The 115,343-nt window shown below is 39.9% G+C and carries 96 protein-coding genes and 1 riboswitch (1 of these 97 running past the window's edge); of the genes, 34 read left to right on the plus strand and 62 right to left on the minus strand.

Annotated elements, in window-relative coordinates; translation table 11 throughout:
• From ASU03_RS15530 to ASU03_RS15540, 3 genes are all read right to left on the minus strand, one after another.
• Nucleotides 1-1,710, minus strand: partial view of an ATP-binding protein gene (locus tag ASU03_RS15530; RefSeq protein WP_231731603.1) — the 5' portion only. It extends 1,194 nt beyond the left edge of the window; 1,710 of the gene's 2,904 nt are visible here — the first part of the coding sequence; the start codon lies at nt 1,708-1,710; its stop codon lies off the left edge, out of view.
• A gap of 407 nt (nt 1,711-2,117) precedes the next feature.
• Nucleotides 2,118-5,354 carry an efflux RND transporter permease subunit gene (locus tag ASU03_RS15535; RefSeq protein ID WP_231731604.1) on the minus strand — a complete coding sequence of 1,079 codons (3,237 nt, stop codon included), beginning with the start codon at nt 5,352-5,354 and terminating at the stop codon, nt 2,118-2,120.
• Between the two features lie 2 nt (nt 5,355-5,356).
• Complete coding sequence (locus tag ASU03_RS15540) at nt 5,357-6,592, minus strand: efflux RND transporter periplasmic adaptor subunit (RefSeq protein ID WP_057832685.1); 1,236 nt, start codon at nt 6,590-6,592, stop codon at nt 5,357-5,359.
• Nucleotides 6,593-7,020: 428 nt separating this feature from the next.
• Between ASU03_RS15540 and ASU03_RS15545 the strand changes: the two genes are divergently transcribed.
• Complete coding sequence (locus ASU03_RS15545) at nt 7,021-7,875, plus strand: CvfB family protein (RefSeq protein WP_057832686.1); 855 nt, start codon at nt 7,021-7,023, stop codon at nt 7,873-7,875.
• A 175-nt stretch (nt 7,876-8,050) separates the two neighbouring features.
• Here ASU03_RS15545 and ASU03_RS15550 read toward each other — a convergent pair whose 3' ends face one another.
• Both ASU03_RS15550 and ASU03_RS15555 read right to left on the minus strand, forming a co-directional pair.
• Complete coding sequence (locus ASU03_RS15550; RefSeq protein WP_057832687.1) at nt 8,051-10,549, minus strand: TonB-dependent receptor; 2,499 nt, start codon at nt 10,547-10,549, stop codon at nt 8,051-8,053.
• A 128-nt stretch (nt 10,550-10,677) separates the two neighbouring features.
• Nucleotides 10,678-11,001 (minus strand): hypothetical protein, encoded by a 324-nt coding sequence (locus ASU03_RS15555; protein ID WP_057832688.1) that lies wholly within the window; start codon nt 10,999-11,001, stop codon nt 10,678-10,680.
• A gap of 196 nt (nt 11,002-11,197) precedes the next feature.
• Between ASU03_RS15555 and traF the strand changes: the two genes are divergently transcribed.
• Nucleotides 11,198-12,463: a conjugal transfer protein TraF gene (gene traF / locus ASU03_RS15560; RefSeq protein WP_057832689.1), complete on the plus strand. Its 1,266-nt coding sequence runs from the start codon at nt 11,198-11,200 to the stop codon at nt 12,461-12,463.
• A 302-nt stretch (nt 12,464-12,765) separates the two neighbouring features.
• Here the strand turns inward: traF and ASU03_RS15565 are convergent, their stop codons facing one another.
• The 3 genes from ASU03_RS15565 to ASU03_RS15575 form a co-directional block, all read right to left on the minus strand.
• On the minus strand, nt 12,766-13,896 hold the full coding sequence (locus tag ASU03_RS15565; RefSeq protein WP_057832690.1) for a succinylglutamate desuccinylase/aspartoacylase family protein: 1,131 nt from the start codon (nt 13,894-13,896) through the stop codon (nt 12,766-12,768).
• Nucleotides 13,897-13,918: 22 nt separating this feature from the next.
• A complete protein-coding gene (locus tag ASU03_RS15570; protein WP_057832691.1) occupies nt 13,919-15,166 on the minus strand; it encodes a PLP-dependent decarboxylase in 1,248 nt (415 codons plus the stop codon).
• 178 nt (nt 15,167-15,344) lie between these two features.
• Nucleotides 15,345-16,094, minus strand: coding sequence for a 2,3,4,5-tetrahydropyridine-2,6-dicarboxylate N-succinyltransferase (locus tag ASU03_RS15575; RefSeq protein ID WP_057832692.1), 750 nt, complete (start codon nt 16,092-16,094; stop codon nt 15,345-15,347).
• 172 nt (nt 16,095-16,266) lie between these two features.
• A riboswitch (Lysine riboswitch) is annotated at nt 16,267-16,517 on the minus strand.
• 167 nt (nt 16,518-16,684) lie between these two features.
• Between ASU03_RS15575 and ASU03_RS15580 the strand changes: the two genes are divergently transcribed.
• The 3 genes from ASU03_RS15580 to arcA all read left to right on the plus strand — a co-directional run bounded on the left by ASU03_RS15580 (nt 16,685) and on the right by arcA (nt 20,262).
• Entirely contained in the window at nt 16,685-17,749 is a 1,065-nt protein-coding gene (locus ASU03_RS15580; RefSeq protein ID WP_231731605.1) for a methyltransferase, read from the plus strand.
• 23 nt (nt 17,750-17,772) lie between these two features.
• Complete coding sequence (locus tag ASU03_RS15585) at nt 17,773-19,404, plus strand: sensor histidine kinase (protein ID WP_082627306.1); 1,632 nt, start codon at nt 17,773-17,775, stop codon at nt 19,402-19,404.
• Between the two features lie 156 nt (nt 19,405-19,560).
• A complete protein-coding gene (gene arcA, locus ASU03_RS15590) occupies nt 19,561-20,262 on the plus strand; it encodes a two-component system response regulator ArcA (RefSeq protein ID WP_057832694.1) in 702 nt (233 codons plus the stop codon).
• Between the two features lie 95 nt (nt 20,263-20,357).
• Here the strand turns inward: arcA and ASU03_RS15595 are convergent, their stop codons facing one another.
• The gene (locus ASU03_RS15595) at nt 20,358-20,714 is read right to left on the minus strand and encodes an Hpt domain-containing protein (protein WP_231731606.1); all 357 of its coding nucleotides are present in this window, start codon (nt 20,712-20,714) and stop codon (nt 20,358-20,360) included.
• Nucleotides 20,715-20,961: 247 nt separating this feature from the next.
• Here ASU03_RS15595 and folE2 point away from each other — a divergent pair, with 247 nt between their 5' ends.
• From folE2 to ASU03_RS15610, 3 genes are all read left to right on the plus strand, one after another.
• Complete coding sequence (gene folE2 / locus ASU03_RS15600; protein ID WP_057832696.1) at nt 20,962-21,888, plus strand: GTP cyclohydrolase FolE2; 927 nt, start codon at nt 20,962-20,964, stop codon at nt 21,886-21,888.
• A 473-nt stretch (nt 21,889-22,361) separates the two neighbouring features.
• Entirely contained in the window at nt 22,362-26,822 is a 4,461-nt protein-coding gene (gltB, locus tag ASU03_RS15605; protein ID WP_057832697.1) for a glutamate synthase large subunit, read from the plus strand.
• Between the two features lie 9 nt (nt 26,823-26,831).
• A complete protein-coding gene (locus ASU03_RS15610) occupies nt 26,832-28,271 on the plus strand; it encodes an FAD-dependent oxidoreductase (RefSeq protein ID WP_057832698.1) in 1,440 nt (479 codons plus the stop codon).
• A gap of 90 nt (nt 28,272-28,361) precedes the next feature.
• Here the strand turns inward: ASU03_RS15610 and folA are convergent, their stop codons facing one another.
• From folA to rplU, 4 genes are all read right to left on the minus strand, one after another.
• The gene (folA, locus tag ASU03_RS15615) at nt 28,362-28,889 is read right to left on the minus strand and encodes a type 3 dihydrofolate reductase (RefSeq protein WP_057832699.1); all 528 of its coding nucleotides are present in this window, start codon (nt 28,887-28,889) and stop codon (nt 28,362-28,364) included.
• Nucleotides 28,890-28,999: 110 nt separating this feature from the next.
• Nucleotides 29,000-30,163 carry an Obg family GTPase CgtA gene (gene cgtA / locus ASU03_RS15620; RefSeq protein ID WP_057832700.1) on the minus strand — a complete coding sequence of 388 codons (1,164 nt, stop codon included), beginning with the start codon at nt 30,161-30,163 and terminating at the stop codon, nt 29,000-29,002.
• A 185-nt stretch (nt 30,164-30,348) separates the two neighbouring features.
• Entirely contained in the window at nt 30,349-30,606 is a 258-nt protein-coding gene (gene rpmA / locus ASU03_RS15625; protein WP_011045240.1) for a 50S ribosomal protein L27, read from the minus strand.
• Nucleotides 30,607-30,622: 16 nt separating this feature from the next.
• On the minus strand, nt 30,623-30,934 hold the full coding sequence (gene rplU, locus ASU03_RS15630; protein ID WP_057832701.1) for a 50S ribosomal protein L21: 312 nt from the start codon (nt 30,932-30,934) through the stop codon (nt 30,623-30,625).
• A 284-nt stretch (nt 30,935-31,218) separates the two neighbouring features.
• On the opposite strand from rplU, the gene ispB reads away from it, so the two are divergent.
• On the plus strand, nt 31,219-32,202 hold the full coding sequence (gene ispB / locus ASU03_RS15635) for an octaprenyl diphosphate synthase (RefSeq protein ID WP_057832702.1): 984 nt from the start codon (nt 31,219-31,221) through the stop codon (nt 32,200-32,202).
• Between the two features lie 149 nt (nt 32,203-32,351).
• Here the strand turns inward: ispB and mdh are convergent, their stop codons facing one another.
• Entirely contained in the window at nt 32,352-33,287 is a 936-nt protein-coding gene (mdh, locus tag ASU03_RS15640; protein WP_057832703.1) for a malate dehydrogenase, read from the minus strand.
• Nucleotides 33,288-33,525: 238 nt separating this feature from the next.
• Here mdh and argR point away from each other — a divergent pair, with 238 nt between their 5' ends.
• Nucleotides 33,526-33,999 (plus strand): transcriptional regulator ArgR, encoded by a 474-nt coding sequence (argR, locus tag ASU03_RS15645; RefSeq protein ID WP_057832979.1) that lies wholly within the window; start codon nt 33,526-33,528, stop codon nt 33,997-33,999.
• A gap of 17 nt (nt 34,000-34,016) precedes the next feature.
• On the opposite strand, the gene ASU03_RS15650 is transcribed toward argR, so the two are convergent.
• Together ASU03_RS15650 and ASU03_RS15655 are read right to left on the minus strand one after the other, a co-directional pair.
• Nucleotides 34,017-37,439 carry an ATP-binding protein gene (locus ASU03_RS15650; protein ID WP_057832704.1) on the minus strand — a complete coding sequence of 1,141 codons (3,423 nt, stop codon included), beginning with the start codon at nt 37,437-37,439 and terminating at the stop codon, nt 34,017-34,019.
• Nucleotides 37,440-37,567: 128 nt separating this feature from the next.
• The gene (locus ASU03_RS15655; RefSeq protein WP_231731607.1) at nt 37,568-39,019 is read right to left on the minus strand and encodes a PhoH family protein; all 1,452 of its coding nucleotides are present in this window, start codon (nt 39,017-39,019) and stop codon (nt 37,568-37,570) included.
• A gap of 245 nt (nt 39,020-39,264) precedes the next feature.
• On the opposite strand from ASU03_RS15655, the gene rapA reads away from it, so the two are divergent.
• From rapA to ASU03_RS15670, 3 genes are all read left to right on the plus strand, one after another.
• Nucleotides 39,265-42,192 carry an RNA polymerase-associated protein RapA gene (gene rapA, locus ASU03_RS15660; RefSeq protein WP_057832705.1) on the plus strand — a complete coding sequence of 976 codons (2,928 nt, stop codon included), beginning with the start codon at nt 39,265-39,267 and terminating at the stop codon, nt 42,190-42,192.
• Between the two features lie 73 nt (nt 42,193-42,265).
• Complete coding sequence (locus tag ASU03_RS15665; RefSeq protein WP_057832706.1) at nt 42,266-42,949, plus strand: pseudouridine synthase; 684 nt, start codon at nt 42,266-42,268, stop codon at nt 42,947-42,949.
• 56 nt (nt 42,950-43,005) lie between these two features.
• Entirely contained in the window at nt 43,006-43,950 is a 945-nt protein-coding gene (locus ASU03_RS15670) for a DUF3530 family protein (RefSeq protein WP_057832707.1), read from the plus strand.
• 114 nt (nt 43,951-44,064) lie between these two features.
• Here the strand turns inward: ASU03_RS15670 and djlA are convergent, their stop codons facing one another.
• On the minus strand, nt 44,065-44,889 hold the full coding sequence (gene djlA / locus ASU03_RS15675) for a co-chaperone DjlA (protein ID WP_057832708.1): 825 nt from the start codon (nt 44,887-44,889) through the stop codon (nt 44,065-44,067).
• Nucleotides 44,890-45,058: 169 nt separating this feature from the next.
• On the opposite strand from djlA, the gene ASU03_RS15680 reads away from it, so the two are divergent.
• The 7 genes from ASU03_RS15680 to ASU03_RS15710 all read left to right on the plus strand — a co-directional run bounded on the left by ASU03_RS15680 (nt 45,059) and on the right by ASU03_RS15710 (nt 54,172).
• Nucleotides 45,059-47,371 (plus strand): LPS-assembly protein LptD, encoded by a 2,313-nt coding sequence (locus tag ASU03_RS15680; RefSeq protein WP_057832709.1) that lies wholly within the window; start codon nt 45,059-45,061, stop codon nt 47,369-47,371.
• A gap of 67 nt (nt 47,372-47,438) precedes the next feature.
• Entirely contained in the window at nt 47,439-48,740 is a 1,302-nt protein-coding gene (gene surA, locus ASU03_RS15685) for a peptidylprolyl isomerase SurA (RefSeq protein ID WP_057832710.1), read from the plus strand.
• A complete protein-coding gene (gene pdxA / locus ASU03_RS15690) occupies nt 48,740-49,720 on the plus strand; it encodes a 4-hydroxythreonine-4-phosphate dehydrogenase PdxA (RefSeq protein WP_057832711.1) in 981 nt (326 codons plus the stop codon). The genes surA and pdxA overlap by 1 nt, the downstream gene beginning before the upstream one ends.
• Before the next feature lie 18 nt (nt 49,721-49,738).
• A complete protein-coding gene (gene rsmA, locus ASU03_RS15695; RefSeq protein WP_057832712.1) occupies nt 49,739-50,596 on the plus strand; it encodes a 16S rRNA (adenine(1518)-N(6)/adenine(1519)-N(6))-dimethyltransferase RsmA in 858 nt (285 codons plus the stop codon).
• A 13-nt stretch (nt 50,597-50,609) separates the two neighbouring features.
• Complete coding sequence (locus ASU03_RS15700; protein ID WP_057832713.1) at nt 50,610-51,464, plus strand: symmetrical bis(5'-nucleosyl)-tetraphosphatase; 855 nt, start codon at nt 50,610-50,612, stop codon at nt 51,462-51,464.
• 191 nt (nt 51,465-51,655) lie between these two features.
• Nucleotides 51,656-53,674: a methyl-accepting chemotaxis protein gene (locus tag ASU03_RS15705; protein ID WP_057832714.1), complete on the plus strand. Its 2,019-nt coding sequence runs from the start codon at nt 51,656-51,658 to the stop codon at nt 53,672-53,674.
• A 291-nt stretch (nt 53,675-53,965) separates the two neighbouring features.
• Nucleotides 53,966-54,172, plus strand: coding sequence for a cold-shock protein (locus ASU03_RS15710; RefSeq protein WP_057182578.1), 207 nt, complete (start codon nt 53,966-53,968; stop codon nt 54,170-54,172).
• Nucleotides 54,173-54,693: 521 nt separating this feature from the next.
• On the opposite strand, the gene murA is transcribed toward ASU03_RS15710, so the two are convergent.
• The 7 genes from murA to mlaF form a co-directional block, all read right to left on the minus strand.
• Entirely contained in the window at nt 54,694-55,956 is a 1,263-nt protein-coding gene (gene murA, locus ASU03_RS15715) for a UDP-N-acetylglucosamine 1-carboxyvinyltransferase (protein WP_057832715.1), read from the minus strand.
• A gap of 109 nt (nt 55,957-56,065) precedes the next feature.
• On the minus strand, nt 56,066-56,329 hold the full coding sequence (locus ASU03_RS15720) for a BolA family protein (protein ID WP_057832716.1): 264 nt from the start codon (nt 56,327-56,329) through the stop codon (nt 56,066-56,068).
• A 33-nt stretch (nt 56,330-56,362) separates the two neighbouring features.
• On the minus strand, nt 56,363-56,665 hold the full coding sequence (locus tag ASU03_RS15725) for an STAS domain-containing protein (protein WP_057832717.1): 303 nt from the start codon (nt 56,663-56,665) through the stop codon (nt 56,363-56,365).
• A 3-nt stretch (nt 56,666-56,668) separates the two neighbouring features.
• Nucleotides 56,669-57,436, minus strand: coding sequence for an ABC transporter substrate-binding protein (locus ASU03_RS15730; RefSeq protein WP_231731608.1), 768 nt, complete (start codon nt 57,434-57,436; stop codon nt 56,669-56,671).
• A 4-nt stretch (nt 57,437-57,440) separates the two neighbouring features.
• Nucleotides 57,441-57,914, minus strand: coding sequence for an outer membrane lipid asymmetry maintenance protein MlaD (mlaD, locus tag ASU03_RS15735; protein WP_057832719.1), 474 nt, complete (start codon nt 57,912-57,914; stop codon nt 57,441-57,443).
• A 68-nt stretch (nt 57,915-57,982) separates the two neighbouring features.
• Nucleotides 57,983-58,759, minus strand: a complete 777-nt coding sequence (mlaE, locus tag ASU03_RS15740) for a lipid asymmetry maintenance ABC transporter permease subunit MlaE (RefSeq protein ID WP_082627307.1) — start codon at nt 58,757-58,759, stop codon at nt 57,983-57,985.
• 40 nt (nt 58,760-58,799) lie between these two features.
• Entirely contained in the window at nt 58,800-59,615 is an 816-nt protein-coding gene (gene mlaF, locus ASU03_RS15745) for a phospholipid ABC transporter ATP-binding protein MlaF (RefSeq protein ID WP_057832721.1), read from the minus strand.
• 282 nt (nt 59,616-59,897) lie between these two features.
• Between mlaF and ASU03_RS15750 the strand changes: the two genes are divergently transcribed.
• The 12 genes from ASU03_RS15750 (at nt 59,898) to mgtE (ending at nt 69,612) form a co-directional block, all read left to right on the plus strand.
• A complete protein-coding gene (locus ASU03_RS15750) occupies nt 59,898-60,881 on the plus strand; it encodes a calcium/sodium antiporter (RefSeq protein ID WP_057832722.1) in 984 nt (327 codons plus the stop codon).
• 22 nt (nt 60,882-60,903) lie between these two features.
• Entirely contained in the window at nt 60,904-61,869 is a 966-nt protein-coding gene (locus ASU03_RS15755) for a KpsF/GutQ family sugar-phosphate isomerase (protein ID WP_057832723.1), read from the plus strand.
• Nucleotides 61,869-62,414 (plus strand): 3-deoxy-manno-octulosonate-8-phosphatase KdsC, encoded by a 546-nt coding sequence (kdsC, locus tag ASU03_RS15760; RefSeq protein WP_057832724.1) that lies wholly within the window; start codon nt 61,869-61,871, stop codon nt 62,412-62,414. The genes ASU03_RS15755 and kdsC overlap by 1 nt, the downstream gene beginning before the upstream one ends.
• Nucleotides 62,411-62,980 carry an LPS export ABC transporter periplasmic protein LptC gene (lptC, locus tag ASU03_RS15765; protein WP_057832725.1) on the plus strand — a complete coding sequence of 190 codons (570 nt, stop codon included), beginning with the start codon at nt 62,411-62,413 and terminating at the stop codon, nt 62,978-62,980. The genes kdsC and lptC overlap by 4 nt, the downstream gene beginning before the upstream one ends.
• The gene (lptA, locus tag ASU03_RS15770) at nt 62,970-63,587 is read left to right on the plus strand and encodes a lipopolysaccharide transport periplasmic protein LptA (RefSeq protein ID WP_057832726.1); all 618 of its coding nucleotides are present in this window, start codon (nt 62,970-62,972) and stop codon (nt 63,585-63,587) included. The genes lptC and lptA overlap by 11 nt, the downstream gene beginning before the upstream one ends.
• The gene (lptB, locus tag ASU03_RS15775) at nt 63,577-64,332 is read left to right on the plus strand and encodes an LPS export ABC transporter ATP-binding protein (RefSeq protein ID WP_231731609.1); all 756 of its coding nucleotides are present in this window, start codon (nt 63,577-63,579) and stop codon (nt 64,330-64,332) included. Before lptA ends, lptB begins: the two co-directional genes overlap by 11 nt.
• 118 nt (nt 64,333-64,450) lie before the next feature.
• A complete protein-coding gene (locus ASU03_RS15780) occupies nt 64,451-65,968 on the plus strand; it encodes an RNA polymerase factor sigma-54 (protein WP_057832728.1) in 1,518 nt (505 codons plus the stop codon).
• A gap of 26 nt (nt 65,969-65,994) precedes the next feature.
• Nucleotides 65,995-66,282 (plus strand): ribosome hibernation promoting factor, encoded by a 288-nt coding sequence (gene hpf / locus ASU03_RS15785; protein WP_057832729.1) that lies wholly within the window; start codon nt 65,995-65,997, stop codon nt 66,280-66,282.
• Between the two features lie 106 nt (nt 66,283-66,388).
• A complete protein-coding gene (ptsN, locus tag ASU03_RS15790; RefSeq protein ID WP_057182607.1) occupies nt 66,389-66,859 on the plus strand; it encodes a PTS IIA-like nitrogen regulatory protein PtsN in 471 nt (156 codons plus the stop codon).
• A 27-nt stretch (nt 66,860-66,886) separates the two neighbouring features.
• A complete protein-coding gene (gene rapZ, locus ASU03_RS15795) occupies nt 66,887-67,741 on the plus strand; it encodes an RNase adapter RapZ (RefSeq protein WP_057832730.1) in 855 nt (284 codons plus the stop codon).
• A gap of 30 nt (nt 67,742-67,771) precedes the next feature.
• Nucleotides 67,772-68,047, plus strand: coding sequence for an HPr family phosphocarrier protein (locus tag ASU03_RS15800; RefSeq protein WP_057832981.1), 276 nt, complete (start codon nt 67,772-67,774; stop codon nt 68,045-68,047).
• Nucleotides 68,048-68,253: 206 nt separating this feature from the next.
• Nucleotides 68,254-69,612, plus strand: coding sequence for a magnesium transporter (mgtE, locus tag ASU03_RS15805; RefSeq protein ID WP_057832731.1), 1,359 nt, complete (start codon nt 68,254-68,256; stop codon nt 69,610-69,612).
• Nucleotides 69,613-69,756: 144 nt separating this feature from the next.
• On the opposite strand, the gene pmbA is transcribed toward mgtE, so the two are convergent.
• A complete protein-coding gene (gene pmbA / locus ASU03_RS15810) occupies nt 69,757-71,118 on the minus strand; it encodes a metalloprotease PmbA (protein WP_057832732.1) in 1,362 nt (453 codons plus the stop codon).
• Between the two features lie 252 nt (nt 71,119-71,370).
• Between pmbA and yjgA the strand changes: the two genes are divergently transcribed.
• The gene (yjgA, locus tag ASU03_RS15815) at nt 71,371-71,895 is read left to right on the plus strand and encodes a ribosome biogenesis factor YjgA (protein WP_231731610.1); all 525 of its coding nucleotides are present in this window, start codon (nt 71,371-71,373) and stop codon (nt 71,893-71,895) included.
• Nucleotides 71,896-71,978: 83 nt separating this feature from the next.
• Here yjgA and tldD read toward each other — a convergent pair whose 3' ends face one another.
• The 25 genes from tldD to ASU03_RS15940 all read right to left on the minus strand — a co-directional run bounded on the left by tldD (nt 71,979) and on the right by ASU03_RS15940 (nt 101,777).
• A complete protein-coding gene (gene tldD, locus ASU03_RS15820) occupies nt 71,979-73,424 on the minus strand; it encodes a metalloprotease TldD (protein ID WP_057832734.1) in 1,446 nt (481 codons plus the stop codon).
• 46 nt (nt 73,425-73,470) lie between these two features.
• Complete coding sequence (locus ASU03_RS15825; protein WP_057832735.1) at nt 73,471-74,346, minus strand: carbon-nitrogen hydrolase family protein; 876 nt, start codon at nt 74,344-74,346, stop codon at nt 73,471-73,473.
• Nucleotides 74,339-78,313, minus strand: a complete 3,975-nt coding sequence (locus ASU03_RS15830) for a YhdP family protein (RefSeq protein ID WP_057832736.1) — start codon at nt 78,311-78,313, stop codon at nt 74,339-74,341. Before ASU03_RS15830 ends, ASU03_RS15825 begins: the two co-directional genes overlap by 8 nt.
• A 51-nt stretch (nt 78,314-78,364) precedes the next feature.
• On the minus strand, nt 78,365-79,822 hold the full coding sequence (gene rng, locus ASU03_RS15835) for a ribonuclease G (RefSeq protein WP_057832737.1): 1,458 nt from the start codon (nt 79,820-79,822) through the stop codon (nt 78,365-78,367).
• 22 nt (nt 79,823-79,844) lie between these two features.
• Entirely contained in the window at nt 79,845-80,474 is a 630-nt protein-coding gene (locus ASU03_RS15840) for a Maf family protein (protein WP_057832738.1), read from the minus strand.
• Nucleotides 80,475-80,516: 42 nt separating this feature from the next.
• The gene (gene mreD, locus ASU03_RS15845; protein WP_057832739.1) at nt 80,517-80,996 is read right to left on the minus strand and encodes a rod shape-determining protein MreD; all 480 of its coding nucleotides are present in this window, start codon (nt 80,994-80,996) and stop codon (nt 80,517-80,519) included.
• The gene (mreC, locus tag ASU03_RS15850) at nt 80,996-81,883 is read right to left on the minus strand and encodes a rod shape-determining protein MreC (RefSeq protein ID WP_057832740.1); all 888 of its coding nucleotides are present in this window, start codon (nt 81,881-81,883) and stop codon (nt 80,996-80,998) included. The genes mreD and mreC overlap by 1 nt, the downstream gene beginning before the upstream one ends.
• A 136-nt stretch (nt 81,884-82,019) precedes the next feature.
• Nucleotides 82,020-83,063, minus strand: coding sequence for a rod shape-determining protein (locus ASU03_RS15855; protein ID WP_057832741.1), 1,044 nt, complete (start codon nt 83,061-83,063; stop codon nt 82,020-82,022).
• 179 nt (nt 83,064-83,242) lie between these two features.
• Complete coding sequence (locus ASU03_RS15860) at nt 83,243-87,391, minus strand: LamG domain-containing protein (protein ID WP_057832742.1); 4,149 nt, start codon at nt 87,389-87,391, stop codon at nt 83,243-83,245.
• Complete coding sequence (locus ASU03_RS15865) at nt 87,391-87,888, minus strand: pilus assembly PilX family protein (protein WP_057832743.1); 498 nt, start codon at nt 87,886-87,888, stop codon at nt 87,391-87,393. Before ASU03_RS15865 ends, ASU03_RS15860 begins: the two co-directional genes overlap by 1 nt.
• 24 nt (nt 87,889-87,912) lie before the next feature.
• Complete coding sequence (locus ASU03_RS15870) at nt 87,913-88,797, minus strand: PulJ/GspJ family protein (protein WP_057832744.1); 885 nt, start codon at nt 88,795-88,797, stop codon at nt 87,913-87,915.
• Entirely contained in the window at nt 88,797-89,369 is a 573-nt protein-coding gene (locus ASU03_RS15875) for a prepilin-type N-terminal cleavage/methylation domain-containing protein (protein ID WP_057832745.1), read from the minus strand. The genes ASU03_RS15870 and ASU03_RS15875 overlap by 1 nt, the downstream gene beginning before the upstream one ends.
• Nucleotides 89,359-89,868: a type II secretion system protein gene (locus ASU03_RS15880; RefSeq protein ID WP_057832746.1), complete on the minus strand. Its 510-nt coding sequence runs from the start codon at nt 89,866-89,868 to the stop codon at nt 89,359-89,361. The genes ASU03_RS15875 and ASU03_RS15880 overlap by 11 nt, the downstream gene beginning before the upstream one ends.
• Before the next feature lie 83 nt (nt 89,869-89,951).
• Entirely contained in the window at nt 89,952-90,467 is a 516-nt protein-coding gene (locus ASU03_RS21840; RefSeq protein WP_082627327.1) for a prepilin-type N-terminal cleavage/methylation domain-containing protein, read from the minus strand.
• Nucleotides 90,468-90,574: 107 nt separating this feature from the next.
• Entirely contained in the window at nt 90,575-91,261 is a 687-nt protein-coding gene (locus ASU03_RS15890) for a type II secretion system protein (protein ID WP_057832748.1), read from the minus strand.
• 209 nt (nt 91,262-91,470) lie between these two features.
• Complete coding sequence (locus tag ASU03_RS15895) at nt 91,471-91,962, minus strand: hypothetical protein (protein ID WP_057832749.1); 492 nt, start codon at nt 91,960-91,962, stop codon at nt 91,471-91,473.
• A gap of 11 nt (nt 91,963-91,973) precedes the next feature.
• The gene (locus tag ASU03_RS15900) at nt 91,974-93,203 is read right to left on the minus strand and encodes a type II secretion system F family protein (protein WP_057832750.1); all 1,230 of its coding nucleotides are present in this window, start codon (nt 93,201-93,203) and stop codon (nt 91,974-91,976) included.
• 54 nt (nt 93,204-93,257) lie between these two features.
• Nucleotides 93,258-94,970 (minus strand): GspE/PulE family protein, encoded by a 1,713-nt coding sequence (locus tag ASU03_RS15905; RefSeq protein WP_057832751.1) that lies wholly within the window; start codon nt 94,968-94,970, stop codon nt 93,258-93,260.
• A 177-nt stretch (nt 94,971-95,147) separates the two neighbouring features.
• Complete coding sequence (locus ASU03_RS15910; protein ID WP_057832752.1) at nt 95,148-96,365, minus strand: tetratricopeptide repeat protein; 1,218 nt, start codon at nt 96,363-96,365, stop codon at nt 95,148-95,150.
• Nucleotides 96,362-97,264: an ExeA family protein gene (locus ASU03_RS15915; protein WP_057832753.1), complete on the minus strand. Its 903-nt coding sequence runs from the start codon at nt 97,262-97,264 to the stop codon at nt 96,362-96,364. Before ASU03_RS15915 ends, ASU03_RS15910 begins: the two co-directional genes overlap by 4 nt.
• A 55-nt stretch (nt 97,265-97,319) precedes the next feature.
• On the minus strand, nt 97,320-99,119 hold the full coding sequence (mshL, locus tag ASU03_RS15920; protein WP_442855145.1) for a pilus (MSHA type) biogenesis protein MshL: 1,800 nt from the start codon (nt 99,117-99,119) through the stop codon (nt 97,320-97,322).
• A 20-nt stretch (nt 99,120-99,139) separates the two neighbouring features.
• Nucleotides 99,140-99,520: a hypothetical protein gene (locus ASU03_RS15925; RefSeq protein WP_057832755.1), complete on the minus strand. Its 381-nt coding sequence runs from the start codon at nt 99,518-99,520 to the stop codon at nt 99,140-99,142.
• Entirely contained in the window at nt 99,513-100,205 is a 693-nt protein-coding gene (locus ASU03_RS15930; RefSeq protein WP_057832756.1) for a hypothetical protein, read from the minus strand. The genes ASU03_RS15925 and ASU03_RS15930 overlap by 8 nt, the downstream gene beginning before the upstream one ends.
• The gene (locus ASU03_RS15935) at nt 100,205-100,807 is read right to left on the minus strand and encodes a PilN domain-containing protein (RefSeq protein WP_057832757.1); all 603 of its coding nucleotides are present in this window, start codon (nt 100,805-100,807) and stop codon (nt 100,205-100,207) included. The genes ASU03_RS15930 and ASU03_RS15935 overlap by 1 nt, the downstream gene beginning before the upstream one ends.
• Nucleotides 100,797-101,777, minus strand: a complete 981-nt coding sequence (locus tag ASU03_RS15940; RefSeq protein ID WP_057832758.1) for a hypothetical protein — start codon at nt 101,775-101,777, stop codon at nt 100,797-100,799. Before ASU03_RS15940 ends, ASU03_RS15935 begins: the two co-directional genes overlap by 11 nt.
• A gap of 257 nt (nt 101,778-102,034) precedes the next feature.
• On the opposite strand from ASU03_RS15940, the gene ASU03_RS15945 reads away from it, so the two are divergent.
• Nucleotides 102,035-103,006: a 1-aminocyclopropane-1-carboxylate deaminase/D-cysteine desulfhydrase gene (locus ASU03_RS15945; RefSeq protein ID WP_057832759.1), complete on the plus strand. Its 972-nt coding sequence runs from the start codon at nt 102,035-102,037 to the stop codon at nt 103,004-103,006.
• Here ASU03_RS15945 and ASU03_RS15950 read toward each other — a convergent pair.
• From ASU03_RS15950 to gspC, 12 genes are all read right to left on the minus strand, one after another.
• Nucleotides 102,995-103,750, minus strand: coding sequence for a type II secretion system protein N (locus ASU03_RS15950; RefSeq protein ID WP_057832760.1), 756 nt, complete (start codon nt 103,748-103,750; stop codon nt 102,995-102,997). The genes ASU03_RS15945 and ASU03_RS15950 overlap by 12 nt on opposite strands.
• A gap of 107 nt (nt 103,751-103,857) precedes the next feature.
• Complete coding sequence (gene gspM / locus ASU03_RS15955; protein ID WP_057832761.1) at nt 103,858-104,328, minus strand: type II secretion system protein GspM; 471 nt, start codon at nt 104,326-104,328, stop codon at nt 103,858-103,860.
• Nucleotides 104,328-105,686, minus strand: a complete 1,359-nt coding sequence (gspL, locus tag ASU03_RS15960) for a type II secretion system protein GspL (RefSeq protein WP_057832762.1) — start codon at nt 105,684-105,686, stop codon at nt 104,328-104,330. Before gspL ends, gspM begins: the two co-directional genes overlap by 1 nt.
• Nucleotides 105,686-106,777: a type II secretion system minor pseudopilin GspK gene (gene gspK, locus ASU03_RS15965; protein WP_057832763.1), complete on the minus strand. Its 1,092-nt coding sequence runs from the start codon at nt 106,775-106,777 to the stop codon at nt 105,686-105,688. Before gspK ends, gspL begins: the two co-directional genes overlap by 1 nt.
• 3 nt (nt 106,778-106,780) lie before the next feature.
• Nucleotides 106,781-107,440 carry a type II secretion system minor pseudopilin GspJ gene (gene gspJ / locus ASU03_RS15970; RefSeq protein WP_057832764.1) on the minus strand — a complete coding sequence of 220 codons (660 nt, stop codon included), beginning with the start codon at nt 107,438-107,440 and terminating at the stop codon, nt 106,781-106,783.
• Complete coding sequence (gene gspI / locus ASU03_RS15975) at nt 107,440-107,838, minus strand: type II secretion system minor pseudopilin GspI (RefSeq protein ID WP_057832765.1); 399 nt, start codon at nt 107,836-107,838, stop codon at nt 107,440-107,442. Before gspI ends, gspJ begins: the two co-directional genes overlap by 1 nt.
• On the minus strand, nt 107,828-108,448 hold the full coding sequence (gspH, locus tag ASU03_RS15980) for a type II secretion system minor pseudopilin GspH (RefSeq protein WP_057832766.1): 621 nt from the start codon (nt 108,446-108,448) through the stop codon (nt 107,828-107,830). The genes gspI and gspH overlap by 11 nt, the downstream gene beginning before the upstream one ends.
• A 130-nt stretch (nt 108,449-108,578) precedes the next feature.
• Entirely contained in the window at nt 108,579-109,010 is a 432-nt protein-coding gene (gspG, locus tag ASU03_RS15985) for a type II secretion system major pseudopilin GspG (protein ID WP_057832767.1), read from the minus strand.
• A gap of 69 nt (nt 109,011-109,079) precedes the next feature.
• The gene (gspF, locus tag ASU03_RS15990; RefSeq protein WP_057832768.1) at nt 109,080-110,321 is read right to left on the minus strand and encodes a type II secretion system inner membrane protein GspF; all 1,242 of its coding nucleotides are present in this window, start codon (nt 110,319-110,321) and stop codon (nt 109,080-109,082) included.
• A gap of 105 nt (nt 110,322-110,426) precedes the next feature.
• Complete coding sequence (gene gspE, locus ASU03_RS15995; protein ID WP_057832769.1) at nt 110,427-111,956, minus strand: type II secretion system ATPase GspE; 1,530 nt, start codon at nt 111,954-111,956, stop codon at nt 110,427-110,429.
• Nucleotides 111,956-114,043 carry a type II secretion system secretin GspD gene (gene gspD / locus ASU03_RS16000; protein WP_057832770.1) on the minus strand — a complete coding sequence of 696 codons (2,088 nt, stop codon included), beginning with the start codon at nt 114,041-114,043 and terminating at the stop codon, nt 111,956-111,958. The genes gspE and gspD overlap by 1 nt, the downstream gene beginning before the upstream one ends.
• A 118-nt stretch (nt 114,044-114,161) precedes the next feature.
• The gene (gene gspC, locus ASU03_RS16005; RefSeq protein WP_082627308.1) at nt 114,162-115,094 is read right to left on the minus strand and encodes a type II secretion system protein GspC; all 933 of its coding nucleotides are present in this window, start codon (nt 115,092-115,094) and stop codon (nt 114,162-114,164) included.
• Nucleotides 115,095-115,343: the final 249 nt, after the last annotated feature.

A 115,343-nucleotide genomic window follows, 5' to 3' on the forward strand; every position in this document is an offset into this window, starting at 1 on the left:
AGTATCGGCTAAATCTTGAATTAATTCAGCTATATTCAGTGGTTGTATTTCTAATTCAAACTTATTGGCTTCAATCCGACTCAAATCCAAAATATCATTGATTAACTCTAATAAATGTAAACTGTTGCCATGGATAACTGCTATATCTTCTTGGATCTTATCTTTATCAGTATCACCATAAATAATGGCTTCCGCATGGCCAACAATAGCGGTAAGTGGTGTACGAATTTCATGACTCATATTAGCAAGAAATTGACTTTTAATTTGGTTAGCTTGGGCTAATTCATCGGTTAAATCTTCAAGTTCACGGGTCCGCTGTTTAACACGAAATTCTAATTCTTGCGTTAAGCGTTTTTCCAGATAGCGTCGATAGATAAAAAACACCACCACTAGAATGAGTACTAAGGCTAAAATGATAAGATTACGTTGCTGCTTTATTTTAGCGGATTGTAAATTCTGCAACTTTCTCCGCTGCTCCAAATCAACAATCTTTTGATTCAGCTGCACTGACTCAAATTCAGCTAACTTATCATTAAGCAAACTATTAGAAGCTTGCAGATACCTATTTTGATATTTTTTTTGTTCGACAAGGGCCTGAGAAAATTTTTGTTGGCTGGCATTGATTAAGGCAGAGATGGCTAAATTTTCAGTGAGTAGTACTTGGTAATCTATTTTTTTACCAACCGCAATGGAACGCTCAATATATTGCGCAGCCAACCTTACCTCGCCAGAATAAAAGGCAGCTTTAGCTAGGCTTTGCAAACTACCGGCATAGGCTTTTTGGTGACCTACTGCTTTGCTAACAGCTAATGCCTGCTTGCCATAAAACATCGCTTGCTCAATATCAAAAGTATCATTATAGATTTCTGACATATTATGTAATTGTGAAGCAATATCATGTTTATAACCGTGCTGTTGAAAGTATTCTAATGCGGCTAAAATATTTTCTTTGCCAAGCTCAAACTGGCCAGAATCTTTATAGGCAACACCTAAACCGGCTCTCGCCGTGGCAACACCATGGCCATCTTTAAATTGCTGACGCTTCTTTATGATAACTTTTAGCATAGCTATGGCACTGTCAAAACGTTTTAAGCTGATATGTAAAACAGCAATATTATACCTAACATCAACTTTATCAGTTTCATTGCCATAACGGGCATATAAGGGTCCAGCCAGTTGATAATTGACCAAGGCTAAATTGGGCTGCCCTAATGAGGTATAAACGAGGGCAATATTATTTAACAAATTTGCCCGTTCAATGGCATAGGTATTAACGTCACTGCCTTGATTATCATCATAATAAGCTAATGATGTTTGATAAGCATTTAATGCGGGTTTTAACTCCCCCTTATAATACAATAGTATGCCAAGCATTTTATTTGCTTGTGCTGCTAAGCTGGGTAATTTTTCCTGAATGGCAATTTCTTTTGCCTGCTGTACCACGACAATACCTTGATTATATTGATGCAGGGTAAAAAAAACTTTACCCTGTTGCTGTAATATAGCGACTTTGTCGGCCGCATTAATAGCAGGAGATTTAATCAATTGCGATAGCTCCAGCAAAGCTTGCTTTTTATCGACTTGCAAGTTAATTTCTTGAAGGTTTTTTTGTAACTGGCTATGCTGTGCCCAAACTGTATTAAGACTGGCTAAATTTGCCAAGGTGAAGATAAAAAAGAGCAGTATTATTTGTTTTAGTCGTTCCATCATGGGGCTATGTAGCGCTCATTTTTTGCTATTATCGGCTGCCGAATTCTATAGGCAGTATAAAGATGAGTATTTATAACATTAATCGCCATTAAAAAACATCCTATCGATAAACCGCCTGTAATACTGACAATGTCGCCGCCTAGAAAAAAACCATAATTTAAATTAATCATCTTGATAGCGGGCAATATTTACCCCCATAATATTTATTCCCGACCAGTATGGCCTTTCACTTTACCCGGCAACTGACATGTTGACTTAGGTAAGGCATTACCGACAACAACGCCATAATTAATATGATTTTTTTAATTTAAGGGCTGTTCAATAATAAAAAACCACCGACTAAGCGGTGGTTTTCATAAAATGGCTCTTGCCTGCTGAGATAACTTTTCTAACTTAACTGAGTTTACCTACGCTTTAGTGCTATCCGCAGCATCCGTACCAAACAACATTTGTTTAGTGGCGTTTATAAATCGTCTTGCCAGCATACGCATATCTTCAATGATCAGGTAAAGGCTAGGAATAAACACCAAGGTTACTATGGTGGCAAATAGCACACCAAACGACAGTGATACCGCCATAGGGATCACTATTTGTGCCTGAGCACTAGTTTCGAAGAAAATAATGGGTACTAGGCCAATAAAAGTAGTGACTGACGTTAACATGATGGCACGAAAACGCTTGGTGCCCGCATGTATTACCGCATCTTTTAATGCCTCGCCACGCTGTCTTGCTTTGTTAACAAAGTCCACCATCACCAGCGAGTCATTGACCACCACGCCCGATGCTGCCGCAATACCAAACATGGATAATACGCTTAAATCCAAGCCTAACATCATATGGCCGAATACCGCACCAATAATACCAAAAGGAATCACGGTCATGATCATGATTGCTTGTGAGTAAGATTTTAAGGGGATAGCTAACAGTGAAAATATAATCATAAACGAAATCATCATGTCACGGAACTGCTCCGCTGCACCATCCATTTCTTCCTGAATACGTCCAGACACTTCACTTTTCACTAGAGGATATTTTCTCAGTAACTCAGGAATAAAATTATCACGAATATCGTTAGCCACTTCAAAGGGCTCTACCTGTTCAGCATCCACTGATGCCCAGACATTGATAGTGCGGTTACCATTTTCACGACGAATGCGAGTAACACCATCGGTAAGAATAATTTCAGCCAACTCAGACAAAGGCAATTCCGCACCATTAGGGGCTTGGATCATGACATCATCAACATGGCCAACACTGCTGCGTTGCTCAAGCGGATAACGTACCATCACCTTAACTTCTTCACTATCACGCAAAATACGCTGCGCTTCTAAGCCATAAAAACTATAACTAACTTGCGAGGCAATATCTTCCAGCGTTAAACCTAAACTATAAGCTAAAGGTTTTAAGGTGAACTGTACTTCCTTAGCACTGGTTTGGCGTGAATCATTAACATCACCAATACCTTTAAGTGAATTAAGTTTCAGTTTGAGCTCTTGTGCCGCCGCCAGTAACTGAGCATCGTCTTGGCTTTCCAGTCTAAAAGCAATATCACCATCATCTCGGCCACCGCCAAATAAATTATCACTAATGGTTAGGGATTTAACACCTGGGTAGTTAGGAATTGCCTTACGCCATAAATCGGCCAGCTCAAAAGTGTTGATAGCTCTATCCTTTGGAATAACTAGCTTGACCATTACTTGACCGTTAGTTCGGCTACGTAAATCAACTTGCATATCGGAGATCATTGAGCTGCCATACTTAGCTTCAATCTCTTTATCAATTTTATGAATAATACTTTCAATGCTTAATAAGGTCTTTAAGGTAGCCTTTTCTGAGGCATCAATATTCATTTCCACACTGATGCGAGGAAAATCATGAGGTATCTTAGGTTGGCCAACATAGCGTACTAAACCACCACCAAATAAACCGGCACTTACCAGCATCAAGCTAATAAAAAACATCAGCACCGCATAGCGATATTCAATAAACATTATTAAGGCGGGACGATAGACATTTTCAATAAAGTTTTTTAATTTAGTATCAATCCAGGCACGAAGCCTATCTAGCGGGTTTTTCGGATTAAACTTTTTCACCTTCATGTTAACCAAATGCGACGGTAAAATAAGTTTTGATTCAATGAGTGAGAATATCAGACATAAAACCACCACGGCCCCAATGGCCTTACCAAAGGCAGCGGACGGACCTTCACCAAAGAGAAAGGGCAGAAACACGGCAATAGTGGTTAGTACACCAAAAGTGGCTGGCATAGCAACACGTTGCACACCACGAATAACATTGTCTGTGGTATGCCCGTGTTCTTCAATTTCTTCATGGGCACTTTCGCCCATAACGATGGCATCATCAACCACTATGCCAAGTACTAAGATAAAGGCAAATAAACTAATAACATTGATGCTGACACCGATAAAGTCCATCGGCATAAATAATAACGTGCCTAAGAAACATACTGGCAAACCCATCATTACCCAGAAGGCTAGCCGTACCCGTAAAAATAGCGCCAACATCAAAAAGACTAAGACCGCACCACTTTTCATGTTGTCGAGCATCATGTCCAAACGGCCATTGAGGTAATAAGTCATATCAACCCAAGTTTCTAGCTTAACTCCTTGCGGTAAAACCGATGCTTTTTCATCAACATAGCGATTGATAATATCGGCAACCTTAGTAATACTTTTATTCTCTGCAGCGCCGATAAAAATAGTGATTGAATTTTCACCATTAAATTTAGAATATTGTAAACCTTCCTGGAAACCATCATTGATGGTGGCAACCTCACTTAACATGACTTTAGTGCCATCTTCCAAAGTAATAACGGGAATTTGTTCAAACTCATAGCCACGATAGGCTTGATTTTCCACCCGTAAATTGATATAGCCATTGGCAGCGCGAATCTGCCCGGCAGACATATTACGGGAAAAACTACGTACCGCGTTAGCAACATCCCTAAAACTTAAGCCGTATTCTCTTAATTTATCTTTACTGACTTCAATTGATATTTCATAGTCTAAGCCACTGTATAACTCAGAAATACTGATGCCGGGCAGTTGCTGTATTTCATTATGAATTTTACGGCCAAGCTCTTTCAACTCACCATTAGTTAAATCACCATAAAGTGAAATATACATCACTTCCTGACGGAATTTCTCTCGCTCAACCTTGATTCGCTCCATACCATCCGGAAAACTTGGAATAGCATCAATGGCTGATTTTACCTCTTCCAAGACAACCTGGGCATCATAATCAAGCTCAACTTCAAACCAACCGTTAGAATAATTTCGGCTAGAATAAGTTATCACTCGCTTAAGTCCTTGCACTGATTTAAGCGCTTCTTCGATCTTAATGGTAATACCTTCCTCAACCTCTTGAGGTGCGGCTCCAGGATAAGGTGCATTATATGAAATCCAGTTAAACTCTAACTGGGGAAACATTTGTTTATTAATGGTCAGTGCCGTTAAGCTGCCACCAATCAAGATAAAAAACATCAATAAGTTGGCAGCGATACTATTACGAGCAAACCAAGCAATAATACCTTTATGAGTATCGATATTATCAAGAGGTCTATTCAAATTTTCGCTATCAATATCTTGTTTATCTTCAGGGCTATTCTCTACAGAAGAAGTCATTTTTATTCTCCTGAGTCTTTTTTGTTATTACTGGCCATTTGTGTTTCGCTTGAATTTTCTTCACTTGCTGGCAATTCTTTTTCGGCATCATCAACCACTAAGGCTAATTTCATGCCATCAACTGGGTAATCAAGTGCAGAAACAATTAATTGGTCACCGTCAGCTAAACCATTGGCGACAACAACATGGCTACCTTGTTGGCGAACAATATCAATAACAACATAATGCAACTTTGATTCACTATCTAAAAGAGCCACCTTGCCATTGACCACTAAATAACGAGGAATTAGGGTTGCCTGACTAATATCATAGCCCTTAATTTTAGCGTTAACGTAACTACCAAAACGTAGCGGTACACCCGTAGTATTGCCCGAATTTAATAAGTAAGGATCATTAATTTCAGCCACTAGATAACTCATACGACTTTTATTATCAATGATACCTTCACTGCGTATTATGCGAGCTTGCCATTGTGTGCTTTGTCCTGCATAAGTACCCATTAAATTAACTTGGGCATTAACACCTTGTTTATTTGACTCAGTTTTAGTTAAAAAAGCTAACTGATTATCGGCAACGGGCAAACGAATTTCTGCAACTGCCGTACCCAATACGTGACCGATATTACTGCCGACACCAACATAAGAACCTAAACCAACATTACGACTGTCTATCAAGGCATCGTATGGCGAGCGTATTTCAGTACGTTCTAAATTCCGTTTTGCCCGTAATACTGACGCTTGCGCAGATTTTACTCGTGCTAACTCTTGAGCAAGTTGGGGTTTACGTAAACTTAACTCGGTCGGCGAACTATTTTCAATTTGTTTCCATTCTCGTTCTGCTACTTTGCCTTGCGCCACTTCCTTTTCCAATGCTGCGCGTGCTGAAGCCATAGACGCCTGCGCATCAAGTAACGCTGCTTGATAATCACTGGGGTCAATACGTGCTAATAACTGACCTTTGTTGACAAAACCGCCACGAACAAAAACCTCACTTAACTCAACAATTTCACCGTTGACTTGCGCAATTAATTCGGTTTCATATTTAGGTTTTACCATACCGTAAGAGTTTACTGTCAGTGTCATTGGTGCCACTGATATGCTTTCAACGGCGACAATAGGAGTATTATCAACTTGCTCTTTTTCCTCGGGTGGCTTTTTCATACTAGAAAAACCCACCATGGCGGCAATGCCAATAGCTAAAATGACAATAGGTATAATAATTTGTTTTTTAGTGGCCACTTTTAATCCTTTTTCTAAAAGTTTGATGTTTTTAATTTGCTCTAGGGTTTTATTACAGGAAAATTTATTTTTATTTTATCCCGCTAGATTAACCAATTATTCATTACATGTATGAACAAAGATGTAACTCGGTATTACAAAATGCGCACCAGGTGATGAACCGGCCAAGCCTAAACTGTAAATATAAATTTAAACCCTTTACTTTCATATAGATAAAGGCGTTTCTTTTATTGGTTAATATGTAAGCTATTAATTAATGTCAAAATAAAACTCTTTAGCTTTTGCTATATTTCACCATTTTTTAGTTATTTATTCATTGAACTTGCCAAACTAACCACTTCTGTGTAAACCATAAGCAATTTTGAAATCATTGGGTATAGCCCATTGAATGCGTTACAATATGACAAATTCTCTCCACGGCACTGCCCATGACCAACTCACAAATAACCCCTCAAGCAACCATAGGTAAATTCAATCAGCTTAACATTGTTGCCTTGGCGGACAATGGCGCATACCTTGATGCTGGGGAGTTAGGTGAAATTTTATTACCTAAGCGCTATGTACCTGAATTATGCAAAGTAGGTGAAAGTCTTAAGGTTTTCATTTACCGCGATTCTGCAGATAGATTGATTGCTACCACGGAAACACCTTTAGCACAGGTGGGTGAATTTGTTTCTTTGAAAGTGATTGAAGTCAATAAAATAGGCGCTTTTCTTGATTGGGGCTTACCTAAAGATTTATTGGTGCCTTACAACCAGCAACACACCGCAATGGAAGTGGGTAAATATTACTTAGTCAGAGTTTTTCTTGACCAACTCACTGACCGTCTTGCTGCCTCAAGTAAGCTAGATAAATTTATTGATATATGGCCAGCCGAGTACCAACAAGGTGACAAAGTGAACCTCATTATTGGCGGCAAAACTGACTTAGGTTTTAAAGCCATTGTTAATGATTTACATTGGGGCTTACTTTACGATAATGAAATTTTTCAGCACCTTCGAGTTGGCAAAAAAATTACCGGCTACATTAAACATGTTCGTGAAGATGGTCGTTTAGATCTAATCTTATCGCGTGGTAGTAAAAATAAGGTTAATGATTTTTCTGCTAAATTATTAGCACACATTGCAGACCGTGGCGGTATTAGCCCTTTGCACGATAAAAGCTCTCCAGAGTTGATTCAAAGAACCTTAGGGGTTAGTAAAAAAACCTTTAAAGCGACGGTAGGAAACCTATTGAAAAAAGGCAAGATTACTATTGTTAAAGATGGCATAAAATTGGTTTAACCTCTCTAAATAAAGCTAACTCAGTAATTTCAAATAAAAATTTCAAATAAAAAAGAGGCTATAATAATGTTATAGCCTCTTTTTTTTACCCTGACTCATTTCTCTATCTGCTTTAACTATTTAACCCAGCATACCACTTGCTATGATGATCCCTGCTTGAGCTGAGTAATAAACATTAAAAGCTGCCACGAATGCCAATACTGAAATTACGACCAGGTAATGGCGCAATCTCTTTTATAAAAGACGAGTGCACCCGGGCATGTTCATTAGTTAGATTCTGCCCTTTCAAATACAAGGTTAAATCATCACCAACGCCAGCAATATAATAATTAACATGTGCATCAACCATAGTATAGCTATCTGTTGTGGTTTCTAACTCAGCAATATCTGTTTGTTCAAAGTAGTGGCTAACACTCAGTTCACTCGCAAAGTTATCCGCTTGATAATTAACAATAACACCAAGCCTCATCGGAGGAATACGCGGTAGATTACCCTTTTCGTCATTATCAACAAGCCTAGCTCGGATATAGTCGGCAATTAAGCTGGTTTTAACGGCCGATGACACTTGATAAACAAATTCAGCTTCAGCGCCATACATATGCACATCAGCTTGCTGATAAACTAATATAGGTAAGCCTGATTCATCTTCATGGTCGTCTGCATGAGTATGTTCATGTTCTTCGACAAAAAATAGGCCAGTATTTTTCTGGTAATAATAATCATCAATACGATTATAAAATGCGCTAATAACATAACCAAAATCACCGTTAAATTTCCGTAAGGTCACATCCAGATTAAGCGATGTTTCGACCCTGGGTACTTGCTCAGCTAACTCGACCTGAATTTCATCACCTTCTTGATGTACAGCAAACATTGCGCCTACCTCAAAAGTGTTTGTGCCTATATGTGGACCAAATGAAAATAACTCGCCTGAAGAGGCGGCACGTTGTGACAGTGCCAGTGAAAACCCTAAGTTATAACCTGATTGGTAATCCCAGACTAAACCTGCGGAAGCACTAATCGGGGTAAATGATTGCCGTTCAAATGATACTAATGTTTGATGGTGCTCATTATGTATTGGTTCATGATGTAATTCATGACCTTCTTCAAAGCCGATCAAGCTATCATCAGCATCGATAGTGACTTGCTCTATTCTAGCGCCCAATTGCAATAATACCGGACCAAAATGTTTCTCTTCTAACCATGCCGCCGCGAACATTGCCGATTTAGCGGGTGGTGAGAAAGCCTCTTCGCCGAGAGCTTTAAAGTCTGATGCTTTATAATGAATAGTCCAGGCTCCTTGCCAACCAGAAAAATCGCGATGAAAAAGATCAATACGCGCTTCCGTACTTTTATTGCTAAAAGTTGTGCCAACTAAGCCTGACTCAATTTCTTGGTGTTGATAATCACTGTAGGCAAATTTTGTGCCGACCTTGCTAATGAAATTTTCGGCAAAATTATATTCGCCCAGCACTTGCCATCTATCTTGCTGCATTTTTGCATAAACACCGCTATCTTGGCTAGCACTCAGGGTTAACGGCTGAGTATGTTCATCAGCATGTTCCCCTTCATGGCTATGGCCAGGAATTCCGTAGTCTCTACTCATAAAACCATAAGAAAAACCGATAAAGCCATCGTCAAGTAAATAACTAGTACCGAAGGTGGCACCACTGGCGGTAGAGGCACTATTTTCGAGGCGGGCTTTCCCATGTTCTTCATCTTCACCATCAACGGCCTGATGTTCTTCTTCATGGGAGTCTGCTTCACCTGCAAGTTTATAGTCTTTCGAGTCACGCCAAAAACCATCCAAGTGAAAAGCGATATTATCTCGACCCGTTTGGATATTAATTGAGCCCTGCAGCTCATTGGAAACATCGTTATATTGTAACAAATAGTCAATTTGATCGTCAGTACTCCTTGGTACACGTTCATCCACCACATTAACCACACCACCAATTGCACCACTGCCGTAAAATAGCGTTGCTGGACCACGTAATACTTCTATTTGTGTTGCTGTACTTGTTTCTGTTGCTACGACGTGATCAGGACCAATACGTGAAGCATCGCCAACGTCTAAGCCATTTTGGGTAATAAGTACTCTAGGACCATCCAAGCCTCTAATAATGGGTGTACTGGCAACGGGGCCATAATAACTCGAATGAACACCCACTTCATTTTTTAGCGTCTCCCCTAAGGTTGCCGCTTGTTTCATTTTTAATTCATCGGCACTGAGCACATTAATAGGCAATGCCGACTCAATTAAAGAGCTATGTAACGGCGTAACATAGACATCAATAATTTCCATCACAGAAGCAGACAAAACTACCTTTAGGTCAATGACGTCTTGCTCTTTAACAATAATTTGTTGATTACTATGCCCATAATTTCTAGCACTAATATGAAGTTCAAAAACGCCTTGTTTAACGTCGGTAAAGGTAAATCGCCCTTGAGCATTGGAGCGTACTTGTTGTGTGCCATTAGCTAATTTCACTCTGGCATTATAAATAGCTTGGCCTTGTTTATTAAGCACTACCCCTGATAGGCTCTGCGCTAAGCTGGTTTGACTAAAACATAACATTGTTGCAAATGTTGACAGTACTCCGGTGTTAACAATTTTTTTAAGCTGGAATTTAACTTGACTATTGATACTCTTTTGATTGGCAAAAAAAGACATAAACTGGTTTCCGATACTTTTTTAGGTGATGCATACCACGCTGAGAATTTAGTTTCTCAGACAGGCAGCTAGGTGCGGGCTTAGTTACTTGCACTAAGCCCCGCACAATAAAATACACGAGAAGAAAATTACAGCGAGCTTGGCGGTGCTCTTAACGGCGGGATAATATAAGCCAGTGCGGCAAGCACGACACTGATAATTCGAATTTTGTTTAGTCTAGCTATGCTAGTTACTACTGGGTATAGCCGGATAGAGCTAGGTGGTGAATCTATACCTTGCTGGCATAAATGACAGTCATGTGATGCAATATTTAAAAATGCATCAAAGTCAACTTGAGTAAAATGTTCACTATGAGCAAAAAAAGTCGCACAAAAGAGCAAGAGCGTTATAACGCCCTGGCGAATTTTTCGCTTATAAATTTTAAGTTGACATTTAGCTAAGGTAAAGTTCATAAATGTTATAATATAACAATTTAAAGATGAACTCAATAGTTGCTTATTTTACCCTAATGAGCTTTCTCACTTACGATCAAAAAAGCCATAAAAACATCAGGCTAAATAGCTCCGCTGCGCTATACTTTGGCCAGTTAACTCTATCTTTCTCTTGGGTAAAGTAGTTATGTTATCTTATTAACACAAGGATTTATTTATGGCCCCTTTGACTTACTCCCCGTTAAATATTCTCTGCCTGCACACCTTAAAACCAACATTATTGTTCATGCTGCTCATGGCTATGGCACTACCTAGTTATGGAGAGAGCTTTACCGCTAAACGTACCGGGCAAGGCTTTACTGGCTTAACCCAAGACTTTACCTCATCATTGAGTAACCCTGCGTTACTGACCAAATTTGATAACGATGATGATATTTTCTTTTCTTTAAATATAGGAGTTATGGCATCGGACAAATATGGTGTTGTTGATACTACAAAAGAAATTAGTGATAACCTTGATAATTTAGCCAATGATATTAATGGCATTCAATGGCAAAATCTTCAATCACAAGACCAAGTAAAAAGTTACTCTGATGACCTAAATCAACAAGTAGATGATATTATTGCTGACTTTAAAAAAATTGATAATAAGGTAGTAAGGGTACGTAATGGTTTGAACTTCCAAATGATTATTCCTAACCAGTATTTAAGTTTTGGACTATTTACCAATCAATACGGACGTATTGCTGGCACACTAGAGTACAGCGAAGGCGATAAAAAAATATTAAATGACGCGATTTCATCCGCTAACTTAAACTTAAATGATCTGGCGTCAGCAACCACTACCCTCGGTTATTCAATTGCCGAAGCTGGTGTTATGGCTGCTTATCCTGCGTTTAAACACGCCAATTATGATTTTAGTATTGGGTCAAAAATAAAATATCAACGCATTGATCTTTATTATAATCGCGGAAAAATCAGTGAATTTAACGATGATGACTTTGAGATCAGTAATGACGAGAATATTACCAATAAAAGTGGTAGCAATATTGACTTAGGTTTATACCTAGCCTGGGGAGCAGAGCGTCAATGGCACGTGGCTCTGGTCAGTAGTAACTTGCTAAAACAAACCGTACATCATGTTGCACAAGATATTACTTTTACTTTAAAAAACAGCACTGTCTTTGGTTTAAGTTATCAAAATAGTTGGTTAAGCCTAGCGACAGAGATAGACTTAACTGACCGAGCACAGTTTGCTGCTTTAGCGCCATCAAAATATGCTGGCGTTGGTGCAGAGTTTCGTTTCTATGAACACATTCAATTTCGCTTAGGTTATCGTACTGACTTAAATGGCATTGATGACGATATTTACACGGCCGGTATTGGCATTTCACCTTGGACGGTATTTGCTATTGATATTGCCGCTTTCACTGGCGATAACGATACTATTGGTGCAGCCTTGCAACTCAGTTTAAAAATATAGCTCGCGACTTACAGTAAAGTAAATAACTTAACTTAACTTAACTTAACAACCGCACTCCTAGACATATTGTCACAGTGAGTTGCGCGTACATCCTGTTTTGCTCGCTCCTAGATATCCCTATCTCCGCGAGCTACCGTACATCCTGTTTTGCTCGCTCCTAGATATCCCTATCTCCGCGAGCTACCGTACATCCTGTTTTGCTCGCTCTTAGATATCCATATCTCCGCGAGCTACCGTACATCCTGTTTTGCTCGCTCTTAGATATCCCTATCTCCGCGAGCTACCGTACATCCTGTACATAATTAAAGTTCGAAATAATGACAAAGCACCTTATACAACTCAGTACCTTGATTAACGCTAGCAGAAGCAAAATGTAAAATAGGGATAACCTCTTGCTCAAGCGACACATAATGCAATGCCTCACCATCACCATAGTTATCCATACGCAGAATTCGTACTAAAGGCTCGCCGGCAGCTAAGGGTTTGCCAAACTCAGCAAGGTAATCGACCATACCGCCCATAGGAGAATATAAGGCTTTATAATCTTTCAAGTAACCCGCGTATCGAGTCATTTTTTGTGGCTGATATTGCTTATTATCAATAACACCCTGATATTGTAAATAAGATAAAATACTTAAGGCATCTTGCTTGGCGACATCTAAGTCTATTTGCTCTTGCGAGCCCAATTCGACGGTGAAACTTTCCTTGTTAAAAGCCCCTTGCCCCATAGTAAATTTTCGACCCAAGTTTTCATAGGCCTGCTGTAAACTCCACCAAGGACAAAATGTCGCCTCATCCATAGCGCCATCAAAATCATTTGGAATGAGTAAGGTATGCTCAATATCAAAATATTTAGCGCTCTCTTGTGCATACTCAGGGCAATATAAATGTTTACTGGAAATTGGACCTGTGTGTAAGTCCAAAACTATATCAGCTTGGTGCGCTAGGCGCTGCAATTGATAAGCAATGCGTTGTCCTGTCGTTAGACCCCAAGAGTTGTGCGCTAACTTAGTTTCAACTTCACTAAGCAATAGTTGCTGAAATTTATCTTTTATTTCCTCTTCACTAGCATCTAAGTACTGTTGCGCAAAAGGCTCGATAACACTTTCATCAAAATGGTACATCCTATTCCAGTTTACTCCGGTAATAGGATCAAACCGCCCTAAAGTATACTCACCATTTTTGTGATTACAGGCAACGGGATTTGCATAAGGTACTAAGGTAATATTACCTTGCAAGTTACAGTGCTGTAGTAGTTCCAATAATTGGAAAATAACAGCATTACCTTGCACTTCCGCGCCATGCATATTTGCCTGTATATAGACACTGGCAGCCGCATTATTTTCACCTTTAAAGGCATAAACAGGCACAGTTAGTTTAGCGCCACTGGCCATTTCGCCCACTGACATAACTTCTTTGCTAAATTTATTCATCACATTCCCTCAATTATTTTAACTATGCCAAATAAGATGAAGCTGGCTGAGCCGCTCTCACTTGAGTAAGAATGCCATCTTGATAAACATACTCAGCCGCTAATTCATGACATAAAAAAAATGGCATACTTTCAGTAAAGCCATAAGCGCCGCAATAACCAAACACTAATTTATCGCCAACATCGATATCAGCAGGTAAATGTAAATACCCAAGTTTATCCATGCTAGTACATAAAGGACCATGTAGGTCAAAACCCTGCATAGTAGTCTTTTCAGCAGAAAAACCTGCGCGCAATATTTGTACCGGAAAGGTTTGTTCGGTGATTGCTGGGCGTAGTAAATGATTTATACCTGCGGCTAACACCAGCTGTTCTTGCTCATAATTCATTTTTCTATCCACTACCGGTACCACATAATAACCACACTCGGCCACAGCAAATCGCCCTAACTCCAGCCACAACTCTTTAACACCTGATTTTGCTTTGATAACGGCCAAGTCAGCAATAATTCGCGGCCAAGACAACGTTTGCCCTACCCCTAAATAATCAATGCCTAAACCACCACCTAAATCGAGTATATCGAGTGTCATACCGATGCGGTTAGCTAAGTCAGTCAACGGGCTTATCATTTGCGACCATAATGAAAACATTTTTTCATTACTGAGCATATTGCCCCATTGAAAAATATGTAAGCCACAAATTGCCAACGCAGGATAGCTATCTACATGAATAGTTTGCCACTCAGACACGGATAGACCAAACGGCGTTAAGCTATTACCACCGAGTGGGTTTTTCTCGCCTTCATGCCATTGCAGCTGTACTCTAAGTAGTACTTTTGGCTTATCAGCATCACCTGATGATAACTCTTGTTCAAGCACTACTTCATTAAGCCAAGTAAGTTGGTTTAAACTTTCTACCACAAAAGTACGTACACCTTGCTTAACAAATGATGCTAGCTGTTTTTTAGATTTTGCTGGTCCGGTATTTAGCACTCGACTTGGATCTACGCCCTGTGCGAGTACCTGCGTTAATTCACCGGCGCTGGCGACATCAAAGTCAAAGCCAGCATTGTCTAGAGTTTGAATTATTTTTGATAGCGGATTAGCTTTAACGGCAAACCATAATTTAATAACATCTTGCTGCTGTAAACTTGCTAAATGTGCCTTCAGTGCATCAAGTTGATAAACAAAATAGCCTTGTTCGTCTTCAGGCGAGACATGCTCAAGCAAGGCGTTTTCAATCGTGGTGTCAAACCAAGTGGCTTTAGTCATCATATTTTTCTTTAATCTTAAAACTCAATCGAGTTAGTAAATTAGTTAATCTAGTGAATAGATTAATCAATCAGCTTTAAGCTGTATGGTTCAAGCTAAAGAAAAAAGCACGGAATTGATGACTATCAATGAGTACTTTTGACGCATAGATTGGACCATACAGCGACAAGATGATTAATTAACGCAGAATTGATTCTAATTCAAGTGATGCATCGCTTTGTTCATCACGATACTTAACAATAAGTGCACAGGCCATGCTTAAACCTAGCGCTTTTGCCCACTCACCTTTGACAGGTCGGGTACCAGGAACAACCACAGCACGTTCTGGTATTTCAGCGCCTTTTTCTCGCATAACTTGGTTTACACAATCATAAACAGGTACAGATTTAGAAAGAGATACACCAGGTGCTAACACCGCACCTTTTTTAACCACGATACCTTCAACGACAACAACACCTGCACTCAAAAAGGCATCATCTTCAATAATGACTGGACTAGCCCCAATAGGCTCTAAGACACCACCTATTTGCACCGCAGCTGAGATGTGAACATTTTTCCCCACCTGCGCACATGAACCAATTAAAGCATGGCTATCTACCATAGTACCGGTATCAACATAGGCACCAACATTGATGTATGCTGGTGGCATGATGATTACACCTTCAGCAACATAGGCTCCGGCACGTACTGATGAGCCACCAGGTACCAAACGAACACCATCTTCTGGTGTAAACTGACGAGCGGGTAAGTTATGTTTATCAACAAACCCTTGATAATTACCATTTAAAGCAACATTTTCACCGGCTTTAAATGCGGCTAAAATGCCTTGTTTTACTTCAACATTGACATGCCAATTACCGGCTTCATCTTGGTTTGCCGCTCGTAAACTACCTGATTCCAACTGTGCTAAAACATCTTGCCAGTTCATTTTTCACTCCGCTTATCTGATAAAAAGTCTATAGAAAATAATGTATACCTAGTGTTATTACGGACATGGTTAAACATGCTTAATTAATAAAGCTAAATACATTGTGCGGAGTACTGGGCAATTACAAAGAAGAGCATAACATCAGCGGGGCTGGCATTTTGGCTAATATGCAAAGGCCAGAAGCTCCCCACTTAAACAACCAATATGGTTATGGTTCAAAGTGACAGTTGTTGGGATTCAGCCCACTACTTTATAAGGTATAAAGTAAACAACCGATAAACAGCCAATCAAATAGCCCTCTATCTCGGCGTTAATCCCCCTCATTACCCTCTACAGAGTTTGATCTCTGTTTTTGACTGTATTAAAAAAACCATACAAACAAAACAACGGTAATTACCTGGTTAACGCTCCTCTTCTGGCCCTATTAAAATTTAGTGGTAAGTTAATTAACCACTAAATAAGAATTAGGGACGTTGGCTATTTAAGCATTTTTTTTACTTGGGTACAATTAACTTAGCGCAAATAGCCCTATTCCCTTATACTAATTTCCCGTAGAATATAACCTTTATTCTTTCTCTATTTATTGCCCTATGTCTTTGTCGAATCCTAGCCAAGTTTTATTACGTAATAGTGAATTACTGCTGGCTAAAGCACCATTATTGATTAATTTACCTGAAGATGGCTTCATTGATGCGTATATTGAACTACATCAACCCAACAGCATTAATTGTTTTAATACTAATTTCATTGACTATCAGGCAATCACAAAAAAACATGGCCGTACCGCTAAAAACAAGGTACAGGCTACTTTCGCTAGCACTTATCAAACAAAAATGTGCCATGACCTCGTCATAATCGCGTTCCCTAAAAGTAAGGTGGAATTAGTTTTCACCTTAGCTACGATTGCTCATTGTATAAATGACACCACAAAAATATTACTGGTGGGCGAGAAAAAAGGTGGCATTCAGTCTGCACCTAAATTAACCCAAGAGCTACTGACTTGTTGCCAGAAAGTCGATGCTGCTCGCCACTGTCTGCTTTTTGCTGGCTTGTTTCAGCCAGAAAAATTATCTGCCGTTTTCAAGGAGCAAGATTGGTTTAAAAAATACCAAATTACTGTCGAGGGCATTGAACTAACAATCGCTTCACTACCTGGCGTTTTCAGCCAACAAAAACTTGATGTAGGCACGGCTTTATTATTGAGTAACTTACCGGAGAAAATGACGGGGAAAGTGCTTGATTTTGGTTGTGGCGCAGGCGTTATTAGCTGTTTTATCGGCAAAAAATTTAGCGAGACACAGTTGTCTCTACTTGATGTCAGTGCTTTAGCATTAACTTCAGCACAAGAGAGCTTAGCTTTAAACGGTTTATCGGCACAGGTATTCCCTTCAAATAGCCTATCGGATGTTAGCGAACAATATCAACACGTTGTTTCCAACCCGCCTTTTCATCAAGGTGTCAAAACACACTATCAAGCCAGCGAAGACTTTTTAGCTGGGATAAAAAAGCAACTTTATAAGCAAGGCAGCATTACCATAGTAGCCAATAGCTTTTTACGCTATCAAGCAATCATGCAAACATCTATTGGTCATACTCGTATTATTGCAAAAGACAAAGGGTTTACTATTTACCAAGCTCAGCTATCATCAAAGTAATATAGTATAATTTATTGGATACCATGCCAAAATCAAATCAAACCATGTCACTGCATACTCGCTTAGTGCGAAGTATTCTGGCGTTAAGCACCATTATTATGCTTAGCGCTTCGATAAGCATAATTAATATGGTTGATAAAAAAGGTGATGAAAACATTGCCAGTGAAACACGTGCGTGGGCAAATATATTGGCTAAAAACAGTAGTCGATTTCTAGAAAGTGACAATGACATTAGCCAAGTTAAACTAAAAGAAGAACTTAAACAATTAATCACTACCCCCATGATTAACCATATTCATGTCTATCGATTAAATGATGATGGCAGTATTGAGTATTTCACTAGCTACAATAAAAACCATAATTTCCCGGCAATTAGTGACAAGATCGCGCAAATCTCACAATTAACTGATATTAAATATCAACATGACCATCTAGAGCTCATCGTTAAAATTACCCAAGGACAACAGACTTTAGGTTATTTATTTATCCAATCGAGTCTACTTGAAAAACATAATTTTATTAGAAAATTAATTTATCTTACGCTGGCTTTCTTATTTTTATCCTTACTGCTTGCCTTTGCCGTTTCCCAATGGCTTTTTAAAACAACGAGCCAACCCATGGTGAAGTTAATCGATGATATAGGAAAAATATCTAAAAGTAGAAACTATCAGACACAATTAGCGCGACAGCCTTATAAGGAACTTGATATTTTAACCAAAAGTATTAACTTATTACTGCTTCGCACCGACAAACACATTAGTAATTTTGTCAAAGAGCAGCAACATACTCAGTCGCAAAAACAAGCACTGGAAAACCGACTCAGTGCCAGAACAGACGCGTTAAAAGAGTCAAATCAAGAACTATTGTCAACACTAGAGAAACTGCACGAATTCCAAGATCAATTAGTTGAAACAGAAAAAATGGCATCCCTTGGTGATATGGTTGCGGGTATTGCTCATGAAGTAAACACGCCAATAGGTTTAGGTGTTACGGCTTCAAGCTTATTGGCAGACAAATTAACTGAAATCAAGACTGCCTTTGAAAATCAAACGCTAAAATCTAGCCAATTAAAAAAATTCTTAAACGATGGTGATGAAAATATCGCTATTATTTTTAGAAATTTAGAGCGTGCCGCGAAGTTAATATCGAGTTTCAAAAAGGTTGCCGTGGATCAATCTAGTGCCGAGAGTCGAACGTTTAATGTTCGTGGCCTAGTGGACGAAGTATTGTTAACACTATCAGCGAAACTTCAATCGGCCAAGGTTGCGGTATCAGTAACTTGCCCCGACGAGTTATGCATTAATAGTAAGCCTGGGCCCATTAACCAAATATTAATCAACCTGATTCTTAATTCAATTTATCATGCTTTTGATGGACTTGAGCAGGGTACGATTACCATCAACATTATGAATTTAAGCGATCAATTACATATTAATTACAGTGACGATGGCATTGGTATTGATGAATCAATCAAAGCCAAAATTTTCGACCCATTTACTACGACCAAACGAGGCAGTGGTGGCAGCGGACTAGGTATGCATTTAGTGTTTAACCTGGTAACTCAAGCTTTAGGTGGTCATATTGTTCTTGATGAAGAACCCGAGCAAGGCGTGAGTTTTGACATCACTTTCCCCGTAGAGTTAGCAGCAAGCTAATGAAATAATAACCATTAAAAATTGTTTTTTCATTTTCACTTGACTAAAATAGTTAAATAAATGTAAATAGTTAAATAAATGTAAACGTATTACATAAGTTCCACTCATTAAAATAATAATCACCATAGCCATTTAAAATATTAGGTAAACTCCACTATGCAAACTTATCAAATCTTAGTAGTCGAAGATGAAGATGTCACTCGCTTTAACTTGCGCAATTTATTTGAAGCCGAAGGTTACATTGTTTTCGAAGCTGTTGATGGTGATAGCATGGCTGAGCAGCTCAAATTAAATACCATCAACCTTGTCATTATGGATATTAATTTACCCGGAAAAAATGGTTTATTATTAGCACGCGAATTAACTGCCAATAAAGACTTGGGCTTGATTTTCCTAACGGGTCGAGATAGCGATATTGATAAAATACTGGGCTTAGAAATTGGTGCTGATGATTATTTAACTAAACCCTTTAATCCACGTGAATTGACCATTAGAGCTCGAAATATTTTAAGTCGTATTAGTCAATCAAGTAGTGATACGGTACAAAGCGTAGTTAGTTTCAATCAGTGGACTTTGGATGGTAACTCTAGGCAGATGACTAGCCCAACCGGTGAAATTATTGCTATTCCTCGTGGTGAATATAGAGCACTAAGCTTACTGATAAAAAATGCCGGTAAAATAATTACCCGCCAAGAGCTTATTAAAGCAATGACCGGGAGAGATTTACGCACTAATGACCGTACGGTTGATGTCACCATAAGACGATTACGTAAGCACTTTGAATTGAATCCAGCAACACCTGAGCTTATTAACACCATTCATGGTGAAGGTTATCGTTTTGTCGGGACGCTAGATTAATACCCATACCACTCAGCTAATTAAGCAGCCCATGATTTTAATAGTAGAAAAGTAGGGCTGCTGAGCAAATACCGCTTAGGCAAAGTTCAGCTTAACTAATGACTTGCCAACCAATCTTTAAAAGCAAGCATTGCTTGTCCATTTGCCAATTTTAATTCTGTTAACAAAACAGCTTTTTGTTGTTGGTTCGCAGCAGTTTTTTCTAATAGCTTTAATTGTCCATGTAGCTTGCACATACCGACACTTGCTGCCGCGCCTTTCATTTTGTGGCAATGCTCTTGCCAATCAGCAAGTGAATCATTCACTTGCGCACGTTCAATATCATGCAGATAAATTTCTACCTGTTGGCTATATAAAGAAAACATTTGTTCCACAATAGCCTTACCCAAACTGTCTAAATAACCTTGCAATAACTCTAGGTCTAAGTAATGACTTGCTTGTTCAGTTTCCACAGACACACCTTTTGAGGTAAATACTAACGATTAACTCTATATTAACGCAGTAATAAAACGCAGACAAACTTATTGAAAAATAGAGGAATAGGCAAGGTTACTGTATGTTTTTTAACTATAGAGCAACAACAATAATGATTACCATTAAAAAATAAGCTAGAATATGCGCCCTTAGATCTACTCTTCGTATTTATTACAAAAATTCTCGAAGTTTAGTTAATAACTATCGTTTTAACGTGGAGTCGAAATGACGACATCAATGCCAGATATCGCCAACCATACAACAGCTCAAACCGAAGGTACGCTTGACTGGGTCGGCATGAGTAACATTGAAATGCCTATTATGGTCGCCTCAAAAGGCGAAAGCGATCGTATGGTTTCAGCTCATGTAGATGCCTTTGTTAATTTAAAAGACGCACAAGCTAAAGGCATACACATGTCTCGCCTTTACTTACTTATCGATGAGTTATCTACCAGTAATGTGCTTAACTATCAAAGTTTAGTCAGCTTACTTAATGGCTTTATTAGTAGTCACCAAGAGTTAAGTGATCAAGCTAAAGTAGAATTTAGCTTTGAATATCACTTACGCAGAAAATCATTGATTAGCGGCAAAGAAGGCTGGAAGGCCTACCCAGTAACACTAACTGGTTATCTAAACAAAGGTAAGCTCACTATCGAGTTAACCGTTAATGTACCTTATTCATCAACGTGTCCCTGCTCTGCGGCCCTTGCTAGACAACTAATACAACAAGCCTTTCATGATAAATTTGCTCAACAAGATGAATTAGCGTTAACCGACATCCATGATTGGCTTGGTACCACTGAAGGAATCATGGCCACACCTCATTCACAGCGTTCAGTTGCTGAAGTAAAGGTAAAGCTTAATGCAAGTGTCAATGATTTTCCTATTACTGAGCTAGTTGACCTTATTGAATACTCACTAAAAACACCAGTACAAGCCGCAGTTAAACGCGAAGATGAACAAGAGTTTGCTCGTCTTAATGGCCAAAACCTGATGTTTTGTGAAGATGCCGCCCGTCGTTTACAACACAGTATGAATCAAGCGGATCATTTTGATGACTTCTGGCTACGCATCAATCACCTAGAGTCACTGCATGCACATGATGCTGTCAGTATCACGACCAAGGGTATTGAGGGCGGTTATCAGCCTTAGGCTATAAGCAAACTTTTTAACATACAAAAAGCCAATAGTGGTCTCACTATTGGCTTTTTTTGCTCTTTTTTCTTATTTTTTCTTATTTTTTCTTATTTTTTTGTTAATACTAATAATAAAATAGCCATAAACTGCATAAATACTGAATATAAAGCCACCGTATAAAGCCCCTCAAAATGTAGTTTTATTTCATGAACTTTCACTATATGAAACAAAAAATACATCAACAATATAATAAATACTTATTAAACAACAATGTAGTTATATTTAATTTCATTATCCTATTACAAAACAGCACAAAAATGTAAATAAATTACGAGTAAAAGCTCTATTTTAATTGACCTTTAACAAATAACTGGGTAGTGTTGAACGTTCCACTTACTTAAAAGAAGAGTATTTATGCATTTTTTCCATGCCTTTATTCTTCTTTTATCTGCCCTGTGAGTAAGTTGGCTTATTATTAGGAGAAAAACATGCAGCTTTATGATCATAGCATCCAAAAAGACAACTGTGGTTTTGGTTTAATTGCCCATCAATATGGTGAAACCAGTCACAAACTAATTAAGACCGCTATTTCCGCTTTAGATCGTATGCAACATCGTGGCGGTATCGCCAGCGATGGTAAAACAGGTGATGGCTGTGGCTTATTATTACAAAAACCGGACAGTTTTTTTCGTGCCGTAGCCGCAGACAATAACTGGAAGCTAGGTAAGAAATATGCTGTCGGCATGATTTTTTTAAACCCTGACCCAATTGAAGCTGCACTTTGTAAAAAAATATTAGAAGAAGAGTTAGTCAATGAGAGCTTAACCTTAGTTGGCTGGCGTACTGTTCCTATTGATAGCTCTGTGCTAGGAGAAATAGCCCAAGGAAATCTACCCAATATTGAACAAGTATTTATCGATGCGCCTCCAGGGTGGCGTAACCGTGACTTAGAACGTCGCTTATATATGGCACGTCGTCGCGCTGAAAAACGTATCACGGACGAAAAATTTTATGTTGTTAGCTTATCTTGCTTAGTGACTATTTATAAAGGTCTAATGATGCCAAAAGATTTGGCAAACTTTTACTTAGATCTAGCCGATATTCGCATGCAAAGCGCTATTTGTGTTTTCCATCAGCGTTTTTCTACCAATACCTCTCCGCAATGGCACCTAGCGCAGCCGTTTCGCTATTTAGCACATAATGGTGAGATAAATACCATTAATGGTAATCGCCAATGGGCACGCGCTCGTACCTACCGTTTTAAATCACCCTTATTACCTGATTTACAAGATGCGGCACCTTTTGTTGGCCAGACAGGTTCAGATTCATCGTCATTAGATAACATGCTTGAGCTATTTTTAGCCGGTGGTATGGACTTATATCGTGCTATGCGTTTATTAATGCCACCAGCATGGCAAAACAGTCCACTAATGGACGATGACTTACGCGCATTCTATGAATTCAATTCTATGCACATGGAGCCGTGGGACGGTCCAGCTGGCGTAGTGATGACCAATGGTCGCCATGTTGCCTGTAACTTAGATAGAAACGGTCTACGCCCAGCCCGCTATGTTATTACTCGTAATGGTTTTATTACCTTGGCCTCAGAAGTGGGTATCTGGGATTATAGTGAAGATGAAGTGGTCGAAAAAGGCCGAGTAGGGCCAGGTGAGATGCTTGCCATTGATACCTACACCGGCAAAATATACACCAGCACTGACATTGATAAAGATTTAAAAGGGCGTCACCCTTATCGTGAATGGTTGGATAAAAACATTCGCCGTTTAGTACCCTTTGATCAACTACCAGCCAATTTAATTGGCAGCTGTGTTTTTACTGATAAAGAAATGAGTCAGTACCATAAAATGTTTAACTACAGTTATGAAGAGATCCAACAGGTTATTCGCACCTTGGCAGAAAATGGTCAAGAAGCGACTGGCTCTATGGGTGATGATACCCCCATGGCGGTATTGTCTAGTCAAACTCGCACCTTGTATGACTACTTCCGTCAACAATTTGCGCAAGTGACTAACCCGCCAATCGATCCCCTGCGCGAACGTTATGTGATGTCACTTGGCACCTGCATTGGTCGTGAGCATAATGTTTTTAACGAAACCTCAGGCCATGCCGATCGCATAATATTTTCCACCCCTGTGCTTATGTATACCGGTTTAAAACAGCTTAGGGAATTAGATCCAGAACATTATCGCTCTGATACCTTATCATTGCATTACGAGCGCGTAGAAGGTTTACAAGCCGCTATTATTCGTCTTTGTGATCACGCTGTCGATTTAGTACGTAATAAAAACACTGTTATTTTAGTGTTTTCCGATAGAAATATTCAGCCTAATTTATTAGTGATCCCCGCCGCGATGATCGTTGGCGCGGTACAAACACGTTTAGTCGATGAGCAATTACGTTGTGACTCCAACATTATTGTTGAAACGGGTTCAGTACGTGACTCTCATCAATATGCAGTCTTATTAGGGTTAGGCGCAACGGCTATTTACCCGTATTTAGCCTTTGAAACTATCGAGCAGTTAGTCGAAAAAGGCCAAATAAAAATGACTGCCCGTGATGCTATTGTTAATTACCGTGAAGGCATTAACAAAGGCCTATTAAAAATTCTCTCTAAAATGGGCATTTCCACCATTGCCAGTTATCGCTGTGCCGGTTTATTTGAAATTATCGGCCTTAACGATGACATTACATCACTATGTTTTAGTGACTTACCCAGTCGTATTAAAGGCGCTGACTTTAGCGATATAGAACAAGACAGTATTAATTTAGCGCGTAATGCATTTTTAGCTCATAAAAAGATGTCTCATGGTGGTTTATTAAAATACGTGCATGATGGTGAGTATCACTCGTACAATCCTGACGTAGTTAACCATTTACAACGCGCAGTAAATAGTGGCAAATATAGCGACTACCGCAAGTTTGCTGATGAAGTAGATAAACGACCTATTGCTACGCTTCGTGATTTATTGAAACTCAAAGATGATTGTACCCCTATACCACTTGATCAGGTTGAGCCAGAAAGCGAAATGTTTAAACGCTTCGATAGTGCCGCTATGTCAATTGGCGCATTGAGCCCTGAAGCACATGAAGCTCTCGCCATCGCTATGAACCGCTTAGGCGGCAGTTCCAATTCAGGCGAAGGCGGTGAAGATGAACGCCGTTTTGGTACGGTGAAAAACTCACGCATTAAACAGATCGCTTCCGGTCGTTTTGGTGTTACCCCACATTACCTTGTCAATGCTGACGTATTACAAATCAAAATAGCGCAAGGAGCAAAACCCGGTGAAGGTGGGCAATTACCTGGTGATAAAGTCTCACCACTCATTGCCAAATTACGTTTCTCAGTACCTGGAGTGACCTTAATCTCACCACCACCACATCACGATATTTATTCCATTGAAGATTTAGCTCAATTAATTTTCGATTTGAAACAAGTAAATCCCAAAGCAGTTATTTCAGTGAAGTTAGTCTCTGGTCCAGGTGTTGGTACTATCGCCGCTGGGGTTGCTAAAGCATACGCTGACTTTATTACCATATCAGGTTATGACGGTGGCACAGCCGCTAGCCCATTAACGTCAGTAAAATATGCGGGGTGTCCTTGGGAGTTAGGTTTAGCGGAAGCGCATCAAGCACTAGTGACTAACGGCTTGCGCCATAAAGTACGCTTGCAAGTTGATGGCGGTTTAAAAACAGGTACCGATGTCGTTAAAGCGGCCATTTTAGGCGCAGAGAGCTTTGGTTTTGGTACCGCGCCTATGGTGGCTTTAGGTTGTAAATTTCTGCGAATTTGTCACTTAAATAACTGTGCTACGGGTGTTGCTACTCAAGACAAAGTCCTGCGTGACAAATTCTTTAAAGGTATGCCTGAGCAAGTAATGAATTATTTTAAATTTATTGCCCGTGATGTCCGTGAAATTTTAGCCCGCTTAGGGGTTAAAAGCCTAACGGCTATTATCGGTCGTGTTGATTTATTATCACAAATTGAGGGTGTCACAGCTAAACAACAAAAATTAGATTTATCACCTATTATCGCCCCTGTGGTTGCGGGTGATAATACTGCGCTTTATAAAACACAAGAGAATAAAGCCTTTGATGAAGGTAAGTTAAATAAGAAAATTCTAGCGGCAGCAGCTGATGCAGTAGCCCACAGTAAGGGCGGTGAGTATAGATTTAACATTCAAAATATCGATCGCTCAGTTGGCGCAATGCTTTCAGGGGAAATTGCTCGTCGACATGGCGATCAAGGCATGGCTGCAGCACCAATCACCTTGCATTTAACCGGTACCGCAGGACAAAGTTTTGGTGTCTGGAATGCTGGCGGTTTGCACATGATCTTAACCGGTGATGCCAACGATTATGTCGGTAAAGGCATGGCCGGTGGTAAATTAACCATCAAGGCACCTGTAGGGGTTGATTATGTAAGCCATCAAACGCCGATTATGGGTAATACCTGTTTATACGGTGCCACTGGCGGAAAATTATTTGCCGCTGGACGTGCAGGAGAACGTTTTGCCGTGCGCAACTCTGGTTGTCATGCGGTAATTGAAGGCACGGGCGACCACGCTTGTGAATACATGACTGGCGGTATAGTCACGATTATTGGTGATGTCGGTGTTAATTTTGGCGCGGGCATGACTGGTGGTTTCGCTTATGTATTAGACGAAAGCGGTGATTTAGATATTCGCCTCAATAAAGAATCCATTGAAATGTTGACGATGGGCGACTTAGCTATCCATCAAGAACATTTACGCGGCATTATTGATAAACACTTCAATGAAACAGGCAGCTTACGCGCGCAAGAAATCCTGCAAAACTTTGATAAATTTTCGCCCTTATTTAAATTAATTAAACCCAGTGCTACCGATGTTAAAACCCTATTAGGTCATCGTAGTCGTTCAACAGCCGAACTTCGTGTTCTGATAAATTAGGAAGTAGTTATGAGTAAGAATGTTTATCAATTTATGGACGTTGAACGTATTGAACCAGCCAAAGTGGCAATCGAGAAACGTAAAATAGAGTTTGTCGAAATATATCAACCGCTTGGACAAGATCAAAGTGCTGGTCAAGCCGATCGTTGTCTGGATTGTGGTAACCCATATTGTGAATGGAAATGCCCAGTGCATAATTATATTCCACAATGGTTAGAATTAGTCACCGAAGGCCGAATATTTGAAGCTGCAGATTTATGTCATGAAACCAATAGCTTACCTGAAATGTGTGGTCGAATTTGCCCACAAGACAAGTTATGCGAAGGCTCATGTACCCTAGATGCTGATTTTGGCGCAGTAACCATAGGTAATATTGAATCATTCATCACCGATACCGCCTTTGCCCAAGGCTGGAAACCCGACCTATCAGGGGTAACTAAAATAGGAAAAAAGGTTGCTATTATTGGCGCTGGTCCAGCAGGTTTATCCTGTGCCGATGTTTTAACGCGTAACGGTATTGATGCAGTAGTATTCGATCGCAATCCACAAATCGGTGGTTTATTAACCTTTGGCATTCCATCCTTTAAATTAGAAAAAGATATTATTCAAACTCGCCGAGAAATATTTGAAGGCATGGGCATCGAATTTCGCTTAAATGTCGAAATTGGTGTCGACATTAGCTTTGCCGAACTCAGCGAAGAATACGATGCGGTTTTCTTAGGATTAGGTACTTATACCGATATGACCGGTGGTTTTGCCAACGAAAAGGCCCCAGGTGTATACAGCGCCTTAGATTTCCTTATTGGTAATACCCAAAAAACAATGGGCATTACCGATTCAAGCAATGCAGCCGATAAGAAAAACCTTAAACCTTATGTCAATTTTACGGATCAAAAAGTGATTGTTTTAGGGGGCGGTGATACGGCGATGGATTGTGTCCGTACATCTATTCGTCAAGGAGCTACACAAGTCACTTGTGCTTATCGTCGTGACGAAAGCAATATGCCGGGCTCACCACGCGAAGTGAAAAATACTAAAGAAGAAGGTGTGAACTTTGAGTTTAACATTCAGCCACTTGATATTGCGGTTGATGAGCAAGGTAAAACTATCGGCGTTAAATTTGTTAAAACACAACTAGGTGCAGCCGACGCTAATGGCAGACGTAGCCCAGAGCCTATTGAAGGTAGTGAGTTTGTTATGGCCGCCGATGCCGTGGTAATCGCCTTTGGGTTCTTACCAAGCCCACCTCAGTGGATGGTAGATGCAGGGGTAGAATTAGACTCCCGTGGCCGCGTTGTTGCCGTTGCTAGCTCTGACTTTGCTTTGCAAACCAGCAAGAAAAATATCTTTGCTGGTGGTGACATGGTCTTAGGCTCTGACTTAGTTGTTACTGCGGTCGATCAAGGCCGAAAAGCGGCTATAGGAATTTTGGATTTTGTTAGCCAGTAACTAAAATAATTTCACCTATAAAAAAAGCTGTTCCCTGATAAGGTACAGCTTTTTTATAATTTGCTGGTATGATGATTAATCCGCTTGCTATTATTTACTGCATCGCTCGTATACAGAAAAATCTAAATCGTATATATTTTTTTCATCAGCAGGACGTTTTTCACTTGATACCTTCTTCCAGCCGCCATCCTCATAATCAGGGAATTCAACATCTCCCTGAATGTCTGTATCTATATGGGTTATATACAGCCTTTGTGCCGCAGGTAGGCAATGTTTATAGATAGCGCCGCCACCAATAACCATAATTTCGTCAACGCCATCACCACCATCTGAGCCATCAACTAAGGCAATGGCCTCGGCCACTGAGGTTACGGTATCGACAGCTTCAGCGCCTTTTCCTTGTGGTAAGTAACTTTTATCACGTGAGATAACAATATTACGACGCCCGGGTAAAGCTCGCCCTATTGATTCAAAGGTTTTACGGCCCATAATGATAGGCTTCCCTAAGGTGATTTTTTTGAAATAGGCTAAATCAGCCGGCAAGTGCCAAGGCATAGTATTATTTTTACCAATAATATTATTATCGGCCGTGGCAACTATCATGGATAAAATGGTCATAGAACACTCTCAACATTATTTTCTGTATTATCGCTAGAAAAAAGATAAAAAAAAGCACTGACTTAACTAAATAAAGCAGTGCTTATAATATAAATTACTATGCTTAAAAATTATTGGCGATATTCTACTTCAACATCATAGTCGTCTTCATTCCAGTCATCGTCATCTAAGTCATCATCTAAACTATGAGCAGCGATAGTTTCTTCATGATAAGTATCCCATTTAAATTCAACGGTTTTACCATCAATGACTTCTTCCACTTCAGGGGGCAACGCTTCGATAAAGCTCATCACTTTGTATGATAGCTCTTTAGTACCCATGCGATTAGATGCCGAGATGCTATGCACCTCACCTTGCCAATCAAGGCCAGCTAAAATAGCATCAGTAATTTCTTTAGCTTCTTCTTCTAATACTAAATCAAGTTTATTAAAAACAACCCAGCGAGGCTTAGCGGCAAGTTTTGCATTATGCAGCTCTAACTCGCTGATAATGACTTTAGCGTTTTCTAATGGATCTGAGCCATCGATAGGCAGAATATCAATAACGTGTAGTAATATACGACAGCGCTCAAGATGTTTGAGGAACTGTGTACCCAAACCAGCACCATCAGCAGCACCTTCAATAATCCCAGGAATATCAGCAATAACAAAGCTGCGCTGGGTATCTAAACGTACAACACCTAAATTAGGCACTAAGGTGGTAAATGGATAATCAGCTACTTTCGGTGTCGCGGCTGAAACACTGCGAATGAGTGTAGATTTACCCGCATTAGGTAAACCAAGTAGACCAACATCGGCAAGTAATAGTAACTCTAATTTTAAGTTACGGATTTCACCCGGTGTGCCATCTGATTTTTGACGAGGTGCTCGGTTGGTACTGCTTTTAAAGCGAGTATTGCCTAAACCATGCCAACCGCCTTTAGCAACCAGCAGTTTTTGCCCTTTATGGGTCAAATCACCAATTTGCTCACCGGTATCTTCATCGATCACACGAGTACCAACGGGTACTTTTAGCACTAAGTCCTCAGAGCCTTTACCGGTACAATCACGGCTTTGACCATTTTGACCACGTTTAGCACGATGGAAACGCTCAAAACGATAATCAATTAACGTATTGAGGCTTTCGCAAGCCTCTAAAAATACGTTACCGCCATCACCACCATCACCACCATCAGGACCGCCAAATTCAATGTATTTTTCTTTACGGAAACTGCTACAGCCGTTGCCGCCATCACCCGCTTCAACTCTGATCTCAACTTCATCAACAAATTTCATGGTATCTCAATAACCCTAATGTGGTAATGCTTGTTTATTAGCAATCAGACTAATTAATCCGTTTGCTATATCTACCGCTAGTATAAACTATTTTTGACCGACTAAAAATGAATCTCTATAGAGCCAAAAAAAAACTAAAAAAAAACCTCGCGATGAAGCGAGGTTTTTAGGAATCCAAGTTCTAATTAATCAGCGATAATGCTAACGAACTTGCGACTCTTTGGACCTTTCACTTCAAATTGAACTTTACCGTCAGATAAAGCAAATAAAGTATGATCTTTACCGATACCCATGTTACTACCAGCGTGGAAACGAGTACCACGTTGACGAACAATAATGTTACCAGCTAAAACAGATTCACCACCAAAACGTTTAACACCTAGACGTTTTGCTTCCGAATCGCGACCATTTCGTGTACTACCCGCAGCTTTCTTATGTGCCATGTCAAAATGCTCCTAATTAGCCGTTAATACCAGTAATTTTCACTTCAGTGAACCATTGACGATGGCCCGCTTGTTTACGTGAATGCTTACGACGTTTGAATTTAACTATGGTAATTTTATCAGCACGACCTTGGTTAACAACCTCAGCCACTACTTTACCACCAGCAACATAAGGCGCGCCTACATTGATGTTATCGCCATTAGCGATCATTAAAACGTTTTCAAATTCTACTGTTGCGCCTACTTCAAGCTCAAGCTTTTCTAGACGAACTGTTTGTCCTTCGGTTACACGATGCTGTTTACCACCGCTTTGGAATACCGCGTACATAGCTACTCCGTACTGCGTCATCATATTTGTGACGCTAATTTTTAAAATATAGGGCGCGAATTCTACGCGAAAGAAATAGCGAGAGCAAGTATAAATGTGATCATTCATTAACTTTATTAGCCTTTTCTGTTTTTTAATTGCTTTGACCCTAAGAATTAGCACAAAGCGGCTAGAAAACTTCTTTTGCCTAAAATTTAGTGTAAACTTTGACACCTTATACCAATTGAATAATTTTGGCTAATATCTAGTCAAAAAACGCATCAAAACAGCTAAAGACAAACAGCATGGGCAATAAAGTAAATATTAAAACAATACAAAAATTAATACAAAACGACATGACAGCAGTAAATGATCTTATCTATGAGCAATTACACTCTGATGTCGCATTAATCAATCAACTCGGTATCTATATTGTTAACAGTGGCGGTAAACGTATGCGCCCTATGTTAACCGTACTTGCTGCCAGAGCGTTAGCATACCAAGGCGAACAGCACTGGAATATTGCCGCCATTATCGAATTTATTCATACCGCGACTTTATTACATGATGATGTGGTAGATGAATCAAATATGCGTCGCGGCAAAGAAACGGCCAATGCTTTATTTGGTAACAGTGCCAGTGTGCTGGTCGGTGACTTTCTTTATACTCGCTCTTTCCAAATGATGACGAAATTGGGTGATATTCGTATTATGGATATCCTATCTGAGGCCACCAATATAGTTGCCGAAGGTGAAGTATTGCAGTTAATGAACTGCAATGATGCCAGCACCACAGAAGCAAGCTATATGAAAGTCATTTATTGTAAAACGGCTAAATTATTTGAAGCGGCCACCCGCCTTGCTGCTGTAGTAGCTAAGCAAGATGACAAAATAGAACAAGCCATGGCTGATTATGGCAAGTTCCTCGGCACCGCATTCCAGTTAGTTGATGACATTATGGATTACACCGCTGATGCTAAAGAAATGGGTAAAAATGTCGGTGATGACCTTGCCGAAGGAAAACCCACCCTGCCATTAATATATGCCTTGGCGCATGGCAACCCTGCACAAAAAGCACTCATTAAAGAAGCTATTGAGCTAGGTAACGGCATGGATAGCTTAGACTTAATATTGGAAGCAATGGAAGATACCGGTGCTTTACGTTATACCCAACGACAAGCTGAAATTGAAGCCGATAAAGCCATTAAGGCACTCGACGTCATTGCAGACAGTGAACACAAGCAGGCCCTTATTGCCTTAGCGCATATCGCCGCTAATCGCAGTCATTAACCTCTCCCCCTGTAATTCAACTCAGTGATTCGCGGGTGAAACTCAAGCATAAAAAAACGCTATTAGCAATGGATAAAGACCCATTGATTATAGCGTTTTTTATATGATAGCAAGTCAATTACTAGGCTTGCTATACGTTTTATGGCTGATTAGCTAGCCATAAAATCAACACCTTCGTTGATGTCTTTCTTTAATGTCGCTAACATATCATCTTTTGCTTTTTGCTCAAAAGCACTTAACTCGCCGTAAGATAAAACTTCACTCACACCGTTTACGCCAAGACGTACTTTTTGTGCGAAAAACAAGGCATCATCACCCTTACCTTCAACATAGGCGTAATCAACAACATCTTCACCTTGTAAGCCTTTAACTAAAGACAGACAAAAACGTGCTGCTGCAGCGCCCATAGAAAGTGTCGCACTACCGCCACCCGCTTTTGCTTCAACAACTTCAGTGCCTGCATTTTGGATGCGAGACGTTAGCGTGGCAACTTCTTCTTCGGTGAAACTAGTTCCTTCAACTTGAGAAAGTAATGGTAAAATAGTGGTGCCTGAGTGGCCACCAATTACAGGTACTTTAACCGTAGCAACATCTAGGCCTTTAAGTTCAGCAACAAAAGCTTCAGAGCGAATAACATCTAATGTAGTCACACCGAAAAGACGAGCAGCATCATAAGTACCGGCCTTTTTGAATACTTCAGCAACAATAGGTACAGTGCCGTTAACTGGGTTAGTAATAACACCTACTAGCGCTTTTGGACAGTTTGCGGCAATGCCTTCAGCCAATACTTTAATAATACCAGCATTAACGGCAAATAAATCAGCACGATCCATACCCGGCTTACGTGGCATACCTGCTGGGATCAAAACAATATCAGCACCTGTTAATGCGCCACTAAGGTCGTCACGACCAAAACCAGCAACTTTAACATCAGTTGGGATGTGTGATAAATCTACAGCAACCCCCGGAACAACAGGGGCAACATCATATAAAGACAACTCAGAACCAGCTGGTAATTGAGTTTTTAATAATAATGATAATGCTTGACCAATACCGCCTGCGGCGCCTAAAACAGCTACTTTCATGTGTTTTCTCCGAAATTATGTGGGGTTTATTTATTGTACAATAAATTATTAAAATATTATTTGAGTAAATACGTAATTTTTGCAGGGCAAAAGATATAGTATAAGCAAGTAAAAAACAATTGATATAATTTTATACTCAAATATTAACGTCGAGTATGATGATACGATAACGTATACTAGCGTTTATCACACTGATTACAAACGCCACTTTAGTCTATTACAGGGTTAATTACGCATGATGAGCGCTTTACAAAAACAAGAAGCACTAGTACAAGCATTTAAGGATTTATTAAAACAAGAACAATTTGGCTCTCAAGGCGAAATCGTCGAGGCATTAAAAGCCAATGGTTTTGAAAACATCAGTCAATCAAAAATCTCTCGTATGCTCAGTAAATATGGTGCGGTACGAACCCGTAATGCTCGTCAAGAAATGGTCTATTGTTTACCTGCTGAGTTAGGCGTACCCACCGCACAAAGCCCACTCAAACAATTAGTATTAGAAATAGAGCACAACGAAGTAATGATCATTGTGCAAACTAGCCCTGGTGCAGCCCAGTTAATCGCTAGACTACTTGATAGTTTAAGTAAAAGTGATGGTGTACTTGGCACTATTGCTGGCGATGATACTATTTTTATTGCGCCTACTGATGTCAGTAAAATCAATGAAACCATCAAAAAATTAGAGCAACTTTTCTCTAAAAATTTAAGCTAACAGCTTAGGCAGCTGGGTTAACTTGCTACCTCACTGAGAACTTTTTTGATGCAAGTAAGCAAAGCTTGCCCGGTAACTGGTTTAGGCATATGCAAGTTCATACCTGCCGCTAAACTCTGTTGTTTATCTTCTTCTCTAGCATGGGCTGTCATGGCTACAATAGGTAACTGTTGATATTTACTTTGCGCTCGAATAAGTTTAGCTGCGGTGAGACCATCCATTATAGGCATTTGAATATCCATCAATACCACATCAAAATGCTGCTCTGCTAGGGTATCTATAGCTCGTTGACCGTTATCTGCAATAGTGACTTTAGCATGCATATTCAACAGCAACTCTTTAGCGACTAGCTGGTTAACTAAGTTATCTTCTACTAATAAAACGGATACACCTTGCAAGCTTTGTTCATCTTTTAGCATTAACGGTTTTTGCGCAGTAACCCTTGCGGTTTGCTTGTTTGAATGTTGTTGGTAAACCAGGCTAGCATCACTTTTCACGACACTACTTTTTAAGGCATCACTTTTGGCTTGCTCAGCGAAAGACTCTGCTTGAGCAATTAAAGCCTGTGATATTTGATCAAGGGAATAACGAAATAGCGGCTTATCGACTAATAAATAAGGTGTAGATAGTTTATCTAAGTGACTACAAGTTTCATTGCTCAATTGCGTTAATGCCGGCTGACATAGACAAAGTAATCGAAACGCTGTTAGGGACGAAATAGACTCTGGACGGCTTTGTTGAGCAATAAAATCTACTTCAGAAATAAGTAAGACACTGTTTCCTACAACATCTAACTGAAGTAAATCATCAACCGAGATCACTTCATATAATAGCCAGCTCATCTGTGCAATACTTTCAAGCAAACTTACTGATAGCTTTTGATTTATCGCATAAATGCTAATGCCAGCTATTAGCGGCTGAGATAATTCTGCGGGTAGGCAAAATGACACCTCGGTCACCTTATGATTGGACTTAAATAACGGCTCAGAGTTGACTTTATTTAGGGATGCAAGCGGAGCTCGCTGAAAGGGTAAAACAAAGCTTAGTTCACAGCCTTGCCCTAATTGGCTAGTAAGGCTAATTTCCCCGCCAAGCAGGTTAATTATTTGCTGGCAGATAGATAAACCTAAGCCTGAGCCACCATACTTGCGTGTCATTGACTCATCAGCTTGACTAAAGGCTTTAAATAAATGACTTTGATTATCGCTGGCAATACCGATACCCGTATCGATGACACGAAAGCGCACCTGAGCCACGCTATCAGTTGTCGATAGGAGGTCAACAATTAACTTAATTTCGCCTTGCTCGGTAAATTTAATGGCATTATTAAATAAATTAGCGAGCACTTGTACTAAACGCATTTCATCACTGATGACATTACTCGGCACTTGGGCACTCATATCAACCAATACTTCGACCCGTTTATGGTCAACATTACTCAGATTAAGTTTTAAGGCTTTATCAATAATAACCGGCAAATTGACTACATCTTGGCTGACGACCATTTTACCGGCTTCAATCTTAGATAAGTCTAACAATTCATCAACTAGGTGTAATAAGGTTGCTGATGCACCCTGAGCATTAACTAGATAATGCTGTTGGCGAGTATCTAAAGAGGTGTGCGCCAATAAATCCATCATACCTTGCATGGCATTTATTGGCGTTCTGACTTCATGACTCATATTGGCAAGAAACTGTATCTTTACCTTATTAGCATACTCAGCTTGGTCTTTCGCTTTTTCCAACGCTGATTGCGTTGCTTGCTGTAAGGTCACATCATGAAAGATACTGATAGTGCCTAGAATATTACCTTGCTCATCGGTAAATTGATTACAAAAGCCTTGGTAAATATAATCGCCAGCCTTAATGAGTGCTTGTTGCGGATAAATATCGTTACACCTGGCGTTTAAACGATTAACTTCTTGCGCTAAAGCTGTTGGCATAAAAGTCGCGGACTTAATGCCTAACATTTGCTCAACTGAGTGATTTGCCAAGCGCTCAAAGGCTTTATTACAGCCCATTAATAAACCGTCAGGGTCATTAAAGACAATCAATTCGGGAATGGCATTCATCACAGAGCGTAATAACGCATAATCACGTTGATGCTGTGCACTTGTCTCTTGTAACGCTTTGGTTTTTTCTATAACACGACTATCTAATACATCGTTTTGTTCCGTAAGCTGCAAAAGTAGGCTTCTATTTTGCACAAAAATATCTTCAACCACTTGAAACCAATGTAACCAATCCGCTGCCGGGGTGATTTTACCTGGGTCACCTTCGGCGCAATATTGAATATGGCTAATAAACTCAGTAGTGGGCTTGATAAACGTGCGCTTTGTCATGGTATTAACTAACATAAGAAAGGCTAACAAACCGATAAAAAGCATGGCAAAAACAAAAACAAAATCACTGTATTGAGGTGCGGCAAAGCTATCATAATTTTGATATTTAAGTAAAGTCCAACCGTTAACACTAAGCACTTGTTTTTCTATAAACCAATCGCCAAAACGCTCTGCATCACCTACTTTACTTAAGCGTTCAGCGTTCAAGCCTTGCAATGATTTTGGCAGTAAATCTTGCCAAGAGACACGATAACTTAAAGACTCTTTCCCCCAGCGTTTAGCGAGTAAAATATCATTATTTTGATTGTATAGAATGAACCCTTGGTCTGTTGATTCCAACTCGGTCAACCCCGCATGCAAGCGTGATAAATTGACATCAATAACGACTGCACCTAACAACTTATCATGATGAAATACCCCCATACCCAATGAAGCATTCATACCGCCACCTGCCGCATCAAGATAAGGAGGAGACCAAAGTACACGATTATTACTTGAGGTGAGAGCTTGCATCGCTTTACTATGTGAGCTACTTAAGGTTTTATGGCTAAACTGCCAAACTTCTCGATCAACCCAAGGGTAGATATTGACAAAGCCACTAAAGGAAACATAATAAAACCACGTTGCTTCCGCTATGATATTTTGTGCCGCTATAAATGCCGGAGTTAAGGCGTTAGCCATGGCGATTTCTTGTTTTTTAGCCTCGCTAAACTGAGCCACTTGCCCGATACCGGTAATATTACTGCTTAAGCGTTTACCTTGTTTAATAACATCATGTAGAGGCTTGTTTAAATAAAACATCTGCCCTTGTTGTAACAAAGAAGGCATGGGAATATTTAATTCATTGGGGTGTTTTAGAATATATTCGGAAAATTCGTGTATACCAACCACAGCTTGAACACTTTGTTCTAGCATATTATTTAGCTGTTGAGCTTCTTGTTTGAGCTCAAGTAGACTTTGCTGCTTATGTTGGGCTAATTGATTGAAGTAACGTAAAGAGGCAGCAGAAAAGGCCACGAGAATAATGACAATAAAGGCAACGACAACGGTGGTGTTATAACGCCTAAAAACTGTATTTATGCCCGTTTGGTAATACACTGAAACGCCTTAATTTTTTGTTTAAATCATGAGTTAACTTGCTAAGTTAAAGCAGTCACCTAATTTAAACAAGCGTTAAACAAGGAAAAGTAGTTTATTTACTCAACTAGGTTCCAAGGTTACATCCGTTATAAATTTTCCTCGGCAAAAGAAGCCAGTCGACTACGCACCACACCATTTAAATTAATGGTGGCGCTGCCCTCAAAGTTTTTAAAACGTTCGACAATATAGGTTAACCCTGAGGTTACTGCGGTTAAATAGTTACTATCAATTTGTGCCAAGTTACCTGAACACACCAATTTGGTACCTTCACCACAGCGGGTGATAATAGTTTTTAGCTGAGCTGCGGTTAAGTTCTGACACTCATCGAGTAGCACGAGCGAGTTTTGAATACTACGGCCGCGCATGAAATTCACCGACTTAAACTGAATATTGGCTTTATCCATAATGTAATTCATGCTGCCATGCATACTTTCATCTTGTTGATGTAAGACTTCAAGAGAATCCGTTATCGCGGCGAGCCATGGCGCCATTTTCTCTTCTTCTGTGCCTGGTAAAAAACCAATAGATTCAGCTATTTCAGGGGTGCTGCGGGTAACAATGATTTTGTCATATAAGCCTCGTTCTATCACTTGCTCTAGGGCCGTGGCTAAGGCAAGTAAGGTTTTACCACAACCTGCTGGTCCAGTAAGAATCACTAAATCAATATTAGGGTCGAGTAAAGCGTCCATTGCCATACCTTGATAAATATTTTTAGGATGGATACCCCAAGCATTTTTAGACAACAACCGCTCTCGACCAAGATCTAATATAGCAAGGCGATCGTCATCCCAGCCAGTCACTTTGCCAGCAAAACTGTCGCCATCATCTAATAAGTACTCATTAATATAAGCTAAGGGTACACTATCGCGCGCAACATAATGGGTGGTATTTCGTCCTTCTGTCTCCGTATCTACCGATTGAATATTTTGCCAAAAATCCCCGTCAAAGTGATGATAGCCTTTGGTGAGGAATTGGATATCATCAATGAGTTGATCAGTTCGATAATCTTCAACATGCGCCAGCCCTGCGCCCTTAGCTTTCAAACGCATATTAATATCTTTAGTCACTAACACAATTTTTTTATCTGGCGTTTTCTTTTGAATATGCAAAGCAGCATTGATGATGCGATTATCATTTTCATTAAAAGATAGCATATTCGCTGTTTGCTTTAAGGCATAATCATTAATAATGGCGAGACAGCCACTGGGATGCTGCTCATCATTTTGTGGTAGTTTTACCCCAGCGAGCACTTGCTCTGGCGTAGCATCGCGCAAAGTATCTTCAAGCGCTCGAATAGCGACCCTAGCATCACGACTGACATCTTTGCGCCTATCTTTAATGGAGTCGAGTTCTTCCAGCACTGTCATGGGTACAACCACATCATGTTCTTTAAAGGATAAAAAAGCGAAAGGTTCGTGCAAAAGGATATTGGTATCTAGAATGTAGATAATTTTTTGGTCGGCGGTATCTTCGGCTGAAGACGCATGGGCTAATTTCTCACTTAATATATTCTCATTATTCATATTCTCTTTAGTCATGGGCAATCTCCGTGAGTCACTGACAAAACAAATATAAAAGAGCAATACAGCACTTAAAGTATAGCTGATTCACAGTGATCTCTTAATTATCTTGAGGCAAGTAAAATTTTTTAATGATTCCGTCTATGATAAGGAGTATTATAGCGCCCTTTTTTTAGCCCAATTTTTTAAGGCTTAGTCTCGCTTTTAAGCAAATATAAGCTAAGTACTAAGCAATCCTAAGCAATCGTCGGAGAAATAAGTTTATGCCATTTCAGGTAGGTCAGCGTTGGATCAGTGACAGTGAATCAGATCAAGGATTGGGTACAGTAACCGGGGTTGAACACCGCTTTGTTAATATAATTTATACTGCGACGGGGGAGTCTCGCCAATATGCAAAAGAGAATGCCCCGTTAACGCGTGTTATCTTTAATAAAGGTGATCTTGTTCCCAGCCATGAAGGCTGGTTATTAAAAGTAGAATCACAAAGTGAAGCCGATGGCATTTTGACTTATCAAGGCATACGTCAAGATACCAAAGAGCAAGTAAGCCTGAAGGAAGTGATGATAGATCACTTTATTAAATTCAATAAACCTCACGACCGCTTACTTAATAACCAAGTAGACCGCTTAGATTGGTTTCGCTTACGTAAAGACTGCTTACAACATCAATATCAACAACAACAATCTGACTTAACCGGCCTAACCGGCGGTCGTGTTAGCTTGATACCACATCAACTCTACATTGCCGATGAAGTAGGTAATCGTTTTGCTCCGCGAGTGTTACTCGCCGATGAAGTAGGCTTGGGTAAAACCATTGAAGCTGGTTTAATCATTCATCAGCAATTAGTCACTGGTCGTGCTAAAAGAATTCTCATCATAGTACCAGAGTCTTTAATGCATCAATGGTTAGTAGAAATGCAGCGCCGTTTTAACCTTAATTTTAGTATTTTTGATAATGAACGCTGCGTTGAAACCAGCCAAGATAATTATATTGATGGCAAAAAGGCTAACCCTTTTAGTACAGAGCAACTAGTGCTGGTTAATCTAGGTTTTATTACTAATAACCCAGAATGGTATGATGCACTGCTCAGTGAGGACTGGGACTTAATGGTCGTTGATGAAGCGCACCACTTAAACTGGCAACAAGATAAGCCAAGCATTGAATACCAATGTATAGAGCAACTCGCCCAAGTTATCCCTGGCGTTTTATTGTTAACTGCCACTCCTGATCAATTAGGTCATGAAAGTCACTTTGCCCGTTTACGCTTACTTGATGCCGACCGATTTTATGATTATCAAAAATTTATTGAAGAAGAGTCGCATTATAGCGAAGTTGCTGATGCCGCTAATGCGCTAGTCGACGGTGAAAAACTTACCGTCGAGCAAGAAACAACACTGACTGATTTATTAAAAGAATGCGATATCAGTACCCAGCTAAGCGAGTTAAACCAAGCCGAACCGATAATATCAGCAAAAGTACGCCAAAACTTATTAAAACAGTTACTCGATCGACATGGTACCGGTCGTATTTTATTTAGAAACTCTCGCAATACCATTAAAGGTTTTCCCGCTCGAAAAGTCGTGCCCGTGGCACTGGAAATGCCGGAGCAATATCACCACAACATCAATGAATTAATGCTGAGTGACTGCCCGGAAGCATTAGCTAAATCAAAACAGGCTAAATATATTTTCACCCCAGAAATGCTCCATGGTTTAACTCAACAAAGTGGCAATTGGACTGATTTCGATCCTAGAGTTAATTATTTAATTGAACTATTACAGTCACTTAAAAAAGAAAAAGTATTAGTTATCTGTGCTCACGCCCAAACAGCGATTGATTTAGAAGCCGTACTTCGTATTAAAGAAGGTATTCGCAGCGCGGTTTTCCACGAAGGTTTATCGATATTTGATCGTGATAAAGCCGCCGCTTATTTTGCTCAAGACGAAGATAGTGCGCAACTATTGCTTTGCTCTGAAATTGGTAGTGAAGGGCGTAACTTCCAATTCGCCCATCATCTGGTACTTTTTGATTTACCCCGTAATCCTGACCTATTAGAGCAGCGTATAGGTCGCTTAGACCGTATTGGCCAAACTGAGGTAATTCGCATTCATGTGCCTTACTTTGCCGATTCTGCCCAACAATTGTTATTTGATTGGTACCATCAAGGCATGCAAGCATTTGAGCACACCTGCATTACCGGCCGAGTGATTTTTGAAGCCTTTGGCGAGCAGTTATTTATGTTAGCTCTAAGCTGCCAGCAACAATCAACTGAGGCCGAATCACTGATTAGTGATACTTGGCAAAAGCACTTAACGATAAAAGCAGAGCTAGAGGCTGGCCGAGACAAGTTATTAGAGCTGAACTCTTCGGGTCAAGGGCGAGCTCATGAACTGGTAGAAAAAATTCAACAAGCTGATGTTGATATCGCCTTACCGCAGTTTATGTTTCAAGTATTCGATGTTTTTGGTGTGCAGCAAGATGATAAAGCGGATAATGCCATTGCCTTAAATCAAAGCGAGCACATGCTCAATAATAACTTCCCCTGTTTACCGGAAGACGGTACCACCATAACATTTGATAGAGATACCGCCTTAGTTAATGAAAACTACCAATTATTAACTTGGGATCACCCTATGGTGCGTGGGGTCATGGACTTAGTTTTGAGTGATGATATTGGTAATGCCAGTATTGGCTTACTTAAAAATGAAGCTTTAGCGGTAGGGACATTTTTCCTAGAGTGCATATTTACCGTGGAAGCAACCGCACCAGCTCATTTACAGCTAGGTCGTTATTTACCTACTACACCGATTCGTATTCTAGTAGATAAGAATGGTAATGATTTAGCCGATAAGGTCAGTGAGCAAGTACTTGATAAGCAATTATCACCGGTTAAAAAACAAATGGCATTACAGCTTATCAAAGCACTTAAATCGCAAATAAGTCCTTTGGTAGCGAAAGCAGAAGCGCATGGCGCTAAACATATTGTGGCGATTCAAGAAAAATCTTTAGCGGCGATGAAAAACAAACTCTCCTTAGAGCTACAAAGGTTGACGGCGTTAAAAGCAATTAACCCAAGTGTACGCCAAGAAGAGATTGATTTTATTAGTCAACAACAAGAGGAATTAAGCCACTATATTGATAAAGCACAATTGACCTTTGAAGCCATTCGCATGATAGTGGTTACACATTAATAATTGTATTAGATTAATGGCGCAGGGCTAAGTTGTTTAGGACATAACCCTGCCCTGACTTAATGAGAAAATAATGAGCGCAAACCCAGATTTTATCTATTTACCACCGATGTCACCTTACCTTGATATTATTTACCAAGATGATGATATTGTTGTCATCAATAAAGCCAGTGGTATTTTAAGTGTGCCTGGGCGCTTGCCTGAACACCAAGATTGTTTACAAAATCGTGTACAAAGAGTATTACCTACGGCCACTATCGTGCATCGGCTGGATATGGCAACCTCTGGCATCATGATTATGGCATTGAACAAGCCCGCACACGTTGCCATCAGCCGTCAATTTGAACAAAGAAAAACCAAAAAAAGTTACCTTGCGCGAGTCTTTGGTTTGGTAGAGCAAGAGAAAGGCAGTGTTGATTTACCCTTGATCTGTGATTGGCCCAATAGGCCCAAACAAAAAGTTGACTTTGAAAACGGTAAAAAATCATTAACGCATTATCGGGTGCTTAGCCAGAGTAAATCAGCCGATGAACACGCAAGTACCTTGCTTGAATTGACCCCCATTACCGGCCGATCACATCAACTTAGGGTGCATATGTTAGCCTTAGGCCATGTTATTTTGGGCGACAGACTTTATGCTTCTGAGCCAGCATTAACCATGAGCAGCAGATTGCAGCTCCATGCTTTAAAGTTAAGTTTGTTTCATCCAAGCACTGAGCAAGCCATTACTTTTAACGCGCCGTGCCCATTTATTTAATACTCTTTAGTATTTGGTCGATATAAGGTGCAAGTACACCCGCTAGAGGAACAACAGTGCAAAAGACAAGTATAGATAACATAAGTCCAAATAAAATCAGCAGTAAACTGAGAGGCTTGTTTATCGGCGTTCTTACTTTTATCTGCTCAACAACCACTAACTTCGCCGAAGAAAAAAAGGCTGATGTTGCACAAGAAAAAAAACAAAAGACCGCCAACAGTGCCAACATGATAGAAAAACCTATCGCGCTAACAAAGCAACATAAAACAGACCTTAAACATTATTTGTCAGCTGAGCAGCTAAAGCCACTATTAGCGGGTGCAAACGATTATTTAACGCTAGTAAAAAAATATACCAGTGCCAATAGTAAAGGCGTTGCTATTTTATTACCTGAATGGCAGCAAGGGGCCACCAACCCCAAAGCCATTAATTACTTACGTAATGCCCTGCCCGCTGAGGGTTGGAGCACTATTGCCATACAACCAAATAATAAACCTGAGAATTACCCCTCATCGGCGATAACATTGAGTGAGCAAAAAAAAGAAAACGAATTAATCCTTAAAGATTATAAAAATAAACTCGGGGCTATGCTTAATGCCGTGATGAATACGGCCAAAGAATACCCAGGCATAGTGCTGGTGATTGCCCAGGGAAATAATGCAGCTTTATTAGTAGATTTATATAGTGAAGCAGGCAACCAATTACCGAATGCACTGATATTACTAAGTAGTTATAGAAAAAGTAATCCAGGCCTTACCAACAGCGCCAATGAAAAATTTGCCCGTCAATTAGCGTTTATTGAACTGCCGGTACTTGATCTGTACCTTAAACACGATAACCCACTGGTATTGGCAAAAGCAGCACAAAGAAAGTCTTTTGCCAAACAAGAGATGAAAGTGTATTACCGTCAGCGCCAGCTAAATAACAACATGACCGGTTATTACCCAGAGAAAGAGTTATTGATTCAAATTAATGGCTGGCTAAAAGCTATTGGCTGGTAAAGTTAATTATTTCAATAAGGTTAATACTATTCAGCAAAAAATCATCCTAGCTGGGATAACAGCAATGAAACACGCAATTAAAATGATTTTACCTATATCAAGTTTATAGCTAGGCTATTTACTCTGCTTAACAATGACATCATAGGCAGCTTGAATGTCTTGGGTTTTTTGTTTAGCACTCTCCATCATTTCTGGTGGTAGACCTTTGGCGATTAGTTTATCGGGATGATGCTGAGACATTAATTTTTTATAAGCCTTTTTGATCACTGGCATGGCGGCATTTTTATCAATACCCAATACTTTATATGCATTGGCTAATTGTTGACCACTGACTGGAGCAGCGCCAGTGCCTTGCTGACGATAGCTTCGACCTGACTGCTGCTGAAAGTTTGCACCTGCAACAATCATTTCCAGTAAATTATCAAGCTCTCGGCCTGAGTAACCTAAAAATTTAGCTATGGTATGTAAAACAGCACGCTCAGCACTATCTAACTCACCGTCACTAAAAGCCACTTGAATTTGAATCTCTAAAAACATCAACAATAAATCATGTCGATTGCCCATCAAACGTTTAAATTTTACCAGACGGTCCTGAAGCGGAAAGCCTGAGGATTTACCTTCACGAAAGGCATCTTGAGCTTGCTGACGTAATTCATTACTTAGCCCCAGTTTATCCATATAAGCTCGAGCAAAAGCAATTTCATGGCTAGTCACCTGCCCTTTAGCTTTGGCTACATGCCCCATAACGGAAAAAGTAGTGTAAAAGAAAGCTGCTTGCCTAGAAACGTCATCTTCTTTACCGCCAGATAAACCATTAAAATTAAAACCACGGCCGCGATCGAAAATATGACCAAGCCAGAGACCAATTAAAGCGCCAAACAGTGCTTTACTCAGCATAAAGCCAAACAAAAAACCTAAAACTTTACCCCAAATATGCATATTTTTGCGCATTCCTTAAAAATAATGGCTAGTTTGCAGTTGAACTATGGCAGAAGAATTTAGTCCAACTGAAAAAATTGCTATATCATAAAGCAATTAGCCGTTAAAATACTTGATTCATCATGAGAAAATCAATTTATAAACATTTTCACCATTTATCGGACCATAGATGCTTTTTCCCCGGACATTAAATTTTACCTTAGTTGCGCTGTTAGCATGTTTGCCAAAATTCGCGCAAGCTAACGCCGATATAAAAAAACCAGCGCCTGAAGCTCAAATAATGCTCTGCACAGTACCTGAATTTGATGATATTGCCATTGATATCCCTGAGATTCTTGATGACAAAATCCGTATCTCATCATTACATGCTAGTATTAAACAAGATCAAATAGCTCAATTCACTGGCTCGGTTATTTTGGTTGATAAAAGCCAAAGAATACTTGCCGACCAACTGGCCTTTAATCGTTTAAAAATGCAAATAGAAGCCATTGGCAATATCCATTACCAGGGTAAACAAATTAACATTTTTGCTGATACCCTTAGTGCCAGTAAAATAGATAATGCCACTACAATGACTTCCGCTTCATATCAACTCCACGGCAACCCTGGGCATGGCACAGCAGCAAGTTTATCCATAGACGGTGATGGTGTACTAAGTTTAGTGGACTCTACCTTCACCACCTGCTTACAAAAAGTGCCTGATTGGCAATTAAAAGCCGCTGAAATTAACCTCTCTGCCAATGGTGATTTTGGTGAAGCTTACCATGCACAATTTAGAGTGTTAGATGTACCGGTTTTTTATGTACCTTACTTTTATTTTCCTATTTCTAAAGAGCGACTGAGCGGGTTTTTATATCCCGACTTTACGCCGTACGGCAGTTCAGGGGTAGAATTTACTGCACCTTTTTATTGGAATATTGCTGAGAACTACGATGCGACAATTACGCCACGTTATATGTCGAAGCGCGGTTTGCAATGGCAAACAGAATTCCGTTATTTAATGGGATTACAATCGGGTAAAATAGACATAGAGTATCTGGATAATGATAAAGCAATAAAAGCCAATAATGATCCTCGATATTTAGCACGTTTCCAACATATCGGCACTTTTTCAGATGGTTTTCGTGCCTATATTGATTACACCACTATTAGTGATGATAACTATTTAGTTGATATTGGCAGTAAGCAGTATAATTCAAACGATGCTTATCTTTATCAAACAGGCGAATTGGCTTACTTTGGCGAGCAGTGGCGGGCGACAGTGCAAGTACAAGATTTTGAAGTACTAGGTGATCATCAACCAAGTTATAAAACCTTGCCGCATTTCGAACTATCAGCCCAACAGCCATTGAACTTTTTATCTGGCCAATTTGAACTTTATTCTGAAATAACTAATTTCCAGTCATCCGAAAAAGATCAAGTCGAAGCAAATCGTTACCATGTTGAGGCTGGTTTTATCTTGCCAATAGTTAGACCTGCTTGGTTTTTAAATTCTGAAGTAAAATTAATGCACACCTATTACCAACAAGATAATATTGCTCAAGGTAGTAATTTGGATGAGACGGTCACAAGAACCTTACCTAAAGTACGCATTCATGGCGGTATTAATTTTGATAAAGAACTAGTTGCTTTTGGTCAAAGCTATCGCCATACACTAGAGCCGCAATTGCAATACATTTATGTACCAGAAAAAGATCAATCAAATATTGGTTTATATGATACAACTCTCTTACAAGACGATTTTCACGGTATTTTTCGTGATACCCGTTATAGTGGTTTAGATAGAATCGCGGCAGCTAACCAATATACCTGGGGTATTACTAGCCGATTACTCGATGAAGAAAACCTAGAAATAATTCGCCTTAGCTTAGGTCGTATTCAATACCTTGGTGATAAAAATACCAGCCTTGCCAATGATGTCTTGTTAACTGATAATGTTGGCAATAACGATAAACAATCCTCGGTTGCAGCTGACTTGTTTTATCGGATAAACCATCAGTGGCAAGTGAGTGCTGATATTCAATACAACACCCTGGAGGACTTTACCAACAAAGGGCAAGTTAAGGTAGATTACCAACTGGATAAATATAACCTAATGCAATTGAACCATCGCTATACTCGTAATGTCTCAGGAGATAGCTTAGAACAAGTTTCGCTATTAACGAGTTTTGCTATTAACAAAAGTTGGGCGTTTGTCGGGCGGTTAACGCAAGACTTACAACAGAATAGAAGTTTAGAGTCATATGCAGGCTTTCAGTATGAAAGTTGCTGTTGGGCGGTACGTATAGCCTACCATCGCCATATAAACTCTAACTTAGATCCGATCAGCTTTGCTAGTGAAGGCCGAAAAGAGTTTGATACTCGTATTAGTATCAAAATCATCATTAAAGGCTTAGATGGCAAGCAATCAGCGATTGGCACGCAAGAGATGTTTGATAAGAGCATATTTGGTTATAAACGCCCTTATTATTTACAGAATTAATGTACAAGGTAGCTTATAAAATTAAGCACTCTACGTAATATTTAAAATATAAAACAAGACCTAAATAATGAAAAATACAATTAAAACAATGCTGTTAGTCTCTAGCCTTATCATAAGCGCTATAACACCCGCTCACGCCAATGAAGAGTTACTCGATAGAGTAGCCGCCATTGTTAATGGCGGTGTCGTACTTGAATCAGAAGTGAATGATTTACTTGCCAATATAAAACGACAAGCTAAAAGCAATAAGCAAAGCTTACCTTCTGATAAAGCTTTACGCATACAAGTGATGGATAAGTTAATTAATGACAGCCTGCTTACTCAAATGGCCCAGCGTATGGGTATCCAGATTAGTGATGCTCAGCTTGATCAAACCATAAGTAATATGGCTAAAGACGATAACATGACTTTAGCCCAATTTCGCCAAAAGGTAATTAGTGAAGGCAGTAGCTATGAGAGATACCGAGAGAGTGTCCGTACCGAGTTGATTTCTGGTGAAGTAAGCCGTAATAGTGTCAGACGTAGAATCTTCGTCTCACCACAAGAAATCAGTAACTTGCTAAGTATAATGAAAGAGCAAACAACGAATAACATTGAATACCATTTAGGCCATATTTTAATTGAATTCCCTGCTAATGCTAACCAAGAGGAATTAGCCGCGGCAAAAACTCGCGCCAATAAGGTGGTGGAATTACTCAATAATGGCTCAGACTTTGCCAAAATAGCCATTACCTCATCGGGTGATGCTAATGCATTAAAAGGTGGTGATTTGGGTTGGAAAAATATTAATGAAATGCCGACACTTTTTTCAGAGTTAATTAACGAAAAACCTAAGGATACTGTGGTCGGCCCCATCCGTACAGGTTTAGGTTATAGCATAGTTAAAGTTTTAGATATTCGTGGTCGAAAAGTTGTTGAGATTGAAGAAGTAAAAGCTCGTCACATATTAATTAAACCTTCAATTATTTTGAGTGATGAAAAAGCACAAACATTATTACAAGGCTTTTTAAGGCAGATAAACGCCGGTGAAGCCACTTTTTCCGAGTTAGCTAAAGAACATTCCGAAGGGCCGACGTCGGTACGTGGCGGTGATTTAGGTTGGGCCGATCCAACCAGCTACGATCCTGCCTTTAAAGATGCTTTAGCAACAATGGATGTAGGTGAACTACATAAACCATTTCGCTCCTCTTTTGGCTGGCATATCATTCAGTTAAATGAACGCCGCATGGTTGATGCCACGTCACAAATGAATGAAAACCGCGCTTATCAAATTCTCTTTAACCGTAAATACGGTATGGAGAGTGCTCGCTGGTTGAAAGAAACGAGAGATGAAGCCTACATTGAAATTTTCGAACAGGATAATAAGTAATGACTCTTCGCATTGCAATCACCCCAGGCGAGCCTGCAGGTATTGGTCCAGACCTAGTTATTAGTATTGCCCAGCAAGATTGGCCGGTAGAAATGGTGGTACTGGCTTCAAAAGAGTTGCTGTTAGAGCGTGCTAAAGCACTCTCTTTGCCATTGACCATAATCGATTATCATCAGCATGTGCCCGCAAGCCCGCAAAAAGCAGGCAGTCTAACCGTGCTTGATATTGAGCTTGCTCAGCCTAGCATCTCAGGTACATTAAACAGTGCCAACGGCGCTTATGTGATAGAAACATTACGAATTGCCTGTGAAAAAAACATCTCTGGCGAGTTTGATGCCTTAGTGACGGGTCCTGTACACAAGGGTCTGATAAACAAAGCTGGCATTGCCTTTAGTGGCCATACTGAATATTTTGCCAACCAAGCTAATTGTACCGACGTAGTGATGATGCTGGCAACTGAGGGCTTAAGAGTAGCTCTAGTCACCACACATATACCATTAGCCTACGTTGCAAAAGCCATCACTACTGAACGTTTACAAAAAGTAACCCGTATTTTACATCACGATTTACAAGAAAAATTTGGCATCAAATCGCCAAAAATTTATGCCTGTGGTCTCAATCCTCATGCCGGAGAAGATGGTCATTTGGGACGTGAAGAAATAGACGTAATGATACCAGCATTTGCAGAACTGCGCGCCGAAGGTATTGATATCATTGGCCCTTTACCTGCTGATACTATATTTCAAGAGAAATACCTGGCTGAAGCGGATGCTATTTTAGCCATGTACCATGATCAAGGGTTGCCGGTACTAAAATATAAGGGTTTTGGCTCATCGGTAAATATTACCTTGGGTCTGCCTTTTATTCGCACATCTGTCGACCATGGCACAGCACTAGATCTTGCTGGCAAAGGCACCGCAGATTCGGGCAGCTTTATTGAAGCAATGCGCAATGCTATCAACTTAGCTAATAACACATAGTTTAACGAAGAAAGAGTTATGAACGATAAAAAACATTTAGGTCACCAAGCAAAGAAACGCTTTGGACAAAACTTCCTCCACAATGAAGCTGTAATCAGTGACATTGTCGATGCCATTAATCCCGAACCTGGTGAAAACCTGGTAGAAATAGGCCCAGGTTTAGGCGCATTAACCGAACCGGTTATCGAGCGTGCAGGTAAAATATCGGTAGTTGAATTAGATAGAGATCTAGCACATAGACTGCGCCATCATCCTTTTATCGCGGATGACTTAACCATCTATGAAACAGATGCACTCAAGTTTGATTTTTCTCAACTAGCCACTAAAGAAAAGCCGTTGCGGATTTTTGGTAATTTACCTTATAACATTTCCACGCCGCTTATTTTTCACCTACTTACTTTTAAAGACCAAGTGCAGGATATGCACTTTATGTTACAAAAAGAAGTCGTTGAACGTATGGCCGCAGGACCTCATTGTAAAGCTTATGGTCGCTTATCAATTATGACTCAATACCAATGCCAAGTGTTTCCTGTGATGGAGATTGGCCCTGAGGCATTTAGACCAGCCCCTAAAGTAGACTCTGCCATAGTGCGGTTAATCCCTCACGCTCATATTGCCAATCCAGTTAAAGATATCAAGGCTTTAAATACTATTTGTTTAGCCGCTTTTAATCAGCGCAGAAAAACTATACGAAATAGTTTTAAAAAATTAATTAGCGTAGCGCAGTTAGCTGAGTTAGATATTGATGCAAATTTACGCCCAGAAAACTTAAGCATTGATGAATATATCAAGCTTGCCAATTTTATTGTTGATAACCCACCTGAGGTCGAGCCGGTAAAAGAAAAACGCCATATGGCAAAAAAGAAACTTAATTAAAATGGTATAGTTTATGACAATATATCTGGTGGGCGACATACAAGGTTGTTTTAACGAATTAACCGCCCTACTAGTGCAAGTCAATTTTGATGGCAATAAAGATACCCTGTATCTTGCGGGCGACTTAGTCGCTCGCGGCCCTGATTCTCTTGCTACCTTACGCTTAGTCAAGTCCCTTGGTGAAAGTGCCAAAGTTGTTTTAGGCAATCACGATTTACATTTATTAGCTGTTTATGCCGGCATTAGAAAAGTAAAAAAATCAGACAATTTATCGGTGCTATTGGCTGCCGATGATATTGATGAGTTAATGGATTGGTTAGCAGCACAACCATTATTACAAAAAATACCTAATATAAATTATCAAAAACAACAACAAAATAAAACGACCGATGCCTATATGAGCCACGCAGGGATCTCGCCGCAATGGCAACTAGCCGATGCCATTGAGCAAGCACAGTTTGTCCATACTAGACTTGCCAGTAAAGAGCGCAATACTTGGTTAGCCCATATGTATGGCGAAAAACCTAATCATTGGCAGCAAGCAAAAAGTGACATTGATAAGTTTCGTTATAGTATTAATGCCTTTACCCGCATGCGCTATTGCTTTAGTGACGGCTCACTTGAATTTAGCCAGAAAGATTCTCCTGAACATCATAATATGTCCAATAATATAGTGCCCTGGTATGAGTTATCACAAACTATCAATAATACTGCTTGGGTTTTTGGTCACTGGGCTTCATTAATGGGTCAATGTTCACACACTAATATTTATCCATTAGATACTGGGTGTGTCTGGGGTAATCAATTGACCATGCTTCGCTGGCATGATAAAAAACACTTCAGACAAGCGGCAATACTGAGTACTTAAAATAAAAAAACTTTAATAGCAGATAAAACAAAGTATGCATAGCGGATATGTATTCACTCAGTTTAAGATTAACCGACGATAGAAATTAAATTAAATATTTCCTACTCCGCGCCGATACAAGCTAAGCTTGATAAATATCAAAACAAATTAACGTATTAACTAGGCAGTAGCCTACCAATTGGGTGGATTCTATGAATTTAACTGTAGCTGTAAAAATTATTGGTGGCTTCACCATTATTTCAATTTTACTGATAGTAATTAGTGTCATATCGTTATCTAATTTAAATACCATCAGCGAGTCAACTCAACGACAAAATACTCTGGCAATTCCAACCCTCAAAGCCAGTAATAAATTAGCCCTTGATTTAAGTAAAATGAACAATTTATTGCTAAAAGGCTACTACCAATCTGATCTCACCTTATTAGCTAAAGAGTTGCAGCATTTCAAGCATACTAACAGCCAATTCAGCCAACAAATATCAGATTTGAAACAAATAGTTGCTAGTGAGCAAGACTTATTGGCAAACTTAAATCAAGTGGACCAACTTTATGCTAATTTTTACAATGCCGGTCTTGGCTTATTTAGTAACCATAAAACGAGTATCGTCCAAGAGCAGCTATTAATTGAAAAAATAGAGATCTTAGAAGAACAAGCTGATGATGCCGTGATGCTACTGTTAGATTTAGCAGATCATGACTTGGCGGATAGCAAACTTCAACGGACAATAAGCTTGAGTGAACACGTAGAAAATCAATTTAACTCCATTATCTCTTCTGCTTTAGAATATCGTGATATCTTAGATCCAGGCACTGCCCAACTCATCGAGAGTGAGCTGACTCGTAGCATCATCGCCGCAAAAAAATCAGTTGATGATATTATCATGGAATTAAATATCCATGGTATTCATGACGTATCACAAGAAATAGCCTCGGCCTTTCGTGCCATGCAAAGCCTCTTATCTCAAGACAACGGCATCATTGCTCATAAAAACAGGCAACTTAAAGCCAATAAACGAGCCGCGGCCATGCTAGTAGAAGAAGAGAAAATTGCTAATAAAGTTAACAAGATATTAGATAAGCAAATTGAACTAGCCAATAGAACGACGATTCAAGCAAGTCAAATGGTAGAGGATTCAGTGAGTAGTGGTAGTACACAAACCACGATTATCATGCTTATTTCAATTGTTATGGCACTAATTATTACTAGAGCTACCCTTATTGGCATTACGCGACCACTAGCACGTGTTAATAAAATGCTTAATACTGTCGCTTCAGGTGACCTATCGATGAAACTTGATGAAAGTGGTAATGACGAATTTGCTCAGCTATCAAGAAACTGCAATTTATTAATTGATAGCTTACGCAACCTGATTGAGGGTATTGTCAATCGCTCAGCACAACTTGCTGCAGCGGCCGAGCAAACCTCAGCTGTTACCGCGCAAAGTACCACCGCAATTGAAGAGCAGCGCAATCAAGTAGAACAAGCAGCCTCTGCCACTACTGAAATGAGCAGTACCGCCCAAAGCGTACTGGCAAGTGCAACTGACGCCTTAAGAGAAATAAAGCATGCCGATGATGAAGCTGAGCGTGTTAAAGTTATTTCAGCGAGAAACCGCCAGACAATTGAGCAACTAGCCACGGAAGTTGAATCTGCAGCTCAGGTTATTAATCAATTACAACAAGATAGCGCTTCCATCGGCGGAATATTAGATGTAATTCGTGGTATTGCCGAACAAACGAATTTATTGGCCTTGAATGCGGCTATTGAAGCTGCACGGGCAGGTGAGCAAGGTAGAGGTTTTGCTGTTGTCGCCGATGAAGTACGGACGTTAGCCAGTAGAACGCAGCAATCCACCTCAGAAATTCAGACCATGATCGAAGCCCTACAATCGGGTGCGGGTAAAGCTGTAACCGTAATGGATGCAGGCAAAGCGAAAGCCATTGATTGTGTGAGCCAAAGTAAAGAAGCAGATCAAGCACTTGAAGTCATTACTCATGCGGTACATGAGGCCTTTGATCGTAGTACACAAATAGCAACAGCTGCCGAAGAACAAAGCGTGGTCGCCAATGAAATTAGTGAAAACCTGGAGTCTATTGTAGCAATTGCCGAGCAAACCACCGCTGGCTCGCAACAAACAGCAGCATCAAGTAGTGAAGTTGCTCGTTTAGCAGAAGAACTACAACAATCGGTGCAAGAGTTTAAATTATAATGATAATTTTAAGTTGCAAGTAGAAGTTTCACTTTAACTTGCAGCTTAAAGCAGACTTAAAGCATAATTACAGTTGACATATGGCGCGCTAACTATATAATGCTCCCAGCTTGAAGTTAGTTTATTTTTTTGTACACCATTACGATGTTATCTCATGCTTATTTAGATAAGATATCTGTAACACGTCCTGATTTATAAGTAATAGCAACTCTTTTTAGCAAACCCGCTGGTACTTTGTCTTACAACAATAATGCCAGCACAATTACTCTTAAATATTTATAGGATACAGATATGTCTACTACTACTGGTACAGTAAAATGGTTCAACGAAGCTAAAGGTTTTGGTTTTATCGAGCAAGAAAATGGTCCAGACGTTTTTGCTCACTTCAACGCTATCGTTGGTGACGGTTTCAAAACTCTTGCTGAAGGTCAAAAAGTTGAATTTACAGTAACTGAAGGTCAAAAAGGCCCTCAAGCTGAAAACATCGTTGCACTTTAATTTGTAATGTTTATATTAGTTACCATTAACTAATATAAAGATGTTAACAAAGGGACATACCTGCAAAGGATGTCCTTTTTTGTTGCCTGTAATATACTTACTTCTATGCAAGCTGCTTCTGCTACAACTTAATCTGCTCAAGCAGCATAAGACCCCTTTATTGTACGTTCAACCAGCATTTACTACGCTTCCCCACTTTAAATGAATATGGCAAGCAGACGCCAAAGATAGTTGCTCAATATTTATACCAATCCATCTAAGTTCTTGCCCACTTGTGGGGGTAAAATAGCCCACGACTATGTTGCTCTCAATCCCAATAGCCAGCTATTGGTCAATCGAGCGCCTTGTCCTGCAATATTTTCCCAAAGCACAACAAGATCACTAACTTAATGGATTTGGTATTACTGATAACTTTACTTTTATCCATTAATTAGACACAAAAAAGGCGAGTACTTAAAATAAGCACTCGCCTTATGTTTTTTATGAAGCGGAATGAGCCGCTTTTACATGCCTATGATGGCTTAGTCCGCTTTAATACGGGTAATATCTGCACCTAAACCTTGTAACTTACCTTCAATACAAAGATAGCCACGATCAATATGGTAGATACGATCAACCTGGGTTGGTGTTTTAGCCACTAAACCAGCAATGACTAAGCTTGCTGAGGCCCGTAAATCGGTCGCCATCACTTGTGCACCATTTAGGCTACTAACGCCCTTAACTATGGCGGTATTACCTTCTAAGGTGATATCAGCGCCCATACGCTGCAATTCTGGGACATGCATAAAACGATTTTCAAAAATAGTTTCAATAACTGTTGCCGTGCCTTCAGCCAAGACATTCATGGTCATAAACTGTGCTTGCATATCGGTCGGGAAGGCAGGATATGGAGCCGTTCTGATATTTACTGCTTTGGCAGGAGCCGTCATCTCTAGCTCAATCCAATCTTTTCCGGTTGTGATTTTAGCGCCCGCTTCTTGTAATTTACTTAATACTGCTTCCAAAGCACTGGGGTCAGTATTTAAACACCTAATATGTCCTTGAGTAACAGCAGCAGCCACTAAAAAGGTCCCTGTTTCTATGCGATCAGGCATAACTGTGTACTCTGACCCCCTCAGTTCACTGACACCTTCAATGGTTAAGGTCTCAGTACCAGCACCGGTAATTTTAGCGCCCATACTGGTCAAGCAACTAGCCAGATCAACAATTTCTGGCTCACGCGCCGCATTTTCAATAACGGTAATACCTTCGGCTAACGCCGCTGCCATCATTAAGTTTTCGGTACCAGTAACACTTACTGTATCCATAAAAATAGTGGCCCCCGTTAAACGACCTTCTTTTGTAGCCACAATATAACCGTCTTCAACGCTAATATCAGCACCCATCAGTTTTAACCCTTGAATATGCAGGTTTACTGGTCTTGCACCAATGGCACAACCACCGGGCAAAGAAACTTCAGCGTGGCCCATACGAGCCAGTAAGGGACCAAGCACTAATATAGAGGCACGCATTGTTTTAACTAAATCATAAGGTGCACGACAAGTATCAATAGTGCTGGCATCGATCATTAATTTATCGTCACCAAGCCACTCACTTTTTACACCTAACTGACCTAATAACTTAACCGTGGTTAAAATATCATTAAGCTGAGGTACATTACTAAACACGATTGGCGTTTTAGATAACAATGCCGACATTAAGATAGGAAGAGCAGCGTTTTTTGCCCCAGAGATCACGACATCGCCGCGAAGTGGATTACCACCAATAACTTTAAATGCGTCCAAAATAACTACTACTTACTTAAAATGATGAAAAAATATCGAGTCAGTATACACAAAAATGCCTAGCATTAAAAAGCTAGGCATTAAAAATACGATTTAGTAACAACTTAACTTAACTATTGAATAATTTATCACGTTGCCATTGCGCTTTATTAAAGGTTTTCACGGTTACAGCGTGTATTGTGCCATCTTTTATAATATCAGCTAAAGGCTTGAGCACCGCTTGTTGACGTTTAACACGGCTTAAGTCATCAAACATATCACTCACCGCATTAATACGACATTGTGAGCCATCAAATTTTACATGCACTTCATCAAGCTCTAGGGCCTCATTAATCAATTTACTTACTAATTCTTCAATTTCACCAACTTCCAAGGGAGTCTCCTTTGTTCGTTATTATTAGGGTTACTAATCACATGCTATAGGCAATAAACCGTTCACGCCACTTAAGCTAATTAGTTTAGTTAATTTCTCAGGAATATGACTAAAACTTAATGGGCAAGTGTAACGACAAGCCTGCTCTAAAAGATAAAACAACCAAGCAAGGCCAGCAGTATCAGCTTTACTTACTTGGCTTAAATCAACATTCACCGCACCATGGGCAAACCAATTCGCATATTCACTTTTTTTGATTTCTGCAACACTATGGCGAGTTAATTCACCAGAGATAGTAAGAGTACCATGATTTAGAACTATATTCGCTTTACTCACTATTTACCCTTGTTGTGCTTTTTTTACCGTGGTGCCACCTTTGGCTGCGCGACTCTTAAAGACAATGTCTTTAGTGCTTTTTATTTTTAATAATTCTGTCACATAAGGTAGGCCCTTTTTCCGAATCATACCACTTAACTCTACTTGCTTTGAGTCCAGTAAACTTATTCCTTCTGCCACCATATCAAAGGCTTGCCACTGCTTAGTTTTTTTATTAAGTCTTACTTTGAAAGCGACATTAATATTCGCTCTACCAGGCATGATGATGCGTGTATTCACCGCAACTATTCTTTTACCCGCAAAGGACTTTTCTGGCGAAAACTCTACCGCCTGATTATCATATAAAGTAAATACTTGTGCATAAGAGCTCACTAAATATTCACGAAAAACAGGGACAAATGCGCGACGTTCCGCATCAGTCGTTTTCTTTAAGTGTTTACCAATGACTTTGAAAGCGGCATATTGATGGTTGATATAAGGCATAAGTTCTTCTCGAACAATATCCTTAAGCAAGTTAGGGTTTGCTCTAATGGCTTGCTGCTCAGCTGCAAAACGCTTAAAGGTCTGTTCGGCAGCACCTCGTATCATTTTGTAAGGGTTACTCTGGTCAATCAGACGTAGTCTAGGCTCTGTCGACAACTTAGTCGCCTGAGATGGTAGCTTAGTTGCCGCTACGTCACTATTCGCCATCGCATTATGGCTTAGTATAAGACTAATGATTAGACTAAAAAAAACCTTACCCTTATTATTAAAAAGTTTACTTGAACTCACGTACTTACTCCTCACCACTGCCTTGGCTAAATAAAAACTGTCCTATTAATTCTTCTAACACCAAGGCAGGCCTTGTGTCTTCAATATAATCACCTGGTTGTAAAGTATCAACCGACTCATCTACAAAACCGGGTTGAAGACCTAAATATTGTTCGCCTAATAAACCGGCAGTTAAGATTGCCACAGAAGTAGCCTCAGATAACTGATTGTACTGAATTTTAATGTCAAGGGTAACTACTGGCGTATAGTCTTCGTCATCTAACGAAATATCGCTAACACGGCCAATAACAACACCGCCAATTTTAATGGGCGAACGCACTTTTAAGCCACCTATATTATCGAACTTAGCGAAGAGCTGATAACTTTCACCACCAGCACCAAAGCCCGAATTAGCGACCTTCACCGACAACATTAATAAGGCTGCCAGACCTAATGCAACAAATAAACCTACCAATAATTCTACTTTCTTAGACACCATGTCTTTCACCAACGCCTTGTAATAAAAAATTCAATAAAAACATCTAACGGAGTAATTCTTTTAGCTAACTACTTTACGAACATTAGCGCCGTTAAAATAAAATCTAGACATAAAATCAATAATGACGATTGTACCACAGTAGAGGTTGTTGCCCGACTGATGCCCTCTGACGTGGGCTCACAATCATAGCCTTTGTATACCGCTATCCACATCACTACAAAAGCAAAAACAATACTTTTTATAACGCTATTAAGGATATCTTTTTCAAAATCGACTTGTTCTTGCATCACTGACCAAAAAGTTCCGCTATCAACACCCAACCAATTAACACCAACAACATGAGCACCGAGTATGCCTACCATAGAGAAAATGGCCGTTAATAAAGGTAAGCTGATAAAACCAGCCCAAAAGCGTGGTGCAATAATTCGCCTTAACGGATCAATGGCCATCATCTCTAAACTTGATAATTGCTCAGTGGCTTTCATTAAACCTATTTCAGCTGTTAATGCTGAGCCGGCACGGCCAGCAAATAATAAAGCGGCAACCACAGGACCAAGCTCTCGTAATAACGACAAGGCCACCATAGGGCCTAAGCTAGCTTCTGCGCCATAGCCCACTAGAATAGTATAACCTTGTAAAGCTAATACCATACCAATAAAGGTGCCAGACACTATAATTATCAATAAAGACAAGACACCAACACTATAAAGTTGCTGGATAAGTAAGGGAGTTCCTTTACGCACATTAGGCACATGCACTAACGCAGAGATCAACAAGATTACCGCTCGACCTAAACCACTTATCATACTAAGGGTTTGTTTACCTAAATAATGTAACTGCTGCACTATTTTTCGCCTCGAATAAGCTTCATTTACTCACTATTCCTTAAGATACTTTAATAAGTTCATCACGATAAGCGGGTGCTTCATAATGAAAGGGTACTGCGCCATCAGCTTCACCTTGTATAAACTGCTGTACCAAAGGCGAGCTATCTTGACGTATCTGCTCAGGTGTACCATGGCCAATGACTTTCTTTTCAGCAACAATATAAATATAATCAGCAATACTCATGACTTCAGGTACGTCATGTGAAACAACCACTGAAGTTAATCCTAACGCGTCACTTAATGAACGTATTAACCGCACAATAACCCCCATAGAAATAGGATCTTGGCCAGCAAAAGGTTCATCATACAAGATAAGCTCTGGATCCAAAGCAATTGCGCGTGCTAATGCCACTCGACGAGCCATGCCGCCAGAAAGCTCGCTGGGCTGTAAGTGCCTTGCGCCACGTAAACCAACCGCTTCAAGTTTCATTAAGACGATTTTTTCAATGATATTTTCAGATAATTTGGTGTGTTCACGAATGGGAAAAGCGATATTGTCAAAAACACTCATGTCGGTAAATAAGGCGCCACTTTGAAAGAGCATGCTCATTTGTTTACGTGCTTCATATAAATCTGCACGAGATAACAAGGGAATATTTTTTCCAGCAAAGAGTATATTACCACTTTCTGGTTTTAATTGTCCGCCAATTAAACGCAACAAGGTTGTTTTACCTATGCCACTTGGACCCATGATTGCAGTAACTTTTCCCTTGGGAATTGACAGGCTGATATTGTCAAAAATAACCCGCTCACCTCGTTTAAAAGTAAGGTTTTCAATTTCTACTAAGTTTGCTTCAAATGCAGAGTTTATCATTGTTCAACGTCACTGTTTATTTATTGCCTAATTCTAAATGGACAAGGTCCGCCATAGAATTGATTTAATAGCCGATGATTTTACCTGAGCAATAACAATTGTTCATTAAGAATTAACCAATAACAGGGTAATAAATGTAAAAGAATTAGGTTAATTTGTAATAAAGTGATCGTTTTTGCTTAAAAGTAAGACAAAATAATATTATTTTCCTTTTGTCGCATTATTTACTTCTTTTTTGCGCTACAACCAGCGACAATTTACTCCCTAACCTTGGAGTCATTAATGCTAGAAAACATTTTTATATTACTCATTGCCCTTATGGCTTTAGTTTGGAGCGCCGACAAATTCGTTTTTGGTGCATCATCATTAGCGAGAAATTTAGGTATTTCACCAATGATAATTGGTTTAACCATCGTCGCTATGGGCTCTTCAGCACCTGAAATGATGGTAGCTACAACGGCGTCATTACAAGGTAATATCAACACAGCTATTGGTAACGCCATAGGCTCAAATATTACCAATATTGCTTTGGTTCTTGGTATTACCGCCTTGTTAAAACCTTTAACAGTTTCATCACAAACAATAAAACGTGAAATTCCACTTATTTTAGCCATCACAGCATTAGGATATTGGTTACTCATTGATAACCACTTTAGTTTTTATGAAGGCCTGATTTTAATAACTGGTTTTGCTATTTACATCATTGCCCTACTGGTAATTACCCTAAAGAAAACCCAAGGTAAACCCAGTGATGACCCGTTAATTATTGAAGCGGAACATGATGTTGCCCCGGCAGTAAGTATGAAATTAACTTTACTTTGGCTAGGCGTTGGTATCATTGTATTACCATTAAGTGCGAGCTTTTTGGTTGATTCTTCGGTTTTTATTGCTAAAGCTTACGGTATTAGTGACTTAGTTATTGGCTTAACCATTATTGCTATAGGTACTAGCCTACCTGAGCTCGCGGCGTGTATTATGAGTATTATCAAAAAGGAAGACGATTTAGCCTTAGGCAATATAATTGGCTCAAACATCTTTAATATTTTAGCGGTATTACCCATAGCGGCTCTTATTTCTCCAGGCGATATTGATAGCTTAGCTGCAAGTAGAGACGCCCCCTATATGTTAGGTGTTACTTTATTGCTATTTGTTTTATGTTTCAGTCGCCGCGTGGGTGCCTTTAGAATTACTCGTGCAAAAGGCGTATTATTACTGTTAAGCTTTATTGCTTATCAAGTGTTACTTTTTAGCCAATTATCATCATAAGAGCTGATATAAATTAATCATTATGAAAAATTTCAAACAGTTAGCAAAAAACGTAATTGAGATTGAGCAGCAAGCCATTGCTGAATTAGTGCAATATATTGATGATAGCTTTGAACTTGCCTGCCAACTCATGTTCCATTGTAAAGGTCGAGTGATCGTTATTGGTATGGGCAAGTCAGGTCATATTGGCGGTAAAATAGCCGCGACCCTCGCCAGTACGGGTACACCCTCATTTTTTGTCCACCCTGGCGAAGCCAGCCATGGCGATTTAGGTATGATCACCAGCAATGATGTAGTATTGAGCATCTCCTATTCAGGCGAAACCAGTGAAGTGCTCGCCATCATCCCCGTTATTAAACGCATTGGTGCTAAATTAATTTCAATGACAGGTAATACTGATTCGACCTTAGCTAAATTAGCCGATACCCATATTTGTATTAAGGTCTCCGCTGAAGCTTGTCCACTTGGCTTAGCACCAACATCAAGCACTACAGCAACCTTAGTCATGGGAGATGCATTGGCTGTTGCCTTATTGAATGCCCGTGGTTTTACCGCTGATGATTTCGCTTTATCTCACCCTGGAGGCAGTTTAGGTAAGCGCTTATTATTGCGCCTAAATGATATTATGCACCAAGGCGAACGAGTACCAGTGGTTGCTGAACATGCTCTTATCAAAGATGCCTTGGTGGAAATGTCATTAAAGGGTTTAGGCATGACTGCGATAGTGAATGATGAGCAAAAATTAGTTGGTTTATTTACTGATGGTGATCTTCGTCGAGTATTAGATAATAGAATAGATATACACAGTGATAGTATCAGCACGGTCATGACGCTCAACCCGCAGGTTGCGCAAAGTGACATGCTCGCGGCTCAGGCCTTAAAAATAATGGAAGATAAAAAAATTAACGGCCTAATTATTGTCGATAACAACAATATCCCCGTTGGTGCCATGAATATGCATGATCTATTACGTGCTGGAGTACTTTAATGAATACCTTATACGGAGAGGTTCAAAGCAACATTCTCGCTAAAGCTGAAAAAATAAAATTACTCGTTTGTGATGTTGACGGCGTATTTTCTGACGGTAGAATATATCTGGGTAACGATGGTGAAGAGCTAAAAGCATTTCACACAAAAGATGGCTTTGGCATAAAAGCCTTAGGTGCTAGTGGTGTTGCTGTTGCTATTATTACTGGCAGAAACTCTATTATCGTGGCCAATCGTATGAAAGCTTTGCAAGTAGCGCATATTATTCAAGGTCAAGAAGATAAATTACCGGCATTAATTGAGTTAGCTCAGCAATTAAATATTGACCTTACAGAGGTAGCCTACATAGGTGATGATATCCCTGATTTATCTTGTATTAAAACTGTTGGTTTAGGAATTAGTGTATTCGATGCTCATCCGCTAGTATTACGGGGCGCTGATTACACTACTTTTACTCGCGGCGGTTTTGGTGCTGTGCGGGAAATATGTGACTTAATTATGCAAAGTCAAGGCAACTTGGACAACGCTACAGGCGCAAGTGTATGAGCCGATTAAATAGCCTAGCGCTATTTGTTTTACTGCTTAGCGCACTAATCTATGGCATTATTGAATGGCGCACTGCATCAATAGAGCAAGATACTTTAATCGTTGATGAACAGCGCCCTGACTTTATCGCCGAGAAACTACAAAGTAAAATTTATAGTAAATCGGGACAATTGTCTCACACCATTGAAGCTGAGCGAATGGAACATTATGCAGATTTGGAGGTGAGTTACTTTGAAGCACCACATTATACTTTATATCCACAAAAACAAGGTAAACCGTGGAAAATCAGTGCCAAAGAAGCAACACTGTACAAAGATAATCGTGTTGAATTGAAAAGGCAGGTGCATATTCAAGCAACTGAAATTGATAGCTTAATAAAAGAGATTCACTGTAAAGAAATCGTATTAGATTTAAAAACCAATATTATTAGTTCAGAGCAAGCCGTTATTGTGGTCGGCAGGGATTTCACCATGTACGGCTCAGGATTAATTATCGATTTGAACACTAAAAAAATGACCCTAACCCAGCATGAACGCACAATTTATAAGAAACATGATGACAGCTAATTTATACCAAGGTACTTTGAAAGTACTAGCCCTAACTTGCAGCCTATTCTTATTGACTAATGCCCACGCGGCTAAAAAAGATTTAGAGCAAGAAATTACCATTAAATCACAACGACAATCTGCCGACCTTAAAAACAAAATTGCCAGTTATTTAGATAATGTCAGTATTAGACAAGGCTCTATTTCCATTACCGCAGATATAGTTAAGGTATTTAGTCGTATTGATAAAAAAAGCGGTGAAAAAAATGATACCTATTTAGCCAAAGGAAATCCTGCTACCTTTGAGCAACGACTCGAAGACGGTAGCTTAATTAGCTTACAAGCCGATGAAATAACCTATACCCCTAACGCCCATATGATCAAAATTTCAGGTAATGCGCTGGTCAAGCAAGCGGGTAGTGAGGTCAGTGGGGATATAATCACTTATAATACCTTAAGCGAAAAACTAGAAGCTCAGGGCTCTGATAACCAATCTGTTACCACCATACTGCAACCAACAATCTTAAAAAAGCAAAAAGAAACTCACGAAATGTCTAAAGCGGAACAACCCGCTAATAAAGTAATTGAGCAAGAAGCAGATATAAAAGGTAATGGCAGTGGCAACTAATATCGATAGTAAGACTTCTGTCAACACCTTAATTGCCGAGGGTTTATCTAAGTCCTATAAAAATAGACAAGTAGTTAAAAATGTCAGCTTACAAGTTAATGCTGGGCAAATAGTTGGCTTATTAGGACCCAATGGCGCTGGAAAAACCACCTCATTTTATATGATTGTTGGCTTAGTCCCCAATGACGGTGGCACTATCAAACTCAATGGCCAAGACTTAACACTTATTCCTATGCATGAAAGAGCCCGCATGGGCATAGGTTATTTACCGCAAGAAGCATCCATTTTTAGAAAACTCACCGTTAGTGATAATATCATGGCTATCTTACAAACACGTAAAGAGCTTAATGAAACACAACGCGCGGAAAAACTTGAACACCTGTTAGAAGAGTTTCATATTTGTCATATCAAAGATAATACCGGTATGAGTTTGTCAGGTGGTGAACGACGACGCGTTGAAATTGCCCGAGCATTAGCGGCTGAACCACAATTTATTTTATTAGATGAACCCTTTGCTGGTGTTGACCCTATTTCGGTTGGCGACATTAAAAAAATAATATTACAATTAAAGGAACGAGGCATAGGCATATTAATCACCGACCATAATGTCAGAGAAACGTTAGACGTTTGTGAGCATGCCTATATCGTTAGTCACGGTGAAATAATTGCCCAAGGCAATGCCAAGCAAATTCTTGCTAATCAAAAAGTGAGAGATGTATACCTTGGCGAACAATTCACGCTATAGTAAAGCTATACTAAAGCGAAAATGACTGGCTTTAAGCAGAACACTTTAAGAGTAAAGTAGTAATAGATTACCAAGCTATAGCTGCTAAGAATAATAAATAGGAAATCATATAACCTAGATGCGACCTACACTACAGCTCCGTATTGGACAACAATTAACCATGACTCCGCAATTGCAACAAGCAATCAAGCTGTTGCAATTGTCAACGTTAGAATTACAACAAGAAATTCAAGAAATACTAGAGAGTAATCCATTACTTGAGCTTGATGAAAAAGTTCAAAATGAAAATACTAGCGATGAAAACAATCTTGAAGAAGCATTTTCAACCAGTGTCTCTGAAACTAACACTGAGCTGCCAACAAGTGACGGTAGTGAAGAGCAACCAGCAAGTATTGACGAAATCAGTACCTCTGAAGCCATGGAAAAAAAGGAAATACCCGAAGAGCTAAATATCGATACAACCTGGGAAGAAAGTTACAGTGCTGGCGTTTCAAATACTGGCGCAGTCAGTAGCCCTGCCGATGATTATACCTATCAAGGGGAAACCAAGGACTCCATTCAAGATCATCTATTGTGGCAAATGGAATTAACGCCTTTCACTGATACCGATAAAACCATCGCTATTGCCATTATTGAAGCGGTTGATGATGCCGGTTATTTAACCGTATCACCAGAAGAAATTCTAGAAAGTGTCGGTACAGAAGGGCTAGAGCTAGATGAAGTTGAAGCTGTCTTAAAACGTATTAATATGTTTGACCCTATTGGCGTCGCTGCTCGCTCAATTGCTGATTGTTTACTTATTCAGTTGAATCAATTTAGTGCTGATACCCCTTATCTGAAAGAAAGTAAACTCATTATCAATGAACATATTGATTTACTCGGTAACCGAGATTACCGTCAGTTAATGCGTAAAACCAAATTAAAAGAAGATCAACTGCGTGAAGTTATGCGTTTAATTCAAAGCTTAAATCCTCGTCCAGGTGATGCGGTAATAAAAGGTGATAATCAATACGTTATTCCTGATGTTACCGTTGAAAAGAAAAATGGTCGCTGGGTGGTTGAGTTAAATTCGGACACGGCACCAAAACTCTCTATTAATAAGCAATATGCTGCCATGTCTAAAACAATGAAATCATCAACTAATGATGGTCAATTTATTAGATCTAACTTACAAGAAGCCAAATGGTTTATTAAGAGCTTAGAATCTCGTAATGACACTTTACTCAAGGTTTCCAATTGCATAGTTCAGCGTCAGCAAGGTTTTTTAGAGCATGGTGCTGAAGCCATGCGTCCTATGGTGTTAAACGATATTGCTGAAGCTGTTGATATGCACGAATCCACCATATCTCGAGTGACCACGCAAAAATACATGCACACACCGAGAGGGATTTTCGAGTTAAAATACTTTTTCTCCAGCCATGTTAGTACCGAAAATGGTGGTGAATGTTCATCAACAGCAATTCGCTCCTTAATTAAAAAACTTATCTTAGCGGAAACACCTGCGAAACCGTTAAGTGATAGCAAAATGGCTGATATATTGGCCGAGCAGGGAATAAAAGTAGCGCGACGAACCATTGCTAAATACCGAGAATCATTAGCAATACCACCGTCAAACCAACGTAAGAGTTTACTTTAAAACACGACTATAAAAGGATCATGCTTATGCAAATTAATCTTTCTGGCCACCATGTAGAAGTAACAAGTTCATTACGCAAATATGTTGATAGCAAATTCTCAAAACTAGAGCGACATTTTGACCATATCAATAATATTAATGTCGTACTTACCGTAGAAAAGCTTAACCAAAAAGCAGAAGCCAATATCCATATTAATGGTGGTGAAGTGTTTGCCTCAGCAGTTAACGGCGACATGTATGTTTCTATTGATACTTTAGTTGATAAACTTGATAGACAAATCCTTAAATATAAAGGTAAGCTAGCTCAGCACTAAGCTGAGCTAAATTATGAATACGCTTTAAAGTAATTAAAGCCGATAAATCTGGCGCCCTAAGCTAAATGAATTAGCACAGTTTGGCGCCTAAAAAATTAACTCCATTATGCAATTATCAGAAATATTAACAACAAGCTGTACCACTTGTGATGTAGAAATCACTAGTAAAAAACGTATTTTAGAAAAAATTTGTCAACTCGCTGCCAAGCAAATCGGTGATATAGAACAAGATGATCTGCTAGAAAGTTTACTTAATAGAGAGAAAATGGGTAGTACCGGCATAGGTAACGGCATTGCCATACCCCATGGTCGATTACCTAATGCCAATAAAGCTGTCGCAGTGTTAATAACAACAGAGCAAGCTATTGATTTTGATGCTATAGATAATAGAAATGTAGATGTTTTTATTGCCTTATTTGTGCCAGAAAATAGCTGTAAAGAACACTTAATTACCCTACAAAGTATCGCTAAATTATTTAGTAATAAAAAGATGATTAAGCGAGTTCGTAAATGCCATGATAATCAAGCACTCTATAACCTAATTCAACAAGCTAGTAATACCCTAGATGCCATATAGTAAAGTACACGGATATAAGATATAAGAATGAAACTAATCATAGTTAGTGGCCGCTCTGGCTCGGGTAAATCAGTTGCCCTACGCGTATTAGAAGATCTTGGTTATTATTGTGTCGATAACATTCCGATTAACCTCTTACCTGCATTAATCCATACGGTTATCAATGACTATGAAAACGTTGCCGTCAGTTTAGATGTACGAAATTTACCTAAAGATCCCGAAGATATTCCAGAAATCATTGCCTACTTGCCTAGAGCAGTGGACGTTAATACCTTATTTCTTGATGCCGATGATAAAGACTTAATCCGGCGCTTTAGTGAAACACGTCGTTTACACCCCCTTATAAAGGAGAATATGACCCTTGAGCAAGCGATTACCCGAGAAAAATCATTATTAGAGCCGATATCAACGAATGCTGACTTATACATAAATACTAGCCAACTGACACCTCATCAACTTGCTGATTTAGTCAGGGAAAGAATTTTAGGAAAAAAGACCGGTTCCATGGTATTGGTCTTTAAATCGTTTGGTTTTAAACACGGTATTCCAATCGATGCCGATTATGTTTTTGACGCGAGGTTTTTACCTAATCCTTTTTGGGAGAAATCACTGAAGGGCAAAACAGGAGTTGATGCAGCGGTCAAAGATTTTCTTGCCAGCCAAGCGATAGTCACTAAGTTTATTTGGCAAATTAACAGTTTTATGATGACATGGTTACCACACTTAGAACGCAATAATCGTAGTTATGTCACCATAGCTATTGGTTGTACCGGTGGCAAACATAGATCCGTTTATATCGCAGAAATGCTAGCCAAGAATTTCCGTAAAGAGCGCGAAGATATTCAAACGCACCATAGAGATATTGATATAAAATCAACTTAATAAGTGAGCAGAGTCATGAGTGCTATAGTATTGCCAAAAAAATCCCAACAAGTGACTATTTGTAATAAGTTGGGTTTACACGCACGTGCCGCCACTAAACTTGCACAATTAAGCCAAAAATTTTCCGCACAAATTACCCTAGAATTAGCGGGAAAACAAGCCAACGCAGGGAGTATTATGGCGCTAATGCTCTTAGCGGGTGGCCAAGGAAAAACAGTTAATATCACCGCACAAGGCGAAGATGCACAACTAGCGTTAACTGAAATATGCCAACTTATTTCTGATAAATTTGATGAAGCTGAATAAAAAATATCGACTAAATAAATACCTATCTCAAGATTAAAAAGCTGATAAAAACACTAAGTTACGATAAACTTACGCTGATTTTCAGCTGTTTCCCAAAGAAAGCTGTTTTCTTTTATCCTTAAGTAACCCTCAGTTTCGCTACTTTCACAGCGACACATTCTTACAGGGTTTTCGGTGTACTAAATACCAAAGAGGCAGAGTAGGCTATGCCAGAAGTATCAGAACAAGAATTTAACCAACAAAGGTTACAACAAGTTAACGAAGCGCTTAGCAGTGGTATGTTCGTCTATGTACGAAAACTGCTGCAACATATGCCGGCCTTCAATCTAGCCCTTATTTTAGAGTCTTCCACAGCAAAAAATAGACCGATACTTTGGCAACTTATTGATCCTGATTTTCATGGTGAAGTGCTCGAAGAACTTAATGAGGAAGTCCGTAAAGGCATTCTTACCAGCATGCGGCCTGAAAAGCTTGCAGCGGTTGCCGAAGGCATGGACGTTGATGATTTAGCTGAAGTTTTACGTACATTACCTGACAGTATTTTTAACGAAGTCCTCGATTCGATGGACTCACAAAACCGTAGCCGGGTCGAAACCGCCTTATCTTATGAAGAAGATACTGCCGGTGGCATAATGAATACCGATACAATCACCTTGCGTCCTGAGGTAAGTGTTAAGGTAGTATTACGCTACTTGCGTCTCAAAGGTAACCTGCCAGATGCGACTGACTCCTTCTATGTCGTTGACCGTAACAATCGTTTTATTGGTGTGGTATCGCTTGCTGCCATAGTAACAGCCAAGGCAGAAGCTATCGTCTCTTGTTTGATTAATGCTGAAGTAGAAGCGGTGCAAGCAAATATGGATGAGCAAGATGTTGCCCAGCTGTTTGAACGTCACGATTGGTTTTCTGCTCCCGTAATTGATGAGCAAGGTCACTTACTCGGGCGGATAACCATTGATGACGTAATTGATATCATCCGTGAGAATGCCGAACACTCTATGATGAGTATGGCGGGTTTAGACGATGAAGCGGATACATTTGCCCCGGTAATTAAAAGTACTAAGCAGCGCACATTATGGCTGGGGGTAAACCTAATCACCGCATTGATGGCTGTTGCCGTGACCAGTATGTTTGAAGATGTCTTTCAACAATTGGCTATTTTAGCCGTATTGAACTCTTTGGTGCCCAGTATGGGTGGTGTTGCTGGTAATCAAACCTTAACGCTGGTTATCCGTGGTATGGCATTAGGTCATGTCGGTGACAGTAATGCCCGGGCACTACTGAGTAAAGAAGTAGCGATTGGCTTTTTAAATGGCCTTATTTGGGCGACATTAATTGCCACGGTCGTAGCGATATGGAAACAAGATTTAATGCTTGGTGGTGTAATTGCTTTCGCCATGTTGATGAATATGACCGCCGCTGGAATTGCAGGTGTCAGTATTCCACTGCTGTTAAAGCGTTATAAGATTGATCCTGCGCTAGCCGGCAGTGTCATTATCACTACGGTGACCGATGTGGTGGGTATCTTTGCTTTCTTAGGGACTGCTACGCTGTTTCTTACATAAAGGCTTACCTACACAGGTATTGCAATTAACCGCTTCAGGTTACCTAGTAATGACGGATCGAAATATAACGTAAATATCATAGCTAACAAAAAAGCGTTATCAATAGTGTATTGATAACGCTTTTTTATTTTAGTAATCGAGGAACTAATGTCCGGCGACTTGCATCTCATCAATCAAAATTGAACCGGTGCGGATACTACCGCGTAAATCAACATCAGAGCCAACCGCAACAATACCTTTAAACATCTGCGCTAAATTCCCGGCAATAGTAATTTCACTCACTGGATAAGCAATTTCACCATTTTCAACCCAAAATCCAGCCGCACCACGAGAGTAATCACCATTAATAATATTAACGCCTTGTCCCATTAATTCGGTCACCAGTAAACCGGTTCCTAGGGTTTTTAACATAGCATCAAAACTACCATCATGACCTTTGGCGTCAACCAGCCAATTATGAATACCACCGGCATGGCCTGTGGTAGTTAGCCCAAGCTTACGGGCGGAATAGCTAGTCAATAGATAAGTTTGTAAGGCACCTTGACTAATAATTTCCCGATCTTGCGTTAATACGCCTTCACTATCAAAAGCGCTACTGGCCAACGCCCTTGCAATGTGAGGTCTTTCACTGATATTTAAAAACTTAGGAAAAACATCATTCCCAATGGCATCAAGTAAAAAAGAGGATTTACGATATAAGTTGCCACCACTGATAGCGGCAATAAAATGTCCCCAAATAGTATTGGCAATATCCGCTCTAAATAATACCGGAACTTTACTGGTCGCTATGGTTTGTGGATTGAGACGAGATAACACCTCTTGTGACGCTTGCACACCAATATTTTTGGCATTTTCTAGTAAAGCAAAATCACGATTAACCGTGTAAGCATAATCCCGCTCCATATTGTCACCGTCACTAGCAATCATCACACAGCTTAAACTATGGCGAGTACTTGGATAGCCCACCAACTGGCCATGACTATTACCATAAACTTTAAAACCCGAAAAACTATCAAAGCTGGCACCGTCTGAATTACTAATACGAGCATCTACTGCTAAGGCGCTTTCCTCACACTCTTTGGCCAGTTCAATCGCCTCTTCGGTACTTATTTCATGTGGATGATATAAATCCAAGTCCAGTGGTTGCATTGCCAGCAGTGCTTTATCTGCTAAACCCGAACAATCATCAACCGAGGTATACTTGGCAATATTTACTGCCGCAGTAACCGTTTTAATCAGTGCTTGCTCTGACAAGTCTGCCGTTGAAGCACTGCCTTTACGTCCTTGTCGATAAACAGTAATGCCTAAAGCGCCATCATTAGTAAATTCAACATTTTCCACTTCACCCATACGGGTACTTACACTTAAACCTTGTTGGCGACTCATCGCTACTTCAGCACCATCGGCGCCAAGAGATTTAGCGAGTTCAAGTACAGTGGCAACACGTGCTTTAACGTCGCTAAGTTGTTGTGTGATTGGATCTTGGGATTTAGAGGCTGGGGTCATATTGGTTTCTACTTTCTCTTTTCTTTTTAAGGATTAACAAGGCTAAAACAGCAACTTAGCCTATTAAGTACTGGGCACTATCGAGATTAAATTTCCTAATTTCTTAGCGTGACTAGGCTAGACAGCACTCGCCGCAAATAAAACACCTTTATCTCGAACAGGGTTTGACCGCGAAAAATCAACAGCCCCGATAAATTTAATGATATAATAAGGATAATTATTATTTATTTTACCATGGTATTAGACATTATTATGCCCCAGTCAGCCAACGATATCGACGATTCATCAGAAGAAATAGAAGAAGAATATAAAAGTAAATCCGAAATAAAGCGTGAAATGCATAAATTGCAAGATTTCGGCCAAAGCTTAGTGGATATGTCTAAGCATCAGCGTAGTCGTTTGCCTTTAACCGAAGAGCTAAAATATGCTATGGTTTTAGCTGACAAGATCGCCAATAAACATGAAGCTTTACGCCGTCACATTCGTCATATAGGTAAAATATTAGTGGAAACCGACCTAGAGCCAATTCACCATGCTATCGAAGTGATGGCCAATAAACATCAACAAGAAACAGCAAAATTTGTTCGGTTAGAAAGTATTAGAGATGAATTAATTGCCCAAGGTAATGATGCTGTTGAAGCTTTAATTAGTGAATTCCCACAAATTGAACGTCAAAAAATTAAGCAGTTAGTGCGTAACGCAGTAAAAGAGAAAAAAGCCGAGAAACAAGGTAAGCATTATAAAAGCTTATTCCTTTACCTAAAAGCAAACGCCTAAGGAAAAGTCCGAAAAGCTCAGCGCGAGTAACTATCAGCAAGCACTCATTGAAAAATCAGTGCTTGCTGCATAGAAAGGGCTAACTACTGAGTACCACCAATCGTTATTTCATCAATTTTCAAGGTCGGTTGACCGACACCAACCGGTATACTTTGACCATCTTTGCCACAAATACCAACACCAGCATCAAGTTTTAAGTCGTTACCAACCATACTGATCCGTTTCATTGCATCGGGACCATTGCCTATTAAAGTAACACCTTTTACCGGTGAGGTTATTTCACCATCTTCAATTAAATAAGCTTCTGAGGTGGTAAAAACGAACTTACCCGACGTGATATCAACCTGACCTCCGGCAAAGTTTGGTGCAAAAATACCTTTTTTCACCGACTTAATAATATCTTCAGGGCTAGACTCCCCTGCTAACATATAAGTATTGGTCATGCGTGGCATAGGTAAATGGGCATAAGATTCACGTCGGCCATTACCTGTTGGCTTTACACCCATTAAAGCTGCATTATGCTTATCTTGCATGTAACCTTTTAAAATACCCTTTTCGATTAAGACGTTATATTGCCCAGGTGTACCTTCATCATCTATAGAGATAGAGCCACGGCGGTTAACTAAGGTACCATCATCAACAATGGTACAAAGCTCAGAGGTCACTTTTTGACCGATTTTACCTGAAAAGGCTGACGAGCCTTTACGGTTAAAATCGCCCTCTAAACCATGACCAACCGCTTCATGTAATAATACGCCAGGCCAGCCAGCACCCAATACCACAGGGTAAGTGCCTGCTGGAGCTTCAATGGCCACTAAGTTGACTAACGCTTGTCTAACTGACTCTTCAGCATACGCAAGGTAACGTGCTTTGTTATCACCCGGCTCAACTTCAAAGAAGTAACTATAATCAGTACGTGCGCCACCACCGGCACTCGCTCGCTCACGCTTGCCATTGTCTTCGACTAAGACTGAACAATTTAATCGCACTAACGGCCGGATATCCGTAGCGTAAGTACCATCACTAGCACTGATTAAAATAGTTTCATAGACTGCTGATAAGCTGGCAATTACCTGCTTAACCCGGCTATCCACTTGCCGCGCATGTGCCTCAACTTGATGTAATAAATCGATTTTTTGCTCTTGGGTTAAACTGCCAAGTGGCTCAACTGATTGATAAACCTTGATAGGTGTAGTGCGGTTAAACGCTTTCACGGTTGCCCCTTTGCCACTATCCGCAATACCTTTGGCAGCATCTGCCGCCTGCTGTAATGCTTCAGGGGAGATTTCATCAGAATAAGCAAAACCTGTTTTCTCGCCTGAAATGGCTCTTACGCCAACACCACGTTCAATGTTATACGAGCCTTCTTTAATAATTCCATCTTCTAACACCCAGGATTCATGCTGACTCGCTTGAAAATATAAATCAGCGTAATCAACTTTTCGTCCCATCATACTTTTCAAGGTTTTGATTAATACTTCATCATCAATATGACTATCACTTAATAAGGATTTTTCAACACTATTCATTAGGTATGGGCTCTTTTGCTATGTTCTTTAATTATAGTCGCTGCAATTAATTATTCAGCGGCGAGTTCAACGGCATGTTTTGACGTATGCCTGTTACTGATTTTTTTTGGTATTCAACGGTAATAAAACCTTCACCTGTGGCTATGCTCTGTTCAATTTCGCCCCACGGGTTAATAATCATTGAATGCCCCCAAGTTTCGCGGCCATTTTCATGAACCCCTTCTTGCCCGGCAGCAATAATATAGACTTGATTTTCTATCGCCCTTGCTTGCAATAATATTTGCCAGTGCGCTTTGCCGGTTACTTTAGTAAAGGCACTGGGTACGGTAATGATCTCTGCACCCGCTTTCGTCAATCGTTGAAATAAGTTGGGAAAGCGTAAGTCGAAGCACACAGATAGGCCAACCTTAGCAAATACAGTGTTGACTACACTTAGCTCTTTGCCCGCTTGGGTGTAGTGAGACTCACAATAACGGTTAGTATTATCGCTGACATTGACATCAAATAAATGCATTTTATCGTATTGCCCTATCAAGTCACCACTAGGGCTAAACACACAGCAACTATTAGTAAATTTAGTCGCTGAAGTCGTTAAAATAGGCACAGTACCCGCGACTAAATACACCTTAAACTGCTTAGCCAGTTGACCAAGAGCTAAACAAAGCCCATTCTCAGCTGCCGATTTTTTTGCCAAAGTTAATTGTTCACTGTCCTTACCACCAAAATATAAACAACATTCAGGTAATACCACTAAATGCTGATCAGACTCTTTTATAACATCGCCTTGTTTACCTAGGCTACTACTATTTTTTTTAGCCGCCGTCGGCTCTGCCGTAATTTTGGCGAGCAACTCAGCAATTTTTGCAAGGTTGCTGGCAACATTAGCGGCTGATGACAATTGTATTGCGCTCAGTTTAACCATCAATTACCTCTGCCTTTTTTAAAGAAGTCACCGGGATAGTATTATCAACTGCTGACTCTTCTTGTTTTTCATCTTCCGTAGGTACTGCCCCTTCGAGACTAATTCTCTTACTTTTACGCTCTACTTCCTCAAAAATTGGATTGTCAATATTGCCGGTTAATTTATAATTCAACTCGTAAACCACCTGTGATTTTATCACTTGATCTATGGCAACACCAGCAAGAAAAGTCATTGGATTCAAAGAGGTAGCTATCCAAGCAATGACTGGTAAACTTGAAGTTAAATTGGGTTTATATGACATGTCATAAGTAAGTTCACCGGTGACTAAATTGGTATACCCAGTCATAAACAAATCGCCGGCAGTGCCTTTCATTTCAATATTATCGGTAGTTAACAAGCCCTGTTTTAATTGATAGTCACCTTTAATATTACTGTAAAACATACCATCGCTAAATATATCACGAAAATCAAGGGTCAACTTACGTACCAATGACTGTAAACTGAGCACCGACAGAGCGCGTGCCTTATCATCAATATCCGCTAAATAGCCATCATCTAACCTAACATTAAAATCACCATTTAATTGACTGACATCGAAATTATGTAAACCTCCAGGCCAGTTCAAGCTCAGAGCAACTTCTGCACCACTGTCTTTTATAATCGAATCGTAGCCCATTGCTTGTAATTCGCTTTCTATGTCATCCACCGATAACTGACCCGTTAACGAGGTTGTTGATTCTTGTTCATTATGAAGCCAACTACCTGCAAGGGTTAATTGTGTTTTACCCCGCTTGGCGGTAAAGTTAGCAAACTCTATGGTTTGATGATCAATACGCTTAATATTTACATCCACTTCTCCTAGTGTCAGTAAACCCACGGAGCAGCTATCACAATGAAATTTTATCGGCGGGATATTAGCAAAAATAATATCATTTTCAGCTTTATCTGGCTGTTGACTTGCAGAGGCTAACTCTGTCTCTGCTGTTGCTGCCGTTGCTTGTTTAGCCTGTGCCAGTTTTAAAAACTCGGCATTGATCTCTAAACCTTGGCCTAACCAATCAGGATAAATTTTTATCTGGCTACGGATTTCTTCGGCATTCAGTTGTAATAGCCACCATTGCGGTTTATCCAACAAGTTAAAAGAAACATTATTGAGTTGCTGGCCTAGTATTTGTAACTGAGCAATGGTGCCTCTTATTCTTTTGGGTTTGGCTAAAAACGGCGTTGAGTTTTTTGGTGTAGAGCTTGAGCTTATACCCGTACTAGGTTGATTAATACTATCGAGAATATCGCTGATAAGTGGTTGCCACAAGGAAAAATCTGCTTGTTGTAACTGAGTGGTTATATGAAAGCCGTCACTCGCTAATGCCATAGTGCCTTGCCCAAGCATTAAATTAGCACGACTAAAAGCCGTAGTATCGTGATCTAATAAGCCAGAGAAGTGCATTTTATCGCCATAGTTGAGCACTATTTTTGATTGCTCCATCTGACCCTGAATTTGCACAGATAAATGGTTTTCTTGATTATCACTACGATCATAAGGAGGGGGTAGCAATAACTGTGTTTGGTTTAAATCAGAGTCAAAATTAGCCTGGTATGAAAAACCACCTTGATGATGCTGATATAGGGATAGTTCGCCTTGCCACGAAAGTTCACCTTCGGTATATTGTCGTAATTGTGCGGGTACAAAGGGCAACCATTGCTCTTCTTGCCATAAGGCAGAAAGTTTAATATCAGTACCGTAGTAATCCGCTTTATCCATGCCCGTGATATCAAGGGCAATAGGTAAACCTTGCCAAACCAGCTGTAAATTTTTGGTGCTAATTTTATCATTACTAAAGCTTAATTGCCCTTTAACCTCACTGAAATTCATCTGCGGCGTTTGCAAGCTAGCTTGATTATTATTAAAGTTGATAGTGCCACTTGCCAAGGCTTGCTCATTATTATTAAGCGGTAGATTTAAATGAAATTCACCACTCACCTCACCGGTAATTTGTAGTTGTGCCAAGACACTACCAACGCTATCTTTAAGTGGACTTTGATTCATCAAGTCACCAATATAACGCGGCTCTGTTGATTTAATCTCAGCATCTACCGTCAAAACTTGACCATGGGCTAAATCAGTAATTCCTGCTCGTACCCCAGTAACATCCAAGCCTGTTAATTTCCCCCCTCGACCGGTAATTAACATAGCGTTATTAGTGAAGTTTAAATTAGCAGCAAAGTCAGTAATGGCGGGCCAACCTTCAACAAATTTAAACTCAGCTTTGCTTAACTCAGCATCAACGACAAAAATGCCACTACCATCAGAAAAAGGAAAACGACTAATAGGACCATTTATCAAAACTTGGGCATTTTCAATACGACCAGAGACAACAGCAGCATTGAGGTAACTCACTAAGTTATCACTCATAATAGCTAAGGGTAAGTAACGGCCCACTAAGCCGACATTGGCATTTGAAATACTCGCCAGTAGCGCTAAGTTTACTTCGCCATCAAGCGGTACCTCGACTTTAACTTGTGCTGACAAGTTGATTTCTTTAGAAATAAAATCAAATTTTTCAACGGTCAAGGCCCAACCTTCATCATCAAATTTAGCATTGAGCTGCCCTGATAAACGTTGATAGGGAAAAGCTTGCACAAACATCTTATCGAAGTCTAACCGGCCCTGTTCGGCGTTAAAATTTACCGATAAATAATTGTCTACATAGCTCAATTGCCCAGAAATATTCTCTAACCCTGGAATCCCTTGGCTATAATTATTATTAAACGTTGAAAAGTTAGTCACCACCTGCAGTTCGTTATTATAATTACGAATATATAGGTCTTCAATTTTTCCGCTTAAGTTCATCTCAGCCAGTATTTTACGTGTCGCTTGTTTTACCACAATTAACGGTGTTAATTGCGCTAACATAGCAATATCAATTTCAGAGAGATGCATTGAAAAATCATTGCCTTGCTTAATTAACATAGCGGTAAATTGTTGTGATGTTTGTTGGTTAAGTTGCAGAGATAACGGCGTACTATAAAGCTTAAAACTTTGCTCTTTTTTACCTTTAACCAGTAATAATTGACCCTGTTCTAACGTGAGTTTTTGTTCTTTGCGGTCAAACAACCAATTAATGCTGCTATCTGAGATATCTATTTGTAAACGATTAACTTCGCTGTTATTGACTTCTAGCCAAGCGGAAAAATTAATATCAGTTTTGGTTTTATCATTTTCAATGACTAAAATGCCATCTAACCATGGAGTTATATCGATATGATTTGCTTGTAAGTATACTTGTCCAGATAAAGTACTGCCCGACTTCCCTTGTAAATCTATTTTCAACAGCAAATTATTAGAGCTCAAGCCGTTTAATACCACGCTCCCTTGTGCTTGATGGCGTTCACCTGTGTTTAACCAATCTAATTGATTTAATCCTATGCGACGAGTGATGGTTTTATTTCGGACGGTCAATTGGCTATCACGAATAGAAAAGCGTTTTATACGATGAAGAAAAACATTAAGGATAACGTCGATATCATTAGCTTCATGATCTGTTTCGGTCATTTCAAAGACATTGTCCTCTTCGGGTGAGAACCACAAGCGCTGCGAGATATCAACTTGAGCGCCAGAAAGAATAAGATTTTTAGAAATAAGCCTTTGTTCACTTATACTGCGCCAAAAATCAATGTGTAATTCAAGTTGTTTAATAAAGATCGAAGCCCTTTCGGTGTCAAGCACTTGCACATCACTAATGACCAGAATAGGCCCAGAGCGTTGCCAAGTCATACTTAAGTCACCAATGGAAATATTCGTTTGTGATAAGTCGTTTAAATAATTTTGCAGGGGTAATTTATAATGGTGAACATAGGGTAAAAATAAACGAAAGGCACTGATTAATACCGCCAGTAACACCAATAAAATGGCAACTGATTTATAAAGGCGGTTTAGCCAACGGTTAGCAGTGCTTGCAATACTCATTAAAACTTAGCGAATCCTATAATTATTATGCTACAAATACCCGAATGGGTCTTACATCATCACAACGTCAAATTGTTCCTGATTATACATGGGTTCGGCCAGTACTTTAATCGACTTACCAATAAAAACTTCAACTTCAGCTAAGTTATGGTATTCATCATTAACCAGAAACTCACTGACGGCACTAGCAGCATAGACAGTAAACTTATCTGCTTCATGGGCACGATTTACTCGAACTATCTCTCTAAGCACTTCAAAACAAACAGTTTCCACCGTTTTTAAATGCCCACGACCGCTACAAAGTGGGCACTCGCCACACAACACATGCTCTAAACTTTCACGTGTTCGTTGTCGTGTCATTTCGACTAAACCAAGCGCTGAGAAGCCATGAAGGCTGTATTTTACTTTATCCTTGCTCATCGCCGTATCTAGGCTGTGCAATACTCGTCGTTTATGATCTTCATTGTGCATATCGATAAAATCGACAATGATAATACCCCCTAGGTTTCTGAGTCTCAGCTGACGAGCAATAACCTGAGTTGCCTCTATATTGGTACTAAAAATGGTATCGGCAAGGTTTCTATGGCCAACAAAGGCACCGGTATTAATGTCTATGGTAGTCATGGCTTCAGTTTGATCTATGATCAAATAGCCCCCAGACTTCAGCTCTATTTTCCGGTGTAGTGCCCGCTGAATTTCTCGCTCGACCGAGAACAAATCAAATATAGGACGCTCACCTGGGTAATATTCTAATAACGGCGTCAATTCAGGCACAAATTCTTTAGTAAAAGCGTCCAAATCTTGATAGGTAAGCTTAGAGTCAACCCGAATACGCTCTATGTCAATACCGACAAAATCTCTCAGTACTCGAAAAGACAATGACAAGTCTTGATATAGCGGTAACTTGGTTTGTTTTCGTTCTTTACGGGTTAATACTTTTTGCCATACTCTACGTAAGAACTCAGCATCATGCTGTAACTCAAGCTCGCCAGCACCTTCACCCGCAGTTCTGACGATAAACCCTTGCTGCTCATCACAATAGGGACTGACAATATCTTTTAATCGCTCGCGCTCATCGGCCCCTTCAATGCGTAGCGATACACCGGCATGTTGAGAGTGAGGCATTAACACTAGGTAACGTGAGGCTATGGTGATATCTGTCGTTAAACGTGCGCCTTTAGAGCCAAGGGGATCTTTAACAACTTGCACCATAATGTATTGCCCTTCATGCACTAAAGAGCGAATATCTGCTACTTGATCATTTTCTTCTTTTAAAATAAGTTTGCTTTTAATATCAGAAGCGTGCAAAAAAGCCGCTTTCTCTAAGTTAATATCAATAAAAGCGGCTTGCATACCGGGTAAAACACGAATCACCTTGCCTAAATACACATTGCCAACAATGCCTCGCTTGCCTTGTCGCTCAATATGCACTTCTTGCAATGAACCATTTTCCACCAAAGCAACACGTGTTTCGCTAGGAGTAACATTAATTAATAACTCGGCACTCATATATAGCCCTTACTTCAATAAATTATTTTGCATTAATGGCACCAATAAAACCGGCCTTAGCCAGTAATTGGGCTGTTTCATATAACGGTAAACCCACCACAGCTGAATAGCTGCCGTTGATAGATTTAACAAATTGTCCCGCAATTCCCTGAATGCCATAACTGCCCGCTTTATCTTGCGGTTCACCTGTTAACCAGTAAGCGTGAATTTCTGCCTTGCTCAGAGCTTTAAAAGTCACTTGTGTACTGATCACTTGCCCCTGGACACCCGTTTGGCTAGCCAAGGCAATTGCCGTTAATACCTGGTGCTGATTATTGGATAATAACGATAAAGTATTAAGACAATCGGCTTCGTTAACGGGCTTACCTAATATTTGGCCATTGAATACCACACAGGTATCTGAGCCTAAAACCTGGCTGTTGGCTTGTTTTGCTGTAGGCAATAACCTCAATACATGTTGTGCTTTTAGCTTCGCTAAACGTAAAACATAGTCATGAGCGGTTTCAGTGGCCACCACTGTCTCATCAATATCACTTACTCGTATAGTAAATTGATAGCCTAATTGTGTTAACAACTCTCTGCGCCGTGGCGATTGCGAGGCTAAAATAAGCTGTTGATCTTGAATTGTGGAGTTAGTGATACTAGCTGTCATAAATTATTTACTGCTGTAGCAAGCCCTTGAACCATTTTTTGATTATTTAATGCGAAAGTGACGACGAACACGGCGTAACAATAAAAACACCCATGGCCACAAGATAATGGTCGTTAACACTGGATATAAATAATGGGGTTGGAAAACCACATCACTTAAAAAACGTTGTAACCAAAAAACCACCAGATGATATTGTGCAGCAATTACACCAATGATTAAGGCTTGTTGCCATACTGAAAAATTTCTAATTTTTTGAAAATTAACCACGACAATATAAACGGATAAGGCCATAGCACAGGCATGAACACCCAGCACAGAGCCGAGCAAGACATCAAGAATAAAGCCCATCACCCAAGCAGTAATGATGTTTACTTTATTAGGTAAAGCTAAACACCAGTAAACCAAAACGATAAGTACCCAATCGGGGCGAAAAGCATCAACACTAAGCGGCATTGGCGTAATACTGGCAATCAAGGCAATAAGTAAGGTCAACAGAATAATAAAGCCATTATTGCTAAACATTAAGACTTTCCTGCGATGGTTTGCTTACTATTTGGCAAGTTAGCACCCTTAACTGCCTGCTCTTTAGACGGCTCTTTTGAAAGCAATAACATATAGCGTAACCTATCAATTTGCGCGACCGGCTTACTATAAATAGTGGCAAATTCCCGTGACTCATCGGCGCGTACAAGAACTACTCGGGCAACCGGATACCCTTCTGGGTACTTACCACCTAGACCTGAGGTAACTAATAAATCACCTACTTTGACATCCGCACTGTGCGGCACAAAATTATGGATAAGTCGATCAATTTGGCCACTACCCGACGCAATAAGCCTTAAGCCATTTCGTTGAATACGCACAGGAATAGCATGAGAGATATCAGTGATTAAAATCACTCTTGAGCTACTGGCACCCACATGTAATATTTGTCCAACAATACCCTTTTCATCAAGTACCGGCTGGCCTTCGTAAACACCATCATTGGTGCCACGGTTAATAACCACTTGATGAGAATAGGGATCACTATCTACCGAGATGATTTCGGCAAACATTTTATTTATTTCACCGCGAACAGGAGAAGAAAGTAATGAGCGTAATCTTTCATTTTCTTGTCGAACCATACTAAGCTGCATCGCTTGTTCATGATAAAACAATTCATTTTCACGAAATGTTTTATTTTTATTTATCAATTGTTGGCGAGTGACGATGTTCTCTACCGCCCAATTCATCATTTGTTTCGGCGCATTAGCCATATATTGCAAGGGACTTACTAACGACTGCAAATAACCACGTACCGTTTCAAAACTTGCCATTTTATGGTCGAAAAAAATCAAGGCCGCCGAACAGCACAGTACCAAGATAAGTCGGTGCGCTGGTGATGTACCTTGATTAAATATTGGATTCATAAAAGTCAGTTATGAAGAGTGTTGTGAAAAAACAACAGATAAAAAGAAAGTTAAGCTGAGATGCTTTTGCCGCTAGTTAATCCCAAGTACCTATAACGCTGTACTTGGGTTAAATAACCATGAAAAGTCACTGCTTTTATTCGTATGAGAAAAGATCGCCACCATGCATATCAATCATCTCTAAGGCTTTACCACCACCTCTGGCAACACAGGTCAATGGATCATCCGCCACAACGACCGGAATGCCGGTTTCTTCCATTAATAAACGGTCCATACCTTTTAATAAAGCTCCACCACCGGTTAAGACCATGCCTCTTTCAGCAATATCCGAGGCTAACTCTGGCGGAGCTTGCTCTAACGCCACCATAATAGCACTAACAATACCACTTAAGGGCTCTTGTATTGCCTCTAAAATTTCATTGCTGTTTAAGGTAAAGCTACGTGGTACACCTTCAGCAAGGTTACGACCGCGAACTTCAATTTCAGTAAGTTCGTCACCTGGGTAAGCAGAACCAATTTCATGCTTGATGCGCTCAGCCGTTGCTTCACCAATGAGGCTGCCAAAGTTACGGCGAACATAGTTAATAATGGCTTCATCAAATTTATCACCACCAATACGGACAGATGATGAATAAACCACGCCATTAAGGGAAATAATACCCACTTCGGTAGTACCACCACCGATATCGACCACCATAGAGCCCGTGGCTTCTGAAACAGGCAGACCCGCACCAATAGCGGCTGCCATTGCCTCATCAATTAAGTAAACCTCACGAGCACCAGCGCCCATGGCTGATTCGCGAATGGCACGGCGTTCAACTTGGGTTGAGCCACAAGGAACACACACTAAAACTCTAGGACTAGGGCGTAAAAAACTATTGCTATGCACTTGTTTAATAAAGTGTTGTAACATTTTTTCGGTAACGAAGAAGTTAGCAATTACACCATCTTTCATGGGGCGAATCGCTTCAATATTGCCAGGGGTCCTCCCTAACATAGCTTTAGCGGCAGCACCTACAGCAGCAACACTTTTAGTGCCACCAGCACGGTCTTGACGAATAGCAACTACAGAAGGCTCATTTAACACTATACCCTGGTCTTTTACATAAATAAGTGTATTTGCGGTACCTAAATCGATGGAAAGATCGTTGGAAAACATGCCGCGTATTTTTTTAAACATAAGCTCAAAATGTCCTGTAAAGTGCGAATTAAGTAGACGCTGTTAATAGACGAATAACAGATCAGATAATCATACCTTAGTCTTAAGCGAATGTGTTGCTTTTTTGAAATAAAGCACTAAAGAAGTATAAAAAAATGAGACACAAGTCTCATTTTATAATTTATAAGAATTTTCCTAGTTTATTTCGCTATTTCGCGTTGATAAATAATACGGTCATTACCGCGGTAAATACCAAAAGTAGCTATAGAAAACGGGTTATCATTAAACAGGTTATCTACATCACCAGCAGTATAAGCACACTGTAAATTGTCTTCGTCAATTGCCCATTTATATTGCAACCAAGGTAATATAGCATATTCAACACATATCCCCCCCCGGCTACCATCTGATGGTTTAGTAACCTTAACTTCTCTAGTTTCACCAGAGTCTAGCTGTCCTGTTACAGAATTTACACCAACTACTGCATCATCAAAATCAATAGTGGTTAGCGTTATATTCGTTGAAGTATAAGATGTACATACATCATCCGAGTTGGTAATAAAGTTACTGTGTTCATCTAAATATTGCGCGGATAAATGAAGTGGTAAGTCAGAGGTTTCTGGACCATAACTATTGGCAAGATAACCCCGACCAAAGCGAACTTCTACGGTATTATTAAAATCAGTAGCAGGAGGTGTAGCATCTAGCTGATAAAAATAAGGATTTTCAAAGTAATCAGTTCCACCACTTGAAAGCTTAAAAGTAACCTTATCCGAGTCTTTAAATTCATTAAAAGGCAATTCAAAGCTAGCATCAAAGGGAATAACTTCACTTGCCGAGTTACGTGTATAAACAAAGTCATGTAGTTCAGATAATTGATATGTTAAAACACCATCACCAATAACGAGTATTGTTCCAATATCAGAGACATCACCGGTTAACGGCAATGAATTTACATGCGTTGTTAGTGGCTGAGAAAAAGTTATTTTATTTTCTGTGTCGACATTTAAAAAAGCCAATTTGGCAAAGTCTCCAGAATAGTTTTTAGTTACTTCAGCATCAGGGCTAGCGCCATTATATGCAGTAATAGTTAAAATTGGTTCATTTAAATAACCAATACTACCTTCAGCTTCAGTGAGTTGCCCTGTATACACCCAGTCAAGCATAAAACATGACAAAGCAAGATCGCTATCATGGTTTGCTATAAGGCTACCTTGATTACCATCTACAATAGTTTGTACAAAATGATCTGGGTAAAAACGACCAACGTAAGGTGCATTACCTTGCACATCACTGACTCCTAGGTAACTATTATCCAATAAATTAGCCGTTAAACTTATAATGCCAACTTCGGAGTAGCGAACCTCACTATCACTGGTAATACCGTCAGTAAAAATAAATTCATTACTAATAGTGAAGTTTCCTAGTTCTCCCGGCATTGGCGCAACTAAGGCGTGTATTACTTTTGCCTTTTCTGGGGAGCCTTCTTTACCAAAGTTTGCTGTTACAGTATTGTCAGATAAATCAGCACCAATATCAGGCACCCCATCATTATTTCCATCATCAGCGCTTTGCCAAACAACAGCCTTTAATTGTACAGTGAAGTCTTCACTCGCTTTATTAAAGGCATCACCACTTGCACTTGTAGCCTTTGGGTTATTCAATACATTGATATAAAAGCCAAAGGGTCGTTCAACAAAAGCATTTGAAACACCACTAAGGTCTTTTATCACTTTGTTGCCGTCACTATCTTCTACTTCAATATTTTTTTGCGCATTAAGCATTAACTTAGCCGCATCGGGGTAGTTAATAGAAAAGGATGCGGTCGAGTCGCTAGTAAATCGTAGCGAGTGAAGAGCAGAAGCTGCAGTAACATTATATGCATTATTATTGTTAGTCAGTACAACCGCTTGGGTACAAGTACCGTCAGTACAACTGTAAGACAGGTTTACCGGAATATCTCCACCATCAGGAAAAGCACCAATACAAGCACCCGTATTGTTATCGGTTTCAACAGCCTGTAGTGTTAAAATTGTCGCATCAAAGCCCTCACCTGAAGATTTTCCAGAAATTTGTGTCGGAATAGCACTGAAAATAAAGCCACTATCGGCAAAGGTGACATCACAATCGGTAGGCATACCATTGATGCACTCAAAGGTCTGATCTAAACTTAAAGTCACCACTTCCGCTATGGTATGAATATAATCAACCGAAACTTCACCGCCAACTACTGTGACCGTTTTATTTAACACCACGCCGCCAGCATCCGATACGGTTAGCACTACATCAACTGCATCAGTGTTTAAAAGACTACAGGAAGCATCACTACATGCGCGCAAAGTAACGATATCGGCTTCACAGGTTAGGCCTTGGCCATTCAGTGTATCAATTTCAAAGTGATCAATAGTGTTACAACCAAAGTTTTCATTCATATCGCTTTGAATTTCGCTCAATGTAAGAACTTTATTATAAATTCTTACCTCATCATAATTGCCACGTGATGAATACGGTGAAGCGATATTTGAGTTTCCAGTTAGGGTATAATTGGAAGCATTATCACCAAAGACTATTTGGTTGAGTTCGCCCATAGCACCATTGGTATTTCTACTTTGCTGAATTTGTAGTGTTCCATCAACATAAATGGCAAAGCTATCACTGGTATAATCCCAAGTAACGGTTAGGTAATACCAAGTATCTGCAGCTCTATTAGTAGATGGTTCAATAATATAAAAATCAGAATCTGCAGAATCTTCAAAAGCAAATTTTAATCGGCCATCTTGTTGAATTTCTAGAACAAAATACTTATCGCTAGCTGAATTAGCAATACTAGCATCAAACAATACCCGTTCTTGTCCTTGATCCCAATCAATTCTACTGTTAAACCAAAAGCTAATGGTGCCTTGTAAGCCAATATCATCATTAACATCTAAACTTGAACGAAATGCATCCGTGATGTCGTTATAATCGTTCCAGCTTTCACTTTCAAAACCACGACAATACTTACCATTTTCAGTCGATAAACCACCAAAAATATTCTCCGCATGATTATTTAAGCCACTGGTATCATCTATTTTCGTAGTAAAATCAGTTTGTTCAAAACGATATAAAGCTAATAATGTTGAACAAGAAACTGGAGCACGGCTACTACCGTCATAGTTATTCCTAGCTAATTGATTGTCATAGATAGCTAATATATCCACTGCGCTAAGTGCTATATCATAAACAAGAAACTCATCCAACGGTGCTCTGAAACCTTGAGGGTTACTACCATTAATTTCATCAAAAGAGCTTCCGATATACTTTAACGTACCCACAGGGACACTATTTACTGCATCGACTAACACACCATCGATATAAAGCTGACTTCGCCCTCCGCTGTATACCAATGCCATGTGATGCCAGTTATTATCCAAAGTAGTGAATGAAAACGTACCATTAAGACTGCCCGTAATCGAGTTATATATGCCCCATCGCCAATTGTTACTCCGATCAATATATAACAGATCACCGCCATTTTGCATTGCCCCTAAAACAAAAATAGGGTTACCTGATATTGATGTTGGTTTTTTAAACCAGGTTGATACAGAGAAGTCAGCCGGTAAAGGGATTGAAGTTTCAATGTGATGGCTTCCACTGGAAATATCAACAAAACGTTCTATTTGACCATTGTTATTGGTATCAACACTGCCAAAAGCTGTGGCATGATAACTTCCAATTTGATCTATCACTTCAAATGCAGCGCCTGTATAGCTACATTCATCAAACTGATAGTTTGCAATAGGGACTACTGCCCCGTCACACATACCGTTAAAATCGGCATTTTCAATAGCATTTTCATCATAATTAATGACGGCAGGGGGGACTATATTTATGCTGCCTGCGGCGGCTACAGCACCATTTATAGTGGCACTTCCATATACAGTGATGGCGCCAAGGCTATATATAATGGCGTTTATCTCTGTTTCCCCACCACTAATAGTAATACTTCCGGAAGTTATAATGATAAGATCTTCAGGGTTACCACCAACATTTATTTTAGCGTTGACCCAATTAACGCCCCCTGAAATGTATAACCTAGCAGAAGTCTCACTTACAGGAATTGGGTTTACAATAACGGTTTGCTGTGAATACCACGAATAATACTGACTGTCTCCTAGAGGAATAGTCTGCACTTCATTCATGTACCAGTCTGCACCAGTAAAAGTCGGTATATTTATTAATTCATTACCTGAGCCGAGTAAAGAGCCATTTATTGCACTAGGGAATACATCCAAACAAGTAGCAGCTTTAGCACTATGAGATACCGTAAAAAGTAACATTAATACTGTTAAACAAAAACGTAATAACACTACAAACTCCTCGCTTCGACTTGAATGGTACGGCTACTTTTAACGATAACCTTACTATCAGCTGCCATATCGCCACTACCACATTCACTGGTACTGGTTAAACGGTAATATTTTGTGCCATCTAGTCCTGTGTGGTAATTTTCACAACTTGTTTTTGCTTTACAGTGGTTCATTCCTGAAATAGCAGTAAAATCATAGTCTCGAGCCAGTGCCGGTAATGCACTAATTGGACATGTTGGCGGTGGGTTTGGAATTGGTTTTAGTGGGAATAGTTTCTGTAATTCAGCCTGCATAGCCGAATTGGCTGCCATATAAGCACGAGTACCTATCACCTCTTGGGCTACTGTTTCGCTACTGGTGGAAAGTACTCTCATTAACGTGCTACCAAGCAAAGTCAGCACAATGATAATAAACAACGCCAATATCAAAGTACTGCCTTGCTGATTTTTCAGTATTATTTTATGATTCTTTTGACTATTACTTGCTACAGCATTCATAATTTTATTTCTGTACTTTAGGATCTAAGGAATATTAGTAATATGTATCGCATTATCAAATACGACTTGCTCACCATCACGGGTAAAGTTGAGTTTTATTTGTACCACGGCATTTCGTTGTAGTGAAGCCTCAAATACAGTAAAGCTGCTGCTAGAGAAATCTAGCCCTTCTGCCATTAAACTGCCTTCAATAGAAGGTGGTAGAGCTTGTGTTACTTGAAAAGCATAACCTACATACCGTTTAAGTGTACCGCCATTAAGGCAGTACGAAACGGGTGAATTGAAAATATAAGCACGATTGGTGGGTGAATCTTCGGTAAAGGTTATCTTTTGTAATAGCTCTAGTTCACTATCACTGGCTGCAGGATATTTGCGAATTTGGAACGCTTTACCTAAGTTATCATTATGAGCTTGATAGACCTCACTTTTTTTTAATGGGTAAACAATAACAACATCATTACACGGGTCACTCACACTACTGGCATCACAACGATAGTCATTACCATTGGCTAGCTCAAATGGCACAACATCTATATTTTGGTCTGCAGCGTCTGGCGCTACGGGAATTTCAGTATAAATAGTACTAGCAATAATGGGTACAAATTCAAGACAGCGCGTTATTGAATTGCTTTTTTCTCGCATACTATTGGGAACCGCATTACGCACTTCTCTATTTAACCGCTCAACAGCAAAGCGCGCATTAGCCAGTAGCTCATCACGCTCGATAACATTCAGATAAGTCTGTGTACTTAAGTTGATAAAACCCGCAATACCAACCGACATCACGCCCATAATAATAATGACAATGATGAGTTCCATTAAGGTGAAGCCCGATGTTTTTTTTAGCGGTAGGTTTTTTGTTGAGTTTTTTGTTAGGTTTTTTGTTAGGCTTTTTATTAGGTAACGCATTAGAAATTAGCCTTATGACTGGTGAACTTTATGGCAGTTCCTAACGGTGTGGTTACGGTGACGGTAATGCGTTTGGCGAGTTTATCGGCTAGACCTAAATCATCACCTGCGTAAACCACATTGACAGCGACAATAAAATTATCATAACTACTATCAAGAGGATCTAAAACATCATCTTCAATTTCATAACCATTAAAGTCATCAACGTCGTTATAGTCCGTACGATTATCACCTTCTGAGCCATCGCGTCCTAAAGGTTCAGTGCAATTATCCTGACCCGCTTCATTACAACGAAATCGTCCTCCAGCCATGTCAGAGTTATCAGCAAAAGCACGGCTCATGATGTCATTCATCAAACTTTGGCCAAGCTCTGAGGCTTTTATTTGCAGAACATTATCGGCACTTTTTTCTTCCGCAGGTGCAATCAGGGTGCTAACAATGCTTAACGACAGACTTAATACGACAATGCCGATAATAAGTTCAACGAGAGTAAAACCTCTCTGCTTAAACTTAAGTGCTTGTTTGGAATTAAGCCTCTGCCGAAAGTTAAGGGATTGATTATTAAATGCCATGAATATAACCCTCCGCTTCTATTTTTATTTTCAACGCATTGGCTCCATTTTCAACTGCGCTTTCAACATCAATTGTACAACCAGAAGAACAACCGCCTAACGGCCTGCCCATCCAATCAAAACTAATAATGGCATCCCCAACAAAAGAAACACTAAAAGTTATATCATAACGTGTATCAACTTCATGACCTGTCGCATCAGGCGACCAGCCACTTGCAAAGGTAGTCGTGGCACATTTAGTTCGATCAGGCACCCCATAACGGCTAATATTTGGGTCATTATCAAAAACAATTTGGTGGCAATAACCATCAGTGGTATTTGTTTGCTGCATCGCGCGTTGTTGGGTTAAACGTAAAGCGGCAATAAGTTGCGCTCTATGGGTATGGGCTTCATAGCTAGAAGTGCCATCAAATTTAGGCAACACAGCAACAGCAAGTATCCCAATTAGAATAATTACAGTGACTAATTCTATGAGGGTAAAACCGCGATTTAATTTCATATTTTATTAATTAGCTGTTAGCTGTAAATTTCAAAAAAAAAGGAGAGCTAAGCTCTCCTTTTTTTTAGCTCAATAAGCAAGGTCTAGATACAATCTGTCACTACATACGTTGGCAGAGTAGTAGAATTTGCGGCCTGAGTATAAGTAACATAGCAGTTAGCTGAGCTATCGGCGATACTAGCAGTTGTTGGCGCAGTAACATTATTTGGATAAACGTAAAATTTGGAAGTAAGAACAACTGAACTAAAATCTGCATCGATTTCAAGTAAATCAGACCAGTCACCAGGGTTGCTAGCGCCCGTTGATGAGTAGTCAGCTAGAGGATAACCATAAGTAATTTCAGTTTTTTCACCATTCACAATTACAAATACAGTTGTTGCTGCCGCCTTTGTCTCATTACCTTGTATCAATGATTTACTATGAACTAATGTTGATGCTGTTTGCATTGAGGCTTTTACCGCTTGCAAAGTCGCAGTGCGGGCATCAGATTGTAAATCAATAAATTTCGGCGCTGCAGTTACCGCTAAAATACCTAAAATAACAATGACTACCACTAATTCAATTAAGGTAAAACCTTGCTGATTTTTTTTAATATTCATACTACTTCTCATCTTTTTTTCCTTAATTTACGAACGAATTTAATTTAAAAAGGTTTACCAAATTTATACCGCAGTGGATGTATGCGGCAATATTTTTTTCTTAGCCTTTACGGCTTATTATTAATATATATGATTACCGAGCTATTGGCTGGTTGATAACTAAAGCTATTGCCAACATTGGTTAACGGTGATGGTGCAATATAAAGACCGTCGCTATTACGCGCTAATGTTTCTTTTAAATGATAATGACATAAAGTCGATGAACCTGTGCCTGACACATTGGCTAAATACCTAAAACTGCCATCCGCATTAATATCGCTAACACTGCTAGCGAGTAAAGGTGGTTGTTGTAACAAGCTATTCCACACAGAGATACAATCAGCAATGGCCATACTTTTTGAATTAATGCCCGCACTACTGTTAGTACCAACAATATAACCTGGGCTAATAGTTGGTGATGTGCTGTTGTCTTCACTGGTTAAGTAAACTATGGTGCCATCATAATTAACCAAATTAACACCGTCAGTATCTTTTGGACGAGCCTCAGCTTCCCACTGCGAACGTGCTAATGACACGCCTGTGGCAAAACCACCGGCCATAGCTTCAATATTTGCCTGCTTAGCTTGTTCGGTTAAGTCTATAAATTTAGGGATAGCGGTTGCTGCCAAAAAACCTAAAATAACGACAACAATAACCAATTCAATTAGGGTAAAGCCCGCCTGTTTAGGGTTGCGAACACCAAGCTGAATATGACCATTATGGACAATACCTTGGTGGAAAATGCTTTTTATCATTGAGATAACCTTTTATATCAACTAATGCATTGAGTTTTACTCGATAAGCTTTAGCCGAAAATTTATATCTTCAGCTGCCTATAAACATAATATTAACATTATGACCACCGGCAAACCACTTTTCAATATCGAATATAGGTAATTAGCAGTAGTAACTCAATAAATACTCTATAAACATTTTAATGCGCTTTAATTATTCAGTAGAATAATTAATGTACCTGCTTAACTTTCCCTGTATCACTACGATAATCAAAAGATTGCCCATTAGCAATACTATATCGGCATAAGCGACCGTTTTTAATCGTTTTATTATGAATTTCAATCGCTACCACTGGTGATTTAACCACTTGTAATGGCATGGCTAATGTTTGCTGCCAAATTTTATGGCAAGCCAAGCTGCTATGGTCACTATCAACCCAACCCGATTGATTCACCTGAACATATTGTTTTTCTGTACTGTTTAAACGATTTATCACCACAATATCAGGCTGTTTATCCATTAACCATTGACCATGGATAACATTGATTTTACTAGTGAAATTTTGCGCTAAGCCAACAAAAGCGATATTGGTTATTTTTTCTTGCTGGCTAAAAAAAACATCTAATAATAACTTCATCAATACAGCAATAATAACGACAACAATAATAAACTCAATGGTTGAGCCTTGCTTTTTTTCAGAATAATTAGGTGTTTTTTCCATAAGTTTTATTGCTAACCCTGCATAGCCGAAGCCATATCCCACATTGGCGTAAAAATACCCAGCGCTAACACTAAGACCATTGCCGCGACCACCACTAATAATAGCGGCTCAATACGTGCGGTTAAGGTGGCTAAATCATAATCAACTTCTCGCTCGTAATAATCGCCAACCTCGGCCAATAATTCATCAACCCGACCAGTTTCTTCGCCAACTGCCAACATTTGTAATACTAAGGGGGTAAATAAATTACTGGCTACAGCCGAGCGTAATAAGCTTTCACCACTTTCGATGTTCTGACGCATGGAGGCGATTTTATCCTGCATATAGCTATTATCTACCGCGTCAGCAACCAAGGTTAATGCTGTGGTCATGGGTACGCCCGCTTTTAGCACAATGGCAAAACTATGGGAAAAACGCGCTAATATCGAGCGCTCTATGATACTGCCAATAATTGGAATTTTAATCTTGCGCCTATCCCACTGATAACGTCCTTGCTTAGTTTGTAGTGATTGCTTGATCATCAAGAAAGTCAAAATGGCGGCAAGTAACATATAAAACCAATAGTTTATAAATAAGTTAGAGCTAGCAATAATGAATTGTGTCGCCAGTGGCAAGTCGGCTCCTAATCGAGAAAACATATTGGCAAACGTTGGAATAACAAAAATATTTAAAATTACTACCGCTGCCGCTAGCGCCATAAGCACCATGCTTGGATAACGTAAAGCGGCTTTAATGCGTTTACGCGTATCTAACTCCCGTTCAAGGTAGGTGGTTAATTTTAAGAAAGAGCCATCTAATTGACCGGTATTTTCACCAACATGAACCAAAGAAACAAAGAGGTGGTCAAAAATTTTTGGATGATGATTTAGTGCTGAAGAAAAGCTATAACCACCTTCAAGCTGTTTACCTATATCGGTGAGTGCTTTTTTAAGCGCTATTGAATTTGCCGATTCAACCATGCCATTAATTGCCCGTAAGATGGGCACACCAGAGCGCATTAAGGCATACATTTGCCGACAGAAGACAATCAATTCTTCTAAGGAAACCCGACCATTATTGAGTAGCTCAAATATATCTGTACTACCCGCACTCTTACTACCTTGTACAGAGGCAACAATAGAGATAGGCGTTATACCCTTTTTGAATAATTTATCAGCAGCCGCCGCTAAATTGACAGCATCAATACTGTCTTTTACTTGGCTACCGTTGGCATTTCGCCCTGTATAATTAAATGACGCCATAAATACCTCTATGTACTAACATGCGTTATTGATATTAATTAATCATTGTAGTGATTAATTAATATCAATTGTTTCTACCAAACGTAACACTTCTTCTACGGTAGTGATGCCATCCACAGCGTAGGCAAAAGCGGCTTTCGCTAGCGGCGTAAAACCAGGACTTTCTTTGGCTAACCTACCAAAACTTTCACTATCATTACGTTTTAACGCCGCCATCATGCCTTCATTCATTTCAAGTAATTCAAAAACACCGATTCGACCTTTATAACCGGTATAGTGACATGACTGACAACCCTTACCGTGCATAAACTGGCTAGTTTTAGCCTGTTCACCGGCTAAATTTGTTAGCCATAAGATTTCTTGTGCATCTGCTTGGTATTCAGTTGCACAAGAGTCACAGACTCTGCGAACCAAACGTTGCGCGACAACCGCCCTTAAGGCACTACCGACTAAAAATCCTGCCGCGCCCATATCAATTAAACGCAGAGCACTGGTTATGGCATCATTGGTATGCAAGGTTGATAAAACTAAATGACCCGTTATCGCGCCACGCAAGCCTATTTCAACGGTTTCCTGATCACGCATTTCACCCACCATCATAATATCGGGATCTTGGCGTAGGGCTGATCGTAAAATTCTTGAAAAGGTTAAATCAATTTTAGTATTCACTTGTACTTGATTTATTCTCGGTAAACGGTACTCAACGGGATCTTCAACCGTGATAATTTTTTTGCTCGCATCATTGAGCTCACTTAACGCCGCATATAAGGTCGTTGTTTTACCACTACCCGTTGGCCCAGTCACTAGCACCATACCGTGTGGTCTATGGATTTGTTGGCGGACACGTTTAACCATATCTGCTGGCATACCCGTTTGATCGAGTGATAATAAACCGGCAGATTGGTCTAATAAGCGCATTACTACCGACTCGCCGTATTGCACCGGCATGGTAGACATACGTACATCAATATTATGGCCACTAATATCTAAATTAAAACGGCCATCTTGGGGCAAGCGCTTTTCTGAGATATCAAGGCCGGCCATCAACTTAAGTCGTAAGACCATAGCCGAAGCAATTTTATTTTCTTTTAGTATTTTTTCTTGTAAAACACCATCAATTCGCTGACGAATACGCAATTGATGCTCTTCTGGCTCAATATGAATATCGGATGCACGCATTTGTACTGCATCTTCAAACACTGATTGCAATAATTTTCCTACCGTAGCATCGCCGCCTTCATCAAGGAAGGTAGTCGCGAGATCAAAGCGGGAAGATTCTTCATATTCTTCTTCTAGCTGGCTGGCAAAAGATTCAATTTCGGCGGTACGACGATATAAGCTGTCAAAGGCATCAAAAATCTGTGACTCCATCACTACCGCAAGTTCAATCCGTTTAGGGGCTAACATGCGCTCTAATTGATCTAAGCCACTTAAATCTGCGGGGTCACTCATACCGAGTAATACTGAAGCGCCTCTATCTTCAATGATCAACGCCCTTAAGCGTCTAGCATGAACTTCAGGCAGTAAACTGGCAACATTAACAGATATCTTATGCTGTGATATGTCTAAAAATGGCACATCAAGTTGCTGCGCTAAAAATTGTAATAGTTGTCTTTCAGAAAGGTAGCTAAGCTCTATTAAAGTATCACCAAGCTTTCTCCCTGTTTGCTTTTGACTCGATAACGCTTGCATTAATTGCTCATCGGATATGATACGTTCATGAACTAATAGATCACCTAAGCGCATCTTTAATTTGGGAGCTGCCATAATTTTTCCTACTATCCTATTACCTGAATATGTTGTTTAACAAATTTTTCTGTAGATATAGATAAATCATTTTTTGTTAATGCTGCTTTATAAGCCTTACTTGCGAAACTAAATTGACTATTTTTATCGTACCATACTGGTACAGCAAGTTGCCCTCAGCCCATATAAACTTGCTTGCTACTGTGCTATTACCTGAATGCGTTGTTTAACAAAATCCTCCGATGATATGGATAAATCATGGTTTGTTAATGCTGTTTTATAAGCCTTACTTGCTAAACTAAATTGACTGTTTTTATCGTACAATACCGCTAAACCCATTTGCCACCGCCCTTTAGTAGGTTGCATTGTTATCAACATTTTATAAGCCGCAATGCCCGCTTCATGTTGCTGAGCATGCTGCGCGGTATTGGCCAACATAATTTGATACTGTTCATCTTTTAAGTCCGCTAACGGCTTTAAGGTGTTTAATGCGGCTCTTGCCTGGCCCTGCTTTAAATAAATACGTGCTTGCATCTCACGTAAACTGCTGTCTTTACCATTAAGAGCAATGCCTTGTGAGAGTAAATTAACCGCATCTTGATAGGCCTGTCGACCAAACCAGAGCGCGGCTAATTTTTTACGTGTTTGACTATCACTCGGCTTGATAATAAGCACATCTTCAAGCAGATTCTCTGCTTTAGCAATGTGCTTTTCCGCCAGTGCCTTTTCTGCTAGAACTATTTTTTGTTGAGCCAGTTCATCCGCCGACAATTGCCTACGTGACACCGACATTTTATTTGCCTGAGGTTTTGACTTAAGCTCTGCTGGTGTATGTGGATGACTATGAGTATTGCCTTTGGCATCACTTCGAGTGTGGGCTTCGGTTCTCACTGCAGAATTATCGTCAACATTAGCGATGATCACCGCTATTTTCCCCGGTGTGATTCGGCTTACACCATTATCAATAATGGCGCGTGAACTAACGTTAGTAACGGCCAAAGTTGGCGGCTCTATCTGCCTAGCGGATACGGTATTTACCACCCCTTGTTTAGCAGGCTTTATTTTATCTGGCAGCGCGGGTAAAGCTTTGCTTTCCACAGAGGCTACTTTCAAAGGAAGTATTTCCTCAGATATAGTTTCCGACGATACGGTAAACGAAGCGAGCGTTGACACCGCCAGAACTTGCGCCGCGCTCGCTTTATTAGACCATTGTTCAGCTTTTAACGCTGTATTTTCCCTCAATAACTGCCAAACATAAAAACTAGCCAAACACACAATTAAGACACACAACGTAGTTAACACCACAATTTTTATCGGTGACTGGACCTGTGTATGATAAGTAGGCTGTGCCGTAAGTGCCTCTGAGTCAGGACTTCGTTGCTCTAAATCGTTTAGCATCTGATTAATAACACTCATGATTTAACTACCAAGGTATAATAAGCCACAATCAAGGCTGCAGATAAGCCTAAACATGAAAAGAGCAACATGTTTTTCTTTGATTGCGCTTCGATACTTTCAGTATCCTTTGCTGCCGCTTTGAGTAATTTTACCGTCATTTTGTAGTGTCCTTGACCATAAGCAAGCATTAACATTTTGTGGCATAACACATTAACCAAGCGTGGTATTCCTTGGCTCACGCGGGCAATTTTTTTGCAAATTTCCACGGGAAAGAGTTCTGCGCCTTTATAACCGGCAACGACTAATCTGTGTTGAATATATTGTTGTACTTCATTGGCATTCATCGGCCTTAATTTATAAGAAAAAGTAATACGCTGCCTTAATTGTCGAAATTCGGTTTTGGCTAAGCGCTGATCAAGCTCGGGCTGTGCGAATAAAACCACCTGTAGTAATTTACGTGTCTCAGTCTCTAAATTGGTAAATAGTCTCAACGCTTCCAAGCTATCTTCCGGTAGCGCTTGTGCTTCATCGAGTATCAGTACAACCGAATGCCCTTGGCTATGTAGCTCTAATAAGCGCGTTTGAATACGCTGAGTAAGTAATTGCAGTGACATACGTTGTGCTTGTTTAACGCCAAGTTCAACGGCAACCGCTCGCCTTAATTCATCAGGGTTCAAATAGGGATTAGGAATATAGGCCGTGACGAAATGCTCAGGTATTTCATTAAGTAACTTTCGGCATAACAATGTTTTACCGGTACCGACTTCGCCCACAACCTTTATAAAGCCTTCTCCGGTCTGCAGCGCTGTGTAAATCACTGCTAGGGCTTCATTATGTGGCGCCAATGGCAAATAAAAATTTGTATTAGGAGTGAGAGTAAAAGGTAACTCTCCTAAGCCAAAATGATATAAATACATAGTAATTCTACTAATTAACCTAATTAAGGCAAGTTAAACAAATAAGCACTTAGGCTTAATTATTTAACTTGGTGGCATTTTTTTGTGTTAGTTGGCAAATATCATGGCTTCTTGCATATTCCGCTTGGGCACATTGTGTTTGGCATACTGGTGTTAACTCACCTTCATCAGATAGCTCACATGTTTCAAGCTCTTCTGGAAACCATTTTGTTAATAATTTTCTAGCATCTTGCAGTTGATTTTTCCAGGTATCTTGGCCCACTACCGTAGGTGTCAGCATGATAACTAATTCACGTTTTTGCATTTTTTGCGATTTACTTTTAAATAGCTCACCTAAGAAAGGTATATCACCTAAAAAAGGCGTTTTTGACTCTATATCAACTTTATAGGTTTCAATTAAGCCGCCAATAATCACCACTTCACCCGATTGAGCGCGAATAATAGTATCTGACTCTCGAACTCTACTTCGCGCCAAGGGCAGGATTAGCACTTCACTACCAATTTGAATGACTTTGTTTTGCTCTTCAGTAATAGTTACCGAAGAATGAACATGTAATATGACGCTACCATCTTCACTAATTTGTGGTGTTACATCGAGAGCAATACCTGAGAAAAATGGTGTTAACTCAACTTCGGGTGTTGTGGTAGTTGAGGTACCCGTGGTGATAGTACTGGAAACTTCAGTAACAAAATATTCATCTTCACCCACTTTAATAACTGCTTTTTGGTTGTTGGTTACCGTGATCCGTGGACTTGAAAGTACTTGCACATTACCTTGTGTTTGTAAAAGCTCGATAACACCGGAGAAATCACTGCCATTGGTTTGCTTACTAAAGGCCAGACTACTAACACCACCAATAGTATTAGAAATAACATTACCAATAACATTACCCGTTGTTGAATAGATAATTTCAGCACTACCGACTTGATCTAATATTTTCCCCCACTTGATACCCTGTTGATACTCATCATTAAGGGTTACTTCCATTATCTTCGCTTCAATGATCACTTGGCGATGTAAGTGGCTTTCAGTCGCTGTTATAAATTTTTTCACCGCGGCTATTTCTTTTGGAAAAGCACGAACGGTTACCAAACCAGCTTGAGGAGAAATAATGACTGAGCGGCCATCGTCTGTGCCAACAAAAGCAGTCAGTGATTCTTTTATTTCATCCCAAAAATTTGATTCATTTTCAGTATAAACATTGATGCCACTACTTTGATTATTAGAGCCACTATTACGGTTATTACTGCTACTACTATTATTATTGCTGTTGTTATTGCCGCTATTGGGATCATTTTCAGAAACACCACCGGAGTTTATGGTGGTACTAGAGGTACCAAAACGCTTTAGAAATAAATAATTTAAGGCCATGGTTTCGGTACGGATACCGGGAGGAAATACCTTGACTATGTTACCAGTGCGAGTAATTTCATAGCCATATACATCCTCAACCACGCTTAATGCCTCAGATAAAGTGACATTATTCAAACTGAGTGAAATTTGGCCAATGACATCTGGGTGAATAACCACGTTATAGCGCGAGCCTCTCACTATCGCTTGAAAAAAATCTTTGGCATCAACTTCAGTGGCTGAAATCTCCAATCGTTTTTCCGCCAACATACTCTGTTTAGCTTGGTACATATCATTAAACATTAGCTCTTGCTGGACAGAGCTTGGCACTAGCGTTAGTGGCTTAGGAGCATTAAAGGCTTTAGCTTGTTTGATGGCTATATCAAGATCTTCTTTTAACTCTATGGGGTCTCTTGGTACGGTTTGACAGCCTACTAGCACAAAGCATAACGCTGACAAGGCAATTTTTGTTTTTGTTTTTGTTTTTGTTTTTATTCTTTTCATAGGGGGGCTTGTATTTATCATTAGTTAGCTACCGTATTTTCTATGACTTTACTTTTAAAACCGCTATTTTTAAAAATATTAATTTTTAATCGTTTAGTTTTACTGCGTAATATCACACTGTGACTATTAATTGCAGTGATGCGATACTCGCCGACATAGTCAAACATGCTATAGATTTTGCCATTGATTACAGCAGTATGAATACCATCACCATGAATAATCGAAGTTAATAAAAAGCCCCCATCACGTTTTAACTGATTATTAGTACCTGAGCCACTTACGCTAAATGGGCGAGTAGGATCAATATCAGCGGCTAGGCTAATCGGTGCAGTCAGTGCAGTCAGTGCAGTCAGTGCCATTACCATTAAGCTGGCAGTTAAGGTTAAATGCGCTTTAGACACCAATAAACTCCTTATTTAAGCCCAAACTATAAATGGTTATTTCTACTTCACTGCGTGGGTACTCTTTGACTTCGAATTGAAAGTCTTGCCAAAAAAACGTCCACGATAATTGCTCTAGCTGGTGTAAGTAATTGCGTAATTGAAAGTATTTACCTGATAACTTAATTTTCATCGCATGTTTATATAAATTCAAACCAAGTTGTTCAGCTATTGGTGAATATTTGCCAGCAGTAGCGTTTTGTTGTTGGCTCGATAAATCTAATAATGGTTGCGCACCAATCAATTCAAAAGACAACAAGGATACACCTGGCTCTAACTTAAGCAATTTGAACAGGGCTGCACGCATTTCACTTGGGCTAATTAAATCAGTTGTTAAATGCACTAACTGCTTATCAATTTTTGCCAGCTTACCTTCAAGTCTGGTGATTTGTTTAGTAATATCTTTATCTGGATCTTGTTTAAGAGCGGTCTGGTATTCTTTGATAGTAAAATTAAGACTTTGATTACCTGACTTCATCACTCGGCTTTGCTTATCAAAGGTAATAATTCTGGCACTTTTATCGTCAATAAATAAGTAGGAGATAATAAAAAACATTGCCACTAGGCCTGTTAACAGGAGTAGAAACTGCTCTCGACTGGTTAATTGCAGAAATTTCTCACTGATATTTTGCCATTGTTGCTTCATTAGTTACCACCTCCTGCTGCGCCTGTACTGACGACAAACTCGGTAATATTTTGCTCATTCTGTGTCAGTTTAAACTGGACAAACGCCTTGCCAGATAATAAACGCGATTGTTTAAAACCAGCCAACCAGGCCGGCACAGCTTGAGGGGTTCGGGCTAGACCAGTAAAACTCATATCGGTAGCATTAATGCTAATAGTTTGTAAGCGAATATCTTTATGGTGCATGGCTGACAGATCATTCATTACCATAACAAAGCCACCCGAAAAAGTCTCATTTGAGTCAGTGAGTTTGGCTAACAGTGCTGCTTTATGCTGCAGCACTAATGTTATAGTGCTGAGGTTTTGTGTTAAAGCGGGTGATACTTGCCTATTTTGTACTTCTTTAGCCAGGCTATTGGCAAGCTGTGTTTTTTGTTGCTGCTCTTTTAATAAGTCATCATATATTGCCGCCGACTGACTATAGTTTATTTCAGTAACAACGGCCCAAATAACCATCATTAATAACAAACCTAGCCAAGCACTCGCCACTCTTGATAATGACAATAAGGGCTGCTCTGGGAAAAGCTCAGCTTGCAATAAATTAATACTATGTTTAGCTATCATGACGTGCTCCCGCTAAAACGTCGGTTTCGGCTATGGTTTCGTTAGTGTCCGTATTTACTAGGCTAGCGCCTATTGCCGCGGCAAATGCTCGATACTGATGATAGGGCTGGGGTAATTCAAGTAAACTCACCGGTACGGCAGAATTCTCTGCGAGCTTTTCAACAAAGACAGCCTCCAACTCAATGGGTAATAACACTTTAATTTCCTTGATAGGCGCTTGTTTTAGCTGACGCTCAAAATAATCTGTCGAGCGTTGAATCTCTAAGCTGATATCATCAATAAGTGAAAAAGCTAATTCATCCACTGCTTTACTGCCAATTTGAGCAAAACCGCGTAGACGGCGTTGAAAAAATATTTGTTTTTGTTTAACAATTAATAAAACAATTTCTTCATTGGGCTGCTGGCACACTAATAACACAGCTTCATTTTGTGACACTAATAAATTGGCAAAAGCAAATTCTTGGGTAGTAATAGCAGTGACCTTTACCTTACCTTGCTCTGTAGCTGCCAGTAATATTTTCAGCTCATCTAACGGAGCACAGACAACATTAATTTTCTCTTTGCCACCGGCGAGCAGTGGTGCATCATAATAATCTAACACCATGTTATCCGGTGAAATACTGACTAAATCTTTAATTTGCCACTTCAATGCACTGTGTATTTCGCTAGCAGACAAACTAGGTTTATCCACTTGTACTACTTGTGATTGTGCTTCGTTAAGCACTAAGGTGGCAGTACCCTCAAGTTCATAATTTTTATGTAGTGTTTGAATAGCTTGTGAAAAGTGAGCCGAACTGGCCTTTTCATGGTGAAAAAGTACTTTGGCGGTTTTATTATTGTTGTCAGCGTTATCGGCATGTTGTTGAGGAATTGAGCATAAGGAGACACCCTGCTGCTGAAAAGCAATACCAATACGCTGATTTGAAATTTTCTTTGAAAAAAATTGTTTAATTTTCGTTAAAATTGACATTTATCGGCAATATCGCATATAGCTAAAATTATTTGCAATGTTACCCTTTGTCACACCTTTAGAGCAAGCTTTACTGCTAATTTTTAGCTAAGTATATTAGTCATTTATCTACGAAGAACACAGTACTTTAGCGAAATTTTTCAATTTAAAACAATTCGTTAGTCACAGAAGCAGTCTGAAGAAAAAACTCAACAAATAACGATATCGTTTATAATAACCGTTAAACTTATTGTTAATTAATATTTCATTAGATAACCATGCCTAAGCCTTTGTCAATACTACAAAATATACATCATCCACTCTTCGATAAATACAAAGTTACTGTCCAGGTCAAGCGAGATGATTTATTACATCACATCATATCGGGTAATAAATGGCGAAAATTAAAATATAATCTTAGACAAATAAAAGATGGCGTTTACCAAGGCGCGCTAACTTTTGGCGGCAGTTACTCAAACCATATTCATGCTTTTGCCTATGCCTGTAACCAAGAAAATATTCCCTGTATTGGTGTTATACGTGGGGAAGCGCGTTATGCAAGTAATTTTACTTTAGCTTGGGCAAGGCACTGGGGCATGCAATGTCATTTTGTTGATAGAAAAACTTACCGCCGCCGTTTTGACACCGACTTCCTCGATGAGCTTCACGAGTTATATCCAGAGTATTTTTTCATCCCCGAAGGCGGCAGTAATACCCTAGCAATACCTGGTGTAGCTGAGATATTAACTGAGTTAGACAATCAAGCTGACTTCGATACCTTACTCACTCCCGTTGGCAGTGGCGGCACTTTAGCTGGTCTTATTTCAGGGGACACTGTCGCCAAAAGTAAACAGCATAGGATTTTAGGCATTGCGGTATTAAAACAAGCGGCATACCTAGTAGATGAAATTAAGTGCTTACTTAGCCCTCAAGCTAAGCAACATAATAACTGGCAGTTATTAACCAACTTTCACCGTGGCGGTTATGGTAAATTTAGCCCTGATGATGTCAAGCGGATTTTAGCGTTCAACCAGCAAACCGGCGTGATCTTTGAGCCAGTGTATTCCGGCAAGATGGTATTGGCCTTTCTGGATTTATTAGCGCAGGGCTACTTTAGTGTCAATGAGCGCATAGTGTTACTACACACAGGTGGACTACAAGGTCTTGGCGGCATGATTGAACAAGGCAAACTCAAGGCCGAGGATTGGCCGACCTTACCACAGATAAGCGATGCAGAGCTAAAACCTTAACGGATAACGCCCTTGCTGATCAGGACGCCCGAGAAAAACTAACGCTGACTTTAACTGAGCAGGGAACTTAGCGCCAGGCTTTAAATATCCCTGACCAGACGCTTTTTTCTGGGCTAAAGATAAACGCGCAGTAAAACTCAAACCTAGATTATTTTTAGCTGATATCTGTGCTATTAAATCACCTTGATCACAATGCATATCCGCAGAAAGTTTACCTAACTTGATGTTGTTATCTAAAGCGACCACCCCTGAGCGTAACCAACTAACTTGCCCTTGTGCGTGCTGACAAGTTAAATTGCCCTCAATATTTAAGGTTAACTCAGTAAATCTTAGTTCAATATTGCCTTGTGCGATGACAGGAATTGGTAGAGGTAATTGTTTAGCTATCTCATTAGCAGATATAAAAAGCTCTACATCCTTGAGTATCAGCTCTTTGCTAGAAACTGTTAAGGAGAATTTCCCCTCAGCCCCAGCTAGCATAGTATCACCAAAAATAACGTTTACTTTTGGTGATAAACTCAACAATGACCAAAAACTAAGCTGAGTTTTAATGTGCTGAATTTGTGTATCATTGACGGTAACTTGAGCAATTTCGCCTTGCCAAATTGAGCCAGAGACAGTAGCAATTTTAATATGTTTGGGTAGTTCGATAGTATTGATTATTAAGGCTAACGGCATGGTGGCCACTAAAAAAACTACGTAACTGCTTAAAAAAATTACTGTAAAAGCAAACCACTTCTTCATCTGATTTCTCTATCTTCTATTATGCGGTTGTTCGGTAACTGCTGACTATGAACTAAGCAACATTAACTAAGCTACTTTAATCATCATGTTAGTGGTGATCTGTTAGATCATATCCGAGTAAGATGCAATCGACGTACTTTCACTTCACCGTCACTGTCACCATGGGTTAAATCAATCGCTTTAACTTGCAAGCCTTCATTATTTGCCAAGTGCTCTAACCAAAACAGTAATTGAGTAAAGGGTGTACTGTTTATCCATACTTGTAAGTCATCACCCTGAGGTTGCATACGGGTAATGGTTAATTTGTATGTTTTTGCACTACGATTTGCCACACTCGCTATACTACCACTCAATTTTGCTGTGCCACCTGAGCGTTTAGCTTGTTGGTACAAAGCAGTATTTTCTTGCACCCAAGATAATAATTGTTGCTGTCTGACTAACTTACTACGTGCTTCAGTTAAGCTATTGTTTAAAGGTTGCCAAATGGCGCTATAAAACATAAAAACGATAAAAACAAGGGTCATTGCCGTGACAAGACTTTGCTCTCGACTGTTAAGTTGTTGCCACCATGCTTTCATTATGATGTTTCCTTATTATTTTTATTACTACGCTTTTTGACAGCAGATTTACGATTTCTTTTGCCTTTATTACTGCTTTTATTACTGCTTTTAGTAGATATGCTAAAGGAGCCAGTAACTAGGTCACCCTGGTTATTTTGTGAACCTTGCTTAACGGTTAAGTTAGCTGCAGCTAACGCAACACTGAACTGCTCGAAAGCTTGATAATCTTTAGCTGTCGCTTGAATACGTAACTCTTGGCGCTTGCCATCAAACTTTAACGTCTCTGGCTTTAGCGCTGGTACTTTGGCAAAGGCGGGTTGTAACTTAGCCAACATAGCCAAAAACCCTTGCTTATCACTAACACCGCCCAACAAGGCTAATTCACGATTCAATTGCGATTTTATCGTGGCAACACGCACTCTTTTAGTGTTCGGAAAAACCTTTTTATAATGGTCAATAATACTTTGCTGAACATTATCTTGCTCAGCATTGAGCTGCCATAATTGTGCGCCCTTGTATGATAAGTTAAGCGAAAGCGCAAATAAAGCAACACCTGCTACCCATAACCATTGGCGACCAGCATTACCGCGCGACTCTTTAACTTTGTACTGCCCTTGCAGTAAATTAAAACGACTTAATTTACTGTGATAATTCTTTGCCATCAGTGCCAGCGGTAATTCTTCAGGCATAGCGGTCAGCGCTAACTGCTCACTATTGGCCAAAGGGGAGAAAGCTTGAATGGCTATACTTGCTTGCTGATCAGCGCCTTCTTTGTCATTAGCGGCTTGCTCATTAGCAAACGCCTGACATTGCCATTGCCAAGCACTGGCATCTAACACAAAACCCTGCCATAGGCCTTGGCGCACAATCACTTGCTGCTGGCTACCATCGCCCAAGGTAATGGCGCTCCACCCGTCGGCCATCATAGGCATGGCCAAGACATCGGGTAAAATATACTTAGTGCTAAGATCGGCATCAGCTAACCATGTCAGCCATTGCTGCATTTGGCTATGGGCAACAATAGCGGTGAAACAATTATTCCCTTGGTCATCACTGGCTAAATCAGCATAAGCAAAAAATAGCTGTTCAACCTCTTCGGCTAAATTATCTTCTAGCATATAAGGCACGGCTAAACGTATTGCTCGCGCCGACTTTGCCGGTACTTTTACCGATTTGAGCAGCACATCGCAGCCTGGTACCAATACCTTAAGCAATCGATGTTCTGCTTTACTGCTCAACTCACTTAGCTGCTGAGCACCTTTTAGTTCGCCACTGGCAATGATTTCCTGGTCATTACTGCTTGTTTCGGCAACAACTAACCAATGAATGGTATCGTCTGCTTGACTTCCCAGACGTATAAATAATGTTTCTGTCACTAGTTACGTCCTATAGTACGACTAATTACTTGAATTTGTTTAGATTCATTAACTTTCATTATTGAGCTCATGGCAAAATAGCTATTGTTAAAACGGGCACTGGCTTTTAATTTAAAATATTGACTATCAACGACAAACTGCGCTTTTTGCCACTTTGCCAGATTAATTTTACTTAACTCTGGTAGTTGATAGAAATCATCTAAATTATCATAACCTGAGCTGTCCCGTGCGTTGAGTATTTCTTGTGCATCACCTAGACTCGAATCAAGCAAAGCTTGTAATAACTCAGGTTTTTCTGCATCTAGGGTGTTGATATTTATTAAATGTTGACTATTTTGTGGCAGCACACACACATAAGGTGTTAACGCTAAGATAATGGCTGGACTAAAGTGTTCAATTAATCTTAATTCATTGACGCTGGCTAAATAACTATTGGCGGCAAGATAAGGAAACTCACGAGCGGCATAATCGTTATCCTCGGCACCACCCGCTCCCGTTATCATATCATTGTCATCAAGCCAATCGGTTAAGGCATTGACCATGGCTTCAGCTTCAAAGTTGCCCACTCCGTCAATATTTAAGTTGACGATAAGGCCTTCTAGTACTGTTGCAGCCGGTAACTGTTTGTCACTGGCTGATTTACTTGCGCGGCTTGGTGGATTCGCTTTACCCCCTCCCGAACGTTTATTTGAAACACCGTTAGCGGACTCATTCTTAGTTTTTGCATGCGGGTGTAAAGCATTCAGGTTCAAACAGCTTTGTAAATCGGTTATTTCTCCTGTTATCTCACCAAAATCAACTGGAAAAGTAGTAGCCTCTTCAGCCCAAATTTGCTCAAGGTGAGTCACTTCAGGCTCATCTTTAAAGGCTTTCATTAATACTCGTTTAGTAAATTCTTCTGCGCCTAAGGCATACCAATAGGCTTGCTGGTTAAAACTGATATTCATACTACGCTGCATTTGTGTATGCAATCGTGTGGTCATTTGCGCGGCAATAATTGAGCATAAAGCCACAATTAGCATCACGGTAATAAGAGCCACACCTCGTTGACTTGCTATTCTTAAACTGAATACTGACGGTTTATTAGCCATAAACTAGGTCTTACTCTGTTTATCAGCAGCAAGATCGCCGGCGACTAAAAACTGGCGACGGATGAAACCATAATCCTCAGTTTCAATTTCAATGGCAATCGCTTGTGGCAATTTTTGCCCAGACCATTTTTCCTGCCATTTACTGCCATCATAAAATTCAAACGCTAAACTAGTCACTAAGGTTATTAATGGTCTTATTCTTGGCTCTTGCCCGACCACAGCGTCAACAAAGTTATAATGTAAACGCTGCAAGGTGCCATCCTCGAGTCGATAAGCAACACTTTGCATATCACTACGCGGTAATAATAACCCTGGATTAGTCCAACCATTACGGACAAAGGCGATAGCTTGATCATCCGCTAAAAAGCTATCGTCTGCAGTTTGTAAAAAAATATTCGTTGGCGCTTCACCATTAACTCGCATACTGCGCTTTGCTATTTGGGTAAAATCTCGTTCAATCAACAAAAAGGCACGCTGTAATTCATTTTGTCTTTCCGTGCGAATCTTTGAATTTTCATCACCACGTAAGACGGTATCAAAAATGGTAAAACTGGCTAAACTTACCACTGAAAAAATAGATATCGCGATCAGTACTTCAAGCAGGGTAAAACCTTGCTGTTTAGCGCTAAAAAAAACTTTATCCATAGTAGTACCTACTTTCATCAGGGTTTCTCCTGAGCGAGGTAGGTCATCAAGCTAGCCGTAACTAACTCATCATCTTCATTTAAACGTACTTCCATTACGATGGAACGTAATTCGTTACTGGCAGTTTTAATCACTTTCTGTTGCCAGTACCAAGTTCTTCCCGCCATCTCGACTTTGCCTTTACGGTTATTTCTTGGCGGCCACGTTTTATCTAAACTCACTGCAACAAGCTGATTTGAAGCGACCCATTGAGCAAACATTTGCTCTTCTAAATGACTAATATGACGATAGTTATTATCGGCAACACCGAGCAGTGCTACACCAGAAATAGCAAAAACAGCCATGGCCAACATTACTTCAAGTAAGGTAAAACCGCCTTGTTTGACTTTTCTAATGAGAGTGATTTTATTGCTCATCGAGCACTGGCCCTTCAATGGTTAATGGCACACTATATATACCGGTAACACGATAAGCTAAATCTTCAGCGCCTACAATATAGGCTAACTCTTCATTTAAGCGAAAAGTAACGCTGAATGGGCTAATATCACCACCAGAGAGAATATAGACTTGTGGAATTATTTTTTCCTCTTGTTCTTCTTTAGAGAGCAAGGTGAAATCGTCTTCATCTTGCTCTCTAAAAGTATCAGCATCAAACAGTAAGGGTTCGTCGATGGGCAGATCATCAAGCTCTAAGCTCAACTCTATACCTTCAGGCAAGGTGACATTGGCTAGCCAGTCTTGCTCAGGGATCTCAGTCCATCGAGTACCGTCATAACCAAGAAACTGATAACTATCTTTTTTAACGACCAAACCTAATTCAATGTTATTGAGCATGCCGTAATCTGCCGCCACTGCAAAAATAGCGGCAAAACGCGCACTTTCATGTTTTAACTTATCTGCCGGATTATTGCCAGAAAAGTTAAATTGCACCAAGCTGGCCATAAGACCAATCAACACAATAACGACCATCACCTCAATTAAGGTAAAGCCACGGTGTTTGATTGTTAATACCGATAGTTTTTTCATAAGGTAATCCGTAATGGTTGAGCTTGAAGCGGTAAGATTAAATGTAAAGGAAATTGCACGGAGTTGACGCTAGTCAATGAGTACCTTTGACGCCTAAATTTAGTTTTACCGCAATAAGATCAGCTATTACTTATTGGAAATCGCCCAAATTCCAGTTACCGATATCATCTTCTGTACCGGCTTCACCGTCTGGCCCCACTGAAAATACATCCATTCGACCCTGTTCGCCTGGATTCAATAACACATAGTCATTGCCCCAAGGATCTTTTGGTAAACGTTTAATATAGCCATCTTCAGGAAAACGACGTGGCTCTGGCTCAATATCGGTTTGCTCAACCAAGGCTTCCAAACCTTGCTCTGTGGTTGGATAATCATAGTTATCCAACTTATATAAACTCAATGACGTTTCTAAAGCAGTAACATCTGATATGGCTTTTTGTAAATTAGCTTTATCTTGGCTACCCATTAAACTAGGTACCACCACACTGGCCATAATACCTATAATTACAATAACCACCATCACTTCTAATAAGCTAAAACCTTGTGATTTTTTCATATTCATATTATTTTCCTAACGTCTGATAAATTGAGGTCACGACAACTCATCTATCGATAAGTTGTCGAGTGATTATTAGCCACCCACTAGGCTATTCAGTTGTAAAATTGGTTCTAAAATTGCCATAACAATAAAGAGCACCACCCCTGCCATACCCACCATAAGTGCAGGTTCAAATGCTTTTAAAGAGATGCTGACCAAGGCATCGAACTCTCTATCTTGGTTATCCGCAGCACGACCTAACATATGTTCTAACTTGCCACTTTTTTCGCCACTAGCGATCATATGCAGCATCATAGGGGGGAACAATTTAGTTTGCTCCAATGCCACACGCAAACTTGAACCTTCACGCACTTTATCGGTGGCGGCTGTCACTTGCTTTTTAATATATAAATTATCGAGCACTTGTCCAGAAATACGCATACTTTCCAGTAAAGGCACGGCACTGGCCGTTAAAATACTTAAAGTTCTGGCAAAACGTGCGGTATTTATACCTCTAACTACCTTGCCAACGCCTGGTACACGTAATAAATTCCGGTGAAACGCCATTTCAAAATTTGGTTTTTTCAACAGCTGTGAAAACAGCAACATCAGGGCCGCAAACAAGATCACCAATACTAAGCCATAGTCACGCAGAAAATCACTACTGGCAATTAAAAACTGCGTAGTACCGGGTAAACTCTCACCCATGTGTTCAAACTGACCGACAATTTTTGGCACCACGGCGGTTAATAAAATAGCGATAACACCGACAGCAACAACGGTCATAATAATAGGATAAACCAGTGCTTGGATTAGTTGCGAGCGCATCTGTTGGCGCTTTTCGGTATAATCAGCCAAACGGTTAAGTACTTTATCAAGATGGCCAGATTTTTCACCCGCGGCAACCATTGCCCGATACAGACGATTAAATACCTTGGGATATTCTGCCATGCTTTCCGATAAACCATAACCTTCGGTCACTTTGGTTCGTACACCCATGATCATACTTTTAATACGGTTCTTTTCACATTGCTCACCCACAGCCATTAAAGATTCTTCTAACGGCAAACCAGACTCTACCAATGTCGCTAGTTGACGAGTAATAAGTGCTAACTCTGCCGCCGAGACTTTACCGCCGGTACTTTGACCGAAACTAGCCGCGAAACCTTTTTTCTCATTTCCCGCTTTGCTCTTGGCTAATGTCGCGGTGACGGCGATAGGCATTAGGCCTTGCTCACGTAACAAACCACGCACTTGTCTTGGCGTATCACCTTCGATAACGCCTTTTTTAGTTTTACCGCGACTATCTACCGCTTGGTATTCAAATGCTGCCATTACTTATAAAGCTTACTTATATTAGTTATATTGGTTATATGAATGCTATTCACGCTGTTAATTCACTATTGTGTCTTTATTGATTACTTAGAGCACTGTTACGCTTTAATCTTCACGAGTGACACGTAAAACCTCTTCTAAGGTGGTTATCCCTAACATCACTTTATCAAAGCCATCTCGACGGATACTGGCATTGGCTTGACGCGCATATTTCTCAATGGCTTGCTCACCGTGACCATTGTGAATGATTTCTCGTATTTTATCATCAACCGGTAATAGTTCATGAATACCCGTTCGGCCACGATAACCTTTAAAACTACACTCCTTACAGCCAACAGCGCGATATATTACCGCTGTATTATCGTCAGCTAAGGCTAATAAATGTCGCTCTTCTTCATCAGGTAAGTGACTTTCTTTACAATGTCGACACAGCGTTCGCACCAGACGTTGTGCCAAAACACCCAATAAACTTGAAGACAGTAAAAATGGCTCTACACCCATATCTTCCATACGGGTGATAGCACCTGCCGCAGTATTGGTATGTAAGGTAGATAAAACTAAGTGACCGGTTAAACTTGCTTGCACGGCAATTTGTGCGGTTTCTAAGTCGCGAATTTCACCGACCATGACCACATCAGGATCTTGCCGTAATATAGCACGTAGTCCCCGAGCAAAGGTCATATCCACCTTAGTATTTACTTGCATTTGTCCTATGCCTTCAATGGAGTATTCAATCGGATCTTCGCAGGTTAAAATATTACGTTCTTTGGCATCAATTTGCATTAAACCCGCATAGAGGGTAGTACTTTTACCTGAGCCGGTAGGACCAGTAACTAAAATAATGCCATGAGGTTTTTCAATAAGGGTTGAGAAAGTAGCACGATTTTGGTCGGTCATACCCAAGTCTTTCAAATCAAGACGAGCAGCATTTTTATCGAGTAATCTTAACACCACTCGTTCGCCATGACCTGTTGGCATAGTTGATACCCGCACATCAACAGCCCGACCACCTATGCGCAGAGATATTCGACCATCTTGTGGAATTCGTTTTTCAGCAATATCGAGTTTGGCCATAACCTTAATACGTGAAACCAACAAGGAAGCTAGTTTGCGATTAGGTTTTAGCACTTCGCGTAAAATACCATCGACGCGAAAGCGAATTTGTAAGCTATTTTCAAAGGTTTCAATATGAATATCGGAAGCGCTTTCTTTGATGGCTTCACTGAGCATGGCATTAATTAGCTTAATAATTGGCGCATCATCTTCATTTTCAAGCAAATCTTCACTTTCAACAATCTCATCAGCCAGTGAATACAAGTCCACTTCATTACCAATATCTTCCATCATTTGCTGCGCTTCGGAGGAATCTCTTTGGTAGGCTTGGGTTAGCAGCAATTCAAACGCTGGCAGCAGTAAATAGTCGAAATTAAATGGCGCTTTCAGTATGCGACGAACTTCGACAATAATATCAAAATTAACATCCGCTAAGCAGTGTAAAATATATCCGCCGGTGTCTGCATCGGTAGAAATTAACACACTATGGCGTTTTGCAAAAGCAAACGACAACAACCAAGAACTATTAGCTGATGTTGGCTCCGCCTTATCAATGACGGTTTCTGCTACGTCACCAGCCATTAGAGCTTATCTTCTGTTACTGTCGGCGGCTTAGGTAGCTCTATATCTTTTTCTTGAAGTTTCTTTTGATAGTCATCAAATGATGGCGGTAACGTTAACTTATCTTGCCACTGCGGTAAGATAGGCATATTGTCATTACTCATTAATGACAGACCCTCTTCGTGTTTACGAATTTGGTCGGCACGAATAAAGTTATATTTACTTTCACTGATTTCAGCCATTAAGCCGGCATCGCGCACTATAGTAGCCCGTAAAAACACCATTAAATTACGCTTACGAGTGGTATTGGTGGTGGATTTAAACAAGTGACCAATAAAGGGAATATCACCTAGAATGGGTACCTTTTGCACGCTTTCTTGAACATCTTCATCAATCAAGCCCCCTAAAACAATAGTCGCGCCACTATCGGTCATAACCGTAGTTTTTATTTCTCTTTTGTTAATAGCAATATCGACCCCAGTAGAACCACTGACCGAAGAGACTTCTTGTTCAATAATCAGTTGTATGGCATTACCTTCATTAACCTGCGGTGTCACGCGCAGTTTGATACCCACTTCTAGACGCTCAACCGTTTGAAATGGATTAGAATTATTACTGCCGGTTGCTGAACCGGTTATAATGGGTATTTCTTGACCAACAATAAAGTAGGCCTCCTCATTGTCTAAGGTCAGAATACTGGGTGTTGCCAATATATTTGAATTGGTATTACTGCTGACTGCTTGTATTATCGCGCCCCAATCATTTTTGGCAAGACCCAACATCATACCACTGACATTGCCAAGTACTTGCCCCAGTATGTTGTAATCACCTTTAGTATCATTCTGATAAAAACCATCTTTTATTAAGTCATTATTACTATTATACTCAGCAGGTACCCAATCTCCCTTGGTAGAAGCAGCGGCCTCAACACCCGCGGCAACCGAGGAAATACTGGCTGGGCCATTGGTAAATTGGGTAAAGCCACCCGCTTCGTTATACCATTGTACCCCTAAACTCACACCATCAGTTTCATATACTTCAACAATGATAGCCTCAATTAATACTTGCGCACGACGAACATCTAATTGGCGGATTACCGCTAAAAGTGAACGTATCATATCCGGTTGTGCGGTAATGATTAATGAATTAGTTGATTCATGGGCCTCAATACTAACATTACGTTTTTGACTGCTACGGCTTTTAGTTTTTGTCGTGCTGCTTTCTGAAGCAATAGAATCACTAACGCCTTGTAATACCTTAACTAAATCTTCGGCTTTGGAGTACTTAAGACGATAAACACGGGTATTACCATTACTTTCTAATTCGCTATCTAAGCGTTTAACCAAACGAATTACCCGCTCACGTGCTTTGACTTCACCACTAACAATAACGCTATTTGATCTATCATCGGCAACAATCCTAGGGATCAGAAAGCTTGGCTGACCTGATTTACCACCTTTAGGTTTATTCATGGCTTCTATGATACGCACCATCTCACCCGCTGAAGCGTATTTTAACTTGATAATTTCCACAGCTTGGTCGCCAGCTCTATCAACACGCTCAATAATCTTAACCAGTCGGTTAACCGTTGATGCTGTGCCTGTTAACATGATGACATTAGCCGGGTCGTAATTAACTACGTTACCACCACCGGCTTGGTCGGATAATTGTCGTAACAAGGGCACTAATTCACGTACGGTAACATTTTTGACTTCAACAACACGGGTGACCATTTCATCACCGACAATATTGCTGTCGCTGCCAATAACCGGGATAGCCGCGGTTTTAGCATCTTTATTACGGATAATTTTAATAATATTATTGTCCTTAGCGACAGCCGCATAACCGTAGACTTCAAGGACATTTAAAAAGAACTGATAATATTGCTCTTCGGATAATACATCATAACTACGAACATTAATTTTTCCACGTACGTTAGGATCGATAATCATAGTCTTTTTCAAATTCTTACCGACTATATTAACAAACTCGGTAATTTCAGTGCCTTTAAAATTAGGAGAGTACTGTGCGGCACTGGCTTGAGCAACGCAGCATAAAAAATTAAATGCCATCGCTGTCGTTAAAATTAATAAAAACTTTTTCATCATTATTAGTGTCTCTGCTTTCTTCACTTTAATAGAAAATCTTTATAGACAATCTTGCTAGAAGGTCTTTATAGATAATTTTATCGCTTAATTGTTACGTTAATTAATTCGTTGAACCTATTTAATCTAGGCTAATAAGTATTTCGGTTAAGTTACCCTGACGATTCACCAGCAGTGAAATATCACGCGCTTGCCTCATTTCAGCCATGGCTTGCATGGCCTGTGTTGGCGCAATTAAATCATAACCATTCATTTCAATGGCTACATCACCCGCTTTTAGGCCAGCAAGTTTAAAAAACTCAGGATTTTTTCCAGGCCTAAGGGTATAGCCAATTATCTTACCGTTTTTACGCTTGGGTGAAATCCGTAAATAGTCCGCTATTTTTGTAGGGTCTTTGGAAAGTTCCGCACGTAAGTTTTTCGCGGTCTCGGTTAATTTTTTATTGCTGCGTTGATCGATTACTTCTGAGCGAGAAGATGGAGGCGCTATTTTTCTTGGATTTCTTTTAGCGGCAGGTTTAATAGCTACTTTTTGTGCCGGTTGCCTATAATCAAAGCCATCGAGCATAAGGGTTTCTAGTCGCCCTGATAACTTAATTAGCACTCTGTCCCTTAATACTTGTTCAAGATTAGCACGGGTGCCCAAGATAATATCACCAATGCCGTAGGTTTCTTGTTTGCCTTGATATTCAATAATTGCTGCGGCTATTAATTTATCATCACTAGCCACTAGACCCACTAAAATTAAATTTAATTTAGTTTCTGGCACGTTAGCCATTTTAATTTCTGCCTCGACCACGTCGCTGTCATTATATAAGCCGAAGAGATTAAGCGACTGTATTTTAGTAACATCAACGGTTTTATTGGCCTGACTGGCATGCGGGCTTCGAGTATTAGACGTGAGTGACGTGTTTTGATTTGACTGTGCTTGCGGTACTATTGACCAAGTAATTTTTGCGCCCAGATAAGCTATATAGGTCAATAACAACACCATAGCTAATTGCGCAACACGTCGATGGCCGAGTTGAGAGAATAGGGATGAAAGTTCTATCATGTTAGTGGGAAGTGCCATATCTACTTATATTATTGTTATTTATGAAAAATTCATGCTACACATAGCAAATACTAGATGTTATATTTTTGTTAGCTTTCTGTTAGATAAGCACGGATGATACTTGACCACAAGCTAAGCAACAAGTCATAGCCTAAGTTTTTTTAAAGCCTTTTAGTAAATAAAATCGTAACAAAAAATGCTACGACTAGAGAATTTACCGCTGGTATGTTAATTTTTAGACCTATTTCC

Origin of the sequence: Colwellia sp. TT2012 (assembly GCF_001440345.1) — a bacterium.
GTDB lineage: Bacteria > Pseudomonadota > Gammaproteobacteria > Enterobacterales > Alteromonadaceae > Colwellia.

What these genes read in the sequence shown, in the direction of transcription:
- ASU03_RS15575 (WP_057832692.1), bottom strand. Translation starts at nt 16,094, where the DNA reads ATGAACTGGCAAGATGTTTTAGCACAGTTGGAATCAGGTAGTTTACGA.
- gspD (WP_057832770.1), bottom strand. Translation starts at nt 114,043, where the DNA reads ATGATGAAAAAGTTTTTATTAATTTTAACGACAGCGATGGCATTTAAT.
- yjgA (WP_231731610.1), top strand. Translation starts at nt 71,371, where the DNA reads ATGCCCCAGTCAGCCAACGATATCGACGATTCATCAGAAGAAATAGAA.
- mlaD (WP_057832719.1), bottom strand. Translation starts at nt 57,914, where the DNA reads ATGGTGTCTAAGAAAGTAGAATTATTGGTAGGTTTATTTGTTGCATTA.
- rsmA (WP_057832712.1), top strand. Translation starts at nt 49,739, where the DNA reads ATGAACGATAAAAAACATTTAGGTCACCAAGCAAAGAAACGCTTTGGA.
- lptC (WP_057832725.1), top strand. Translation starts at nt 62,411, where the DNA reads ATGAGCCGATTAAATAGCCTAGCGCTATTTGTTTTACTGCTTAGCGCA.
- ASU03_RS15570 (WP_057832691.1), bottom strand. Translation starts at nt 15,166, where the DNA reads ATGACTAAAGCCACTTGGTTTGACACCACGATTGAAAACGCCTTGCTT.
- ASU03_RS15910 (WP_057832752.1), bottom strand. Translation starts at nt 96,365, where the DNA reads ATGAGTGTTATTAATCAGATGCTAAACGATTTAGAGCAACGAAGTCCT.
- rapZ (WP_057832730.1), top strand. Translation starts at nt 66,887, where the DNA reads ATGAAACTAATCATAGTTAGTGGCCGCTCTGGCTCGGGTAAATCAGTT.
- argR (WP_057832979.1), top strand. Translation starts at nt 33,526, where the DNA reads ATGAGCGCTTTACAAAAACAAGAAGCACTAGTACAAGCATTTAAGGAT.
- rapA (WP_057832705.1), top strand. Translation starts at nt 39,265, where the DNA reads ATGCCATTTCAGGTAGGTCAGCGTTGGATCAGTGACAGTGAATCAGAT.
- gspM (WP_057832761.1), bottom strand. Translation starts at nt 104,328, where the DNA reads ATGAAAGCATGGTGGCAACAACTTAACAGTCGAGAGCAAAGTCTTGTC.
- ASU03_RS15705 (WP_057832714.1), top strand. Translation starts at nt 51,656, where the DNA reads ATGAATTTAACTGTAGCTGTAAAAATTATTGGTGGCTTCACCATTATT.
- ASU03_RS15535 (WP_231731604.1), bottom strand. Translation starts at nt 5,354, where the DNA reads ATGACTTCTTCTGTAGAGAATAGCCCTGAAGATAAACAAGATATTGAT.
- mshL (WP_442855145.1), bottom strand. Translation starts at nt 99,119, where the DNA reads ATGAAAAGAATAAAAACAAAAACAAAAACAAAAACAAAAATTGCCTTG.
- rplU (WP_057832701.1), bottom strand. Translation starts at nt 30,934, where the DNA reads ATGTACGCGGTATTCCAAAGCGGTGGTAAACAGCATCGTGTAACCGAA.
- ASU03_RS15580 (WP_231731605.1), top strand. Translation starts at nt 16,685, where the DNA reads ATGTCTTTGTCGAATCCTAGCCAAGTTTTATTACGTAATAGTGAATTA.
- ASU03_RS15750 (WP_057832722.1), top strand. Translation starts at nt 59,898, where the DNA reads ATGCTAGAAAACATTTTTATATTACTCATTGCCCTTATGGCTTTAGTT.
- mreD (WP_057832739.1), bottom strand. Translation starts at nt 80,996, where the DNA reads ATGTTTAGCAATAATGGCTTTATTATTCTGTTGACCTTACTTATTGCC.
- djlA (WP_057832708.1), bottom strand. Translation starts at nt 44,889, where the DNA reads ATGCATATTTGGGGTAAAGTTTTAGGTTTTTTGTTTGGCTTTATGCTG.
- rng (WP_057832737.1), bottom strand. Translation starts at nt 79,822, where the DNA reads ATGAGTGCCGAGTTATTAATTAATGTTACTCCTAGCGAAACACGTGTT.
- lptA (WP_057832726.1), top strand. Translation starts at nt 62,970, where the DNA reads ATGACAGCTAATTTATACCAAGGTACTTTGAAAGTACTAGCCCTAACT.
- cgtA (WP_057832700.1), bottom strand. Translation starts at nt 30,163, where the DNA reads ATGAAATTTGTTGATGAAGTTGAGATCAGAGTTGAAGCGGGTGATGGC.
- ASU03_RS15545 (WP_057832686.1), top strand. Translation starts at nt 7,021, where the DNA reads ATGACCAACTCACAAATAACCCCTCAAGCAACCATAGGTAAATTCAAT.
- ASU03_RS15780 (WP_057832728.1), top strand. Translation starts at nt 64,451, where the DNA reads ATGCGACCTACACTACAGCTCCGTATTGGACAACAATTAACCATGACT.
- ASU03_RS15655 (WP_231731607.1), bottom strand. Translation starts at nt 39,019, where the DNA reads ATGACTAAAGAGAATATGAATAATGAGAATATATTAAGTGAGAAATTA.
- ASU03_RS15930 (WP_057832756.1), bottom strand. Translation starts at nt 100,205, where the DNA reads ATGAAGCAACAATGGCAAAATATCAGTGAGAAATTTCTGCAATTAACC.
- gspI (WP_057832765.1), bottom strand. Translation starts at nt 107,838, where the DNA reads ATGAGCAATAAAATCACTCTCATTAGAAAAGTCAAACAAGGCGGTTTT.
- arcA (WP_057832694.1), top strand. Translation starts at nt 19,561, where the DNA reads ATGCAAACTTATCAAATCTTAGTAGTCGAAGATGAAGATGTCACTCGC.
- ASU03_RS15840 (WP_057832738.1), bottom strand. Translation starts at nt 80,474, where the DNA reads ATGACAGCTAGTATCACTAACTCCACAATTCAAGATCAACAGCTTATT.
- ASU03_RS15950 (WP_057832760.1), bottom strand. Translation starts at nt 103,750, where the DNA reads ATGAAGAAGTGGTTTGCTTTTACAGTAATTTTTTTAAGCAGTTACGTA.
- ASU03_RS15905 (WP_057832751.1), bottom strand. Translation starts at nt 94,970, where the DNA reads ATGGCAGCTCCCAAATTAAAGATGCGCTTAGGTGATCTATTAGTTCAT.
- mlaF (WP_057832721.1), bottom strand. Translation starts at nt 59,615, where the DNA reads ATGATAAACTCTGCATTTGAAGCAAACTTAGTAGAAATTGAAAACCTT.
- ASU03_RS15895 (WP_057832749.1), bottom strand. Translation starts at nt 91,962, where the DNA reads ATGGAAAAAACACCTAATTATTCTGAAAAAAAGCAAGGCTCAACCATT.
- ASU03_RS15825 (WP_057832735.1), bottom strand. Translation starts at nt 74,346, where the DNA reads ATGGTTAAACTGAGCGCAATACAATTGTCATCAGCCGCTAATGTTGCC.
- ASU03_RS15665 (WP_057832706.1), top strand. Translation starts at nt 42,266, where the DNA reads ATGAGCGCAAACCCAGATTTTATCTATTTACCACCGATGTCACCTTAC.
- pmbA (WP_057832732.1), bottom strand. Translation starts at nt 71,118, where the DNA reads ATGACCCCAGCCTCTAAATCCCAAGATCCAATCACACAACAACTTAGC.
- rpmA (WP_011045240.1), bottom strand. Translation starts at nt 30,606, where the DNA reads ATGGCACATAAGAAAGCTGCGGGTAGTACACGAAATGGTCGCGATTCG.
- gspG (WP_057832767.1), bottom strand. Translation starts at nt 109,010, where the DNA reads ATGAATATGAAAAAATCACAAGGTTTTAGCTTATTAGAAGTGATGGTG.
- ASU03_RS15565 (WP_057832690.1), bottom strand. Translation starts at nt 13,896, where the DNA reads ATGAATAAATTTAGCAAAGAAGTTATGTCAGTGGGCGAAATGGCCAGT.
- ASU03_RS15680 (WP_057832709.1), top strand. Translation starts at nt 45,059, where the DNA reads ATGCTTTTTCCCCGGACATTAAATTTTACCTTAGTTGCGCTGTTAGCA.
- ispB (WP_057832702.1), top strand. Translation starts at nt 31,219, where the DNA reads ATGGGCAATAAAGTAAATATTAAAACAATACAAAAATTAATACAAAAC.
- ptsN (WP_057182607.1), top strand. Translation starts at nt 66,389, where the DNA reads ATGCAATTATCAGAAATATTAACAACAAGCTGTACCACTTGTGATGTA.
- mgtE (WP_057832731.1), top strand. Translation starts at nt 68,254, where the DNA reads ATGCCAGAAGTATCAGAACAAGAATTTAACCAACAAAGGTTACAACAA.
- kdsC (WP_057832724.1), top strand. Translation starts at nt 61,869, where the DNA reads ATGAATACCTTATACGGAGAGGTTCAAAGCAACATTCTCGCTAAAGCT.
- ASU03_RS15935 (WP_057832757.1), bottom strand. Translation starts at nt 100,807, where the DNA reads ATGATAGCTAAACATAGTATTAATTTATTGCAAGCTGAGCTTTTCCCA.
- ASU03_RS15855 (WP_057832741.1), bottom strand. Translation starts at nt 83,063, where the DNA reads ATGTTTAAAAAAATACGCGGCATGTTTTCCAACGATCTTTCCATCGAT.
- ASU03_RS15550 (WP_057832687.1), bottom strand. Translation starts at nt 10,549, where the DNA reads ATGTCTTTTTTTGCCAATCAAAAGAGTATCAATAGTCAAGTTAAATTC.
- ASU03_RS15870 (WP_057832744.1), bottom strand. Translation starts at nt 88,797, where the DNA reads ATGCGTTACCTAATAAAAAGCCTAACAAAAAACCTAACAAAAAACTCA.
- ASU03_RS15880 (WP_057832746.1), bottom strand. Translation starts at nt 89,868, where the DNA reads ATGAAATTAAATCGCGGTTTTACCCTCATAGAATTAGTCACTGTAATT.
- ASU03_RS15890 (WP_057832748.1), bottom strand. Translation starts at nt 91,261, where the DNA reads ATGATAAAAAGCATTTTCCACCAAGGTATTGTCCATAATGGTCATATT.
- folA (WP_057832699.1), bottom strand. Translation starts at nt 28,889, where the DNA reads ATGACCATTTTATCCATGATAGTTGCCACGGCCGATAATAATATTATT.
- gspC (WP_082627308.1), bottom strand. Translation starts at nt 115,094, where the DNA reads ATGATAGAACTTTCATCCCTATTCTCTCAACTCGGCCATCGACGTGTT.
- traF (WP_057832689.1), top strand. Translation starts at nt 11,198, where the DNA reads ATGGCCCCTTTGACTTACTCCCCGTTAAATATTCTCTGCCTGCACACC.
- ASU03_RS15875 (WP_057832745.1), bottom strand. Translation starts at nt 89,369, where the DNA reads ATGGCATTTAATAATCAATCCCTTAACTTTCGGCAGAGGCTTAATTCC.
- ASU03_RS15585 (WP_082627306.1), top strand. Translation starts at nt 17,773, where the DNA reads ATGCCAAAATCAAATCAAACCATGTCACTGCATACTCGCTTAGTGCGA.
- ASU03_RS15830 (WP_057832736.1), bottom strand. Translation starts at nt 78,313, where the DNA reads ATGAGTATTGCAAGCACTGCTAACCGTTGGCTAAACCGCCTTTATAAA.
- gspK (WP_057832763.1), bottom strand. Translation starts at nt 106,777, where the DNA reads ATGGCTAATAAACCGTCAGTATTCAGTTTAAGAATAGCAAGTCAACGA.
- gspF (WP_057832768.1), bottom strand. Translation starts at nt 110,321, where the DNA reads ATGGCAGCATTTGAATACCAAGCGGTAGATAGTCGCGGTAAAACTAAA.
- tldD (WP_057832734.1), bottom strand. Translation starts at nt 73,424, where the DNA reads ATGAATAGTGTTGAAAAATCCTTATTAAGTGATAGTCATATTGATGAT.
- hpf (WP_057832729.1), top strand. Translation starts at nt 65,995, where the DNA reads ATGCAAATTAATCTTTCTGGCCACCATGTAGAAGTAACAAGTTCATTA.
- folE2 (WP_057832696.1), top strand. Translation starts at nt 20,962, where the DNA reads ATGACGACATCAATGCCAGATATCGCCAACCATACAACAGCTCAAACC.
- gspH (WP_057832766.1), bottom strand. Translation starts at nt 108,448, where the DNA reads ATGAAAAAACTATCGGTATTAACAATCAAACACCGTGGCTTTACCTTA.
- ASU03_RS15710 (WP_057182578.1), top strand. Translation starts at nt 53,966, where the DNA reads ATGTCTACTACTACTGGTACAGTAAAATGGTTCAACGAAGCTAAAGGT.
- ASU03_RS21840 (WP_082627327.1), bottom strand. Translation starts at nt 90,467, where the DNA reads ATGAATATTAAAAAAAATCAGCAAGGTTTTACCTTAATTGAATTAGTG.
- gspE (WP_057832769.1), bottom strand. Translation starts at nt 111,956, where the DNA reads ATGGCTGGTGACGTAGCAGAAACCGTCATTGATAAGGCGGAGCCAACA.
- ASU03_RS15610 (WP_057832698.1), top strand. Translation starts at nt 26,832, where the DNA reads ATGAGTAAGAATGTTTATCAATTTATGGACGTTGAACGTATTGAACCA.
- pdxA (WP_057832711.1), top strand. Translation starts at nt 48,740, where the DNA reads ATGACTCTTCGCATTGCAATCACCCCAGGCGAGCCTGCAGGTATTGGT.
- ASU03_RS15915 (WP_057832753.1), bottom strand. Translation starts at nt 97,264, where the DNA reads ATGTATTTATATCATTTTGGCTTAGGAGAGTTACCTTTTACTCTCACT.
- mreC (WP_057832740.1), bottom strand. Translation starts at nt 81,883, where the DNA reads ATGAATCCAATATTTAATCAAGGTACATCACCAGCGCACCGACTTATC.
- surA (WP_057832710.1), top strand. Translation starts at nt 47,439, where the DNA reads ATGAAAAATACAATTAAAACAATGCTGTTAGTCTCTAGCCTTATCATA.
- ASU03_RS15900 (WP_057832750.1), bottom strand. Translation starts at nt 93,203, where the DNA reads ATGGCGTCATTTAATTATACAGGGCGAAATGCCAACGGTAGCCAAGTA.
- ASU03_RS15865 (WP_057832743.1), bottom strand. Translation starts at nt 87,888, where the DNA reads ATGAATGCTGTAGCAAGTAATAGTCAAAAGAATCATAAAATAATACTG.
- mdh (WP_057832703.1), bottom strand. Translation starts at nt 33,287, where the DNA reads ATGAAAGTAGCTGTTTTAGGCGCCGCAGGCGGTATTGGTCAAGCATTA.
- ASU03_RS15700 (WP_057832713.1), top strand. Translation starts at nt 50,610, where the DNA reads ATGACAATATATCTGGTGGGCGACATACAAGGTTGTTTTAACGAATTA.
- ASU03_RS15555 (WP_057832688.1), bottom strand. Translation starts at nt 11,001, where the DNA reads ATGAACTTTACCTTAGCTAAATGTCAACTTAAAATTTATAAGCGAAAA.
- ASU03_RS15755 (WP_057832723.1), top strand. Translation starts at nt 60,904, where the DNA reads ATGAAAAATTTCAAACAGTTAGCAAAAAACGTAATTGAGATTGAGCAG.
- gspJ (WP_057832764.1), bottom strand. Translation starts at nt 107,440, where the DNA reads ATGAAAGTAGGTACTACTATGGATAAAGTTTTTTTTAGCGCTAAACAG.
- ASU03_RS15940 (WP_057832758.1), bottom strand. Translation starts at nt 101,777, where the DNA reads ATGTCAATTTTAACGAAAATTAAACAATTTTTTTCAAAGAAAATTTCA.
- gltB (WP_057832697.1), top strand. Translation starts at nt 22,362, where the DNA reads ATGCAGCTTTATGATCATAGCATCCAAAAAGACAACTGTGGTTTTGGT.
- ASU03_RS15945 (WP_057832759.1), top strand. Translation starts at nt 102,035, where the DNA reads ATGCCTAAGCCTTTGTCAATACTACAAAATATACATCATCCACTCTTC.